Genomic DNA, 102,410 nt, shown 5'->3' with positions numbered 1-102,410 from the left:
TGGAGATATCGGCGACTCCGTATATTTTACCTTCAAACTGTGGGATTGGGGCCGTCTGGGGTTGGATAACCGCCCACGACCGGTGCATATCGAGCATGGTCGCAAAGTGATACAAGCTGAGCGGGATACCGCATGGTGCCGTGAGAATTTGCTCGATCAGGTTGAAATAAAAAGAGGAAAACGCCGATTACACCCGTGAGCGCCACCGGTTTACATGCGCTAGAGTTTATCGATACCCACCGTTATTGGGGTACGTTCTGCCGTAACCATTGCCACTCACGACGGTTTCCAGATGTTGAACCTGATTGAAGGACAGAAAGCCATTATTGATAGCCCGGATGGTGCCTTTGCCCCCTATACCCTTCATTATGCTGAAACTTTGGTGATTCCTGCATCGGTCACTCAATACCGCGTCACTGCCTGTCAGGGTGAACAGATCGGCATTATTGTGGCCAATGTGCGCCAACCGGGAGCACAATAATGCTAAATGCAGCGCAAAAATTCAGTCAGTGGATGCGGGCAGAAGCATTGCCACGGTTCTTACATGAGGGCATGGCGGATAACCGTTTTGCCGAATCCTTACCCGCAGGATCATCAGTGATACGCAGCCGGGTACAAACCCGGCAGTTGTATGTGTTTGCCCATGCAACCAGAACCGGTTGGATTGACGGGCGTGAGCAGGTGCTAACCGCCGCGCTGAAAGGACTCACCGATTTTCAGCAGCCGGGCGGTGCATTGTGTTTTGCGTTAGGGGCGGTTGAGGGCGCTGATGACATTAACGCCTATGAACAAGCATTTGCGTTACTGGCTTACAGCGAAATTTATCAGCTCACCGGTGACACCGCGTTTCTTCGGCGTGCAACAGCACTCCATGACTGGATGAAAGTGCATCTGGCATTGGAAGAGGGCGGTTACGCGGTGAATACCCGCAAGCCCGCGTGGTTAAGCCAAAACCCCAATATGCATCTGTTTGAAGCTTGCCTCAACTGGTGGCACGCAACTGGCGATGCCCGCTGGGAGCAAGAATGTCACGATTTATTCGGTTTATTTACCCAACATTTATTTAATCAGCAACAGCGGTGTCTGGTGGAGTTTTTTGCTCGCGGTTGGCAGCCCACTTTGGCCGTCTCGCAGCAAGTCGACCCCGGCCATCATCACGAATGGACATGGTTACTGTATGAATATCAAAAGCTTTCGGGCATAGATACCCATGAATTACGGCAGGAATTGCAGCTTTTCGCCCAGACTTATGGTGAAAACCCTGCCACGGGCGCGGTCATGAATGAAGTAATTTGGCACGGGCAGCCATTACGTGCCGCTAGCCGCTTATGGTGTCAGACTGAGCGAATTAAGGCTGATGTGGTGAATTATCGCCACTCTCCTGAGCAAAACCCAGACACTATTATTAGCCGCCATGTGGATAATATGTTTGCCGCTTTTATCGAGGGGGAGGACTCTGGGCTGTATTGTGATGAAATTGATGCCGCGGGCCAGCGCTTGGGCGGTGCTTCGCCGGCCTCGACACTTTATCATCTGTATGTAGCTTGTCGGCAACTGGACGAATTGGCCAGCCAGCGGGGGTTAATTTTGCTCTCAATGACCGATAACAAATATGTTTGATTAAAAATAGTTTGATAACAAAAACAGGGCCAGGTTTACTCCGGCCCGCCTTGATGGCATGGCCTCCAAAGAGTGGGGATGAACAGTGCCACTCTTTTCAATTATCCGCACCAACTCCATCAATAAAACCCAATATCCTTTTCAAACCAGCGGCCTATAGTTAACCATATCAATATTTGGATACTAAAGGCTCCTCTATGAATGAAAAACACATTTGTGGTGCAGCAACCGGCGCAGCCAGAGCAATTAATTTTGTTATTTCATGGTGTTGGCGACAGTGCTGCCGGGATGGCACCGGTCGGCAGCCATTTTGCGCAAGCTTTTCCTCAGGCGCAGGTGATCAGTATTAATGGGCCTTTTGCCAGCAGCATGGGCGGTGGGCGGCAGTGGTTTTCTGTGCAGGGGATCACCGAGCAGGGGCGGCAAGGGCGTATTGATGAAGTGATGCCCGAATTTATTGCCACTGTGCGCTATTGGCAGCAACAAAGCGGTCTTGGTGCACGGCAAACCACACTGGTGGGGTTCTCGCAGGGCACGATTATGTCATTGGAAGGGGTGAAAGCTCAGCCGCAGTTAGCTGGGCAGGTCATCGGGTTCAGTGGGCGTTTCGCCACCTTGCCACAGCAAGCTATTGTTGACGTGGCCATTCATCTGATTCATGGGGAACAGGATGGCGTTATTCCGGTAGAACAGGCCAACGCCGCCGCGCAGTGCTTAACGGCATTGGGGGCTGCTGTGACATTGGATCTGGATGCCAATACCGGACATGGCATTAATCAGCCAATGCTGGCGCGGGCTATTGCTCATTTGCGTCAGGATCTTGCGGGAAATTAAACCAGGGGGAGCGCTGCCCCCACCCATTTATTTTTTCTTATCTTTATCCGGCCAGTCGTCGTCATCCCACTGCGCATTATTGTCGCGGTGGGGAGGGATCTCCGGCTTATTGCTCAAAAACTTCTTATGATCAAGACGGCGTAACTCTTTGATGCCATTTAAGATCATGCCGACAAGTATGATAAGAACCACCCACCAGTAATCAGCTAGCCAATGCATGTTAAGTTCCTTTACCCGCCATGTATCAAGCCTCTGTCGCTTGAAACTCATTGGGTATAGTTATAAATCGTGAAAAAATCATGGGTAAATGGCTGGAAAGCCACTCACTACCCGCCACATCTTGTGATTGCCAAGCTTCCAGCAGGATTGCTGGTGTCAGTAAATGCTGCGCCGTTACCGCCCAGAGGGTGGTAACTTAGGTGCCAAGGCTCTGCGGCAACACCGCCGGTGTCTGTGCTAAAAGGTCGGTAAAAACCAAATTCAGCCATGTGCGCATCAAGCCATTGAGTTAGCTGATAAAAATACCCACCCGCTTGATACTCCCACGGCTCCAGTTGCAGTTTTTCCCCCATGGGTAACAGTGATGGATCGTAAATATCTAAATCACTGCCCAATGGTGGCGGCTGGCCCCTGGGAGAGCAGACCAGTGTAAAATAGCTTCGCAACGGGCGGCGGCATCAAGCCGAGAAATGTCTATCGGCTGGCTGTCTTTATCTAATACTGGCCGCTCGCCGCGAAATTTACCATTCCAGATAGCCAATTGGCGGTCAAAATCGCGAAAAGTGCTGGCTGGCTGTAAATCCAAACCCGCCACTTTAGCCGCCTGTTGCATGGCCCGAAAGGCATCAACAGCCGCTGGCTGCAAGCGGTGATTGCCCGTTAACACCACTAAATGCTCCGTTGAGCGCCCGGTAAGCATCTGTGGTGTCAATGTATTGGCTGTCATGCGATGAGTTGCTCCATGATTCTCTGATACATCCGGCTCAGCAGTTGTAAATCAGCGGCGTGAACGCATTCATTCACTTTATGGATTGTGGCATTGACCGGCCCCAGCTCAACCACCTGCGCGCCCATTAAAGCAATAAAACGACCATCAGAGGTGCCACCGGTGGTCAACAGCTGTGGTGTGATTTCAGTATAATGCTCGATGGCGTTGACCACAGCATCCACCAGTGCGCCACGGGGCGTCAGGAATGGTTGGCCGGAGAGCACCCATTCGAGGGTGTAATTGAGTTGATGGCGGTCTAGCAAAGCTTCAACCCGCTGCTTAATTATGCTATCAGTCAGTTCAGTACTGAAGCGGAAGTTAAACTGCACATAGAACTCACCGGGGATCACATTATTGCTGCCCGTTCCGGCATGCAAATTGGCTATTTGCATACTGGTGGCTGGGAAAAACTCATTGCCTTCATCCCATTGCGTGGCAACCAGTTCATTCAGGGCGGGCATCGCGCGGTGAACTGGGTTATCAGCCAGATGAGGATAAGCCACGTGCCCTTGAACACCGTGGATATGCAAGTTGGCGGTGATCGAGCCGCGGCGGCCATTTTTCACCACATCTCCGACGTGGTCGGTGCTGGAGGGTTCACCCACCAGACAATAATCCAGCCGTTCATGACGCGCCATTAGAGCATTAACCACTTTAACTGTGCCATTAATGGCTTTGGCTTCTTCATCGGAGGTAATCATAAAAGCCAACCGGCCTTGATGATTCGGATGTGCGGCAACAAAGCGCTCGGCCGCAACCACCATGGCCGCCAGCGAACCTTTCATGTCGGCAGCACCCCGGCCATACAGCATGCCGTCGCGAATGGTCGGTTCAAACGGCGGGCTGCTCCAGTGGCTTTCATCACCGGTAGGAACCACATCGGTATGGCCGGCAAACGCCAGTGTTTTACCTTCGCCACGCCAGGCCCAGAAATTAAGGGTATCGCCAAAATTCATCGGCTCAACAGTAAAGCCGATAGCCTCTAAGCGCTGAATCATGATCTCCTGGCAGCCCGCATCATTTGGGCTGAGCGACGGGCGTTTAATCAATTGTTGGGCCAGGTCGATTACCGGACAGATCATGTTATTGCACCTCAATATCGTTTTGGTTATGGGTCATATTTTGTTGCCCCCGATGTTGCTGAATAAATCGTTGGTAACTTTCTATTTTGAAGCCCAATAGCATCTCGCCATTGGCGGCTTCCAGCAGCGGGCGTTTGATGATAGCGGGCTGTTCCAGCATCAGTAATTTGGCCGATTGCGCATCAGTGATGGCATCGCGCTGCGCCTGCGGCAGTTTGCGCCAGGTGGTACCGCGGGTGTTTAGCAACGGCTCCCAACCGAGTTTATCGATAAAACCTTGCAACTGCTCGTCACTCAATCCATCCGCGCGATAATCGTGAAACTGATAGGGAATACCTTGCTCTTCCAGCCAGCGACGGGCCTTTTTTATGGTGTCACAATTTTTGATACCATATACTTTATACAAACTTTTTTGAGCATCATCGAACATGAAAAAATGTTACCTATATGTGCGTGTTAGTTCAGAACAACAACTATCTGGTGATGGTTTAGATCGCCAAGAATCAATGTTGACTCGATACTTCGATGATAACGCAAGTTGCTACGACTTTGATCCCCATTATGAATTAATCGTGGATCCTGGGGTAAGTGCTTAATTGGGAGGGGAGAGGATCGGGGAAGGCTAGAGTTATATACCCAAAAAAATTAAATCTTCCCTTAATCCAAATATTATTACACTCATCAACACGAAAGGACTAAAATCGGCCCATGGAGATGTTATATAAAACAAGGAATAAGTTTAATGTCAGTTGGCTACTGGATAGTTAAAGGTGACAAAACCAGCTGTGGCGGGATAGTACATGAGGGGATGGCAGAGAGGACATTTGCTAATAACCCGGTCGCTGTGAATGGCAGTAAAGTCTCGTGCGGGAAACACCCCGGCAGCTACAGCGTGGGTGGAGGGCATCCGGGCGAGATAGTACATGGGCATTATGTCGCCAGTACGCTATATAGCCGTTCAACCTGCCCGTGCAAAGCTTTTTTTATTCCCTCACAAACATGGGCGTCTCATGGCCCTTATCAAGGAGGGCAACAAGTCGCCACTTCTCGCTCAGTGGTAGAGTCGCCGGTAACTGAGCCACAGCAATTCGCCCAGTCAGCCAAAAAAGCCAATCTACCGCCGTATCTTACTGGCGACAAGCCCCCCTCCGAATTTGTACCTGATTATCCAGTACTGCGTAATACAAGGGATTTGCCCGATTTAAAAGTCCGTGATTTATTACGCAACAATAACCAAGACATTATGTTCCTGACGGCAGAAGAAGCCTATGAAGTACTAGCCGATTGGGGAACATATCAAAAAGGTTGGGTTGATATTACCCAAAGCCCATTAGGTGAGGTTGTCGTAAACTACGGAACAAATATCAAGGATGTGGTCACGACATCAAAACTTATTGTTGATCTCGGTGGTTTGGGTATTCAGGCGACAATGTATATCAATCATAAAGGCACTGAGTTAATTAAATTAACCGGATATCCAGGAATCCGTAAAGTACTTAATGCTCCGGTATTCGCAGCTAAAAATCCCAAGGTTGTTGATTTAGGCATTGGTAAATATGGTTTGAATAATTCAATTGTACAGGGAGCCCGATTAACATTCTATGTGGCTGCGGCTTTCAGAACGCTTGATTATATTCTTAATGACGAAGTCTCCTTAGCTAAATTTATCGGCAGTTTAGCAACCGATATTGTTAAAATCGGGATATCATCAATAATTTCAGGGGGAACTGGTACTGTAATTATGGCCTTCACAGCTTCAGTGACAATGCCTATTGTACTATCTGTTCTTGTGGGTTTTGGTGCGGTATATCTTTTGGGAGTATTAGATAAAAAATTCGGTATAACGGATAAAGTCGTTGAACTATTTGAATCTGCGCAACAAGAAATTGTAACGAAAGCGACCGAAATTCAAGATGGTTTTATCGATATTCTGGAAATGGAAGTATCCAATTTGCTAAGGAAAGGTGTCGAGTTTACTCAGGCTGAATTGAAAAAATATATTAAAAAATCCATCTCTGACTTATTAAGAGAGGAATGGTAATGATTAAACTTACATTGAAAATACGCATTTTTGCGTTTTTCTTTATCTCAGTTATAATTATTCCTATCTGTGTGTCAGTACTGTATTTATCTCTCGATGAAATTAGGATGTTATTCAGTTATCCTGATGTGATTGTTTTTACATTGTACTCATTGGCATCCATTGTTATAACGCCATTTGTGTTGATCTATTTAATTATTATATCTTGTAAACCTATTTTCCTGGGGAAACGAGTTTCGAATCATATACAAGCTACTACAACAAGGTTCTTGATTGTTGCAATAGTCTTGGGTGTAATTTCTCAAATAGGGTTTAAGGTTTACTATAAAGAAATGTTAAATAATAAAAGTTATGTTGTTTGCTCTGGAATTCCTGGTGGTTTTTTACCCGGAATGGCGACAAAATATGCAAAATCAGAAAGTTTGTGCTATTTGAAATAATCGTCACAATGAGTAAGTATGCTGCAATTTGTTAAGCGGCTAAATTGGTCTGAGATTCTATAATCTATCGGACTCAGATCTTTAGGCTTTTCTTTGATTTCTTGATGATTATAGCCGTATGTATAGTTATCAAGCTCTGTGCGTGTTAGTTCAGAACAACAACTATCTGGTGATGGTTTAGATCGCCAAGAATCAATGTTGACTCGATACTTCGATGATAACGCAAGTTGCTACGACTTTGATCCCCATTATGAATTAATCGTGGATCCTGGGGTAAGTGCTTAATTGGGAGGGGAGAGGATCGGGGAAGGCTAGAGTTATATACCCAAAAAAATTAAATCTTCCCTTAATCCAAATATTATTACACTCATCAACACGAAAGGACTAAAATCGGCCCATGGAGATGTTATATAAAACAAGGAATAAGTTTAATGTCAGTTGGCTACTGGATAGTTAAAGGTGACAAAACCAGCTGTGGCGGGATAGTACATGAGGGGATGGCAGAGAGGACATTTGCTAATAACCCGGTCGCTGTGAATGGCAGTAAAGTCTCGTGCGGGAAACACCCCGGCAGCTACAGCGTGGGTGGAGGGCATCCGGGCGAGATAGTACATGGGCATTATATCGCCAGTACGCTATATAGCCGTTCAACCTGCCCGTGCAAAGCTTTTTTTATTCCCTCACAAACATGGGCGTCTCATGGCCCTTATCAAGGAGGGCAACAAGCCGCCACTTCTCGCTCAGTGGTAGAGTCGCCGGTAACTGAGCCACAGCAATTCGCCCAGTCAGCCAAAAAAGCCAATCTACCGCCGTATCTTACTGGCGACAAGCCCCCCTCCGAATTTGTACCTGATTATCCAGTACTGCGTAATACAAGGGATTTGCCCGATTTAAAAGTCCGTGATTTATTACGCAACAATAACCAAGACATTATGTTCCTGACGGCAGAAGAAGCCTATGAAGTACTAGCCGATTGGGGAACATATCAAAAAGGTTGGGTTGATATTACCCAAAGCCCATTAGGTGAGGTTGTCGTAAACTACGGAACAAATATCAAGGATGTGGTCACGACATCAAAACTTATTGTTGATCTCGGTGGTTTGGGTATTCAGGCGACAATGTATATCAATCATAAAGGCACTGAGTTAATTAAATTAACCGGATATCCAGGAATCCGTAAAGTACTTAATGCTCCGGTATTCGCGGCTAAAAATCCCAAGGTTGTTGATTTAGGCATTGGTAAATATGGTTTGAATAATTCAATTGTACAGGGAGCCCGATTAACATTCTATGTGGCTGCGGCTTTCAAAACGGTTGATTATATTATTAACGATGAAACATCCTTAACTAAATTTATAGGTAGTTTAGCAACCGATATTGTTAAAATCGGGATTAGTTCTGCCATTGCATGGGGTGCTGGTGTTGGTGTTGGTGCATTAACAGGGGGAGTGGCAGTAAATCTAGTTGTGGTAGTTGGTGTTGGCTTGGTTGTTAGTATTGGCTTAAATTATTTAGATAAAAAATTCGGTTTTACAGATAAACTCGTCGAGTATATAGAATCCGCACAACAAGAATTTGTTGAGAAAGCCAGAGAGCTTGAGGCCGATATATGGGATATCGGTGCTATGTATGCGGATAATGTTCTACATAAAGGAAAAGAGATTATTGAATATGAAGTACGGAAATATATCAGACAAAATATTTCAGAGCTGGTAAGGGTGGGCTGGTAATGAACTGGATAAATATAAAAATTAGATTAAAATCACTTTTATCGATTCCTTTTTTTCTTGTATTACCTTTGGTTATATTTTCTCTTTCTGTAGAGGATGTATTTTCATTACTTGATAGGCCAGATGTAGTTATTGTTAACCGGTTCTTATTTGTTGGACTACTAAGCCCTTTATTCTTGAGTCCTTTACTTGTACTGGCATATCATTTATTTGTATACCTGAAACAGGCTAGTATTAGTTTACAAAAGACCGTTGGTAAAATAATTATCTTTTCTTTTTTATTTTCTCTTATCATTTCTTTTGTTTTTTCTTATGGATACGGTACCTATCTTAAAAATAATGGTTTTACTCAATGCAGAGGGATCCCGACTGGTTCGATGCCCGGAATGGCGACAAAATATGCAAAATCAGAAAGTTTGTGCTATTTGAAATAATCGTCACAATGAGTAAGTATGCTGCAATTCGGTACGCGGGAGGGCCACAATCACGTGGCCTTTTTGTTTTCTGGTACTGCTTATATTTGTCCATAATACAAAAAATAGGCTTTTAATTCAGATGGTTATGATGGCGTAAATACAACCCAGAGTTTTAGCCAATCCGGTCAAGGTCAGCGGCATATTGGCGAATAGCTTTTTGGTAGAGACTGATGTCCTGATGATTTGAGGTTTCAGCCAGCAATATCAATAAGGTGGCGACCGCTTCTTTGGTTTCCCCCTGATTGTACAGTGTCATCGCCCGGAACAAGGTTATCTCTTTCGCCTGCGGGAAACTCACCAGCGCACGGTCAAAGGTATCCAGCGACTCTTGATATAACCCCAGAGCCCGATAAGTGCTACCCAGCCCCAAATACGCTTCCTGCAACTCTTGCCCCGCCAGATTATGCTCGATAGCAGCGCGATAGAAGGGAATTGCTTGCAACTCTAACCCTTGTACATCATACAGTGAGGCAATCTTATACAGCAGGCTGGCATTATCGGGGTCGCTGCGCAGTAAATTTTGCGCCATTGCCACCGCATCATCATAACGGCCCAACTCTTTCAGCGAATCAATTGAGTGCTTCATGGTTTTGCTCTGTGGTTGACCCATAAACGGCATATATCAATGAGCACGCTACTCCGGAATGCCTTAACAGGCAAGCAAAGTGGCAGTTTACTCTCTCATCGGCTCATTTTGTATTCCACTTTAATTATTGTGGATAATTTTATTGAGTGATAATTACACCAAGTTAAGGTTAAAAAACGAGCACTATCACAAAACAAGAAGACAAAGAATTAACTTCATTGCTAATTAATGGATATTGAATATATGTTCGTAATTGGTTTCATAAATGTAAATTGGAGTTAATTCTATGTTATGGAAGATTAAAGTGTTTATGATCAAAGCAGTGGCACTGGTGACTTTCTTTGTGTCCGCTCAATCCGCAGCGCAATCTCCAGCGCAGCCCCCTGTTTATTACCCTGCTGATTATCAAAAAATTGTGGAAAGTGCCCAAAAAGAGGGCAAAGTGGTGGTGTATGCCTCCACGGATATTAAAGCTGCCGCCCCGCTGATTAAGGGGTTTGAAGCCGCCTATCCGGGGATTAAAGTTGAATATAACGATATGAACAGCACCGAGCTATACAACCGTTATATCAGTGAACAGGCATCGGGCAGTGGCAGTGGTGATGTGGTGTGGAGTTCCTCAATGGATACCGCCCTGAAATTGGCTATCGATTATGCGCAGGAATATCTCTCGCCAGAACAGCAAGAATTACCTACATGGGCGGTATGGAAAAATAAAGCCTATGGCACCACTTACGAGCCGGTGGTATTTATTTATAACAAACGGCTGATACCGCCAGCCGATTTCCCGACCACCCACGCCGCCCTGGCAAAATTTATCGCCAGCCAGCCGGATAAATTCAAAAAGAAAGTCACCACCTATGACATTGAAAAGTCAGGTTTAGGATTCATGCTATCAGTACAAGATTTTAAAGCTGATCCTAACTATTTCGCGACATTGGCTGGTATGGCCAAAGGGGGGCTGACGGTGCAATCCTCCACTGGCACTATGATGGAAAGAGTGTCATCCGGCGAAAATTTGATTGGCTTCAATCTCCTCGGTTCTTACGCCGAAGCGCGAGCCAAAACGGACCCTTCTCTTGGGATTGCTTACCCGCAGGACTACACCCTGGTGCTGTCGCGCGTCATTTTCATCAGTAAAAATGCAGCCAATAATAATGCGGCCAAACTGTGGCTTAACTATGTGTTATCGGAAAAAGGCCAAAATATTTTGGCTAATCAGTCCGATATTCCCTCCATCCGCAATGATATCGACGGTAGCAATGACATCGACGGTATGACCAAAAAGCTGGGGGCGGCACTCAAACCTATCCCGGTTGATGAAAGTCTCTTGGAATATATGGAGCAGGCTAAGCGCCTGGACTATATCAAACAGTGGCGTCTTGCTGCCGCGAAATAAGGGCATCCTCTGGTGTGTGTTGCCGATGGGCGGTGCACACCCCTGATTTACTGTTTGTTATTCATGGATATCTAACCCACAGGACTCATTATGAAAGCATTGCGCAGAAAGTGGCAGGGCTTGCCGCGCGGCTTGGTCGTGTTGATAACAACATTGGTTATCTACATACCGCTGTCATTTATTGTTATTCAAAGTTTCCTTTCTGCCCCTTTCTTCTCACCCGCCAAAGTGCTCAGCTTAGAGGCGTTCCGATTTATTTTTGCTGATCCTGATTTTTATAAAGCTCTGAAAAGCGGATTTATTCTGGCTTTTGGTCTGGTGGTTATTGCTATTCCGCTTGGGGGGATACTGGCCTTTTTGATGGTCAGGACGGACTTGCCGGGGCGGCGGATAATAGAACCTTTAATTCTGGTGCCTATTTTTGTTTCCCCGATGGTGCTGGCGTTTGGTTATGTGGTGGCAGTCGGGCCAGTGGGCTTTATGTCCCTGTGGGCTGAAGCCCTGTTGGGTGTGGTGCCATGGAATATTTATGCCATGTCCAGCATTGTGGTGATTGCCGGCTTAACACATGTTCCCCATGCTTATCTGTATATCTCATCAGCATTACGCAGTGTGGGTTCTGATGTTGAAGAAGCCGCGCGCACGGCGGGGGCCTCTCCTTTGCAAGTCATGAGTTCAGTGAGTTTGCCGATGGTACGTCCGTCAATCCTCTATGCCACGGTATTGCTGTTCTTCCTCGGGCTGGAAGTGTTCGGGCTGATGTTGGTGTTAGGTGATCCTGAGGGCAACCTGGTGCTGGCAACTTATCTTTACCAGTTGACCAATAAACTGGGTACTCCGTCTTACCATCTGATGGCTGCAGTTGCCGTGGTGCTTATCTGCATCACTATTCCGTTAGTGATGTTACAGCGCGTATTGATGCGCACAGCGAACCGTTTTGTGACTGTCAAAGGTAAAGCTTCTCAGGCACGGCTCTTGCCTTTAGGCAAATGGCGTTGGGTGGCGGGGGGCGTGGTGGCTTTTTGGCTAACCGTCACTATTGGCGTCCCGCTGCTGGGGGTGGTGCTGCGCGCTTTTGTGTCTAACTGGGGGGTGGGGATATCCCTCTGGGATGAGCTCTCCCTTGAGACTTTCCGCACTATTTGGCAGCAACCTAATTTGCTGCGCGCTATCGTCAACTCAATGGCCATCGGGGTATTTGGCGGTGCGCTGGCGGTTATCTGCTATCTGTTTATCGGCATTGCCATGCACCGCAAGCCGGATGGTGTCACGCGCTTTCTCGACTACAGCGTGCTGGTGCCGCGCGCAGTTCCGGGGTTGCTGGCGGGGCTGGCATTCCTCTGGGTCTTCCTGTTTTTACCCATGTGGTTGGATAACTCATTGAAAGAGGGCTGGTTATCCGTGTTACCGATGGCTGAATGGCTACGGGAACATCTGGTGGTGTGGCTCCGCTCTTTGCGCAGCACCATCTTCAGTGTTTGGTTGGCCTACACCGTGGTGTGGATGGCCTATGGCCTGCGGCTGATTTCCTCGACATTGTTACAAGTGGGGCCAGAGCTGGAAGAAGCCGCGCGTAGCAATGGCGCGAGCCGGGGGCAGGTCACTCGCCATGTCACTATTCCGCTAGCTCGCTATGGTCTGATTGGCTCGTGGTTGCTGATGTTCCTGATTTTTGAGCGCGAATATTCTACCGGGGTTTATCTGCTTTCTCCGGGGACGGAAACTATCGGCTCGATGCTGGTCTCGCTGTGGGCGGCAGGTGCAATTGATATCGTCGCCGCACTCTCCTTTATTAATATCCTGCTGGTGGTGTTGGGGCTGGGTATTGCACTGCGCTTTGGAGTTAAATTAAATGATTGAACTTTCAGTGGATAACCTGCATTTAACTTATGGCGATAATCCCGTATTGAAAGGGGTGTCGATGCAATTAAAACGGGGCGAGGTGGTCTCATTGCTGGGGCCATCGGGGAGTGGTAAAACGACGTTGTTACGGGCGGTTGCTGGGCTGGAGAAGCCGGTGCAAGGGCGCATTATCATTGGTGAAAATACAGTTTATGATGGTATGTCGCGTCATGAAATCCCCGCCGAGGAACGAAATCTGGGTTTGGTGTTCCAGTCTTATGCTTTGTGGCCCCATAAAACGGTGTTTGAGAATATCGCCTACCCGTTGAAATTACGCAAAATATCGACGGCGGAAATCACCCGGCGGGTGCAAAATGTACTGAATCAACTGGGGCTGGGAGAATTGGGCCATCGTCATCCTCACCAACTTTCCGGCGGTCAGCAGCAGCGTGTGGCTATTGGTCGAGCACTGATTTACAACCCGCCGGTGATTTTACTGGATGAGCCGTTGTCGAATCTGGATGCCAAATTGCGCGAAGAAGCGCGGGTATTTTTGCGCGAATTGATCATTAAACTCGGCTTGTCCGCACTGATGGTTACCCATGATCAAAACGAGGCTATGGCCATTTCGGATCGTATCTTATTGCTTAATAATGGGAAAATTGAGCAACAAGGTACGCCACAGGAAATGTACGGCTCGCCATTGACGTTATTCACGGCTGAGTTTATGGGCAGCAATAACCGCTTACATGGCAAGGTTACGCAGGTGCATGAGGGTAAGGCGCTAATCGAGGGTAAAGATTGGGCCTTGTGGGGCAGGGCAGGTGAGGGGGTGATTGCCGGTCAGGAGGGGACGGCGGTGATCCGCGTGGAGCGCGTCTGTCTGGGGGATGATCCGAATGGCAACCAACTAACTTTACCTCTGCTGACCAGCATGTATCTGGGAGACCGCTGGGAATACCTGTTCCGCACGGTGGCTGAGGATTTTGTCATCCGTGCTTATGGCGAGAAGGCTGGGCAGCAAGAACTCTGTCAGCTCTCTTTGCCCGTCGAGCATTTATGGGTCTTCCCTAAAGTATAAATCTGCCTTGCGACCCTATTAAGCTGAGTGACCACCCGGCCAGCTTCCTCAAAGCAGGCCGGGTTTGTCGCCCATTCGCCGTTTTTCAATTTTGACTGTTCAAAAAATAGGCGTATAATCAGCCGCGATAATTAGAGAGGAAGTTATGGTTGATTTTGAGTTAAGCACATGGAAAGAGTTTATCGAGGCTATGCTGCGTAAGGCATAAGCGAATAAACCAGCAGTAAGAATTGATATCTTTTGTTGTTTTATCGATACACACCAAGGGGCGAGGATTCGCTCGCAGAAAGGCAGAACCGTTTGTGCGGTGTCTGCCTTTTTTATACCCGTCATCTTTCAAATTGCAGGTGTATTGGCTGTACTCAATTACCCGAATCACTTACCTGTGTAAGCTCATCGGGATGCTCTCGTTTGCCGCCTTCCTGCATCTTGAAATCTATAGAGTATGGTTGTGGCGTCATCTTACAAGTTGCCGGTTTCAAGCCCCTGGTATGGGCCTATGATTCTTTGCCACGCGGCGGCCTGCCAGGGAAGCGGCGGCGGACCAAGACAAAGAACAGTGGCACGAAGAAAATAGCCAACACGGTCGCAGAAATCATCCCGCCCATCACGCCGGTACCCACAGCATGTTGGCTACCTGAGCCAGCGCCTTGGCTGATAGCCATCGGTAATACACCAAAGATAAATGCCAGTGATGTCATTAGAATGGGCCGCAAGCGCAGGCGGGAAGCTTCAAGCGTCGCCTCCACCAAATCCTTGCCTTTATTGTTCAACTCACTGGCAAATTCAACAATCAATATGGCATTTTTGGCGGATAACCCAATAATGGTCAGCAATCCGACCTGGAAGTAGACATCATTTTCCAAGCCCCGCATCCAGGTGGCAGCGACTGCCCCAATCACCCCAAGTGGCACCACTAACATCACCGAGAAGGGTATCGACCAACTTTCATATAACGCCGCCAGACACAAAAACACCACTAACAGCGAAATAGCATACAGCGCCGGAGCTTGTGAGCCGGATAGCCGCTCCTGATAGGACATTCCCGTCCATTCCAGGCCAAATCCATTCGGTAGTTGTTTAACCAACCCCTCCATCACATTCATGGCGGTACCGGTACTGACACCCGGAGCCGCTTCCCCGACAATCTCTAATGCCGAATAGCCGTTATAGCGCTCCAGCCGTGGCGAGCCATATTCCCAGCGGGTAGTAGAAAACGCCGAAAAAGGCACCATGCTGCCACTTTTATTGCGCACAAACCATTTGTTGACGTCTTCCGGCAGCATACGCGCCGTGGCTTCGGATTGGACATACACTTTCTTCACTCGGCCCCGGTCAACAAAGTCATTAACGTAAGTTGAGCCCCACGCGGTTTTTAGCGTGTTGTTAATATCATCCAGTGACACGCCCAGTGCTTGTGCTTTGCGCTGATCAATATCTATCTGCAATTGCGGGCTATCATCTAACCCGTTATGGCGCACGCGAGTCAGCGCGGGGTCTTGGGCGGCCATTTGCAGTAATTGGTCACGGGCGGCCATGAGTTTATCGTGGCCTAAGCCGCCGTGATCTTGTAATTCCATATCAAAACCTGACGAGCCACCTAAACCTGAAATGGCCGGAGGGCTACTGACGGAGACTCTGGCCTCGGCGATTTTATTAAATACTTTGGTGGCGCGTTCAATAATGGCAAAGGATGAGTCATTGCTGTCTTTGCGTTGTTCCCAGTCAGTCAGCCGGATGAACAAGCGCGCGACGTTTTGGCCATTACCGCCGGGGCCTGACCCCACGGTGGCGAATACCGACAGCACATTATTTTTCTCTGCCGTTAGGAAGTAATTCTCGACTTTCTGCACCACTTTGAGTGTTTGTTGCTGAGTGGAGCCGACAGGAAGTTGCACTTGCGCCATAAACACGCCACGGTCTTCCAGCGGCAAGAATGAAGTCGGTAACTTGATAAACAACAGCGCCAACCCGCCTAACAGCAATAAATACAACAGCATATAACGCACACTATGGTGTAATACGCGGGCCACACCTCGCTCGTAACGGTGCGCATTACGGTCAAACATGCGGTTAAACCAGCCAAAGAAACCGCGTTTGGCGTGATGATGCCCCGGTTTAATGGGTTTGAGCATGGTGGCGCAAAGTGCCGGCGTTAGAATCAAAGCCACCAGTACCGAAAGCACCATGGCGGAGACGATAGTAATGGAGAACTGGCGGTAAATGGCCCCAGTGGTACCGCCGAAGAAAGCCATCGGGATAAACACCGCCGACAGTACCAGCGCAATACCCACCAATGCGCCCTGAATTTGCCCCATAGATTTTCGGGTAGCTTCACGCGGATCAAGCCCTTCCTCGCTCATCACGCGCTCCACGTTTTCCACCACCACGATGGCATCATCGACTAACAGGCCGATGGCTAACACAATGGCAAACATGGTTAAGGTATTGATACTAAAACCGAATGCCGACAGTATCGCGAAAGTGCCCAATAACACCACCGGCACGGCGATAGTCGGAATGAGGGTGGCGCGGAAGTTTTGTAAGAACAGATACATTACCAGGAAAACCAGCAATATAGCTTCCAGCAAGGTTTTTACCACGTCCTTGATAGACGCTTTTACAAAGGGGGTGGTTTCGTAAGCAACTTTGGCCTCAAGGCCATGCGGGAAGAAAGGCGTCAGTTCGGCGATACGCGCTTTCACCAAAGCATCGGTTTGCAATTCATTGGCACCGGAAGCCAGTTGAATACTCATCCCCGACGCGGCCTGGCCATTATAGCGGCTCAGATAATCGTAATTCTCTGCCCCTAATTCGACTTTTGCGACGTCACCCAGTGTGACCAACGAACCGTCCTGATTGACTCGCAGCGTAATCGCCCTAAATTGTTCGGGAGTTTGCAATTGAGATTGCGCATTAATTGTGGCGTTCAAAGATTGACTGTCTACCGCGGGCGTCCCCCCCAACTGGCCCACCGCAATTTGGCTATTTTGTGATTGGATGGCGGTAACAATATCTTGGGTCGTCAGTTGATAATTATTGAGTTTATTGGGGTCGAGCCAAATTCGCATTGCATATTGAGAGCCATAAGCATTGATACTGCCCACCCCTTCGATTCGGCTCAGGGGATCTTGCAGATTACTGGCGACATAGTCGGCAATATCTTGTTTATCCATGCTGTCATCGGTGGACACAAAGGCCAGCATCATCAAGGTGCTATCACCGGATTTTGAGACTGAAACACCTTGCTGCTGGACATCCTGCGGTAGTTTTTTGGTCGCCGATTGCAACTGGTTTTGCACTTGCTGCATAGCTTCATTGGGGTTGGTGCCCGCCAGGAAAGTCAAGGTGACGGTAGCTGTTCCTGCACTGCTGCTTTGTGACGACATATACAGCAAATTATCCAGCCCGGTCATACTTTGTTCGATGACCTGCGTGACCGTATTTTCCAGTGTTTGCGCCGAAGCCCCGGGATAGGAGGCACTGATACGCACATTAGGCGGAGCCAGATTGGGGTATTGCTCAACCGGCAGTGTTGATATTGCCAATGCGCCAGTAAGACACAAAATTATCGCCAATACCCAAGCAAATATTGGGCGGTCGATGAAAAAATTTGCCATGCAGTGCCAGCCTCTCAAATTAAATGCAGCGAAATCTACTGTGCACTTTACGCGGGAATACAACATAAAACGTGAAGAAAATAAGGAGAAGCTGTAAAAAACCTCGTTATACCCGTCATACTTCAAGCTGTATGTGCGTTGGTTGCACTCAATCACCCGAATCACTTACTTATGTAAGCTCATCGCGACTCTCTCGCTTGCCGCCTTCCTGCAACTCGAATTATTTAGGGTATAAAAATCGAGTTAATTTATCTTGATGGCGATAAGAATGATAAACAGGTGTTTTTTCTGGCATCGAGTAGACTATTGAGTAGCTATCCAACCCAGGAAGGTGTTATGGAACTTAATCCGGTGTTTGCTCGTCGTCTTTATCTTTGCTGGCTTATCAGCCGAGGGAACTCATTGAATGTGCCGCGCTTGATGGAATTGACGGGGTGGCCGCGGCGCACATTGCAGGATGTCTTAAAAGCGCTGCCAGGATTGGGCATCACCATGACATTTGTACAGGATGGGGTGCGCAATAATGCCGGATATTACCGGTTAGATAGCTGGGGGCCACTGAACAAAAAGTGGATAGATGAGAATCATGTCTTTATTTTAGCAGCCATTGAATAGCCTAATAGTTTGGCTGCCATTAAATAACAGGGTGGCTATTAGTATTTTTTATTTTCTAAAAATAGAATAGTTGCCGCAACACGCGAGCGAACATTCAGTTTTCGTAATAAATTACGAATATGCACTTTTACCGTTTCTTCGGAAATGTGTAACTCAAATGCGACCTGTTTATTGGACATTCCGCGTGCGACCTCTTGCAAAACATCTAATTCCCGCTCGGTTAATTCAGAGAATGGATTAACCTGTTCGTGTCGGGAAGATAAATACTGTGCGACCTCATCACTGAATACTGGCTCCCCCTTGGCGGCAAGGCGGATATTTTCTAGCAATATTTCAGGTTCGCTGTCTTTGAGCAGATAGCCATCCGCCCCGGCATCTATCATTGCATACACATCACTGCGCGCATCAGAGACGGTCAAAACAATAATTCGCGCATCAATGCCTTCATGGCGTAAGGCTTTCAATGTATCCAGCCCAGACATTCCTTTCATGTTCAGATCGAGCAGAATGACATCCGGCTGACACGCGGCCGCTTCGGTAATAGCATCGCTGCCGCAGTTGGCTTCAGCAATCACATTAAAATTGCTATCCAGTTCAAGTAACTGTTTTATCCCACGGCGCATCAGGGGATGATCATCAACGATCATAATGGTGTGATTTTGGGTCATGATAAGTAAGGTCCCTGTAACCAATTGCATTAAATGATTGGCTGTTGATCGTGGATTATTTGGGGTCGTTAATTTGGCCGACCATGTTATCCATCATAGTTAGTTTAACCACGCTTTAAGTGTACCTTAAAACCTCGGCCAAATTCATTTAACAGCGGCAATTTATCTGAAGAATAATGACCAAATAGCATTTCTTTTTGATAGCTATTCTCATTAAATGAATCGTTATATAAAAAAAGTGATAACGCAAATAGATTTAACAGTGAGAAACCACGCTAATAACCACTAAATTAATTGATCTTGCTCAATATCTACTGACGATTAACCCTAAAGAGTAATTATTTTATTACCCATTATTCTGTATCTAATACCCCAACACTGGGGAATCTCTTTTAATACAAATAAGAATTATTATCATTATTGGCTTGGTGTGACTCGCCGGGCTTTAAATGCACACTTTCTAACCTATACGCACGCGCGCCAGTAGATGTTAAGGATATCAGCATGACTGATTTATCACGGCGTAAATTGCTGACTGGCTTTTGGCAAGCAGGTAAGCAGCAATCTTCGGCGATCCGACCACCGTGGTCAGTCATCGAAAGCGACTTTATTGCTGGCTGTACTCGTTGCCATGACTGTGTAGCCGCTTGTGAAACTGGTGTGTTGATTGCTGGTAGTGGTGGGTTCCCCGAAATAGATTTTCAGCGTGCCGAGTGCAGTTTTTGTCAGGCCTGTGTCGAGGCCTGTGAAGCGGGTGTGTTCACCGCGACGGCGCTGCCCGCCTGGTCGCTGAAAATCAACATATCAGACCGCTGTTTACCTTTTCACAATATTGAATGCCGCAGTTGTCAGGACAGTTGTGAAACGCGGGCGATTAAATTCCGTCCGCGCCTAAACGGCATTGCTCAACCCGAATTAGACCTTCCTGCTTGTACCGGCTGTGGTGCCTGTGTACCCAGTTGTCCAGTCCAGGCAGTAACCCTCACCCGGAGTGAAGATGGACGATAAAGAATGGCATGTCTGTGGATTGGTAATGCAAGCCAAACCTGCGCGAATAGCGTCGCTAATCGACAGCCTGCTGGCGATTCCGGGAACAGAAATACCCACCAGTGATACCGCTCTGGGTAAGTTGGTGGTGGTTATGCAGGCAGCGCGCTCAGACGTGCTCCTGAATTATATTGAGTCAGCACGCAATCTGGATGGTGTGTTGGCTGTATCGCTGGTTTATCACCAGCAGGAAAGCCAAGGTGAGGAAATGCCATGAAACTCAGTCGCCGGGATTTTATGAAGGCCAATGCCGCAGTTGCTGCGGCGTGCGCTGCCGGATTGACCATACCTACTGTCGCCAAAGCCGCTGTGGGTGAGACAACAAATGCAATAAAATGGGATAAAGCGCCTTGCCGATTCTGTGGTACTGGCTGTGGTGTCCTGGTCGGTACGCAAAATGGCCGAATCGTGGCATCGCAAGGTGACCCTGATTCACCGGTCAACCGGGGGTTGAACTGCATAAAAGGCTATTTCCTGCCTAAAATCATGTACGGCAAAGACCGCCTGACCCAGCCGCTGCTGCGCATGAAAGACGGCCAATATGATAAAGAGGGCGAATTCACCCCGGTAAGCTGGGAAAAAGCCTTTGATATCATGGAGCTGAAATTCAAAAATGCACTAAAAGAAAAAGGCCCGACCGCGGTAGGCATGTTCGGCTCCGGCCAGTGGACGGTGTGGGAGGGCTATGCGGCATCCAAACTACTGAAAGCCGGTTTCCGCTCTAATAACCTTGATCCCAATGCACGCCACTGTATGGCTTCTTCCGTGGTGGGCTTTATGCGCACCTTTGGTATGGATGAGCCGATGGGATGTTTTGACGATATTGAAGAAGCCGATGCCTTTGTGCTCTGGGGCTCCAATATGGCGGAAATGCACCCTATCTTATGGTCGCGCATGACCAGCCGCCGCCTGACTGATGACAATGTTAGAATCGCTGTGCTGTCTACTTTTGAACATCGCAGCTTTGAACTGGCCGATAACCCGATGGTCTTTACCCCTCAGACCGATTTGGCGATTATGAATTATATCGCCAATTACATTATTCAAAATAATGCGGTTGATCAGGGCTTCTTGGATCGCCATGTGAATTTCCGCCGGGGTGCAACAGACATCGGCTATGGTTTACGGCCAACACATCCACTGGAAAAAGCGGCTAAAAACCCCGGTAGCGATGCCTCTGAGCCAATGAGCTTTGATGATTTTAAAGCGTTTGTGGCCGAGTACACACTGGAAAAAACCGCCAAAATGAGTGGCGTACCGGAAGACCAATTGGAGTCACTGGCGCAATTATATGCTGATCCCAAAGTGAAACTGGTGTCCTACTGGACCATGGGCTTTAACCAGCACACCCGTGGCGTTTGGGCCAATAATATGTGCTACAACCTGCACCTGTTAACCGGCAAAATTTCTAAGCCGGGTTCTGGGCCTTTCTCTCTGACCGGTCAACCTTCCGCTTGCGGTACTGCCCGTGAAGTGGGGACTTTCTCCCATCGCCTGCCCGCCGACATGGTGGTCACCAATGAAAAACATCGCCAAATTGCCGAAACCAAATGGCAGTTACCGCCGGGCACTATTCCGGAAAAAGTCGGTTTACATGCTGTCGCACAAGACCGCGCGCTAAAAGATGGCACTCTCAATGCCTACTGGGTGATGTGTAATAACAACATGCAGGCCGGGCCAAATATCAATGAAGACCGTATGCCGGGTTGGCGTGATCCGCGTAACTTTATTGTGGTTTCAGACCCTTATCCCACCATCAGCGCACTGGCTGCGGATCTTATCTTGCCAACCGCCATGTGGGTCGAAAAAGAGGGCGCTTACGGTAATGCCGAGCGCCGTACCCAGTTCTGGCGGCAACAAGTACCCGCACCGGGTGAGGCAAAATCTGACTTATGGCAGATGGTTGAGTTTGCCAAGCGCTTCAAAGTTGAAGAAGTGTGGCCAGCCGAGCTGATTGACAAGAAACCGGAATATCGCGGCAAAACACTGTATGACGTGCTGTTCGCCAACAATGTGGTGAATAAATATCCGCTGAGTGAAATCCCGGCCGACCAATTGAATGATGAAGCGCGCGACTTTGGTTTCTACCTGCAAAAAGGGTTGTTTGAAGAATATGCCGATTTTGGTCGTGGGCATGGTCATGATTTAGCGCCATTTGACCGCTACCATCAAGAACGCGGTCTGCGCTGGCCGGTGGTGAATGGTAAAGAAACGCTGTGGCGTTATCGTGAAGGTTTTGACCCCTTTGTACCGAAAGGTGAGGACGTCCGTTTTTATGGCAAACCGGATGGTAAAGCCGTGATCTTCGCACTGCCTTATGAACCCGCCGCCGAAAGTCCGGATCAGGAATATGACCTGTGGCTCTCCACTGGCCGCGTGTTGGAGCATTGGCATACTGGTTCCATGACGCGCCGTGTGCCTGAGTTACATCGTGCTTTCCCAGAAGCCGTACTATTTATTCACCCATTGGATGCTAAAGCCCGTGATTTGCGGCGCGGTGACAAAGTGAAAGTGATTTCACGCCGTGGCGAAGTTATTTCGCTGGTCGAAACCCGTGGCCGTAACCGCCCGCCACAAGGGCTGGTGTATATGCCGTTCTTTGATGCTGCCCAGTTGGTCAATAACCTGACGCTGGATGCTACCGACCCGTTATCCAAAGAAACTGACTTCAAAAAATGTGCAGTGAAATTGGCTCGGATTGTCGCGTAGTTCAGAAAGTAGCGCGTAGTTCAGGAAGTACGGTGTTCTCAGGAGAAAATAATGAATAACACGATGTTTCATGCATTCAGCCGCCGGGTAATATCTGTGATATCGCTACTGGCGGTGTTGGTCGTGGCCGGTGCCGTTAATGCTGCCAGCAATGTTGAGATGGATTTAAGCCAATCACCGGAGGTCTCTGGTACGGCGGAGGGGTCGGTGAAAATGCCCAAACAGCAACAGCGGATGGCACTGAACTACGTTAACCAGCCGCCGATGGTGCCACACAGTGTCGATGGCTATCAGATCAGCAAAAACACCAACCGCTGTCTGCAATGTCACGGCGTTGAACATTATCGGACGACGGGCGCACCGCGTGTTAGCCCGACCCACTTTATTGACCGTGATGGCAAGGTATCAAGTGAAGTCTCGCCACGCCGCTACTTCTGTTTGCAATGCCATGTGCCACAAACTGATGCCGCGCCGATTGTCGGTAATAGCTTCCAGCCAGCACCTGGTTTTGGTCAATAAGTGAGATGGTTATTGTGAGAATAAACAATGAATGAGACTAAAAAGCCCGGTATTATCAAACGATTATGGCAGTGGTGGCGCAGGCCGAGCCGGCTGGCGCTCGGCACGTTACTGCTGATTGGCTTTGTCAGTGGCATCATTTTCTGGGGCGGTTTTAATACCGGCATGGAAATGGCGAATACTGAGAAATTCTGTATTAGCTGCCATGAAATGAAAGACAACGTTTATCAGGAATACATGGGAACCATCCACTACAGTAACCGCAGTGGTGTGAAGGCGACCTGCCCTGATTGCCATGTACCCCATGAGTGGGGGCCGAAAATGGTGCGCAAAATCAAGGCCAGTAAGGAATTGTATGCCAAAACTTTTGGTTTGATTGATACGCCGCAGAAGTTTGAGGCTCACCGCCTGACCATGGCGGAAAATGAGTGGGCACGAATGAAAGCCAATGGTTCGCAAGAGTGCCGCAACTGTCATAATTTCGACAATATGGACTTCACAGCACAGAAAACGGTGGCGGCGAAAATGCACAGTAAAGCCATTGAAGCGGGTAAAACCTGTATCGATTGCCATAAAGGTATTGCCCATAAGTTGCCGGATATGAAAGACGTGCCCACCGGCTTCTAACAGCAATTTTCAATGACTCTCTCTTATTTGCCCCATTATTGGGGCATTTTTTATTCAGCCGGTTTTTATTGCAAATAAGCAGGGACTAGCGTTAGCTAAGCAGATAAAATTCTATTATGTTGTTGGGATTAAAGAAGGCACTATGTCAGTCAAAATTGAAAATATCCAAACAGAGCTGTTATCAAAAAACTGGTTCAAACTACATAAATATACCTTTGATTTAATAACTGATAATGGAACCCCGGTACAACAAACCCGTGAAGTGTATGACCGGGGGAATGGCGCGACTATTCTGTTATATAACCGCGCCAATGGCACTGTGGTGCTGACTAACCAATTTCGCATGCCAACCTATGTAAACGGTAATGCTGATGGCATGTTGCTGGAAGCCTGTGCCGGTTTACTGGATAACGACTCTCCCGAAGAATGTATCCGCCGTGAAGCGGTCGAAGAGACCGGTTATCAGGTTGATCAAGTACAAAAACTGTTTGAGGCTTATATGTCGCCGGGCGGAGTAACTGAAATTGTTCATTTCTTTGCCGCGGAATATCATCCGGATCAGAAAGTCACCGATGACGTCGGCGTGGAAGACGAAGTCATTGAAGTGGTGGAATTACCATTTACTGAAGCTATTGCCATGCTGGCCGATGGCCGAATTAAAGACGGCAAAACCATCATGCTGTTGCAATATGCGCAAATCCACGGCTTATTAAATTAATATTATTCTTATTCAGTGCTCTGCTTTATTTTGTTGCCGTGATCTCACGGCACTTCATTTCCAGGCTCGTCATCCCTGAATGTTGATAATCCCCCCTGATTGATAAGTAAATTCTTCTGTTGATGCAAAAATGTTATGCAGAGTATGGCCTGCTTCATAGTTTGTGATAATTCACTCACTATACTGGTTCTTGGTCATACCACCTCAAAGAATAAAAGCAAAGGGAACCTACAATGGACGAACAATTGAAACAGAGTGCGCTTGATTTTCACCAATATCCTACTCCGGGGAAAATTCAGGTGTCGCCCACCAAACCGCTAGCCACCCAACGGGATTTGGCGCTGGCCTATTCTCCGGGGGTTGCTGCTCCGTGTCTGGAAATTGCCGCCGACCCACTGGCCGCCTATAAATATACCGCGCGCGGGAACCTGGTGGCGGTTATTTCGAATGGCACGGCGGTGCTAGGGCTGGGCAACATTGGCGCATTAGCGGGTAAACCGGTGATGGAGGGGAAAGGGGTTCTGTTCAAGAAATTCTCCGGTATTGATGTGTTTGATATTGAAATAGATGAACTCGATCCTGACAAGCTGATCGACATTATTGCTTCGCTGGAACCCACTTTTGGCGGCATCAATCTGGAAGATATCAAAGCACCGGAATGTTTTTATATTGAGAAGAAACTGCGCGAGCGCATGAAAATTCCGGTGTTTCATGATGACCAACACGGCACGGCGATTATCTGTACCGCCGCAGTGCTCAACGGCTTGCGGGTGGTGAAGAAAGATATCAGCGATGTGAAGTTAGTGGTTTCTGGGGCCGGGGCGGCCTCCATTGCTTGCTTGAATTTGCTGGTGGCTCTGGGATTAAAGCCACACAACATCACGGCCTGTGATTCCAAAGGTGTGATTTATAAGGGCCGTGAAGCCAATATGGCGGAAACCAAAGCGGCTTACGCGATTGAAGATAATGGTCAGCGCACCCTGGGCGATGCTATGCCGGGTGCGGATATTTTCCTCGGCTGCTCTGGCCCCGGTGTGCTTACGCAAGACATGGTCAAAACTATGGCACCTAGCCCGCTGATTTTGGCGTTGGCGAACCCGGAACCTGAAATTTTACCGCCGTTAGCAAAAGCCGTGCGGCCAGATGCGATTATCTGCACTGGCCGTTCAGATTATCCAAATCAAGTTAACAACGTACTGTGCTTCCCGTTTATCTTCCGTGGCGCATTGGATGTGGGCGCGACCACCATTAACGAAGAGATGAAACTGGCTTGCGTACACGCCATTGCCGATCTGGCGCTGGCTGAGCAAAGTGATGTAGTGGCATCCGCTTACGGAGAACAAGATCTCTCCTTTGGCCCTGAATACATTATTCCTAAACCATTCGACCCGCGTTTGATTGTGAAAATTGCACCAGCGGTGGCGAAAGCGGCAATGGAATCTGGTGTGGCCACTCGTCCAATCACTGATTTTAGCGCTTACATCGAAAAACTGTCGGAATTCGTCTATAAAACCAACTTGTTTATGAAGCCGATTTTCTCGCAAGCGAAAAAAGAGATGAAGCGAGTGGTTTTGGCCGAAGGGGAAGAGGAGCGCGTATTGCATGCGACTCAGGAGCTTGTTTCTCAAGGGCTGGCATATCCTATCTTGATTGGTCGCCCAAGTGTGATTGAGACCCGACTGAAGAAATTGGGCCTGCAAATTACTGCCGGGAAAGACTTTGAAGTGGTCAATAATGAATCTGACCCACGCTTTAAAGATTACTGGCATGAATACTATCAAATCATGAAGCGCCGTGGTGTTTCGCAGGAACAGGCGCGGCGCGCAGTGATTGGCAACCCGACTCTGATTGGCTCCATTATGGTTCATCGGGGCGAGGCCGATGCGATGATTTGCGGCACCATCGGCACTTATCATGAACACTATGATGTGGTCGAGAAAGTCTTTGGTTTCCGCGAGGGTGCGCATGTGGCGGGCGCGATGAATGCGTTGCTGTTACCCACCGGTAACACTTTTATCGCCGACACTTACGTCAATGATGACCCCACACCAGAGCAGCTAGCCGAGATTACCTTGATGGCGGCTGAAACTGTGCGACGTTTTGGTATTGAACCAAAAGTGGCGTTGTTGTCTCATTCGAGCTTTGGTACCTCGAATTGCCCGGCAGCCCGTAAAATGCGCCGCACTCTGGAGTTGGTGAATCAGATGGCACCTGAACTGGAGATTGATGGCGAAATGCACGGTGACGCGGCACTGGTAGAGAGTATTCGCCATAACCTGATGCCGGATAGCCCTCTGAAAGGGGCGGCTAACGTGCTGATTATGCCTAATATGGAAGCGGCGCGAATCAGTTATAACTTGCTGCGAGTGACCTCTTCAGAGGGCGTAACGGTAGGGCCAGTGCTGATGGGGGTAGCGAAGCCGGTTCATATTCTGACACCGATTGCTTCGGTGCGCCGTATCGTGAATATGGTGGCGTTGGCGGTAGTTGAAGCGCAAACCGAGCCACTATAAAACCTCTTCCGCTTCGGTAGTTTTTTGTGAAATGAAAAACTTATACCCAAAGTAATTGGAGTTGCAGGTAGGCAGCCAGCAAGCAAATCCCGATGAGCTTACACTTGTAAGTGATTCGGGTGAGTGCGCGCAGCTAACAACCCTGCGGCTTCAAGAACGAAGGGTATTTCGGCGGTGTTTGCTGGCCTGCTGTAACCACTTATCCAGCTCATTGGCAAATTGCTGGCGATCCCGCTGATTCAAGGTGTTGGGGCCACCGGTTTGGATACCGCTGGCGCGCATGGTGTCCATAAAGTCCCGCATATTCAACCGCTCACGAATGGTATCCGGAGTATAGCGCTCACCGCGCGGGTTGAGCGCAATCCCCCCTTTCTCAATCACCTCCGCCGCCAGCGGAATATCGGCGGTGATGACCAGATCGTTTTTTTCGACCCGCTGCACAATTTCGTTATCAGCAACATCAAAGCCGGAAGCCACCTGTAAGGTGCGGATAAACTTCGAGGGCGGTGTTTTGAGTGGCTGATTCGCCACCAGTGTGACCATCATGCCGGTTCTGTCTGCGGCACGAAATAACACGTCCTTAATGACATTCGGACAGGCGTCCGCATCAACCCAAATTTGCATCAGTGATGTTCTCCTGTGGCCAGCCAATCTTTGACGGGTAGAAAATCGCGGTACAGTGCCGCTTCGGCGCTATCGGCTGTCGGTTGATAATTATACTCCCAGCGCACCAGTGGCGGCAGGGACATTAAAATAGATTCTGTGCGGCCGCCGGTTTGCAAACCGAATAATGTGCCGCGATCCCAGACCAGATTAAATTCAACATAACGGCCGCGGCGATACAGCTGAAATTCGCGCTCGCGCTCACCCCAACTCAGTGCTCTGCGCCGTGCAACAATCGGCATATAGGCATCAAGAAAACCATTGCCGACCGCCTGAGTAAAATTGAAACAGGTAGCAAAATCGGGGCTGTTTAAATCGTCGAAGAATAGGCCGCCAATACCACGGGCTTCATTGCGGTGCTTAATATAAAAATAATCATCGCACCATTTTTTATAGCGCGGATAGATTTGCTCACCAAAGGGGTGACACAGATTATAAGCGGTTTGATGCCAGTGAATCGCATCTTCTTCAAATCCATAGAAGGGGGTTAAATCAAAGCCGCCGCCAAACCACCACACTGGATTTTCGCCGGGTTTTTCAGCAATAAAAAAACGCACATTAGCATGGCTGGTAGGCAGATAAGGGCTGTTCGGATGAATCACCAGTGACACGCCCAGCGCCTGAAAACTGCGACCTGCTAGTTCAGGGCGATGTGCTGTGGCGGATGCGGGTAATGCCGCGCCTGAAACATGCGAAAAGTTAACGCCAGCTTGCTCGAAGACCGCCCCTTTGACCAATACCCGACTGCGGCCACCGCCGCCTTCCTCACGAACCCAATTTTCCTCTGTGAATTCGGCTTTGCCATCAGCTTGGGCCAGTGCTGCACAGATATTATCCTGCAAATCGAGCAGGTAAGTTTTGATTTGGTCTATATCGGGTAAATTCATCAGAAAGGTTCTAGTAGCCGGGAAATAATAAGGGACTAAGTATACCTCGATTTACCGTCATTGTTGTACTCTCGGTGCGGATGAGTGCTGAGTGAGTAGGATTCTGGCGAGATTTATCCGGATCTTCTCAAATATCATTACGGACTATCACTATGGGAAATATCACTTTATTATTGCGTGATATAATAAAGCGTAATAATCAGCATATTCATTTTACTCTAGGGTGCGAATATCCATGGAAATCCGCGTATTTCAGCAAGGTGATTTTGAAGAAGTGATTCTGCTGTGGGAGCATTGCGACTTGTTGCGCCCCTGGAACGATCCGGAAATGGATATTGAACGCAAGCTGAATCATGACCCCGAATTATTTCTGGTAGCGGAAGTCAGCGGCGCGATTGTGGGTTCGGTGATGGGCGGTTATGACGGCCACCGAGGCTCCGCTTATTATCTGGGCGTTCACCCTGATTTTCGTGGGCGAGGCTTTGCCAATGCGCTGATCAGCCGGTTAGAAAAGAAATTAATTGCCCGTGGCTGCCCAAAGCTCAATATCATGGTGCGAGAAGATAATGATGCAGTGATTGGCATGTATGAAAAGCTGGATTACGAAACCCAAGACAGCATCATGTTGGGCAAACGGCTGATTGTTGATCAGGAATATTAAATTTATAATTAATTGAATTTAAAAGATATTAATTTTATAACTGTTGGTGGAGGTCAGAGGTTTATGTCTGTCCCTCATTTTTTATGCGCCTGTCCGATCTATATTTGACTGATCATTACAAATTGGCGTAAGGTTAAGCTGTGAGCGTGTCCGTATCACCTTGAAGAGGCAAATAGACATGAGTGGCAGACCCCGGGAATTTGATGACGTTGCAGTGGTTGAAGCAGCAATGGAAGTGTTCTGGTCCAAGGGCTATGAAGCCGCATCAGCGCAGGAGCTGGTTGAATGTACCGGGCTTGGGCGCGGCAGCCTGTACAATGCTTTCGGCAGCAAACAGAAGCTTTACCACGAAGCACTCACGCGCTATCAGGAGCTGGGTATTCAGGCGCAAGCGCAAATATTGAATGGCCCCGGCCCCATAAAATCCCGATTGCGGGCGCTGATGCAGTGGGGCATTGACGGTGATCTTGATCCTGTCAAAAACCGTGGCTGTATGGCCCTGTTTGCTGCGTTGGAACGTTCCGGTAAAGATGCCAAAGTTGAGCAGATTAGCAAAGTCTATGTCACCCGGCTGGAGCAGGTTCTGTGCCAATTGTTTACTCAGGGCCAACGTGATGGCGAGGTCTCTCGCGAAAGCTCGGCGTTGTCTATGGCCCGTGCTTTTCTCAGTAGTTACTATGGTTTGCGTATTTTGGGGCGCTCCATGCCAGATAGAGCGTTTCTCGAGGATGTGATGGAAGGTACTCTCGCCAGATTATGATGTTGTTTTTTCCTAAGGGCCATGTGCCCTTTTTGTTTAGCTAATTCTTGAATGATCATTCCATTATTGGGGTATCTACTATGCCGTTTGTTATTTATCTGTTGGGCCTGACAATTTTTTCTTTAACGACGGCTGAGTTTATGGTCGCTGGCATGATGCCGACATTGGCTGTGGCGTTTGATGTGACAGTGGGGCAGATTGGTTATCTCATTTCGTTTTATGCTTTAGGTATGGCGATCGGTGGGCCGTTTTTGACCGCGCTACTGCTGGCCTTGCGGACTCCTAACAAGCAGGCGTTACTCTGGTTGCTGTTGATCTATGTTGCCAGTGGGGTGCTCGCCGCGATTTCCACCCATTATGATGTGATGGCTGTGGCCCGCATAATCATGGGAGTTGCCAGTTCGGCTTGCTTCGGGGTGGCGATGACTATCTGTGCCAGCTTGGTTGCACCGCAAGAACGTGGTCGTGCAGCTTCTTTTGTGCTCGGTGGGTTGATGCTGGCCCCAGTTTTTGGTGTGCCCGTGACGGCGTTAATTGAGCAGTATTTTGGCTGGCGCACCAGTTTTTGGGCGGTTGTGGTGTTAGCGATATTCTGCACAGCGGTCATTGCCTTGTTAGTCCCTGCCTCTAAAGAACGGGATAATATTAGTTTTAAAACAGAACTTTACGCCTTATGGAATCGCAAACTTTGGGCGGCATACGCGACCAGCGGGTTGATCATTGGTGCAACTTTTGCCGCTTTTAGTTTTTTTTCACCGATATTTATCGATGTGACGCATTTTTCAGCGAGCACTATTCCGTGGCTGTTGGTTATTTACGGTGTAGCTAATGTCCTCGGCAATATTATTGTCGGGCGTTTTGCTGATCGCCATACAATCATGGTGCTCGCCGGTGGACTGAGTATTCTCAGCCTCGCACTGCTGATATTCGCGCTATTTGCGCAAAACGCTATCGCCAGTATTGGCGCTTTCGTCGCTATCGGATTAACTGGAGTGGCATTGAATCCGGCCATGGTTGCCCGGGTGATGCGCGCTGCTTCTCCTGGCCCCTTGGTCAATACTATGCACTCATCGGTTATTACCGCTGGGCTTGCTTTAGGTTCTTGGTCGGGCGGGTACGCGATTAATACCGGCTTCGGCCTGCGTTCTCCACTCTGGGTCGGTGTAGTTCTGGCACTGGGCGGTTTGCTGACGTTAATTCCTTATTTACGTGGGAGGGAACCTGCGGCAATAACATCGTAAATATCATTATGTTCTTTAGTTAATACTTTTATTGAAATAGGTATTCTATTTTCCGCATATTTAAATGTGAAAATGTTATGAAGAACTGCCATTTTAAATGATCATTCGCATGATATAGTCAAATTCTATTGTTTTACCAAAAAGAGTAGCAGCGATTTTAATTAATCATTTCATTCATATTTTTCTAATTTTAATATATTAGATAATTTCATATGTACGGGGAAATATATTCTTATGCGTAAAGTAACTTATTTAATGACAACATTAGCTATTGCGTTGAGCACCTTTGCATTTTCAGCTAATGCTGCGCCGAAAGGCAAAGATGCGCCGGTGACGATTTTAGTCTCAGCATTATCATACAGCTTCCCACATTTTGTTTTTCTACAAGAACAACTTGAAGCTGAAGCTAAAACATTGGGTAATGTGAAAATTATTCGTTCTGATGGTCAATTAAGTGCACCTAAACAAATCGCTGATATTGAAGCAGCCATTGTTCAAGGGGTTGATGGCATTATTATCGCGCCCGCCGATGCAACTGCACTGGCTCCAGTATTGCGTACTGCAATTAAAGAAGGTATTTCGGTCGTGACTATCGACCGCCCGGTTAATGGGGTGCCAGAAGTTATTGCCAACGTGGCGGCAGATAATTTAATCGGCGCACAGCGCCAAGGTGAGGCAGTCGAGAAATTATTCCCTCAGGGAGCCACAATTATTAATTTGCAGGGAATCCCAGGTGATAAGACAGCAAATGACCGTAGTAAGGGCGTGCACGATACATTAGATAAGCACCCTGAACTTTACAAATTTGTTGCCGAACAAACTGCGCGCTTTAACCGCGACCAGGGCTTATCTGTGACAGAAAATCTGTTAACCGGTTTGGCAAATCCCCCAACAGTGATTGTCGCGGGCAATGATGACAGCGCATTGGGTGCGGCTCAAGCAGTTGAAGCGCGCGGCCTGAAAGGAAAAATTGCAATCTTTGGTTACGATGGCTCAACCGATGCCCTGAAAGCGGTGCGTGATGGTGTATTAACGGGAACAGTGGATCAGTACCCTGGTAAGCAAGGCCGTGAAGCGGTGAAAATCCTGACCGATTATATTCGTACCGGTGCCCGCCCGGCCACAGTTGATGTTTTAGTGAGCCCGGTCGCTATTACCAGCAAAAATCTAAATGATGCAGAACGTATTGGGCTCGTAAAATAATGTCGCTCGAGACTTTATTATTATCTTCACATCCTGATTCTTCAGCAGTGAGTCGGGATAGTGAGGAATATATTAGCGTTCGGAATCTGACTAAATTATTTTTTGGTCAGACCGTGCTGAATAACGTCTCTTTTTCTCTGCGAGCGGGGGAAATAAGAGCGCTATTAGGTGAGAACGGTGCAGGGAAATCGACGTTAATTAATATATTAAGTGGCGTACATCAACCGGATGGCGGCAGTATTATTTTGCAGGGCCGAACGATTTCATTTAATAAACCACTTGATGCCTGGAAAGCCGGTATTACCACTATCCATCAGGAATTTAGTTTGTTCCCGGATTTAACCGTAGCCGAAACTATTTTCGCCGGACATTTGCCGGTAAATCGATTTGGTTTTGTCCGCTGGAAGACCATTGTGAATGATGCGCGCCAAGTGTTGACATTGCTTGGCGTGTCTATCAATCCATTACGCAAAATTGCTGAATTAAGTATTGCTGAACAGCAGTTGGTGGAAATAGCCCGAGCACTCACATCCAAACCCCAATTAATTATCATGGATGAGCCGACGGCAGCATTAAGCCCCGCTGAAGTCGAAAAATTAAAACAGGTAGTGCGCACCATTGCTGAAAGCGGAGTCGCTGTTATTTATGTTAGTCACCGCCTCGAAGAAATCACAGCACTATGCCAGACCTACAGCGTATTAAGAGACGGCCAGCTTGTCGGGCAGGGCGAAGTTAAAGATGTCTCTATTGATAATCTTGTCCGGCTGATGGTTGGGCGTGATTTAGCCGGGTTCGACCGCTCGGTGCGCGGTGTGACTGGCAGCAATATTCTGGCAGTCGAAAACCTGTCGAGTGCCTCTGCGGGAGCCGATCGCGTCAGTGTGCGTAATGTCAGTTTTACGGTAAAAGCGGGCGAAATTGTCGGTTTTGCCGGGCTGGTGGGGGCGGGAAGAACGGAAATTGCCCGGCTGTTATTTGGTGCAGATCCAATAGGTAGCGGGACATTACGTGTTCAGGGGAAAGCCTACCATCCGTCTTCCCCCCGTGATGCTATTGCCGCCGGTATCGGCCTGGTGCCGGAAGATCGCAAGCAGCAAGCTTTGTTTATGTCTCTGTCAGTAGAAGAGAATTTCGCGATTATCTATTCCCCGTTACGCGCCGCCCATCACTTTATTGACCGGCAACGTGAGCGGGCCTCATTTCTTGATTTTAAACAACAGTTAAACCTGCGCGCCGTTAGCTTGGGGGCCGATATTGCTACGTTGTCGGGGGGGAATCAGCAAAAAGTGGTATTGGCGCGGTGGATGGCTCAGAACCCAGCGCTGCTGATTGTCGATGAGCCGACGCGCGGAGTCGATATTGCCGCGAAAGCGGATGTCCACCGGTTGTTACGGGACATGGCGGCAAAGGGCGTCGCTATCATACTGATTTCCTCAGACTTACCGGAAGTGCTTGCCGTCAGTGACCGCATTCTCACCATGCGTTCGGGGCAATTAACTGGCGAGTTATTGGCGCATGAGGCCAATGAAGAGAATGTTATGCAATTGATGACGCGCTCTCTTGTACCTGTGTGAATTGCGCAAGTATGAATTAATTTATTGGATTAGAGATATGACTATGAGTGCGACAACCCTGACCGGAAATAAAAACAGCAGTAAGACGAAAGCTATTTTGGCGCGTTATGCCCCGCTCATTTTTCTGGTGCTGTTAATGGCGCTATTTGCGTTATTAGCGCCGCGTTTTCTCTCTTCAATCAATCTTTTTAATATTGTCAGGCAAGTTTCTATCTACGGCATTATCGCCGTGGGGATGACATTTATTATTTTGACCCGTGGTATTGATTTATCTGTCGGGGCCATTGCCGCTTTATCTGGTGTGGTCGCTGCGGTGGTCGCCAAAGGCGGTATTGACGGCCAATTTATGCTGTTTTCTGATGGGCGAGAGATTGCTTGGCAATGGGCTGCATTGGCCGCAATTATCACCGGTGGGCTGGCGGGCGCATTGCAAGGGTTGATTATCGCCCGCCTGGCAGTACCAGCATTTGTCGTGACCTTGGGCGGTTTGACCGTATTTCGCGGTCTGACATTGATGATAAGCAACGGCAGCCCGGTCAGTGGGTTTGATGATGCTTTAGGTTGGTGGGGGCGCGGCATGGTGGGGCCGGTGCCAGTGCCAGTGATTGTTTTCGCGGTAGTAGCGATTATCGCCTCAGTGACGCTGCATTTTACCCGCTATGGTCGCTCGATTTATGCCATTGGCTCTAATCCTGAAGCAGCAAGGTTATGCGGCCTGAATGTAAAAGGGGTAGTGACCAGTGTTTATGTGCTGACCGGATTATTAGCTGGCTTGGGGGGCTTCTTGCTCACCGCACGGCTGAATTCTGCGGAGGCGGTGGCAGGGAATCAGTATGAATTGTATGTCATCGCGGCGGTGGTGATTGGTGGCACCAGTTTGTATGGCGGCACCGGCAGTATTTGGGGCACGGTGATTGGCACACTGCTGATTGGCGTGTTGCTCAATGGGCTAGTTATTCTGAATATCTCGCCGTATATCCAGCAGTTGTTAATTGGCGTCATTATTGTTGCCGCCGTGACATTCGATATCTTTATCAAAAGGCAAAAAAGATGAGCAGAGCTGTCTTCCTTACTGGCACCTCTGTTATTGAGGTGTCGAAACAAACCTTGTCGGCGACATCCTTATCCGCCGAATTTGATCATGGCGCTTTGCGCTGGATCCGTTGGCGGGGTGTTGAAGTGTTACGCGCGCTGACATTCCTGGTGCGCACGCCGGGATGGGGAACACCTGAACCGCAGATTAACGGATTAGATATTCAGCAGAGTGATGATGCCTTTGAAGTTAACTATCAGGCGCACTACGTCAATGGCGGCGAACAAGTTACGGTGAATATTCGTTTTGCTGGGCGCAGTGACGGGACATTATCAGCCAGTGCTCGTATTGCTGCCGATACGCCTTTTGCAACCAACCGCACCGGATTTGTGGTGCTGTATCCTTTGGCGGGTTTTGCGGGTACCGCCGTCCATGTTGAAGATGCTGATGGGGAAAGCGCCGAGTTAACCATTCCTGCGGCCATCAGCCCTGGGCAACCTATTTTCAATATTCGCGCCATTACCCATCGGCCGGTTGAAAATCTGTCAGTCACTACCCAATTTGATGGCGATATTTTTGAAGCCGAGGATCACCGCAATTGGTCGGATGCCTCTTTTAAAATATACAGCCGCCCAATTGGTTTGCCTTATCCCTATCGTTTGCTGCCAAGTCAGCCCACGAACCAATCCGTTATTATTCATATTAGCGACGATATCGCCCCACGAGCTGATGAGCCGGCCATCAATACTGCCGAAGCTCGTGTGGCGGTGGGGGCCGCGACCAAACAGCTCATTCCCGCGATTGGTTTGGGGCTGTCTGCGGATGAAAGTGTGGCGGCCATCCCCTATGCGCCACAACTGGCCAATCTTGGGCCAGTTCATTTTTTACTGCGCTATGACCCCGCTGCCCAGCACAATCTTGAGCATCTCGCCGCTGCATCCCAACTGGCGGCCGAGACTCATTTACCGGTGGCGTTTGAATTGCTGCTCACTGCCAGCCATGACCCAAAACCAGAAATCCTACAGGCGGCACAATGGTTAAAAGAGGTCGGAATTTCGCCGGTATCTGTCGCGATCTTCCCCAAAGTTGATGAGCGCTCATTCCAGCCCGGTGAAACTCGCCCGCCATCTCCTTCTGATGTGGATATCTATAGCGCGGCTAAAAAAGCCTTTCCTAATATTCCGATTGGGGGAGGAAGCCCGGCATTCTTTACTGAATTCAACCGCAAGCGCCCCTCGGCGGGCGCATTTGATTTTATCACCCACGCCACTACGCCCACGGTGCACGCGGCGGACGATGCGTCGGTTATCGAAACCTTGCAATCACTGCCACATATCATTAGCTCCGCCAGACAAATTACGGGTTCTGATAAACAGATCGGCGGCGATGTGCCTTACCGCATTGGCCCGATTGGCATTGGTGCGCGGTTAAATCCCTATGGCAGTGGCCCGTTGGCGAATCCAGACTCTGCCCGCGTGGGGTTGGCGGCAAATGACCCGCGCCAGCGCGGCCTGTTTGCGGCGGCATGGCATGTCGGCTACGCCGCCGAGGTTGCCAAACTCGGGGTAGATACTTTGGTTTTGGGCGCGCCGACCGGGCCATTTGGCGTGATTTCAACTCGACAAAGCTATGCCCGTGAATGGTGGGATGAACAGGGCGAGGGCCAGGTGTATCCGCTATTCCATGTGGCCGCTGATCTGGCCGCTGGCAGTGGGAAACCGCGCCTCGAAACCACCTCAAGCAGTGAAAAATTGGCGGTGATTGGCTGGCAAGAGAGCCGCGAAAACATCCTGCTGATTGCCAATCTTACCCCTGAGCCAGTGAGTGTCACGCTAGCAGAGGTGGGTGTGGCTCGGGTGCGCATTCTGGATGTTGCCCACAGTGAACCGGCGGCGTTATCTCCTCAGTTATTCCGTCAGGAAAGTGATGAGCGGAATATCGGGCAGGGCATCAGTCTGGATGCTTACGCAGTGGCAAGAATCAGTTATCAGAGAAATTAAGCCCATGATTGCAAAATTAAAAGGCGCTGTTATTGGCTGTGGCTTCTTTGCCCAAAACCATCTGGCCGGTTGGCAAGATATTGACGATGTCGAGATTGTCGCGGTCTGTGATTTAGACATTGCGAAAGCTAAAGCGGCGGCAGAGAAATTCGGCATTGCGCATTACACCGATGACGTCAACGCACTGTTCGCGGCACATACGCTAGATTTTGTTGATCTTCCCACCACGATGGAAACTCATGAAGCCCTGGTGGCCGCTGCGGTGGCGCATCATATTCCGGTGATTGTGCAAAAACCGTTTGCACCGGATCTGGACGGCTGCCGCCGGATGGTGGCCATGGCACAGGCGGCAAATGTGCCGCTGATGGTGCATGAGGATTTTCGTTTTCAGAATGTTTTCAGAGCCGCGAGAAAGATTATCGACAGTGGCGAATTAGGGGAATTAACCTTTGGTCGGTTGTCGTGGCGAACCGCCATTGATGTCTATTCCAACCAACCTTATCTGATAAAGGTTAAGCGTTTCATGATCATGGACGTTGGCATTCACTTGTTGGATCTGGCGCGGTTTTTATTTGGTGATGCTCACGGCGTGTTTTGCCGCACTCAGCAAATCAAAGCGGGCATTGCCGGTGAAGATGCCGCCACCATTTTACTCTCACATGACAATGGCGCGACGACAGTGCTCGATTTCAGCTATGCATCACAGCGTCTCCCAGACCCTTTCCCACAGACATTGGTCGAGATTGAAGGCACCGCTGGCACCTTATTGATTGGGGCCAATCAGGTGATCACCGTCCACGCTAATGGTCAATCCAGACAGGAAAAAATCGCGCATGACGGGCGGTCATGGGCCAGTGAGCCCTGGACGCAAATTCAGGACAGCGTGGTGCATACCCAACGCCATTTTATTACATGTTTGCGCCAGAATCGCGAACCGGAAACATCAGGGCGAGACAGTTTATTGACCTACGGCTTGCTCGAGGCGGCCTATTTGTCGGCGTCAACCGCGCGGCAAGTTCAGCCCGAGAGAGATTAAAACTCGCGAGGAGACATGATGAGTTTAAAGAACATAAGATTAAAAAACATAGGGTTGGAAAATAATCGGCCATTGGGGAAAACAGGGTTTCACCTCCCGGTGATTGGAGTGGGAACCTGCCCACTCGGCGAGTTATATGAAGAAATCGCCGAGCAGGATGCGCAGGCGACACTGGAAACCGCCTGGGATAATGGCATCCGTTTATATGACACTGCGCCGTGGTATGGGCGTGGTCAAGGGGAGCACCGCACCGGGCGATTTTTGTACAGAAAAAACCGCGACGATTATGTGCTGTCCACCAAAGTCGGCCGACGCCTGCTCGCGCCGCGCGCGCGCAAAACGTTCCAAACTGCGCCCTGGCAAGGTGGGCTGGCCTTTAATCATGTCCACGATTACACCTATGACGGCATTTTGCGCTCCTATGAAGACAGCCTACAGCGGCTGGGGATCAATAAAGTCGATATTTTGTATATCCATGATTTGGATACCGGCTATTTCCCCGATGAACAAGATTTACTCAGCAAATTAAAAGAGCTGGAATCTGGCGGCTTCCGGGCGTTGGAAGAGTTGAAAGCCGCTGGCGAAATTGCCGCATTCGGTGCTGGAATTAATGAGCCAGGCATGATTAACCGCTTCTTAGATCGTTATCCATTGGATGTGTTTTTGGTGGCGTCGCGCTACACCTTGTTGGAGCAAGAAATCTATGCCGACGAGCTGCTGCGGGCACAACAACAGGGCGCGGGCATCGTCATTGGCGGCGTATTTAACTCCGGGGTTTTGGCGACCGGTATTCAGGATGGCGCGCGTTATGACTATGGCAAATTGCCGGTTTCAGTGGCTGACCGAGTGAGAAAGCTGCAAGCCGTCGCGGCCGAGTTTGCTGTCCCGCTGGCCGCCGCCGCCCTGCAATTCCCATTGGGATTCAGTGCCGTCGCCAGTGTGTTGTATGGCCCATCCCGGTTGGCTGAAGTCACACAAAATTCAGTGAATTTTCAGCATCCTATCCCCACAGAATTTTGGCTGGCATTAAGAGCGCAGGGGGTGATTGCCGAACATATTCCACTACCCGGCCTGCCAGCATGAGTGCGGAACCATTATTTTTCAGGGGGTTATATGACATACAAAACAATAATCTCGGCCAATGAATTGGCTGACCATCTGCATGAGACCAATTGGGTCATTTTAGATGCGCGCTTCACGTTAGAGGATGAAAACTGGGGGGAAATCCAGTATTCGGCGGGGCATATTCCCGGCGCTCACTACGCCAATCTGGCCACGGATTTGTCCGGCACGGTTATTCCGGGGCAGACCGGACGCCGCCCACTGCCGCAGATTGAGGTGTTTATCAACACACTTTCTCAGTGGGGAATTGGCCCCGACACGCAAGTCATTGTGTATGACGCCAGCGGCGGATTGATGGCGGCATCCCGGACATGGTGGATGTTGCGTTGGTTAGGGCACGATGCAGTGGCGGTATTAGATGGCGGTTGGCCGCAATGGATTGAGGCCGGTTACCCGACCTCCGCCGAAGTTGAAAGCCCGACTCTGGCTGTATTTGTTGCCGAAGAGCGCCCTGATTATCTTGCGGACGTGGCGCTGGTGGATAGTGTTCGTCAGAACCCGGAATGGGCGGTGTTTGATTCCCGCTCAGAAGCCGGTTTCCATGGTGGCGGTGTCTATCATGATCCGGTTCGTGGGCACATTCTGGGCGCCAGGCTGGCTGACCGCGCCAATACCCTTGACAGCAATGGGCTGTTTTTTTCACCACAACAGTTACGTCAGCATTACACCCGTCTCTTGGGGGACGTGCCGATTGAGCGCACTATTTTTTACTGTGGTTCCGGCGTAACTGCGGCTCAGAATCTTTTGGCGGTGGCACATGCGGGGTTGGGTGATGCCAAACACTATGTGGGTTCTTGGAGTGAATGGATTATTGATCTCGCACGTCCGGTAGAGCTTTAGATCCTGCAACTCCAATGACGTTGGGTCTGGCTTTTAGCGAAAAACAGATTTTAACATTTCATATCAATGCTGGCGGTGGTGTCGGCGGGTGATTATTTGAAGGTATCTATGAGTAATATTATTGAAAAGCTATTTTCGTTACAGGGCAAAGTGGTGCTGGTTTCTGGTGCGGGCGGTGCCATTGGCAGTGTGCTGAGTAAGGCGCTGGCGAATGCCGGAGCAACAGTGGCATTACACGATATCGATATCGCGCGCATCCAACCGATTCAAGACGCCATTGAAGCCGAAGGCGGCAAAGCTTTGTCGATTACCGCTGATTTGAGCGATGTCGCGGCATGCCGCCAGTTGGTCGATACTGTATATGACCAACTGGGGCGTATAGATATCCTGCTCACCAGTGCCGGTGTCAATCGCAGGAAGCCGATTAAAGATGTCAGCGCCGAAGACTTTGATGCCATTATTGATATTAATTTGCGTAGCGTTTACTTTTTGGCGCAAGCCGTCCAACCCTATATGGCGAAACAAGGGGGCGGTAAAATCGTGAATATCAGTTCACTGAGTGCGAAGCACGCTTTTAACACAATTTCTGTCTATGCCGCGTCAAAAGCCGCCGTCAGCCAATTAACCAAAGCAATGGCGCGCGAATGGGTGGGTGACAATATTCAAGTCAATGCGATTGAACCGGGTTTTATTAAAACTGAGTTTACCCGCCCGCTGTGGGATGATGAATATCGCTCCAAATGGTTCCAGAACTTTATTCCTCAAGGCCGGTTAGGTAACCCAGATGATCTCATTGGCGCAGTGCTGTTTTTAAGCTCGGCTGCATCGGCTTATTTGACCGGACAAGCAATTACCATTGATGGGGGGGTGTTGTCAGGTTCTTCATGGGTGAATCCCGATCCCCTTCGCTCTTGACACTGCGGCGGTGTTAGCGGCGCTTGCGCACCCGAATCACTGACTGCCCGTTGACCTTAAAATAAATAGATTTATCGGAATGCGTTTACTTGCTGCCTATCTGTAGCTCCAATGATTTTGGGGATCCTCATTATTGCTTGACGCCGCAGGGGGTTACACTTGTTGGATACGAAAATCCCCTCCAGTAGGAGGGGACGTTTATATCTAATGTGGTGTAGGGTTAATTTGCTGTTACAACACTGGGCATAGGATTGAAATCAAAATAACCAGGTAATCTTTGAGTTCCCAGTTCCTGACCTAGATCTTTGAACCCTGCCATATATTCAATCATAGTATCAGCGGAGTATATCTCGTCATTAAGATATTCTGCTTCTTGCTCGGTATAGTCTGAGATGCTGTCTCTAAGCATTCTAACATCAGTGATATCGGCCACGTCAGAAATATCAGAAATAACTTTATTAGGATTGGTGAATGGATTATCTAGTGGCTTGGAAACCAGAAGTTCGCTTACATCATATACCTTACCGTCAATGACTATCTTTTCAATAACAGTCCCATGGTTAATATCTAATTTTACAAGTTGAGAAGTATAATCACTGAATGCTGTTTTTATCTTGGTATATAGTTCTGAACTCTTTTCATCATTCTGTGAGTTAGCAATATTAATTATCTCGTCAAAATGACTATTAACATTGTCAATAGACTCTGAAAGTAGGGCTGCCGGAACCCTTCCTTTCTGATAAAAATCATACATTTTATCGAATTCGAATAGTGCATTACGGGATTGGATAGCAGTATATGAGTGTGTTTTGGTAGCATTCATCACATCAACGTTTTGATATGTAGAGTTAAAAGCTTCATAGGCTTTATCTAAGTTTCTCTTGCGTTCAGTGTAACCGCTATCGTTAAATGTTACTACATTTTGAGTTTTTTTATCGCGGATATAAGCCCGGCCATCTTTACTTGAATATTCTAAGTTCTCTATTTTGGTGTTTTTAAATGTTAGGGTGTCGGTACCACCAGCATCGCTAATAACATAATGACTCTTCCCTAAGTCTATATTGAAATTATTATTTCCTGATTTCCCCTTTAATACTCTTACTTCGACTGCTGAATCTTCTGTTGCATGGCTATTATCTGTCATTTTCATTCCTGTTTATTTATTGCGGTTGTGGTTTGTCATTACAGGCGGTTTGTATTCGTGCACCTGACAAACCGTACTGTAATCACTTTCTAGTCCGGTTAAAATAAACAAACAATAAACATGTTCTCACAGTAATTTAATTAAATATATTTATATTATATATTGTTTTATAAAGTGGCATTTAATTTTGGCGTGTCAGTAATGGAAGGGATAATATAAATATCGGGTACTGAATTTATGTCGATACAGTACCCGAGTTCAAACCTAATTATTTAATCTTGTTAATATTTTTCACATCGACTTCCACAGAATTCCAGTCTTTATCCACTTTCCCTTCGATTTGGACTTTATCTTGTGGTGTGATGGTTTGGCCTTTCCAGCGCTTGTTGTCGATATCCACTGTAATGGTGCCGGTGCTATCGCGGAAAGTATAAGTATCATGGCCGAGCCGCTCTACGATATTCCCCTCTAAAGTGACGCGGGCGTCATCGCGCATGCTTTTCACTTTATCGACCGTGGTATTTGTTGCACTTGGGCCAGAGAAGCCACCTTGTGTTGCGGGTTGAGTCTGTGTTGTTGCCGGGCCGTCGAAACCCCCTTGCGCGGTGTTTGTCGCACTTTGCGCCAAGAAGGGTGTACTGCATAACATAGCCAAAGTGGCAACTAAGGTCAGTTTCTTCATTTTATTGCTCCTTCAATGAATGAATTATTGCATTTGAAACCAGAGGCCTTTTCGACCTCGCTACCCAATACTAGACCAAAATCACGTTAGAATTCGTCTAATAAGAAAGCAACCCATGCTCAAAAGGGCTGTTTGATGAATACAAATGGGGATAAAGTCTATTTAATCAACTTGATTGAGTGTTTTTTCTTTGCTGGCACTGGTCGTTTGATTATGCCGATAATAAGAAAGAATGATGAAAGGCCGCCCTGTTATGGCACTTTTTCGGCGAGCTGGACTCCAATCTCTGGTTATCATTTTTCAACTGCCATGCTTTTGCTTCTGTGCCGGGTTCTTTGCAAAAAGAGTTCTTTGTAGAAAATGTTCTTTGCAGAAAAGCTGATTGAATGCAGTGGTTTTTTAAGGAGCTTTAGATGAATATTCGCCTACGGTTGTCAGGGGTGCGCTTGTTGTTACTGGGGGCCCCTCTGTTATTGGCCGGGTGTTCAGCCACGTCCGGGTTTTCTTGGTCAAGTTTGTCTCCACTTAATTGGTTTAGCGGCAGCAGCAGTATGCAGGTTACTGATAATGGTGTCGGTGGTATCACGGCCAGTACCCCTTTGAGTGAAAATGAGATTAAAGAAGGGCTGAAAGGTGATTATCGGCTGCGTAGTGGTATGGCAACCAATGATGGCAAGCTGGTTTCTTTCTACCAAGCCATGAAAGAAAACCAAATTAAATTGGTTATCTCGGGCCAGCCTAAAGGCACAGTAGAGCGTATTGATGTCATGGATAAAGATATTCCGAGCCAATGGGGTGTTAGTATTGGATCGCCATTCAGTCAGTTATATAAAAAAGCCTTTGGTGTTTGTCAGAAAGGCACTGGCGATGATAGTGGTCAAATAGAATGTGCAGCACCTGACAGCAAGCATGTTAGTTATTTATTTGCGGGCAACTGGCATGGCCCAGAGGGCTTAATGCCATCTGACGATACTTTGCAAAGCTGGAAAGTTAGCAAGATTATATGGCGTGCTAAAAGCGAATAAATATTATTCGCCTATTAAGGCGTTATATTCTGCGCCTTAATAATCCCACCTGACTAAAAATCCATTTTCCTCCGCTCAATTTTATTTTGCGTTGACGCAAGGTTATTTTAATCGCTTCAGCTATGATATTTGGCATAATTGATATGAGCTTTTAGTGAGGAAGAGAAATGACTCAAGTTCAGAGTGGCATTTTGCTGGAGCATTGCCGTTTTGCCATTTTTATGGAAGCAAAAGTACAGGGCGAATTTGATGCTATTCGCCAAGGGTGCAAAAAATTCTGCCTTGCATTGCAAGAGTTACAACAAAAATTCCCTAATGAGCACTTGGGCGCAGTGATCGCTTTTGGTTCAGATATTTGGCATGACCTATCCAATGGCCAGGGTGCGCCAGAATTAAAGCCTTTTGTTGCCTTGGGCAAAGCGCCGATGATTGCCCCTGCCACCCAACGCGATTTATTGATTCATATTCAGTCATTACGCCAAGATATTAACTTTACTTTAGCACAAGCCGCTGTTGCCGCTTTTGGTGATGCTATTGCGGTTGAAGAGGAGACCCATGGTTTCCGCTGGGTGGAAGAGCGTGATTTTACTGGCTTTATTGATGGTACAGAAAATCCGCAAGGAGAAAGCCGGCCAGAAGTTGCTGTCATTGCTGAGGGCGAAGAGGATGCCGGTGGCAGTTATGTATTAGTTCAGCGTTATGAGCATGACCTGAAAAAATGGCAACGTATCCCAGAACACAAACAAGAACAAATTGTGGGGCGGACTAAGCATGATAGTGAAGAGTTGCCATCGGACCAGCGTCCTGATACTTCCCATGTTAGCCGGGTTGACCTTAAAGAGAATGGCAAAGGGCTGAAAATTCTACGTCAAAGCTTGCCTTACGGCACCGCCAGCGGCAAACACGGTTTGTATTTTATTGCCTATTGCGCGCGTTTACACAATATCGAGCAGCAATTATTGAGCATGTTCGGCTCAATAGACGGTAAGCACGATCTGTTATTAGGTTTTAGTAAGCCAGTGACTGGCAGTTATTACTTTGCGCCGTCGCTGACTAAATTATTGTCTTTATAAGTGCACTTATTCTGCATGACAAAAGGCCGGTTTCCCGGCCTTTATCTTTTTGTGACTCATTAAGTATTGTTATTAAATCGCTATTGCGTCGCGCATTCTATTCACCACGGTCTGTTTCTGTTCATTAGTCAGTGCGCGTAATGGTAAGCGCGGATTACCGGCATCAATGCCGTGTAATTGCATCGCTGCTTTACCGGCGGCAACGCCACCAAATTCAACCAAGACGCGAATAAGTGCAATAACCTGATCCATGCCGCGTTGTACGGCAACTTGGTTACCCGCATTAAAATCAGCAATGATTTTATGGAACAGCGGTGCTGCATAATTATAAGTGCTGCCAACTGCGCCAATCGCGCCGACGGCCAGTCCGCCCGGTAAATGCTCATCAACCCCGAATGGGATATCAAATTTACCGCCGCTGACACGTAGACAGCGCTGGAATTCATACAAATCCGCATTATTGAATTTAATCCCTGACAGGTTTGGGATTTTTGCTTCGGCTTTGATGAGGAATTGTTCCATATCCAAATTCACACCGGACATTCCGGAATGATAGTAATAAAAGCCTTTCGAGGGAGCCGCTGCCGCGATGGCCTGACAATAAGCAATGAGGTCGTCAAGATTACCCGGTTTGAAGAAGCATGGGCCGATGGCAGAGGTTGCGAAGATATCCAGTGTTTCGGCATGGCGAGAAAGGTCGACGGCATCTTTAATACTCAATGCGCCAGTATGTAAGGTAATGCTCAGTTTACCTTGCGCTGCTTTTACCCAGCGCTCGGCAATTTTTTTGCGCTCTTCTACTGAGCAATGAATGCCTTCGCCCGTGGTGCCACACACATAAACCCCTTTTACCCCATCATTCACCAGATGCTCGGCAATTTGGTCGATGACGGGATAATTAACTTCACCCTGCTCATCAAAGGGAGTGTGCGGAGCTGCGATCAGGCCAGTTAACTTTTTCATACGCATCCTTAATAAATCAGAGAGAGTCGGGGCATGGTTAGCCAAAATAGTTTTGAGTACAAGTGACATCTGGTGTAATCAATTACTCGTCAGTTTTGCTGTTTCACGTTGTTGAATAGCTTCACAAAACCAACTACAAATATGTTCTATACGCGTAATGGCAGAGCCGACGGTGACGGCATAAGCGCCTGCGGATATTGCCGCAGCGGCTAATGCTGGCGAGTTATAACGACCTTCTGCAATCACTCTACAGCCCGCTTGCGATAACTGTTTTACCAGTTCTAAGTCCGGTTCAGTGGGAATTGATGTTTGGGTATAGCCCGACAAAGTGGTGCCGATAAAATCGATACCTAAGCGGTGTGCTAACAAGGCATCTTCAATATTAGAGGCATCAGCCATCGCCAGGCAGCCGGTTGTCTGCACCCGTTGGAATAAATCTTCTACTGAAACCGGGCGAGGGCGGCAGGTGACGTCAAAAGCGATAATATCGGCTCCGGCGGCACTTAACGCATCTACATCTTCTAGCCAAGGTGTAATTCTGACGTCTGAATCAGGCAAATCACGTTTAATAATGCCGATGATTGGAGCATCGGTAACCCGGCGCACCGCTTCAATATTCCGAATGCCCTCAATCCGCAGACCAACCGCGCCACCTGCCAGTGATGCCAGTGCCATTGCCGCCACAATTTCTGGCGTATCCATGGCACTGCCGGGTACAGGTTGGCACGAGGCGATAAGGCCATTCTGGAGCTGGTGGCGGAGGCGACTTGTTTTACTTAGGTTCAGATTGCTCACGGTCTTTAGCTCCGATAAGATATTTTAAATGAAGTTTTACTCCATTATGTTAGATCTTTTATCCGTAGGGTGCAATGATCAACCTTCCATTAATCGGATCAAAAAGTATTTTTGTGGAGTGTAACTCCAATATTAAAATAACTATGGAGTTGTGGCGAAAAAATTGTCATAGTCATCCTATCAACATCATTACAGGTACAGAGGGTTGCGCCAGATGGGAAAAGTGTTGGCACTGGATATCGGTGGGACAAAGATTGCTGCAGCGGTGGTGACTGAAAGCGGCATGTTGGTTGGTCGTCAGCAGATGGCGACACCCCGAGGCGGGGCAGCACAACTGGCTATTGCGCTGGAAACATTAATAGCACCTTATCGTCATCTGGTTGATTTTATTGCTGTTGCTTCAACAGGCATTATCAGTGGCGGCCGTTTGACAGCACTTAATCCGGCTAATTTGGGCGGCTTAGCGGATTTTCCGTTACAAGATTGTATCCGGTCGGTCGCTGACTTGCCTTGTGTGCTGCTCAATGATGGGCAGGCGGCTGCATGGGCTGAGTATCAGGCATTAAGTCGTGATAGTGACAATGAAATTTCTGTAAACAATATGATGTTTGTGACGGTATCTACCGGTGTAGGCGGTGGCATCGTGTTGAATAAAAAACTCCTGGTCGGTCATCATGGGTTGGCCGGGCACATTGGCCACACGTTGGCCGATCCCCACGGCCTGTTATGTGGCTGTGGCCGTCGAGGATGTGTCGAAAGTGTGGCCTCCGGTACGGCAATCGGCGCAGAAACGCTGGGCTGGAAACAGCCAGTGACCGCCGTTAAGGTATTTGAATTAGCGCAGCAGGGCAATATTCAGGCGGAAAACATTATTAACCGCTCGGCGACCGCCATTGCTCAGATGTTGGCCGATATGAAAATGGCCTTGGATCTGGAAATAGTGATTTTGGGTGGTAGTGTCGGGTTGGCGGTGGGCTATTTGGAGCGGGTTATCGGCGCGCAAAAAATATTGCCGGAAATCTATCGGGTGCCCGTTCAGGCTGCTCATCACCAGCAAGATAGCGGGTTATTGGGGGCGGCACTGTGGGCCAGATCATCACTGTAGTCATAACATCAAAGCAAAACTATTGAGGTCAATATGATCAGTGGATCATTAACACAAACAGCTTTTTTCAGCGGGTTACCAGAACGTTTGCAATGGGTTTTAGCCTATTTGGCTAAGACGCCGTTGGTAGAATTAAGTTGTGGGCGTCATGAAATAGATGGCGAATTTGTTTTCATGAATGTGATGGAGTTCGATACCCAACCGGCTGAGAGTAAGAAAGCAGAAATGCACCAAACCTATGCCGATGTTCAACTGCTGATAAGTGGCATTGAGGGTATTGAATACTCAGTGCTGACACCGACCGAGCATCTTGAGCTTTATCATGCGGACGACGACTACCAACTTATCGCTGACATTCCAGATAAAAGCCAATTACGCATGCTACCGGGGATGTTTGCGGTATTTCTACCGGGCGAACCTCATAAGCCAGGTTGCCAGATTGCGGGATCGGGCACTATCAAAAAAGTGGTGGTGAAAGTTCATCATAGCTTATTGCATAACACATTATCTATATGATTTTTAAATAATAATAATGCAGGTTATCTTTGACATCTTCCCCGGCCCCCCGGGGTTTTTTTATTGATCTCACCTCGCACAATCCCGCCATTGGTCTTCACGAAATGGGTCAATTATGTCATGATACGCGACAGAAGCGTCCCTATCCGTCAATTCTCTTTCCCTTGAGGTGTCTGCGTGAATACTGGTGCCCCCCGTTTTAAGCCAGGTAAAATTCTTGATGCCTTGGGTGCGATGCAAAATAGCCTGACCCGCTCAGCGCAGCGCATTGCTGCTTATATTTTGGCGGAACCTGCCAAAGTTACCCAACTTTCTATTGCTGATCTTTCTTCCCTTACACAAGCTGGTGAAGCCACGATTATCCGTTTTTGCCGCACTCTGGGTTATAAAGGATTCCAAGATTTCAAAATGGATTTGGCCATTGAGGTGGCAACCCGCCATCACAGTGAAAACAGTCTGTTAGATGCGGATGTGCAAGAGGGCGATGATGCGCTGGCGATTGGCAATAAATTGCAATCGGCGATCAATAATGTGTTGTCTGAAACCCTAAACCTGTTGTCTATCGAGAGTGTCGAGCAGGTGGTTAAACTGCTGCGCCCGGCTGATCGAATCTGCATTTTTGGGGTTGGTTCATCCGGTATCACCGCGGAAGATGCCAAAGGTAAATTGATGCGTATCGGATTGCGGGTCGATGCGGCTACAAATAATCACTTTATGTATATGCAGGCCTCTTTGATGCGCCCCGGTGATGTAGCAATAGGTATCAGCCATTCGGGTACCTCAGCTGAAACCGTGCATGCATTAAAACTGGCGAAACAGGCCGGTGCCACCACCGTGGCGCTGACGCACAATATGGGCTCCACCATTACGGAACTGGCCGATTATGTGCTGATTAACGGCAACCGTCAGGGGCAGTTGCAAGGGGACTCCATTGGCACCAAAATTGCGCAACTGTTTGTGTTAGATCTGATTTATGCCCTGTTGGTCAAAGCTGATCCTGCTCAGGCAGAAAGTATTAAACGTAAAACAACCCAAGCCGTCAGCCAAAATGGATGACCGGTAATCTATTTCTGCTGCCATATCTAGCCACTGCTGCGGAGATCTTTCGCCCGCAGTGGTAAATACCTCATCATTCTGTTGCTTATCTTACTCACTCTGGCATTTCGCTATCTTTGTCACGTTTTAGAGACATTGTGATTGAAATAGCGGGCTAATCTTATACACTCAAATGGAGTTTTACTCCTTTTGTTTTATTTGTTTGGAGTAAAACCACATAAATATAAATGTGGCAAGAACCGTCGGGTAGTGACAGATTAAGTGATTTTAAACAATCGGTTGCTATGGTTTACCTGCCGCGAGGAAAACAGTTTCTGCCAGTGAATTTAGCTGGTGGTGGAGAGAGAGCGACGATATGAGCACTTCAGTACAACCACAAATGGACAAAACACCTCGTGGAGAGAAACCATTGCGCTGGTACCAGCAGCTCACCTCTGCACAATGGAAGGCATTTATTGCCGCCTGGATCGGTTATGCCCTGGACGGCTTTGATTTTGTTCTTATTACTCTGGTTCTGACGGATATTAAACAAGAATTCGGTTTGACGCTGATTCAAGCAACCAGTCTGATTTCGGCGGCCTTTATCTCGCGTTGGTTCGGAGGGTTGGTGCTAGGTGCTATGGGTGATCGTTATGGCCGTAAATTAGCCATGATCACCAGTATTGTGCTGTTCTCCTTTGGTACGCTGGCCTGTGGTTTGGCGCCGGGCTACACCACACTGTTTATTGCTCGACTGATTATTGGTATCGGGATGGCGGGGGAGTATGGCTCCAGTTCAACCTACGTGATGGAGAGCTGGCCTAAGAATATGCGTAACAAAGCCAGTGGCTTCCTGATTTCTGGCTTCTCTATCGGCGCAGTATTAGCCGCGCAGGCTTATAGCTATGTGGTCCCAGCATTTGGCTGGCGTATGCTTTTCTACATTGGTTTACTGCCGATTATCTTTGCTTTGTGGTTGCGTAAAAATCTGCCGGAAGCAGAAGATTGGGAAAAAGCACAAATTAAACAACAGCAATCGAAGCAAACCAAAGACCGTAACATGGTGGATATTCTGTATCGCAGCAACTTGAGCTACCTGAATATTGCGCTGACACTCTTTGCCGCCGCCGCCCTTTATGCTTGTTTCACGGGCATGGTATCCACCCCTGTCGTGGTGCTCCTCGGTATTCTTTGCGCCGCAGTATTTATCTACTTTATGGTACAAACCAGTGGCGATCGCTGGCCGACCGGCGTGATGTTGATGGTGGTGGTGTTCTGTGCCTTCCTCTACTCATGGCCGATCCAGGCATTATTGCCCACTTACCTGAAAATGGATTTGGGCTATGACCCACACACAGTAGGCAACGTGTTGTTCTTCAGTGGTTTTGGTGCCGCAGTGGGCTGTTGTGTCGGGGGCTTCCTGGGGGATTGGCTCGGAACGCGTAAAGCCTATGTCACCAGTTTGCTGATTTCACAATTACTAATAATTCCACTGTTTGCTATTCAGGGCAGCAGTATCCTGTTCCTCGGCGGGTTATTGTTCCTGCAACAGATGCTGGGCCAGGGGATTGCCGGGTTGCTACCAAAACTGTTGGGCGGCTACTTTGATACTGAACAACGTGCCGCGGGGCTGGGCTTTACCTATAACGTCGGCGCATTGGGCGGGGCATTAGCACCGATTCTGGGGGCTTCAATTGCTCAGCATCTCAGCCTCGGTACAGCGTTGGGTTCACTCTCATTTAGCCTGACATTCGTTGTGATTTTACTGATTGGTTTTGATATGCCATCCCGCGTGCAGCGCTGGGTTCGTCCATCCGGTTTGCGTATGGTGGATGCCATTGACGGCAAACCATTCAGTGGCGCTATCGGCCCAGTGGGTGCCAGTGTTGTGACGCAGAAATAATATTTCTACCTAAGAACGCATTTTTATCGCCCGGTGCAGTTTAGCCGGGCTTTTTATTGACCAGATATAAGTGAAATAGGCGGCTGGCGACCAGCGCGGTGACTGGCTTATAGCATTTGATACTTGTACATCACTAAACGGTATATAAAAGCGTTATAGGTATGCACCTAGTTATAAATACACTGAACATAATTTAAAGGCACAACATTCTCAATGAATAAGCTTGTTGCCAAATGAACCCAGTGAATAAGGTGCAAAATGAAACAGGTTTCAATAAAGAAAAATGGATGGACCCGAGTTGCCTTATTTAGTGCGCTAATCTTTGGTAGCGCAACCGCTTCCGCCACCGAGTTGCTCAATAGCTCCTATGATGTTTCCCGTGAATTATTCAGCGCCTTGAATCCGGGCTTTGAGACACAGTGGGAACAGCAAAACCCTGGCGACAAGCTGACTATTAAACAATCCCATGCCGGTTCCTCCAAACAGGCATTGGCTATCCTGCAAGGTCTGAAAGCGGATGTGGTGACCTACAACCAAGTCACTGATGTGCAAATCTTGCATGACCGCGGCAATCTAATCCCCGCTGACTGGCAAGCGCGTTTACCTAACAATAGCTCGCCATTCTACTCCACCATGGCTTTCCTGGTGCGTAAGGATAATCCAAAGAATATCCATAGCTGGGATGATTTGGTGCGTGAAGACGTCAAGCTGGTATTCCCGAATCCCAAAACCTCCGGTAATGGCCGTTATACCTATTTGGCCGCCTGGGGGGCAACTGAACAAGCTAATGGTAAAGACGAAGCTAAAACCCGCGATTGGATGAAACGTTTCCTGAAAAATGTGGTGGTGTTTGACACTGGCGGTCGTGGTGCCACCACCACTTTTGTTGAGCGCGGCTTGGGCGATGTGCTGATCAGTTTTGAATCTGAAGTCAATAATATCCGCAAAGAATATGGCAGCGACAAATATGAAGTGATTGTGCCGCCGGTCGATATTCTGGCGGAATTCCCCGTCGCTTGGGTGGATAAAAATGTCGAGAAGAATGGCACTGAGAAAGCCGCCAAAGCTTACCTGAATTACCTCTACAGCCCACCGGCACAGCAGGTGATTACCAGCTTTAACTACCGTGTTTATGATAAAGCGGCCATGGAAGCGGCTAAATCCCAATTCCCGGAGACCAAATTATTCCGCGTTGAAGAGCAATTCGGTAGCTGGCCACAAGTGATGAGCACCCACTTCGCCACCGGCGGGGTGCTGGATAAATTGTTAGCAGAAGGCCATCAGTAATGATGTCGGCATCCAGTAAACGGGTTCTGCCCGGATTCACCCTCAGTCTTGGGAGCAGCCTGCTTTACACCTGCCTGATCTTGTTATTACCGCTCAGTGCATTAGTGATGCAAGTGGCCCAGATGAGTTGGGCACAATACTGGGAGGTGATAACCAACCCTCAGGTGGTTGCCGCTTATAAAGTGACCTTACTGGCCGCCGGTGTAGCCAGTATTTTCAATGCGGTATTTGGCATGTTGATGGCCTGGATTCTGACGCGCTATCAATTCCCAGGCCGCAGTTTACTCGATGGTTTGATGGATTTACCCTTCGCCTTACCCACGGCGGTGGCGGGCCTGACACTGGCAACCTTGTTTTCTACCACCGGTTGGTACGGAGCCTGGCTATACGACGTTTTGGGAATCAAAGTCTCCTTTACCTGGTTAGGGATTGCGGTCGCTATGGCCTTCACCAGCTTGCCGTTTGTGGTGCGTACCGTGCAGCCGGTCTTGGAAGAGTTAGGGCCAGAATATGAGGAAGCAGCGGAAACGTTAGGGGCCAGCCGCTGGCAGAGTTTCCGTCTGGTGGTGATGCCAGAACTGGCTCCGGCATTACTGGCAGGAACCGCATTATCCTTTACTCGCAGTCTGGGCGAATTCGGTGCGGTGATTTTTATCGCCGGTAATATTGCCTGGAAGACGGAAGTGACCTCGCTGATGATTTTCATCCGCTTGCAAGAATTTGATTACCCGGCGGCCAGCGCCATTGCGTCAGTTATTCTGGCGGTTTCACTGGCGCTGTTGTTCGGCATCAACACGTTACAAAGTCGCTTTGGTCGACGGATAGGAGGGCATTGATGGCTGATATCACAGAATTTAATGGTGTGGCCCGCCCTCCGATCAACTGGGGAAAATGGACGTTGATCGCCATCGGCGCACTATTCTCGTTTTTATTGCTGGTGATCCCGATGGTGTGGATCTTTATCACTGCGTTCTCGAAAGGGATCGAGGTGGTCGGGCAGAACTTATTTGACCCCGATATGCTGCACGCCATTTGGCTGACGGTGCTGGTGGCGCTGATTACCGTGCCGGTGAACCTGGTATTCGGTGTGGTACTGGCTTGGCTGGTGACGCGGTTTGTTTTCCCCGGTCGCCAGTTATTGATGACATTAATTGATATTCCGTTTGCCGTTTCCCCGGTGGTTGCCGGTCTGATGTATCTGCTGTTTTACGGCTCAAACGGGGTGGTGGGCGGCTGGTTGGATTCTCACGATATCCAATTGATGTTCTCCTGGCCCGGCATGGTGCTGGTCACCATCTTCGTCACCTGCCCATTTGTGGTGCGTGAGTTGGTGCCGGTGATGATGAGTCAGGGCAGTCAGGAAGATGAGGCTGCGGTGTTGTTGGGGGCCTCTGGCTGGCAAATGTTCCGCCGTGTGACCCTGCCGAACATTCGCTGGGCATTGCTGTATGGCGTGGTGTTGACTAACGCTCGCGCCATTGGTGAATTCGGTGCGGTTTCGGTCGTTTCCGGTTCTATTCGCGGCGAGACCTATACCTTGCCGCTGCAAGTTGAGTTATTGCATCAGGATTACAACACCGCCGGGGCCTTTACCGCCGCCGCGTTATTGACCCTGATGGCAATAGTGACCCTTTTTCTGAAAAGCGGCCTGCAATGGCGCTTAGCGCGTCAGGTTGTTCGTCTTGAACAGGAGCAAAAGCATGAGCATTGAGATTGATAATATCAGTAAGTATTTTGGCCGCACCAAAGTGCTGAATGACATCACACTTGATATTCCTTCCGGCCAAATGGTGGCTTTGCTTGGCCCTTCTGGTTCGGGAAAAACCACCTTATTGCGCATTATTGCCGGGTTGGAGAATCAAAACGCCGGGCGTTTAAGTTTCCACGGCACTGATGTGAGCCGCTTGCATGCGCGTGACCGCCGTGTTGGGTTTGTGTTCCAGCATTACGCGCTGTTCCGCCATATGACGGTGTTCGATAACATTGCTTTCGGTTTGACGGTGTTACCGCGCCGTGAGCGGCCTAATGCGGCGGCTATCAAGCAGAAAGTGACCCAGTTACTGGAAATGGTGCAATTAGGTCATTTGGCGAGCCGCTATCCATCACAACTTTCTGGTGGTCAAAAACAGCGAGTGGCTTTGGCGCGTGCATTAGCGGTTGAGCCGCAAATTCTGCTATTGGACGAGCCGTTTGGTGCTTTGGACGCGCAAGTGCGCAAAGAGCTGCGCCGCTGGTTGCGCGAGCTACATGATGAATTAAAATTCACCAGCGTCTTTGTGACGCACGATCAGGAAGAGGCCATGGAAGTGGCTGATCGGGTGGTGGTGATGAGTCAGGGCAATATTGAACAGGTGGGGACGCCAGATGAAGTATGGCGCGACCCGGCGACTCGCTTTGTGCTGGAGTTCCTCGGTGAAGTAAACCGCCTGAGTGGTGAAATCCGCGGATCACAACTGTTTATCGGTGCCCACCATTGGCCGTTGGATTTAGCGCCAATGCACCAAGGCAATGTGGATCTCTTCCTGCGCCCTTGGGAGATGGAAGTTAACACTCAATCGAGCGATCGCTGCCCGCTGCCGGTTCAGGTGCTTGAAGTCAGCCCGCGTGGCCATTTCTGGCAATTGACGGTGCAACCTATTGGTTGGCATCAGGATCCTATCAGCGTGGTCTTGCCAGAAGGCAATATTGACGCCCCGGTGCGCGGCACTCGCTATTATGTTGGTGGATTAAATGCGCGCTTATATTCTGGTAATCAATTATTGCAACCCATTGCTTTAGCCCAAAGCGCCTGATAAGTTTTCTATAATATGGCGAACAAAGGTGGCGCAATAACCGCCTTTTGATTAATGACAAAGCTGCTGATAACACAGTGAGTGAAGGGTTTACCGCACCTAGGGCCACTCCGACGGCTCACGCCGTTACGACCCCAACGGCACGATTCCCCTTAATGTGACTTTTTCAGCAGTCTGAAAGGTGGCCTGGTAGCCACCTTTTTCTTATTGGTAAATAAAGGTATTTACAGTGACAACCCTCGAACACTGCATCGGCAACACCCCTTTGGTAAAACTACAGCGCTTAAGCAAAGAGCTGAAGGCGGAGATTTGGGTCAAACTGGAAGGCAATAATCCAGCTGGTTCGGTGAAAGACCGTGCCGCACTGGCGATGATCCAGCGGGCAGAGCTGCGCGGGGAGATATCTCCGGGTGATGTGCTTATCGAGGCCACCAGTGGTAATACCGGCATTGCGCTGGCGATGATCGCCGCCATGAAAGGTTATCAACTGAAATTACTGATGCCGGACAACATGAGCCAGGAACGTCAGGCCGCCATGCGCGCCTATGGGGCCGAGCTAATTTTGGTCAGCCGTGAGCAGGGGATGGAAGGCGCAAGGGATCAAGCGCTGGCGATGCAAGCAGCAGGGCAGGGTAAGGTACTGGATCAGTTTAATAATATGGATAATCCTTATGCGCATTTTACCGGCACTGGGCCGGAAATTTGGCAGCAAACCGCCGGGAAAGTCAGTCATTTTGTCTCCAGCATGGGTACGACCGGCACCATTACCGGTGTTAGCCAATATCTGAAAAGTCAAAATCCGGATGTCACTATTATCGGCTTACAACCGGCCGAGGGCAGCAGTATTCCAGGCATTCGCCGTTGGTCGCCAGAATATATGCCGGGTATTTTCCGCCCTGAATTGGTGGATAAGGTATTGGATATCACACAGATTTCAGCTGAACAGACCATGCGCCGCTTGGCTACAGAAGAGGGGATTTTCTGTGGTGTTAGCTCCGGTGGTGCGGTGGCTGGGGCATTACAAATCGCAGCTGAAAACCCAGGCGCGGTGATTGTGGCGATTATATGTGATCGCGGAGACCGCTATTTATCAACCGGGGTTTTTGAGTAATTAAAGGGACTAATCCTTTGATTAACAAAATATATCAAAGGGTTAGAACTTATCTTGATTATTGTTTTCGGCTTATTTGGTCTGCTATCTTTATTGGCTATATTCCTGATTTCACTCAAAATGAAAAGTAGTAAACCAGTTTTTTATTTTGTAGTTAACAGCACATTTCAAAAAACTGAACCCCACTTTCACCCCCCTCTCTTTGGCGTGCTGTGACAGACTCGCATGATATTCATCGGCTGTAACCTGTTGCATAATCAATCAAATTTTCTTGAGCTACGATGAAGAATAGAGTTAATCCCCCTGCCAGAGGATAATTGACTATCAAAGCCGATGAATACTCATTAAGTCAAACTCAGGGATATGTAAGGATTGAGTAAAACCGGCTGCACGCTATCAAAATAGGCATGAAAATAGCCAAAATTGGGCAGGAGAGTGAAGAGATGAAAATTTTGTTAGTCGATGATGATGTTGAGCTGGGCAACATGCTGAGGGAATACTTAAGCGGCGAAGGTTTTAATGCCGAATTGGTATTAACCGGTAAAGAGGGCATTGCCGCCGCTTTGTCTGGGGAGTATACCGCCTTGATTCTCGACATTATGTTGCCTGACATGAGTGGCATTGATGTTTTGCGCCAAGTGCGGAAAAAAAGCCGTTTACCGATCATTATGTTGACGGCCAAAGGCGATAATATTGACCGTGTTATTGGTCTGGAAATGGGCGCTGATGATTATATGCCGAAACCCTGTTATCCACGCGAGTTGGTGGCCCGGTTGCGCGCCGTATTACGCCGTTTTGATGAGCATCCCGATGCGCCCTCGGCGGATGACAGTGTCATTACGCATAGCGATTTGACGCTCAATCCGTCGACCCGCAGCAGTGAATGGCAGGGCAAGCCTTTTGATTTGACGGCCTCGGAGTTTAATTTACTGGAACTATTGTTGCGCTCGCCAGAACGGGTGGTTACCAAAGATGAGTTATCTGACAAAGGATTAGGTCGGCCGCGGGAAGCCTACGACCGCAGTGTCGATGTGCATATCAGCAATATCAGACAAAAACTTGCGGCATTGCCGGGGAATACGTTAAATATTGAAACAGTCCGTAGCATTGGCTACCGCATCAGATAATTGCCATTGGTGGAGTAAGTTAGGTATGCGTGGACGGTTATTCTGGAAAATCCTGCTGGGATTTTGGCTGACCTTTATTTTAATGACTCAGATGCTCTGGGTGGTGTTTTCCTTTTATGGCAATCGTCATGAACCCCTTGAGCGCGATATGATACGCCAGATTGCTCAATTGCAGGTCGCTTCGGCGGCCTCGGTGCTACAAAGTGGTGGTTTGCCAGCCCTAAATGCCATGATGGCGAATTGGTCAAAAACAGATAAAAATCACTTTTCAGTATTGCCTGCGACAGAAATGCCCCAAATTACAGCAGAATCAGCGGATAAGACGTTGCCTGCCACCGGCCGGGAGCCAGAGTTTTACAGCAGAGAAGTCACGGCCTGGGTCAAAGGGTCGGATGGACAGAATTATCGTATCAGTTACGACATTGATGGATTGCGGGAAGTTAATCAGCAGGGAAGAGCCGATGAGGGTCGCCATGAAATATTGAACATTCCGATCCCCATGATTTGGATGGGAGTGCTGGGCGGCTTGTTCTTTAGTACATTTTTGGCCTGGAATCTGACGCGGCCAATGCGGCAACTGCGTGCCGGTTTTGAACGCGTGGCGCAGGGGGATTTGTCGGTGCGGCTATTGCCTGTTATGCGCCGTCGCCATGATGAGCTGACTGAAGTCGCGCGCGATTTCGATTCAATGGCCGAGCGGCTGAAAGAATTGGTCAGTGCGCGCGAGCAGCTATTGCATGATGTTTCTCATGAATTACGTTCTCCGCTGGCTCGCTTGCAATTGGCGATTGGATTAGCACGTCAGAACCCCAAAAATGTCGAAAACTCATTGCAGCGTATTGAACATGAATCCGAACGGCTGGATAAGATGATTGGTGAGTTATTGGCGCTATCTCGCGCCGAAAACCACAATATCGCCGATGATGACGAATATTTCGATTTGCACCAGTTAGTGGCAGTGGTGGTCAATGATGCTCGCTATGAAGCACAGGTACCGGGGGTTGAAATCCTGCTACAGGTAGCACCGCAAGTTGACTATACCGTCAAAGGGAATGCTGAGCTGATGCGGCGAGCGATTGATAATATTGTCCGTAATGCGCTGCGCTTCTCCACCCAGGGGCAACAGGTCAAAGTGGCGCTGTCATTGGTTGATAAGAGCTACCAGATTCAGGTCTCAGACCAGGGGCCGGGGGTTGATGAGAGCAAACTATCTAGTATTTTTGACCCCTTTGTCCGGGTCCAATCAGCCCTATCTGGCAAAGGCTATGGTCTGGGGCTGGCTATCACCCGCAAGGTGATTTTAGCGCATGGTGGGCAGGTTGAAGCAAGAAACGGTGAGCAGGGGGGCTTGGTGATTACACTGCGAGTACCGCGCTGGATGGCAGCCGATTAAGTGACCAAACAAAAACGGCGCCCTTAGGCGCCGTTTCTCATTCGTACAAAATTACTTCTTGATACGAATAATCGGTGTTTCACCCACGGTGACACTGCCGGACAGTTTAATCAGTTCTTTGATCTCGTCCATGTTGGAGATAACCACCGGAGTCAACGTAGACTTGGCTTTCTCTTCTAACAGAGCCAGATTGAACTCAATAACCACATCCCCTTTCTTGACGCGCTGGCCTTCTTCAGCGATGCGTTTGAAGCCTTCGCCTTTCAGTTCAACAGTATCAATACCGAAGTGGACGAACAGCTCAATGCCGCTGTCTGATTCGATAGAAAATGCATGGTTAGTTTCGAAAATTTTACCGATGGTGCCGTCAACAGGAGCAACCATTTTATTGCCTGAAGGTTTGATGGCAATCCCATCACCAACGATTTTCTCTGCGAACACAACATCAGGAACATCTTCGATGTTGACGATCTCACCAGACAACGGCGCGACGATTTCAATAGTGCCACTGTCTTTTTTATCATCTGAAACCAGTGATTTCAGTTTATCGAACAAACCCATGATCTTCTCCTAAGTATTTATACTCGTCATACTTCAAGCTGCATGTGCGTTGGCTGCGTTCAATCACCCGAATCACTTACAACACAGTAAGCTCATCGGGACTCTCTCACTTGCCGCCTTCCCGCAACTCGAATTATTTAGAGTTTATATTGGGCAGCAGTCCAGTATCGTGGAATTAGCAGAGCGTTTTTTCTTCGATGAATGTGGTAACCAAATCCATCAATTCCTTCGCTGTTGGTTGAGCCAGTGCTTGCTCCGCCAACACCTTCACATCTTCGAAATTCGTATTACGGATAATTTTCTTGATGCGTGGGATCGAAATCGCACTCATGCTGAACTCATCCAGCCCCATGCCCAATAGCAACAGTGTAGCACGTTCGTCGCCAGCAAGTTCACCGCACATACCGGTCCACTTACCTTCAGCGTGAGACGCATCAATTACCTGTTTGATCAGGCCCAATACCGATGGCGACATTGGATTATAGAGATGAGAAATCAGCTCATTACCACGATCTACTGCCAGAGTATACTGAGTTAGATCGTTTGTCCCAATACTAAAGAAGTCAACTTCTTTAGCTAAGTGGCGAGCGATGACCGCCGCCGCAGGTGTTTCCACCATCACACCGACCTCGATAGTTTCATCAAAGGCCTTATTTTCTTCACGTAATTGGCTTTTCAGCAGTTCAAGTTCTGCTTTCAGTTCGCGCACTTCTTCCACCGAAATGATCATCGGGAACATGATACGCAATTTACCAAACGCCGAGGCACGCAAGATGGCGCGCAGCTGTGCGTGCAGAATCTCTTTGCGATCCATAGCAATACGGATGGCACGCCAGCCCAAGAATGGGTTTTCTTCTTTTGGCAAGTTCATGTACGGCAGATCTTTATCACCACCGATGTCCATAGTACGGACGATAACTGCCTGAGAGCCCATGGCTTCCGCAACGGCTTTATAAGCCTGGAACTGCTCTTCTTCAGTTGGCAGAGAGTCGCGGTCCATGAACAGGAATTCGGTACGATACAGGCCCACACCTTCAGCGCCATTACGTTCAGCACCGGCGATATCACGCACAGTACCGATGTTGGCAACGACTTCAACCTGATGACCATCAAGGGTAATAGCAGGTAAGTCTTTCAGTTTGGCCAGATCATTTCTTTCGGTGATGTACTGAGTTTTCACCGCTTTCAACTGCTCAATGACTTCGGCAGTTGGGTTTAAATAAATTTTGTTATTGACCGCATCGAGGATCAAATAATCATCATTCTGGATTTCTTTAGTCGCATTACTGGTCCCGACGATAGCCGGCAATTCCAGTGAACGGGCCATAATCGAGGTGTGAGAGGTACGGCCACCTAAATCGGTGATGAACCCTAACACTTTATCCAGATTAAGCTGCGCGGTTTCTGATGGGGTTAAATCGGCTGCAACCAGAATGACTTCATCCGGAATTGCGCTCAAATCAACAATAGTCAGGCCGAGAATATTCTTCAGAAGGCGTTTACCGATGTCACGCACGTCAGCCGCACGTTCTTTCAGGTATTCGTCATCCAGTTCTTCCAGTGCTTTCGCCTGGCCTTCAATGACTGAATAAGCTGCGGCGTCCGCAGATTGCTTATCATCTTTGATGAGGGCTATGATTTCCTGCTCAAGCTCTTCGTCTTCCAATAGCATGATATGCCCTTCGAAGATGGCAGCTTTCTCTTCGCCGAGACTGGCTTCAGCTTTGGTCTTGATCGCTTCCAACTGTTCAGCCGCTTTAGCCCGCCCAGTTTTGAAACGCTCGACTTCTTGCTCCACTTGGTCAGCAGAGATCTTTTTCCGGTTGATGACAATCTCATCTTCTTTCAGTAAAAGTGCTTTACCAAAAGCGATACCCGGTGATACTAAAATGCCTGAAATCATAACCCTACCTTACTCTTGACTGGTGTTAACTAAAAAAGCGCGCGTGATTACTCAAGCTCTGCCATCAGTTTTACCAGATGCTCAACAGCTTTCTTCTCATCTTCGCCTTCAGCCGAGATCGTAACAACAGTCCCTTGGGTCAGGCCCAGAGTTTGTAGTTTGAACAGGCTCTTGGCGCTGGCGCTTTTACCGTTAGAAATCACAGTAATTTCGCTCGCAAAGCCTTTTGCTTCTTTTACGAACTGGGCAGCAGGGCGGGTATGCAGACCGTTTGGTGCAGTAATAGTAACTTCTTGCTGGAACATTGTATTTCCCCAACTTATTGGATTTATGTTGTGGAGCTAAAGTTTAGTGTAAAAGCCAAACTTTAGCCTGTATTAGTGCGCGCATAACTCATCATTCAACTCGCGCATGACTATGCCTCAACCAGTGACAAGTCACAAAGACAGTTTCTGATGCAACCTGAATCCAGATCTAAAATCATCACTATCAACTCTAAGAATAATGCTCTCTTTGCGTTATGTCTTCAATCAGCGTTCAGTGATGACATTTTTTGTTGTGTTGCATAATTGATAAATCGATTCAGCCAGAGAGGCGCTCAATACACGATTAATTTCGCGTATCAAAATAATTGACCGGTTAAATACTAAACCCAGAGGGTAAAATCAATCTTTATGTAGTAAAAACTTTGAAGCACGCCACAAAAAAAGCACCCACTAGGGTGCTTTTTTAGCATTTAGTGCGACGGACTGACTACTGTTGCAGTTCTTGTTCAGTGAACAAATCTGCGAACAATGCCGTGCTTAAATAGCGCTCACCTGAGGACGGAAGAATAACCACAATTGTTTTATCAGTAAAGCCATCTTCTTCAGAAAGCTTGACCGCTGCCGCAACGGCTGCACCAGAAGAAATACCGGCTAAAATACCTTCTTCGTCCATCAAACGGCGAGCCATAGAGATAGCCTCGTCATTGGTGACTAGTGCCACACGGTCAACCAGGCTCAGATCGAGGTTGCCGGGAATGAAGCCAGCGCCGATACCCTGAATTTTGTGTGGCCCTGGTTTGATTTCCTGACCCGCCAATGCCTGAGTAATTACCGGAGAATCTGTTGGTTCAACCGCCACCGTGGTAATTGCTTTGCCTTTGGTATTTTTAATGTAGCGACTGACACCGGTCAGGGTACCACCAGTACCGACACCCGCAATAAAGACGTCGACTTCGCCATCAGTATCTTCCCAGATTTCTGGGCCAGTGGTTTTTTCGTGAATTTCTGGGTTCGCTGGGTTGCTGAATTGCTGCAAAATAAGATAGCGGTCTGGATCGGTTGCTTGAATTTCTTCTGCTTTAGCAATAGCCCCTTTCATCCCTTTGGCGCCTTCGGTTAGCACCAAGTTAGCGCCCAGAGCTTTGAGCAGTTTACGGCGCTCAATGCTCATAGTTTCGGGCATAGTCAGAGTTAATTTATAACCGCGCGCGGCGGCAACAAATGCTAATGCAATACCGGTATTACCACTGGTCGGTTCTACCAGTTCTTTGTCTTTGGTCAGAATGCCACGATTTTCCGCGTCCCAAATCATATTGGCGCCGATACGGCATTTAACACTGAAACTTGGATTGCGTGACTCAACCTTCGCCAAAATGCGCCCGTTACCGATACGGTTCAGACGAACCAGCGGCGTATGGCCGATTGTTAAAGAGTTGTCTTCATATATCTTGCTCATAGCCCGTCCTTTAACTCTATGAAAATGTAGGAATCGTTCAAAGCATACGCTAACAGTATGGCTATGGAAGTAAGGAATTGGTATATCGATATGTTATTAGGAAATAAGTTTTAATCCCAATAACTTTTAATCTCAGTAAATCACTTTTAATCTCGGTAACAGGGGCGCGGCCAGCACGCCCCTGCAAAATTATCGTGATGGTTGAACGAATTGGTCGCGGTAACGCTCAACCCACATTGCTGTGGCACCACAGACCGCTACTGGCATAATCACCAGATTAAGGAAGGGAATCATAGTGAATAAACTCACTAAAGCACCAAATTGCAGGTTATCGACCTTATTTTGACGCAAAGCACTGCGCATATGCTGAAAACTCACTTTATGGTTATCAAACGGATAATCACAATATTGTATAGACAGCATCCAAGCGCTAAACAGGAACCACAGAACCGGGGCGAGGGTTTGGCCGATGCCGGGAATGAAGTACAGCAGTAATAGCACCAAAGCCCGTGGCAAGTAATAGGCTAATTTACGCCATTCACGCGCCATAATCCGTGGCAGATCTTTCACGATACCCATAATACCCGTGTCCGGCAGCGGCTTACCGGTCAGGCTGGCTTCTAACTGTTCGGCCAACAAACCGTTAAAGGGGGCCGCAATAAAATTGGCTAGGGTACTAAACAGATAGCTGAACACCAGCAGCACTGAAATCACCATTACAGGCCACAGTAGGTAACTGAGCCACTGCAACCAGTCAGGGACATAACTCATCAATTGGGGAACCCAGTCACCTATCCGATTGAATAGCCACCAAAAAGCTCCTCCCATCAGCATAATATTCACCAATAAGGGCAAAATCACGAATCGCCGGATACCCGGACGGGAAATTAACTGCCATCCTTGGGCAAAATAATGGATACCACTGACCTTTTTTACTGCTTTTTGCGTATACGTCATGCCATTCAGTTCTCTATAAGCTTGTTGACCGGTGTATCATATCGGTATGATTTCCCACTGCATAGTCACATATTGTGCGAAAAATAAGCAAAACATCTAGCATAATCATCTTTCTTTGAAGAAAATTGAGCACGGACTTGCACTTGTGTACGTTGGGAAATAGAGTTAAAGGGTGAATGTTTGCCGCGGTGGCAATGTATTGGAACAACAGAGATAGTAATGATGCAGGATTTGCGTCTGATATTAATCGTTGTTGGCGCGATCGCCATAATAGCGTTGTTATTGCATGGTTTATGGACCAGCCGTAAAGAACGCTCATCAATTTTTCGCGATCGCCCAGTTAAACGTCCGAAACAAGAACGAGTTGAAACCCCGATCGAGACTCTCGATGAAGGGGTGGGAGAAGTGCGCGTCCGCACGGCTCATCCACAAGAGAAGCCTTCGTTTAATCATCTTGATGAGGACGACGATGAACTGCCGGTGATTCAGCATACTGAACCCAAGCCGGTGCAGGTTAAGGCGGAGCCTCGCCAAAAACCTTTTGCTTCTGTTCAAACAGACTATGACGACCCTCTTTTGGGTGGGCTGTCTGCTGAGCAACCACCGCATGAATCACAGCGTGATCCTTTGTTTGGCTCGGTTGAGGAGCATGACTCACAACCGCGTCACGCAGAACCACACTCTGTGGATGCCGCTCGGGTGACTCCGCAACCTGTGGAATCACAACCAGAGCCTGTTGCTCCTGCTCCCGAAGTGAAACCGCAAAAGTTGAAAGAAACCGTTTTGGTGCTGCATGTTGCGGCTCATCATGGGGGTGCTCTGGGGGGCGAAGTGCTACTACAAAGTGTGCTTCAGTCTGGTTTCCAGTTTGGTGAAATGGGGATTTTCCATCGCCATCTTAGCCCAGCCGGCAGTGGCCCCGTATTATTCAGCTTGGCAAATATGGTGAAACCGGGTTCTTTTGACCCTGACACTATGTCTGACTTCTCAACGCCGGGTGTCTCCATGTTTATGATGGTGCCGTCTTATGGCGATGCGCATCAAAACTTTAAGCTGATGCTGCAATCAGCCCAACGTATTGCTGATGATGTCGGCGGTGTGGTGTTGGATGATGAGCGCCGCATGATGACCCCGCAAAAACTGGAAACGTACAAGGCCCGCATCCGTGAAGTATTGGATGCAAACGCAACCGCCTGATAACGTTGCCGCGCAATGAATCGAATTAACCCGAACCCCCGCATGCCGGGGGTTTTTTATCTTTGATGGTGAGCCATGGAATCGATAATTCAGCAAATTAATCAACTAAGAACCTCATTGCGCCATCACGAGCATCAATACCATGTGCTGGATGCGCCAGAGATCCCTGATGCTGAATACGACCGCCTGATGCAGCAATTGCGCGATTTGGAAGCACAACATCCTGAACTGATTACCAATGACTCACCGACTCAACGGGTGGGGGCGGCGCCGCTTGATGCATTTGAGCAGGTTAAACATGAAGTCCCGATGCTCTCTCTCGATAATGTCTTTGATGAAGAAAGTTATTTGGCTTTCGACAAACGGGTGCATGACCGGCTGAAAAGCGCGGAGCCGCTGACATTCTGCTGTGAATTGAAGCTTGATGGTTTAGCCGTGAGTCTATTGTATGAAGAGGGCGAACTGGTGCGGGCAGCAACTCGTGGTGATGGCACGACCGGTGAAAATATTACTGCCAATGTGCGCACTATCCGTGCTATTCCGCTGCGTTTACAAGGGGATAATATCCCGCGTCGGGTTGAAGTTCGTGGCGAAGTCTTTATGCCACAGGCCGGTTTCGAGCAACTGAATGACGAGGCGCGCCGCAAAGGGGGCAAAATTTTTGCCAACCCGCGTAATGCTGCTGCCGGTTCACTACGCCAGCTTGACCCGCGTATCACCGCTAAACGGCCCTTAACTTTCTTCTGCTATGGCGTGGGTTTATTGGAGGGTGGTGAACTTCCCCGCAGTCATATTCAGCGTCTGATGCAATTTAAACACTGGGGCTTACCGGTCAGTAACCGAGTCAAATTATGCACCGGCAGTGAGCAGGTGATTACTTTCTATCGCCAGGTTGAGCAAGACCGCGCCGGTTTAGGTTTTGATATTGATGGCGTGGTCATTAAAGTTGATTCACTTGACTTGCAAGAACAGCTGGGCTTTGTTGCGCGCGCGCCGCGCTGGGCCACTGCATTTAAATTCCCGGCACAAGAGCAGATAACTCAGGTTCGTGAAGTGGAGTTTCAGGTGGGGCGCACCGGGGCGATTACCCCGGTCGCTCGTCTGGAACCCGTGCAAGTGGCTGGTGTCATTGTCAGCAATGCCACTTTGCATAATGCCGATGAAATCGAGCGCTTAGGCTTACGCATTGGCGACACCGTGATTGTCCGCCGTGCCGGAGATGTGATTCCGCAGGTGGTGGGCGTAGTGATGGAGCAGCGCCCGCAGGATGCCAAAGAGATCACTTTCCCTGAACACTGTCCGGTGTGCGGCTCGGATATCGAGCGGGTGGAAGGCGAAGCGGTCGCCCGCTGTACCGGTGGGTTATTCTGTGCGGCGCAGCGCAAAGAGGCGTTGAAGCATTTTGTTTCTCGTCGGGCGCTGGATGTCGAAGGCATGGGTGACAAAATTATCGAGCAACTGGTGGAAAAACAGTATGTTGAGAACCCTGCTGATTTATTCACCCTGACCGCGGGCAAGCTCACCGGTCTCGATCGGATGGGGCCGAAGTCGGCACAAAATCTGATTGCGGCGCTAGAAAAAGCGAAACAGACCACTTTTGCGCGTTTCCTCTATGCTTTGGGTATTCGCGAAGTCGGTGAGGCGACCGCAGCTAACTTAGCGGCCCATTTCCGTAACCTGACTAATCTGCGTGCGGCCGATATTGAAGCATTAAAAAGTGTGCCGGATGTGGGTGAAATAGTGGCCAAACATGTACTGAACTTCCTCGGTGAAGAACACAATCAGAAAGTGATCGAAGCGCTGGAAAAAGTGATCAGTTGGCCAGAACCTCAACAAATTATTGCCGAAGAGATTGACAGTCCATTTGCCGGTAAAACCGTGGTGCTGACTGGCTCGCTGACCATTCTCTCACGGGACGAAGCGAAAGATCGTTTGACTGCTTTAGGGGCAAAAGTGAGTGGCAGTGTTTCCAAGAAAACGGATCTGGTGATTGCGGGTGAAGCCGCCGGTTCAAAATTGGTGAAAGCACAGGAGCTGGGGATTACGGTTATCGATGAAGCGGAAATGATCCGTTTGCTCGGTGAATAATCTCACTGTTGGAGGGACATGTGGAAAAAGAAAATCTAGTTGAGATCGCCAATACCCGTATGCCCTTCGGCAAATATCAGGGGCGGGTATTGATCGATCTTCCGGAAGAGTACCTACTTTGGTTTGCGCGCAAAGGTGAGTTTCCTCACGGCAAGCTGGGTATGCTGATGGAGATGACTCTGGCCATCAAGATTGAAGGGCTGGATAGTTTAGTTAAGCCACTTACCCTTCGTCCTTGAAGCTACTGCGGCGTTAGTGGCACTCACTCACCCGAATCACTGATTGGTATCAGCTCATCGGGGTTTGCTCACTTGCTGCCTTGCCGTAACACCAATGACCTTGGGTACATAATGACCTTGGGTATATATTGTACTTAGATATGGCGATAGACGGATTCCCGTCATCGCCATCATATTGTTTTATAAGGTATAAAAGTCATTAAATATAAACGTCAATCTGGTTTTGTGCCGAAGGGCGGTTGACGCCATCACCGGCCGGTGCGCTGACAGTATTGTTGTCCCCTTCTTTGGTTTTTTCCGCCTCTTTGGCTTGAATACGCGCAACTTCAGCTTGTAGTGCGGCAATTTGACTCTGAATTTGCTGTTGCTGCTTTTGCAACTCATCAGCAGTCAAATCAGAATCTTTTAAAGTGCTCAACTTCTCAGTCAGTTTTTGGATCTCTTGATTAATAGATTTAATCTGTGCGGCACTACTGTTGTCTGATGAGCTGCTACTGCTACTGCTTGTGCTTACGGAGACTGATGCTGTAGAGATGGTATTCGACATCATTATTCCTTGAGATAACGTGAGTGGAGTAATGCTTATCGACGAAGGGATATTAACCTTTAATTTCTGAGAGCGGTTTTACACAATCTTATCACTTGGTTTTTTTTTGAGCGCCAATGTGCGTTCTGTGTGGCTAAACGACCAAACGTAATTCAGGCCAATGTTGTTGCCAACCTTTACTATTAACTCGCTGATAGTAAGTCTCGATTTCACCATTTTTGCTGTTCAGCGTAATAGTTTTACTAAACAAAGCATCCAAACTGAACGGGGTGACCAGCTCAATATCGCCATTTTCTTTAAGGCTGGCACCAATGGCCGTCTCCACTTCAACCCAATAGCTGATGGCATCTTCGGTGCTGGTGTAAGGTTGGCGTCCACTGCGTCGGTGCATTCTAGCTTGATTTTTGACTGACCACGGGAATGATTGACGCCGTGCCGCTGTGGTGTGATTAAGTTGCTCTTCGAGCTGTAAATCATGCTGTTCGCGGGTGTTTTGCGCATCGAAATAGACTAAGTCAATATCATTCAGTGGAGTAGGGGAAGGGTGTCCATGCAGCTTATCCCACACGAGATTACGGACAAATCCTGCGGCCAGGCACCACTGGTTTAACCGGAGTTCACGGGCAAAAGATAAAGCTTGCATCCGATAGGGGTCCGCACGTAACCATTCAATGATTTGCTGCCGTTGGTTCATCAGTAATTTCCTTTGTAATCAATGTATTTTAAGAAAAAACAGGTTTGGATAAAACAGGATAACAGTGCGGAATGATAAATTGGAGAATAGCGAGAGCAAAGCTTAGAAAGCAAAAAACCGGCCATAGGCCGGTCTTTTAAAGAGTGGTGGAGCTAGACGGGATCGAACCGTCGACCTCTTGCATGCCATGCAAGCGCTCTCCCAGCTGAGCTATAGCCCCACAAATGTGGTTGTTCGTACTGAATTATATGCCACCCACTTATCAAGTTTGAAAATTTATCAAACAAGAAATTTGGTGGAGCTAGACGGGATCGAACCGTCGACCTCTTGCATGCCATGCAAGCGCTCTCCCAGCTGAGCTATAGCCCCAATGCGCACATAATAAATTGTGTGAACGGGGCGCATGATATGAAACCCCTGAAACAGTGTCAACGGCTAATTCGATTTCTGGCGCCAAGCGCTGAAAAAGCCGCCAAATCAGTGAGCAAACAGCATAAAAAAGGCGACTTTAATTAGCCGCCTGATAAATATACTCGATTTTATTGCTGAGCTTCACGTTCGCTAATAAAGGCCAGAGCTTTATCAATACGTGCTAGCGAGCGAGCCTGCCCGATAGCATGCACAGTCACATCCATACCCGGTGATTGGCCTGCGCCAGTGACAGCAACGCGCAGCGGCATGCCAACTTTGCCCATACCTACACCCAGCTCATCAGCGGTGCCCTGAATGGCATTGTGAACGTTTTCAGTCGTCCATTCGGTGATAGCAGCAAGTTTGGCTTTAACCGCTTCCAGCGGCTGGCGGGCCACCGGGCGCAAATGTTTTTTCGCCGCGTCTGCATCGAACTCGTCAAACTCTTCATAGAAGTAACGGCAAGATTCGGCCATTTCTTTCAATGTTTTACAGCGCTCGCCCAGCAGTTTAACTATCTCGGCTAACTCAGGACCATTGCGCGTATCAATACCCAACTGCTCAACTTGCCATGACAAGTGAACTGCAACCTGTTCTGGCGGCAAGCTATTGATATAGTGATGATTCAACCATTGCAGTTTTTCAGTATTGAAAGCACTGGCAGATTTGCTGACTGCGTCCAGTGTGAATAACTCGGTCATTTCAGCAACAGAGAAAATTTCCTGATCACCATGAGACCAGCCCAGGCGAACCAGATAGTTCAACAGCGCTTCGGGCAAATAGCCATCATCGCGGTATTGCATCACACCGACCGCGCCATGGCGCTTAGACAGCTTTTTGCCGTCATCACCCAGAATCATTGAAACGTGAGCATATTCAGGAACTGGCGCGCCCAATGCTTTCAGAATATTAATCTGGCGCGGGGTATTGTTGATATGGTCTTCACCACGGATAACATGGGTGATTTCCATATCCCAGTCATCAACCACGACGCAGAAGTTATACGTCGGCGAACCATCGGTACGGCGGATGATTAAATCATCCAGCTCTTGGTTGCTGAATTCGATTGGGCCACGGATTTTATCATCGAAAATAACGGAGCCTTCCTGCGGGTTACGAAAACGCACCACAGAAGGTTCGTCAGCACCATGGGGGCATTGGCTATCACGGCAGCGGCCATCATAGCGGGGCTTCTCACCATTGGCCATTTGGGCTTCGCGCAATTCATCCAGACGTTCTCTGGAGCAATAGCATCTATATGCAGTGCCGTTTTCCAACATTTGGTCAATAACGGCATTGTAGCGATCGAAACGTTTGGTTTGGAAATACGGGCCTTCATCCCAATCCAGATTCAGCCAGTTCATACCGTCCATAATGGCGTCGATGGCTTCCTGAGTTGAGCGCTCAAGATCGGTATCTTCAATACGCAAAACAAATTCACCACCAAAGTGGCGAGTGAACAACCAGGAATACAGTGCGGTACGTGCGCCACCGACGTGAAGATAGCCGGTAGGACTGGGTGCAAAACGGGTTTTGATTTTCATTAGATTCGATGCCTTATTACGCTACGCCGACCAGCACAAGCTGGTTGTTGCTCGAAATTCGAAAAAGTAGGCGACATTCTACCACCCTGAGACAATTCCTCAACGATGTTACCGGTATGCCAAGGTTCATAACGGCGATAAATATCGCATCCTGTTTAAATTTGCGGCGAACGATTGTTTTCGTTTTAAAAACCGTTGACTCACTTCGAACTATCCCTATAATGCGACTCCAACAACACGGCGGGGCGATTAGCTCAGTTGGTAGAGCATCTCCTTTACACGGAGGGGGTCATCAGTTCGAATCTGGTATCGCCCACCAAACTCGACGTGTTATAAAGTAAACGAAATACAAAGCATTAAATGAGATAGATGAGGGCGATTAGCTCAGTTGGTAGAGCATCTCCTTTACACGGAGGGGGTCATCAGTTCGAATCTGGTATCGCCCACCACTCATCGCTCATTGTTTTGAAGCAGTGTTTCGAAGTATCAAGTAGTAGAAGTGGGCGATTAGCTCAGTTGGTAGAGCATCTCCTTTACACGGAGGGGGTCATCAGTTCGAATCTGGTATCGCCCACCACTTCTATACTTTCAGCATTATATAATGGGTCGTTAGCTCAGTTGGTAGAGCAGTTGACTTTTAATCAATTGGTCGCAGGTTCGAATCCCGCACGACCCACCATTATATCAAGTATCCCAGTTACTCCCCCAAACTCAGAAATACCATATTGCGCAGCATCGTGTGGGTGAGACCCTGCGTTCAGGTTCGAGCCGAGCGCAGCGAGACAGCAACGCGCAGCGTTGACCCGAAGGGCGAGTCCGCAGGACGAGTCATCCCGCACGACCCACCATTATATCAAGTATCCCAGTTACTCCCCCAAACTCAGAAATACCATATTGCGCAGCATCGTGTGGGTGAGAGCCTGCATTCAGGTTCGAGCCGAGCGCAGCGAGACAGCAACGCGCAGCGTTGACCCGAAGGGCGAGTCCGCAGGACGAGTCATCCCGCACGACCCACCATTATATCAAGTATCCCAGTTACTCTCCTCAACGCCCAAATGACATTCTCATGGGCCTGCTTTGATCTGCTCATATCTTCAGCCTGTTAACTTCCTAATCATCATCACGCATGTAAATACTTCAGCAGCGAATTACAGACATAAAAAAAGGCGCCGTAGCGCCTCTTTAGAGATTTTTTTCTGATAGTTAGAGTACCAGGCCCGCGATAGACGCAGACAGCACACTGACCAGCGTAGAACCGTACAGCAGCTTCAAGCCAAAACGAGAAACGACATTACCTTGATGTTCATTCAGGCCTTTAATCGCACCGGCGACGATACCGATAGACGAAAAGTTAGCGAATGAAACCAGGAATACAGACAGAATACCCACACTGCGTGGTGACAATTCTGATGCCACTTTCTGCAAGTCCATCATGGCCACAAATTCGTTAGAAACCAGTTTGGTTGCCATAATGCCACCAACTTGCAAGGCTTCATGCGCAGGAATGCCCATTACCCAAGCAAACGGGAAGAAGACATAACCCAAAATACCTTGGAAACTAATACCAAACAGCAGGCTAAACAGAGCATTCATAGCAGCAATCAATGCAATGAAACCAATCAACATTGCTGCCACGATAATGGCGACTTTGAAACCGGCCAGAATGTATTCACCCAGCATTTCAAAGAAGCTTTGACCTTCATGCAAGTTGCTCAGCTGTAACTCTTCTTCATCTTCAGCTTTATACGGGTTGATTAGTGACAACACGATAAAGGTGCTGAACATGTTAAGCACCAGCGCTGCGACCACGAATTTCGCGTCCAGCATTGACATATAAGCACCGACAATCGACATAGAAACTGTCGACATTGCCGTTGCTGCCATGGTGTACATGCGTTTTTCAGACATTTTGCCTAAAATATCTTTATAGGCGATGAAGTTTTCAGACTGGCCCAGAATCAGTGAACTGACTGCGTTGAATGATTCCAGCTTACCCATGCCGTTAACTTTGGACAATAAAGTCCCAATAATACGAATCACGACGGGCAGAACTTTAATGTATTGCAGAATACCAATCAAAGCAGAAATAAAGACGATAGGGCACAGCACTCTCAGGAAGAAGAATGCGAGGCCTTTATCCCCCATGTTGCCGAAGACAAAATCGGTGCCGGTAGCAGCGAACCCCAGTAATTTATCGAAGAAGCCCGCGAATCCTTTCACAAAACCTAATCCAACTTCTGAATGGAGGAAGAAGTACGCCAGCAACACTTCAATAACCAATAATTGAACAACAAACCGAATGCGGATGCTTTTGCGATCCTTACAGATCACCAGAGCTAATATGGCCACTACGACTAAGGCCAACGCAAACTGTAGAATATGGGACATGTGTGCTCCAAATTAGAGGCAGGCTAGGTTTTGGTGGACATTTTATGTAACGGCTACATTAAAAACGAGATGCAGTCCGCAAATATAGAAATTCACTTTCATTAATGCAAACAAATTAGCGGGGTTGATCACAAAAAATAGGATGTTAATAATATGCTACAGAAATAGTGTAAATATGCTAGTTTGAACAATTGTAGTGATCGAGCTCGGAAATTGCGATGCCGTATTTAACACCATTTTTCAGAAACCAAGCACGGCCGCTTACTGCACGGTAGATTATGCGGTATTAGCTATCAGAGAGATAAGTTTCACCTCTCTAAATGCGCTTGATAATTATTATCATTTAGATATTATTAGTGAGAAGAAAGTAGCCGTAAATTTCCAAGGGTAATACTGAATGTTGAATAGCCGTGCTGTCGATACACCTCGTCGCAACTCAAGGAGGATAAAACTCTCCCTGATGGGGCCTGCCTTTATTGCTGCCATTGCCTATATCGACCCCGGTAACTTTGCAACTAACATTCAGGCCGGAGCCAGCTTTGGCTATACCCTCCTGTGGGTTGTGGTATGGGCCAATGTCATGGCGATGTTAGTCCAACTGCTCTCAGCAAAACTAGGGATCGCAACCGGTAAGAATCTGGCGGAGCATATCCGTGATCGTTTCCCGCGCCCAGTGGTATGGGCTTACTGGGTGCAGGCTGAGATTATCGTGATGGCTACAGACTTGGCCGAGTTTATCGGGGCCGCTATTGGCTTCAAATTGCTACTGGGCGTAACGCTTCTACAAGGCGCGGTACTGACCGGCATCGCCACTTTCCTTATTCTTATGCTGCAAAATCGCGGGCAAAAGCCAATCGAAATGGTGATTGGTGGGCTGCTATTATTTGTCGCGGCATCTTATATTGTTGAACTGATTTTCTCTCAGCCCGAACTGGCGGCTCTGGGGCGCGGGATGATTATTCCGAGCTTGCCTAACAGTAACGCGGTGTTTTTAGCCGCCGGGGTTCTGGGGGCGACCATTATGCCGCACGTCATTTACCTGCATTCAGCATTAACACAGACGGAAGGTAAAGAATCCAAAACTGAGCGCTACGCTTCAACCAAATTTGATGTGGCGATTGCCATGACGATTGCGGGTTTTGTGAATTTGGCCATGATGGCAACCGCTGCTGCGGCTTTTCATTTCAATGGCTATCAACATGTTGCCGAAATCGAAGAGGCCTATTTGACCTTGCAACCCCTGTTAGGCAATGCTGCCGCCACGGTTTTCGGCTTGAGCTTGGTGGCCGCAGGCTTGTCGTCGACAGTGGTGGGCACTATGGCTGGGCAAGTGGTAATGCAGGGATTTGTGCACTTTTATATTCCCATGTGGCTACGTCGCGCGATCACCATGTTGCCGTCTTTTATTGTCATTATGATCGGGATGGACGCGACTAAAATACTGGTGATGAGCCAAGTTTTACTGAGCTTTGGCATTGCATTGGCACTGGTACCGTTATTGGTCTTCACCGGCAATAAAGAATTGATGGGGGAGTTGGTTGATAAAAAGTTGACTCAGATTTTGGGTAAATTAGTTGTCTTGTGCGTGATTGGATTAAATGGCTATCTGCTGGTGAGCCTGCTTTAAGTCTATCCGTCAGGCGGGTTAAAAATATAAACCCGTCTGAGAGACCGCATGAGCATTAGTCATGATGGTGATGATCGCGCCCTTGGTTTCGATGATGTTTTTTGCCGCGGTTGTCATGATGTTTGTCATATTTCCAGTAGCGCCCTTCGCGGTAATAATAGTTCTTTTTCCACCAATCTCTATCTTGCCAGCGGTGACCATCCCAGTAATGGCCATGACGATTACGCTCACCTAAATCTCGCCCTTGATGATTTTGCCACCATTGGCGGTCGCGCCAGTCATAACCATCCCAATAATTACCACTGCGATCTTGTTCGCCAATGTGTAAAGAAATACTGGGCAGCAACTCAATGCTTTCGGCATTCGCCATGGGGATAAGAGGGAACCAGGCTAATATTGTTATCAGCAACAGGGGCCTTATTCTTCTTGGCCTCACAATACTCAGCTTTAACATTGTTGATTTAAATATGGCCGTCTTTAACATTATTTATCCTTGTCTTGCCTTATAGGCTATGGCGTTATCTTAAACAGGAAGTCAGCCGCTGAGGTTCGGATAAAACTGTAAAATACGGATTTAGGATTTATCTGTGGGGGTAATTAAGCGGGGTGCAGGGGGCACAACCCCCTGTTTAGTGATTAAAAAGAGAACGTTTACACTAAAATATCTTCAATAGCTTTTATTTCTGCGTCACTGAATTCGGTATTTGCCAACATGCCGACGGCATCATCAATTTGGCTGATTTTACTGGCCCCAATCAATGCTGATGTCACTCGCCCGCCACGTAATACCCAAGCTAAGGACATTTGCGATAGCTTCTGCCCGCGATCAAGCGCCAGTTCATTTAATTGGCGAACCTTAGCCAGTTTCTCCGCTGAAAGCTGTTCAGGATTCAGGAACTTACTGTCACTGGCTGCCCGCGAATCTAATGGAATTCCTGCCAGATAGCGGTCAGTTAATAAGCCGCCTGCCAATGGCGAAAAAGCAATAGATCCCACACCATATTCATCCAGCGTATCTTGTAGCTCGGCTTCAATCCAGCGCTCAAACATAGAATATTTCGGTTGGTGAATCAGGCAAGGAGTGCCGAGCTGCGCGAGAATTTCACAGGCTTGACGCGCTTGTGCAGCAGGGTAGTTCGACAAACCGATATACAGTGCTTTGCCTTGGCGCACTAGTAAATCCAGCGCCGCCATGGTCTCTTCCAGCGGGGTATTAGGGTCTGGGCGGTGATGATAAAAAATATCAACATAATCCAAACCCATGCGTTGCAAACTTTGATTAATGCTCGCGACCAGATATTTTTTGGATCCCCAATCCCCATAAGGGCCAGGCCACATGGTGTAGCCTGCTTTGGATGAGATAATCAGTTCATCGCGATAAGGGCGCAGGTCTTGTTGCAGGATCCGGCCGAAATTCAGTTCGGCTGAACCGGGAGGGGGGCCATAGTTATTGGCTAAATCAAAATGGGTAATGCCATGATCAAAAGCTCGATGAATCAGATTACGGCTATTTTCATACAGCGTGCTATCGCCAAAGTTATGCCATAGGCCAAGAGAAATAGCCGGGAGCATTAATCCACTACGGCCACAACGGTGATATTCCATCTCCTGATAGCGGGAGGAAGTTGCTTGATAGACCATGATGCCCCTTATTGATGAAAGTAAATGCCACCATAATGTATGCGTTTCCACTGATGGCGTAAGTTGGCAAGATCACAGAGTCGATTATTGATAATAGAATTTGATAACAAAATCGGTACAGGGAAAAGGGAATGTCAGCAAATAGTTACACTGTGCGAGTTAATTAATAATTTAAAAATATTAGATTTATTTATGCTTTGTTTAATACTTATTTCACACTATAAGTATTAAGGTTGTGATTGTTATGTCGAGCAACTATAAAGTCGCAGATTATTTACTGGATCGACTGGCACAAGTGGGTATCCGGCACCTGTTTGGTGTTCCAGGAGATTTTACTCTTCACTTTTTGGATCATGTTATTAGCCATCCCGGTATTGAATGGATGGGGTGCGCCAATGAGCTTAATGCGGCTTATGCTGCGGATGGGTATGCTCGTGTCATGCCTGCTGCTGCCTTACTGACCACGGTAGGCGTGGGGGAATTAAGTGCTATCAATGGTATTGCTGGCAGTTATGCTGAATATCTGCCAGTCATTCATATTGTTGGCACACCGGCGCTACGGGCGCAAAAGGCCGGAGAATTGCTACATCACTCATTCGGTGACGGCGATTTTAGCCATTTTTCGCGCATGGCGAAAGAAGTTAGCTGTGCACAAACCAGTTTGACGGCTGAAAATGCGGTGACCGAAATTGATCGCCTGCTGGTGGCTGCGCTATATCAGCGACGGCCGGTTTATCTCCAACTCCCTAGTGATGTGGCACAGACTGATGTGGTAACCCACCCGGAAGCTTTGGCTCTCTCCCAACCTATCTTGTCCCCCTCATCGTTGCAGGCGTTTATTGCTGCGGCCCGTGAGAAGTTACAGTCAGCACATCGGGTGGCGCTATTAGCCGATTTTCTAGCTGACCGATTTGGTGCCCGACAATCACTGAATAACTGGCTGGCGGCAGTGAATCTGCCACATTCGACATTACTGATGGGCAAAGGATTATTAGATGAAACACATCCACTGTTTCTTGGCACTTATGCCGGTGCGGTCAGTGACATTAAAGTCAAAGAGTGCATTGAAAACGCTGATGTTTTGGTGATGGTCGGGGTATGGTTTGTCGATACCATTACTGCCGGATTCAGCCAGCATATAATTCAAGATAACTGTATTGATATTCAGCCGGAACAGGTATGTATTGGGCGAAAAGTTTTCAGCCAAATCCCGATGGTGACTGCGGTGGAGGCGTTACATACATTGTGTCAATCATTGCAGAATGAATGGCAGCAACCCGTTATCACTCACCCCTCTACCACTCTCCCAACCTCAGAAATTGTGCCGCATGGTTGGCTTAATCAACAGGCATTTTGGTCTCACATCCAGTCGTTTTTACGGCCTGGCGATATCGTGGTGACAGATCAGGGCACTTCATGCTTTGGCGCGGCATCATTGAAGTTACCGTCCGGATGTACGTTTATAGCTCAATCATTGTGGGGCTCAATTGGTTTTAGTTTGCCAGCCGCTTATGGTGCTCAGCTGGCACAACCACAGCGGCGGGTGATATTGTTGGTGGGTGATGGCGCTGCTCAACTGACCATCCAAGAGTTAGGGTCAATGTTGCGCGACGGATTAACACCGATTATTTTTCTGCTTAACAACCAAGGATATACGGTAGAGCGCGCCATTCATGGGCCGCAACAGCGCTATAACGATATTGCCGAATGGGATTGGACGCAATTGCCGCAGGCACTGGCTTTGAATAAACCAAGTTTTAGCCGTCGAGTCACTCAGGTCGATCAATTACAACAGGTGCTGGCAGAACTCGAAAATTGCCAACAATTAGCTTTTATCGAGGTGGTATTGCCGCAAATGGATGCGCCTGAATTATTAATTAACATAGCTAAATCTCTTCAGACTCGTAATGCCGCTGTCTGACCTCACTGGCTGTTATTTGTCTTACCGGTCAATTGATCCAGCAACCAATAGCCTGCCGGCCCTGGTGGGCTTTTTTTCGACCAAACGGCATCAATTGAAATAGTTTTGGGCCAGCCAATGGTCGATAAAGCAACCAGTTTTTTACGACTATATTGTTTAACCAGCCAGCGCGGCAGAATAGCCCAACCGAAGCCTTGTTCTGCCATTTCCAGCAACATCAAATAACTCGGCGCTGACCACATTAGCCCTTGCGACTGATTGTGCTCGGTTCGGTTATAAGTATTCAGGCGAAGTTGTCGGGTGGTGGCTAATTGTTCGGGGTGGACATGGGGTAACTGCGCCAGCGGATGGTCGGGGTTGACAAAAATGGCCATTTCAGTCTGTGCGGGTAATCGGCTAGCGGCGATGTCGGGTGGATAATGATGCTGAACTTCCACGACGCCGATATGCGCCCGTCTGATTTGTAGCAAGTCAATTACATCGAAATCTTCGGCAATTAAACACTCAAACTCGATATCAGGATAACGCTGTTCAAAGCGGCGTAACAGACTTTCATGATGGGTCGGTTGATAGGTGTCAGACAATACAAACGTCAGCCGAGTCTCAACCTGGCCGGCCAAACGGATGGAAAGATTATCCAGCCGCTCACTGGCGGCCAGAATTTCCTGTGCATGGGCGAGTACACGGCGCCCATGGTCAGTCAATACGGGCAGACGGGCTTGCCGGTCAAACAATGTCAAACCCAGGTCCGCCTCCAAATTGGCAATAGCGGTGCTGATGGTCGACTGGCTTTTGCGCAGCTTGCGGGCTGCCGCTGAGAAAGAGCCCAGAGCGGCAGCTTCGACAAACGCAATCAATGATTCGGGAGAATAATACATAAAGTATCTATTTTATCGATGGTTTCTATTTTTAATCTATCTTAAAAATCGATGATAATCACCTTCGACAATCTGTTATTGATTAATTAAGTGGGTGTTTTATGCAAGTTCATCGCAAATCTTTATTTGAGCGCGTTATTCATGCTATCGGTTTTGAGGTCATTGCCGTTGCTATTTGTGCGCCAGTCGGGGCATGGTTACTCGATCGCTCCATATTACAAATGGGCACATTGGCCATTCTTCTTTCTTCAGTGGCGATGCTGTGGAATATTATTTACAACAGCTTGTTTGACACCTTCTGGCCGGTTAGTCGTGTCGCCAAGACCCTACGTGTGCGGGCACTCCATGCATTGGGCTTTGAAAGTGGGTTTATCTTGATCGGCTTGCCGATTGCGGCCGGTGTATTGGGGGTTTCTCTGTTACAGGCATTTATGCTGGAGGTGGGTTTCTTCCTGTTCTTCCTGCCTTACACCCTATTTTACAACTGGGCCTATGACAGTTTGCGGGGGCGAATTATTCGTTCACGGCAGCCCGTAGAACTCAAACCAGCTTCTGGCGAAGGGCGCGGTTCAAACTGATTTTGATTTATCCCCCATTGTTTTTTACCGTCAGCAGTAACAATTAGCCGCTGCTGAAACGTTTTTATGTGATCTTTATCCCAAAGCGAAACGGTTTCCAGTATTGAGATTGTTGTTTCTCCAGCCTGATTTTACAGTGAGCATAATTGAAGTTAAGAATATCTGTAACGGAGAAGTTTCTGATGACGAGCTATGCCCTGGTGGGTGATGTTGGCGGCACGAATGCCCGTTTGGCGCTTTGCGCTGTGGCGACGGGCGAAATATCACAAGCAAAAACATATTCAGGTTTAGATTACGACAGTCTGGAAGCTGTCATTACACAATATTTATCAGAGCATAAGGTCACTGTAGAGCATGGTTGTATCGCCATTGCTTGCCCGATTACTGGCGATTGGGTAGCCATGACCAATCACACGTGGGCATTCTCTATCGCCACAATGCAGCAAAATCTGGGGTTAAAGTACTTAGAAATCATCAATGATTTCACCGCGGTATCAATGGCGATCCCAATGCTGTCACCGCAGGATGTATTGCAATTTGGCGGCACATCGCCACAGCCGGGCAAACCGGTGGCGGTATACGGTGCTGGGACGGGGCTTGGGGTGGCGCATTTAGTGAATGTGGATAGCCGCTGGATAAGCTTGCCGGGTGAAGGCGGGCATGTGGATTTTGCACCGAATAGCGAAGAAGAAGACCGGATTCTGGCGGTATTGCGTCAGGAGCTGGGCCACGTTTCCGCTGAGAGGGTGCTTTCCGGGCCAGGACTGGTCAATTTATACCGGGCCATTGTGATTTCTGATGGCCGCCAGCCCGAGAATTTAGCCCCGAAAGATGTCACCGAACGCGCTCTGGCTGACAGTTGCACCGACTGCCGCCGCGCATTATCCCTGTTTTGCGTCATTATGGGGCGCTTTGGCGGCAACCTGGCTTTGAATCTCAGTACCTTTGGCGGTGTGTATATTGCAGGCGGTATTGTGCCGCGCTTTATGGAATTTTTTAAAGCTTCCGGTTTTCGCGGAGCTTTTGAAGACAAAGGCCGCTTCAAAGATTTCTTGCAGGATATTCCAGTCTATATGATTACTCATCAGCAACCCGGTTTGCTGGGCGCAGGGGCTTATTTGCGTCAGAAGTTAGGGCATACCCTGCATCCTTGATGCTGATAAAACAAAAAAGCAGAGTCACGGCTCTGCTTTTTTATGGCTAAACAAAATTGACTATCAAGCATGACTGTTGGCGGTGACCCCAGATGAAGCCGTTGATGTGTTTTCTGCCTCGGTAGCAGCCCCTTTCGGCGGCTTGATAATCAGGGTTAACAACAGAGAAACCACTGACATCACCGCAATGACGATAAAGGTCGCGTGATACCCACCCAAACGTGCCGCAATAAATGACCCCGCCAGTGCGCCTAAACCAAACCCTTGATAGATAATCCCGTAGTTTTTGCTGTGATTTTTCAAACCGAAAAAGTCGCCAACAATCGCCGGGAACACCGTGATATTGCCACCAAAACAGAAAGCAATAGCACCGACACACAAGAAGAACAGGGCGTGAGTCAGTGGGACAAAACTCAGCACAGATACCGCTAAGGTGGTCACCAGCAAGGTAAAGCTGATAACCCGCAGGCGGCCCACTTTATCGGATAGCGCCCCCAGAATAATACGCCCGGCGGTGTTAAAAATAGCGATGGCAGACACGGTATTGGCGGCGGTGACCAAATCCATCCCTGCCAGTTGCACGCCCAAATCTTTCACGATACCAATCAGATATAAACCACTCATACAGGCGGTGAAGAAGATGATAAACAAGAAGTAAGACTCTTTGACCGCCAGCATCTCTTTAACACTGAAGTCACGGCCCGCACGCGCAGATTGCAAGCCGGTAACTGCTTGTGGCGCGACGATTTTTTCTCGCAACAAGAAAGAACCGGCTCCAACCAAGACCATCACGATAATGCCCCAGTAGAAGAAAGCCAGCGAAACGCCCTGGTTGGCAATCAAACTGGCATTCACGTATTTGAACAACAGGCTACCGGTGCCAAATGCGCCGACAGAAATACCTGAAATCAACCCTTTACGTTCTGGGAACCATTTAATCAGATTCGACAGAGTGGTGATGTAGGCGGTGCCGTCAGCAAAGCCCACCACAATACCCGCCAGTAGATAAATCATCCCGAGCGAAGTGGCAAAAGAGCTGGCAATCAAACCCAAACCGAGGATGATGCCGGAAATCAGTGTCAGTTTACGGATGCCAATGCGTTCTTGCAGGCGTCCTGCAAATAACGTGGCGATAGCCAGAGAGAAACTGGTGATAGAGAAGGTGGTGGCAACAGCCCCCAATGACCAACTGAACTTTTCCCCTAGCGGCTGATTAAATAAGCTCCAAGTATAGATAGTGCCTAAACCCATCTGAACGATGATGGTACCAACCACAATTAGCCAACGATTTACCGGTTTACTGCTCATGCCGGACTCCTTAAACATCAATGCATACGGCCCGAATATGGCTATTGCTGGAGTTATAGCTGTGAGCAATAGCGTCGGAACCTAAAAATTACGCGCTGATGGAGCACCGAACATCTGGTATTTAGGTGTTATCAGCCCGCCGAATGAAACCAGTATACGGGCGGGCTAATAGCTATAGATCGAAAGGGGAATGAGCTGCATTCAGAGAGGAATGAAATGCATTTAAAGGCGCATCAGTTGCCTAAATTCTTTTATCTTGCTGCGGCTAACCGGGACTTCAAAGTCCAAATCACTGAGTCGCAGAATATAGGTATTGTTAAACCAAGGTACGATTTCGCGGATTTTGGCTAAATTCACACAATAAGAGCGGTGACAGCGGAAAAAGTACTCTTCGGGCAAGCGGCTGCAAAACTCGGTGATATTCATTGGCATAATGAATTCTGCGCGCCGCGTGTAAACCAGAGTCACCTTCTCCTGCGCCGCTGCATAATAAATATCATTGATATCCGTGACGATGATGCGCTCATCTTTCATCAGATTGATAGTATGAGCCGCAGGGCGGTGACTAGTGCTATTGGTTTGCTCTTTATTTTGGCGATCACGCTTATGAAGGGCTTCCAACTTTTGCAGCATAGTGACAATACGTGATTCGTGATAAGGCTTTAAAATATAGTCAAAAGCTTCAATTTCAAAGGCTTCTACTGCATGCTCTTTATAAGCCGTAATAAAGATAATGTAAGGTTTATGGGCGAATTTGCTGATGTTTTGCGCCAGTAGAACGCCATCTAACGATGGGATGTTAATGTCGAGAAAGATGGCGTCAACCTGATGATTTTGCAGGTATTTAAGCACATCCAATCCATCTTCAAAGGTGGCTTCGATAGTGATATTACTGTGCTGACGGATAAGGTAACTTAATTCTTCCTGAGCCAGAAACTCATCTTCGACAATAATTGCTTTCACGGATTAAACTCCGGCTGACATGCGGGGCTCTGCATGGACTTTACCGCCATTTTTGCTGATATAAAAAGAAATCTCAGTGCCCGGCTCCATTCGACGGATCTGCAAACCTTCGCCATAGAGTAATTTCACTCGATGATGGACATTCAGTAAACCGATTTTATTGCCGGGCATTTCATTATTAGCCACGCGTGCAATAGTCTCCTGATTAATTCCGTTGCCGGTGTCTTTCACCGAAATTTTTATCTGGTCGCCACTGTCTTTAACCGCGATCACCACCACCCCTTTACCACGGCATGGCTGAATACCATGCACGATAGCATTCTCCACCAGCGGCTGGATCAATAAGCTGGGGATTTTTAGCGCAATGTCATCATCAATATCATAAATCACCGTCAATTTACTGCCGAACCGCGCTTGTTCGATGGCGATATAGTCTTGAATTTGATGCAATTCTTTACGAATATCAATTTGTTCATCATTTAATTCAAGGTTATAGCGCAAATAGCGAGACAAATTAATGATCAATTGGCGCGCGGTATCTGGATTAATACGAATTGACGAGGAAATGGCATTTAACGCATTAAATAAAAAGTGTGGATTAATTTTACTTTGTAGCGCGCGCATTTCTGCTTTATTCGCCATTTCGCGCAGGTGTTCAATACGCGAAACTTCAATCTGGGTTGAGATAATTTGCGATAAACCCACTGCCATCACTTTGAGTGAGTAAGTGATTTTATGAGCATGGCAATAATAGATTTTCAGCGAACCCGTGACTTCGCCTTTTTCCCATAACGGGATAATAATTAGGGAATGAATTTGGGGAGTTCGGTGGGCTTCATCATTATTACGGATGGTGATTTTACCGCGCTGAATACTTTCTTTGGTGATATCGCTGATTGTTTCATGACCGATATTATAAGTTTCTACTCCGACACCGACATACGCCAAAATATGTTGAGTGTCAGTAATGGCGACGGCATCAGCTTTGATATCATTGCGAATAATTTCACATACACTGCGCAATGATTCGCCGTTGATATTGCGAAAATAGGGTAAGGTTTTATTCGCAATATCCAGCGCCAATTTTGCCTGTCGCGCAGCAATCACTTCTTTTTCATCCTCGACACTCTGCACCAGCAGCACAATTAACCCAATACAGACCGCCCCTAAAATCATCGGAATCGCGATTTTAGACACAATATCGATACCCAGTGTCGTCGGTTTGGCCCATATCACCACTAAGAGCATGGTCAGCGATTCACAAATCATACCGGCCAGAATGCCAATACTCCATTGGCGCTCTTTTTTGACTTTCAGGTTGATATAACCCGACATTAAACCCGCAATAATACTGGTAATTAAGCAGGGGACCGAGGTAATGCCATCAATATCAATTAAGTAGCGATGAGAACCCGCGATAAGCCCGGTAATAATTCCGACCCATGGGCCAAATAAAATACCGCCGGACATTACGGCAATGACCCGCACATTAACCAGAGAACCTTCAACGTTAATGCCGGAATAGGTGCCAAAAATAGCAAATAGCGAAAAGATCGCGGTGACGGCGGCTAATTCCAGCGGCGTGTGTTTCTCTTTTTGTAGTAACTGACGAAATAGGCGGGTGCGGGTCAGGAAGAACAAGCAAATTAACATCAGTGCGGCGCGATCAAATACCGCCAGTAGCATTTCAAATATCTGGTGCACACTATTTTCTCTTGGCAACATTTTCTGTTGGCATCAACCTGGGATCTGAGGGGCAAGAATCATCAGGTAGACCTTGAGGCGAATAAGCCGCTAACTATAAGGAAAATAGTGGTCGACTGCTACTTTATCCGTGCTATTGAGCCAGTTTGCCGGAGAGAAAAACGCCGGCAAACTGTCAGGCTACTTTGTCATCCCCAGTTGTTGTCTGCCGATGGCGGTCAAATTATCGGCAGTGGCCCGGCCGGTGAAATCGACTTCGAAATCATCGGCAGCAAAGTCTGGTGGTGAGCGGCCATCAAGAAAACTCGCTAACTGACGTGGCAAGTAAGCGGCATTTTTTTCACACCATGGTGCAGCGGCGATATACATCACATTGCTGTCAAACTCGCCGTGATGTTCGTTTTCTACCGAATGAATCACGTCGCAGTGCCAAAATACCGTGTCACCGGCTTCCAGATCTGGAATAGGGGAAATAGCTTCCATTAAAAGAGGATGCCACTGTTCAGAGGCCGATAAAGCTCGCCCCGGAGCAGCACCGCACAAGTCATCATCGGCCACATCGTCTTGCAAAGCACGTAACAGGATGTAGGCCATGGCATTGGCAATAGGAATGACATTTAACGTCCCGGCGTGGGTGCGTTGTGGTGTCAGGGCCGTCCATCCCTGGAATGTTCGGAACATAGAGCACACCGCCGGTGACGGGAACTCTCGCACTTCCGGGCGGCCTTCAGCAGCAAAGGGATCGTATTGTTGCCATTCACCGGAAAACACGTGGCGATAAACATGGCGGAAATTTTCATCCAGCCAGCGCTCAATAGAGCCGCCATCCACATGAGGCGATAGGCCCAGAGATGAGGATTTTGGCGGGCGACGCCGTGTACGGTCAGCATAGGTCACGACCTGGTTAGCATCAAAGTGTTGCTTGCCATTGCTTTCGGTTTGCCACAGATTATTTAAGAATATCTGTACTGCATTCATGCGCGGATCTTGGCGAGCTTCAACTTGCGGTGTTGACCAATAAATGCCGTAAATTTGTGGTTTGCTGGCTGCCAGAGTGCCAAAGTAGTTATCTTCTGCAGCATTTTTCAGGCGCTCGACAAAATTATTACGATCCAGATAATTGCCGATCTCACGGTTCCATGCTGCGGCTTTCTCTGTCGGGAACACCCCGAGAATGGCGCAACAACCGCGTTTTTTGATTTGTGCTTTTTGTTCGTCAGTAACTTTGCCATTGATAATATCATCGGCATGAATGCGAGGAACCGGATTCTCGCCTTGAGCCAGACTCCGGCGGATCTCAGTGACTTGTTGGCGGATATTCTCTTCCACGGCGTGGAAAACCTGCTGATAATTGGGTAGCGCTTGGCGCAATTGTTGCTTCACCGCTTTGATGGCTGCGGGAATATCGTCTATTTGTAATGAAGCCATGATGTTGACTCTCCAATAGTAGTAGGTTGAGGTCGCGGTAAGGAGTTTGCGTTTTACTGAGCATTTGTTTATTTTTTGTTATCTTGAGGTGACATTATTTAAGTAAAATAGAGAAGAATAAAGGGATGAGGTTTTGGCAAAATTTCCTCTTTAATTTTCACTGTTCTCTTTACAGTTAACCTATTTAAATTAAAGGAAAAAAAGTGCCTGTGATCCCTATGTTTAGCCACTCCTCCATCTCTTTGCGGACGCCAAGGTTGGTTCTGGATAGCCTTAATGAACAAGATTGGCCGCTATTTTTGCAGCTACATCAAAACCCGGACGTCCAGCGTTATATTGCGGACCCGCTGGAAATGGCCGAAATACACGCCCGTTTTGAATCACGTGTCATGCCGTGGGAGAAAACCTCTAACCACTGGTTATGTTTGGTTATCCGTGAAAAAGAAAGTGGGCAGGCGATGGGGCTGACGGGCTTTTTGGCGGAATGGTTACCGCTCCAGCAAGCCGAGGTGGGCTATGCCATCTTGCCTTCTTATCATGGTAAGGGGTTTGCTAAAGAGTCACTGATGGCGGTGTTGGAATTTGGTTTCCAACAATGCCAATTCCATAAAATGAAGGCCACTGTCACCGTAGGCAATCATGCTTCGCGGCGAACGCTGGAGAGCTGTGGTTTCCAATGGGAAGGCACTTTGCGTGATAACTTTCAGCTTGATGGGCAATGGTGTGATGACTGGGTATTGGGGCTGTTGGATAGTGAATTTGAGCTATCCCGTTGAACTCCGATGAGTTGGATATTTGTTATCAGCCTATCGACAGTTAATCAGCACTGGGATATGTTCATCAATAGACCATTTACTGGTCAGCGTCGCTCGGACGGTCCGGGCGCTAACGTATCCTTGAGGAAATTATGGCTGAATCCCCTTCCAAACGTCGTTTTACCCGAATTGATCGTCTTCCCCCTTATGTTTTCAATATCACTGCTGAGTTGAAGATGGCGGCGCGTCGCCGTGGTGAAGACATTATTGATTTTAGTATGGGTAATCCGGATGGCCCGACACCGCCGCATATTGTTGAGAAAATGTGCAGTGTCGCACAACGTGAAGACACCCACGGCTATTCAACTTCGCGCGGGATACCACGCTTGCGCAGGGCGATTTCTCGCTGGTATGCGGATCGTTATCAGGTGGATATTGACCCTGAAAGTGAAGCCATTGTCACCATCGGCTCGAAAGAGGGGCTGGCGCATTTGATGCTGGCGACATTGGATCACGGTGATACCGTGCTGGTGCCTAATCCCAGTTATCCTATTCATATCTACGGTGCGGTAATTGCGGGCGCACAAGTCCGTTCGGTTCCACTGACCGAAGGTATTGATTTCTTTGGTGAACTGGAACGAGCTATTCGTGAAACCATTCCAAAACCGAAAATGATGATCCTTGGTTTCCCGTCTAACCCGACGGCGCAATGTGTCGAGCTGGATTTTTTTGAACGCGTAGTGGCACTGGCGAAGCAATATGATGTGCTGGTGGTACATGATTTGGCCTATGCCGACATTGTATATGATGGCTGGAAAGCGCCATCAATCATGCAAGTGCCGGGGGCGAAAGACATTGCGGTAGAATTCTTTACCTTATCTAAAAGTTACAATATGGCGGGTTGGCGCATTGGTTTTATGGTCGGTAACCCTGAGCTGGTCAATGCATTGGCGCGCATTAAGAGCTATCACGATTACGGCACCTTTACCCCATTGCAGGTAGCCGCCATTGCTGCGCTGGAGGGGGATCAACAGTGCGTGCGTGATATCGCCGAACAATACCGCCAACGTCGTAACGCCTTGGTTCGTGGGTTACACGAAGCGGGTTGGATGGTCGAGAATCCAAAAGCATCAATGTATGTTTGGGCAAAAATTCCTGAACCTTACGCCCATTTAGGCTCGCTGGAATTCGCCAAGCGCTTGCTATCCGATGCCAAAGTCTGTGTCTCACCGGGGATTGGATTCGGAGATTATGGTGATACCCACGTCCGTTTCGCTCTGATTGAGAATCAGGACCGGATCCGCCAAGCAGTGCGCGGGATTAAAAGTATGTTCCGTGCTGATGGTTTGCTGAAACCGGGGAAGTCGACCCCGAGCGAAACAGCTTAACCTGCTAGCGATTTTTAGCGCCGTATACGCTTATTCTGGCTGGTGGTTTCGATCTTCAGTCAGAATAAAAATACTTCTTCACTATTACCCATCCTTCTTCATGTTCTCTTCATCTATTTACATCATACTTATGATTAATTGAGTTATTTCAGTGGAGCGTGCGGCTATGAGACATCGCTATTCATTACCTCAGATAATCTTACATTGGCTAACGTTATTGATGATCATTTTGACCTATGCGGCGATGCTACTCAGTGACTCGGTACCTGATGAAGAAAGAACCTTAGTGAAAAATCTGCATTTTAATTTTGGTATTTCTGTCTGGTTGCTCATGCTGGTGCGGCTCTGGCTGCGGCACCGAAATGTGACACCGGCGATCACGCCAAAATTACCGGATTGGCAGCTATTAGGGGCGCATATTTTGCATTGGTGTCTGTATCTGATGTTTTTATCATTGCCAATATTGGGTGTTTTGGCGCAGGCCTATGGCGGGAAAACCTGGTTCTTGCTCGGCTGGCAAGTCCCACAGTGGGTGACACCCAATGATGACGCGCGGGTTTATCTCAAGCAAACCCATGAGTTAATTGCTAATTTAGGCTATTTTGTGATTGGGGCGCATGCGTTGGCGGCACTTTATCATCATTATATTCGCCGTGATGATACTTTGCGCAGAATGATGCCGGGTGAATGATGCTGTCATTAAAATGATAAAGGGCGCAAATGCGCCCTTTATACGATGTCAGGTTGTGAATATCTTAGCCGATGATTATTCGACCATTATCATGAAGGTGCCAACCCAAACCACCAACATAATTGAGATACCCATAAAGAAATATTTCATTGACCACTCCCCCTTGGAGCCACCTCGCCAGACTGAGTCACTCAGCCACTGCTGCGAGTCGATGGCGCTAATGTAATCCTAATAGAGAGCGATTTTCAATACTGTAATTCTATGCATCAGATCACGTTTTTGTACAAAAACAGTAATGAATGTTAGTCAATGTATTGAAGTGTGAAGCTATTAACGTTTTTTTAAATTATCGCCTAATAACAATTTGTTACTCTCTTGACTCAAATTTAAGCGATAAGAGGGGCATCAGCGTAATTTTTAGATTTTTCTTACTGCCACATCTGCTTCAAAGCCCAGTAAATAAAGGGCTTGTTCCAAAGCTTCAACCTTAGAGGCGTAATACACATCCAGCAGGCGATCCATCTGAGCAGCATTCAGGCTCAGTTTACGCGCCATATCGGCTTTGCGGGTTTGAGTGGTGAGCATAGCATTGTGCAATTCCGCTTTCAGGCGCACTAAAATCGGCACGTGAATAGCAATATCACCCGATTGCAATGCTGACGGGGCAGGGACAGGGCACTGCTCTTCTATCTGTGCGGCAATGCCGTTTTTAATGCCATCTTGAGCTTCTAACTCTATGTCGTCGACCGAGTAAGTCACTGAACCTGATTCTGGAAAGTCGCGATAATGAATATGGTATTCGCCGCTGGCTTCATCATGAGTATAGCTGGCTGGGTAATGGTGCACGGTGTAGCTCCTGTGGGAACAAAGTACTTCAAGATGCGGACATTGTACTGGCATCAGCTATGCGGGGTTACTTATTTCACGTGTTACTGTCGCCAGCTTCTCTTTCCTGTTACTGGAGATTGGCTGTTTGCTAACAGACCGCGCCCATTCCGGTACAAGGAGGGGGAAATTAAATAGCATTAAAAGTATTCAAACATTCTAATCTTTTTAACTATTTAATTTGGCTGACTTAACCTTGCCTTTTGCCCCTGCTTGTACCGACGCGGCTAGTTAACAATTAATAATAATTTAGTTAACAACCTTGCAAAGAATATTAAACAAAACTAATGTTTTTAACTAGGGATGACAGTAACTATTGATTGGGAAGTCATATCATTTCATTGGGGAATAGAACACGTCGCCATCTTGATAGTTCGGCTATTGGAGGATTGACGGTTACTTTTACTTATCCGCATGTAGTGAGGAAGTATGAGCATTGAGCCAAATGACAGCCCCAAATTCATCAACAAACAGCAAAAAATAGCGGCAAATTTTGATGAAAAAACTTTTGATGAATATGCCGATCTCTATGAAAAAATGTTTATGGCACCTTATCGGCAATATCTTGAAATCCCAACACTTGGGGGATTGTTAGGGGATTTGTCGGGGTTAAAAGTATTAGATTTTGGTTGCGGCCCCGGATTTCTATCCCGCTGGCTACATAGCAAAGGGGCTGAGAGTGTTGTCGGTTATGATATTTCTGAAGGGATGCTCGATTACGCCAAATTTAAGGAAAAACAGCAACCACAGGGAATATCTTATCTCTCCGCTCTTGATGACAGTCTTACCGCAGAATTTGATCTGGTATTAGCAGTCTATGTGATGCCTTATGCCCCCGATAAAGAAAAATTGTTGAGTATGAGTCAGACTATGGCCCGGCTTTTAAAGTCCGGCGGGCGCTTAATTACCCTGCCAATTCATCCCGACTTTCATTCTGACCCCGAATATTACCGCCCATATGGATTACGTCTGTTAGAAAAAGAACCGCGAACAGACGGCAGTATTGTTAATCTGCATATTTGCCAGCCCCCTTATAATGTGAATATTGACGCCCATTATTGGTCAGCAGAAACGTTAATGGCGACATTAGAACGTGCAGGTTTCCATTCTCTTTCCTGGCGGCAGCTTCAGCCCCCATCAATGAACCGAGTAGTGGCGTTTCTCTCAGTGATTATCTGCATGTTCCTCATGCGGCAATTATTGATGGAATCAAAGGTGGTGTAGTAGCTGATAATCAAGGGCGAGGCTAATATGTCACCTGTAGAACGCAGCCTTTATTTACTGCACAGTGCGCGTTTTTTCACTCTTGCCAGCCGTTCTTTGGACGCTAGGGTTTGGGCCTCGACGGTGAATTACGTCCCGGCTTTTACCCCATTACGGGTGATTTGGTGTTCAATGCGCCAGTCACGACATTCTGAAAATATCCGCCAGTATTCCCAGGTCAGTGGTTCAGTATTTCGTACCGACTTACAGGATGCTCCCCCGCCAGGATTGGACGGCGCTCAATTTATTGGGATTTCTCGTGAAATTCCTACTGATGAAAGCGCGGAATTCTATGATTATTTCTCGCACTATAACTTTCCTGATGAAGCTATTCGGGCTGAGTGGATGCCACCGCTAAGTGAATTTACCGGTAATGGTCTTCGACGATTTTATGAGCTCACAATATCTGAATGGTGGCTATTGGATATTGACCAATGGCAGGTGACCAGAGAAGACCGAAGAATAGCTGTCAATATTGATATGCTAATTAACAAATAACAGAAATCCCCCTTAAATCATCGCGGCTGCCATCAAGAGTCGGTCATTGTGTCGTCATAATAAAAAATATGCGGCATAGGGCGGCTGCGTGCAAAAAATAGGCTTAGGAGTTGATGGAAATGAGTCAATCATTTATATATCCAGAATTTCAAACTATTAAAGAGTCTGGAACCCCGGAATTATTAAATCTATTTTTACAACAAGTTGAGCAATATCCGCATAACCCCGCAGTTATCACTGCCGAGCGCACCATTAGCTATGCTGAACTCGCCCGCCAGGCGCAATCATTGGCGGCCTACTTGCTTGAACTGGGGGTGAAAAATGAAACCCCGGTAGCGACTTTACTGAAATCCGGTATTGAGCAAGTGGTTTGTCAGGTGGCTATTTTGCTGGCCGGTGGCAGCTGTGTTCCCCTCAGTGTCACCTCACCTGATGAGCGTTTGAATTTTATGTTGCAGGAGGTACAGGCGAGTTTCACTATTACGGACCGGCTATCTGATGGGCGGCCATTATTAACCCAGTTTATTCTGTTTGGATCCTATCCTCGCAGTGAGCAGAATAATCCTGATTTCCCTGGGCAAAAAGTAGCACTGAGCCACCGTGGATATATTTTATTTACCTCGGGCACCACGGGAAGACCCAAAGCGGTTGAGGTTGAGCTACGCGGTATTATTCGTCTGGTCGTCAACGCCACTTATCTTCCTATTGCGACTGATGATCGGCTTGGGAGTATTTCTGCACCAGACTTTGACGCTATTTTACTTGAAGTTTGGGGGCATTACTGAATGGTGCGGCCATCGTGATTATTAGTCGCGATGTGTTACTTAATCCGGAACAATTAAAATTAACTTTTCAAAAATATGCTGTCAGTTCTATTTTGGTGACCCCCTCGTTATTTAATTTCATTACCACTCTCTGCCCAAGCGCTTTTCGCACACTCAGTTATCTGATGATTGGCGGAGAAGCTTTTAATCTTGAAGCATTACGCTCCTTGCCCGTAGAGGAGTGGGCTAAAAATATCTATAACGTCTATGGCCCGACGGAAAATACCACTTACACCCTATATTACCCGATTGGTGTCGATGACTTGACGGCTGAAAGTATTCCGTTAGGTCAGCCCATTGATAAAACAGACGTTTTTGTTCTGGATGAAAAGTTGCAATTGGCTGCTGTTGGAGAAATAGGGGAACTTTATGTTGGCGGTGACGGTGTTGCTCGCGGATATCTTAATCGCCCTGATTTAACGGCTGAGAAATTTATTGTCACTGAAATTGCCGGTGAATCTGGCCCAAAGCGTTTATATAAAACGGGTGACTTAGGCTGGAAACGCGCGGATGGCGTTTTTATGTATACCGGGCGCATCGACAATCAGATTAAATTGCAGGGATACCGAATCGAGGCGGAAGAAGTCGAAATACAATTATTGAATACCGGTTGGTTACTGGAAGCGATTGTTTGTGCTGTTAAAAAAGAGGGTGACGAAGGGTATTTACTGGCATTTGTGGTGCCCAAAGATCGCGCAAGTTTCACCAGTAGACAATTATTGAATGAGCTTAAACAGCGCCTACCGCCTTATATGTTGCCCCGCCTACATATTGCCGATGCCATTCCCTTAAATCCTAATGGTAAAGCTGACCGCTCTCAGCTCCTTGCTTTGCACCGACAGCAACGTTTATCAGGTATAGCTTGAAACTATTGCGGGAAAATCCGAGCTCATCCCCCCCAAAATGTCTAAAGGATTTTGAATATGAAACAGCCAAATATGCAGACTGAGCCCGCCGCGTTGGGATTGGCCGCTCTTTTTTTACAGCAGGTTAAACAGTATCCAGACCGACCGGCCATTATTACCCCAGAATATACGCTGAGTTATACACAATTGGCGCAACAGGCGCAGTCATTGGCCACGAATTTATGTCAGTTGGGGGTGCAGCCAGAAGAACCGGTGGCTATTTTATTAGGGCCAGGTGCCGAACATATTATCTGCCAGTTGGCGGTTTTACTGGCCGGAGGGACTTGTGTTCCGCTTCATCCGTCACTTCCCGATGAGCGACTCAACTTTATGTTGCAAGAGGTACGGGCGAAGCTGACCATCACCGATGGCTGTAAGGCGGAACGCGCGTTATCGACGCGTTTTATCCGGTTTGGATCTTCTCCATCCACTGAACACTCTGACGTTGACTTGCCGGGAGCGAGGGCGGGTTTGCGGCATCGTAGCCATATTTTATTTACCTCAGGCACCACCGGGCAGCCAAAAGGGGTTGAAATTGAAGCCCGTGGCATGGTGCGTATGTTGGTCAATTCTCATTATCTGCGGATAAGCCCCACCGATCGGGTGGCCTGCCACGCTAACCCGGCGTTTGATGGTTCGTTTCTGGAAGTGTGGGGGGCGCTGCTCAATGGTGCCGCATTAGTGATTATTGCCAAAGAGACACTGCTCGACCCTAAACAGCTTGAACATACTCTGCAACATTATGCTGTTAGTTATCTATTTATGACCACATCATTATTTAACTTTATGGCTCCGCAGTGCCCAACGGTCTTTCGTTCACTTAATTATTTGTTGGTCGGGGGTGAAGCATTTAACTTGCAGGCGCTGAAATCACTATCACCTGATGCATGGCCGAAAATAATACTTAATTGTTATGGCCCGACAGAAGGCACCACCATCACACTTTGCCACGCTATCGTAGCAGACGACCTGAACGCGATGAGCATCCCCATTGGCAAACCACTTGATAAAACACAGGTATTTATTCTGGATGGTGATTTTCAGCCAGTACCCGTAGGCACTCAGGGCGAAATTTATATTGGTGGGGAGGGGCTGGCCAGGGGGTATGTTAATCGCCCCGAATTGACACAGGAAAAATTTCTGTTAATCAAAATGGCTGGCGAAGAGGAACCCAGACACTGGTATCGAAGTGGCGATTTGGGTTGGCAGCGGCCCGATGGCGCTATCATGTATGCCGGGCGTGCTGATAATCAGATTAAATTGCAGGGATACCGGATTGAAGTTGAGGAGGTGGAAACACAACTGCTTAACAGCGATCTGCTGCTGGCTGCTGTTGTTTGCATCATTAAAAAAGAAGCGGGCGAAGCTTATTTGACGGCTTTTATTGTGCCTAAACAGCCAGAAAATTTTGATAGTAGTGAATTACTTAGCGGATTAAAACAGTCTCTTCCGCCTTATATGTTGCCGCGCTTACAGGTCATGGACGCTATTCCTCTTAATGAAAACGGCAAAGCTGATCGATCTATGCTATTGACCCAAATAGATAAACCGCGAGTTGCCACTGATACTTCAACACTGACCAAAGAAGCGGCTGAACTGTTACTGATTTGGCAGCAGGTGCTCGATGTGCCACAGGCGACTGTGGAGGATGAATTCTTTCTTCTGGGAGGAACATCACTACAGGCCGCTCGGTTGGTCCTGGAAATTAAGCGCCAGTTTGGGCGGCGTTTATCAATACAGGATTTATATGATGCCCAAACCCCCCATAATTTGCTCCGATTGCTCCAGCAACCGACCGAAGTGATAGAAAATGACATATGCGCCATGTTACTCAGCGACAGCCAGCTTCCTGAGGATATTCAGCCCTTATCCCGCCCCCCCGAACCATGGCTAACTGCTACCACCGGGCGAGTATTTTTGACGGGTGCGACGGGCTTTATGGGGGCATTTTGCTTACGTGATTTATTACTCCATGCTGAGGTTCGCCAAGTGATCTGCTTGGTGCGGGGCCAGAATAATGACGAGGCGATGCAGCGAATCAAAGAAAATATGACGAAGTATGGGCTGTGGCAACCGGCGTTTTATTCACGTATCACAGCCTTGGCGGGGGATTTAGCGCAACCTCAATTAGGATTGGATAAGCTGAATTATCAACGGCTGGCAAAGGATTGTGATGTTATCTTCCATATTGCCGCCCATATCAGTTTTATTGAGCCTTATCAGACACATCGTCCGGTGAATGTTTCAGGGGCTATCAATATCTTGCGCTTAGCCGTAGATAGCAAAGCCAAGCCGCTGCATTACGTTTCCACTATCGCGACGACTGGCCCAGCCGGCCTGTTATTCCCGGTCTCCCGTTTTTATGAAGATGACGATTTGATGCCCCATTGGGAGGGGATGAAATATACCTTAGGGTATATACAGAGCAAATGGGTGACGGAAAGGCTCATGTGGCAGGCCAAAATGCGGGGTATTCCGTTGTCGGTCTACCGGCCCGGTTTCATGATGACAGACAGTGTGACTGGGGCGGGTAATCCGGAAGATTTTATGTGGCGGATGATCAAAGGGTGCATCAACACTGGCGCTTACCCCCTGTTGCCCGGTGATCGCAAAGAGCTGATTCCCGTCGATTACGCGAGTGCCGCCTTAATGAGTATTGCCAGTGATAACAGTCGATTGGGCCAGATATATCATCTTATTCCTCCCAGTGATGAGCATTCGATCAGCTTGAATGCATTTTTTGGACTGTTTGAACAATGTGGTTACACCATGACGCCATTATCTTATAAACAGTGGTTACAAAGGCTATATGACGATCCTGACTTGGATACCAACCCATTAATGCCACTGTTACCTATGCTGTCCGAAGTGGTGTATGAGGAGCTTACAGTATGGGAAGTCTTCAGCAATATACCTCGATATGATGCCCGTCAGACTCAGGCGGTATTGGCGGCGGCAGGGGGGCCAGAATATCCCCCCACCGATGCAGCATTGTTATCCCGTTATCTTAATTATATGAAAAGTATCGGCCTTTTATAGCTTCAATAGGTGTGCGGCTGGATAACTGGCCGCACAATTTTAATCTCACTGAGGGGCGGGATGCGCCATCTCCAGTGCCATTGCCGGGCAGTTAACCACACATTCACCGCAGCCATCGCACAAATCATCAACTAAAGTTGGAGGTTGATTGGGTTGCCAGATTAGCGCGTGTTTCTCACAATAATCGGCGCAACTATCACAATAGATATAAGTATTCTGGCAGGGGTTTTTTATCACCGGATGAGGGTGATTGGTAGGGGACGACTCGCCCACAGCCCCTTTTAATAAGCCACGAAAAAGTCCCCGACGGCTGATAACCCTGCTTTCCATATAGGCTTTATAGTAGCGTTCATCTCTGTTCATCGATTTTTTATCACCGATACAGTTCATGGGGATGAGGGAATAAGCCCAATTTCAGTTGCAGGGTTTTCAGGTAACACTCGGTAATCTCAGCCAGTAGCGGATAAACCTGATACTCGACCCGCGCATTTTTGATCAACTCAAGATAGCGGTAGGCCCAGGGTAGCAGGTGCTCGGTGAGCAGCACTATTGCCGCGTCAGTGGGCTGTTGTTGGGCTGAAGGTGGCTGTTCAATGAGATGCACCCAAGCCAAAAGCATTAAACCAAACTGGTCTTCCGGTTCATGAATAGCACTCTGACTTGCCAGCCCTAATGTCGACAGAAATTCACGATATTGCAGGGTGCTGGCACCCATCAGAATATTTTCTTTATCCAGATAAACTGATCCCCAGGGTGGCGCGGGCATTTCGCCTTGCCCCTCAAATAGCACCGAGAAGTCATATGCCAATTGTTCTGGTGAAATATCAGGGAGTTGTTGGCAGCAGCGGACAATATTGGCCGGATGGGGCCATGGGAAAAGATCTTTTATTTGTGGCAGCAATGGCCAGAGACGCCGCACTGTATCGGACTGCGGGGAGTAGTAAAAACATGCGCCGAGAATGCGTGGCAAGGTGGTGTTTAATAACGTCAAAATCTTCTCTCTCCTGGCCTGGTCATTTTCGTCTTGAGTAGCCGCAGGGGAAGGCGGCTACTCGGTTATTAAAAAAAAATCAGTGAGTTAAATTACATCGGGACTTGCCAGAGATTATAGAAAGCAATGCGCCCAGCCAATTCGCCGATGACCAGCGCTGAAGCACTCACCGCCAGTGTCGTGCGGGGGATTCGGTCTTTCAGTAATGCGGCTGCGGCCACAAAAATGCCCAAAGTGAGCAACAGGACTTGTACTCCCCAAAACACAGCCTGTTGGCTGCTGAGTTCCACCGAACTTTGCCCCAGAAAACTTAAGTAGCCGGGTTTATTCACCAACGTCACGATAGCGCCGACTAACAAGGCCGTAGCGCCCAACTGACGTGCGCCAGTGAGGATGGCAAAAGCACCGCCGCCGACCAATACTGTCATCCACAGCTGTAATGAGGTATATGAGGTATCCCAGTTAGGTACTGTGGCCAATTGATAAACTTGAGTTATTGACCACGCAAAGGCTAAGCCAAAAATGACTGTTGCCACATTACACAGCATGGCCAGCATGGAATTCTTCACCATGGCGGAGAAAAAAACCGTGCCACAAGCCATCGCCACAAACAGACTGCTGAGCAGTATTTCATTGCTCATGGGGGAGCGGCCGACGCCGAGTAACATGTTCATCGCGCGTAGGGGTTGTCCAACATGCAGCGCGCCAATGATTAAACCCACAAGCATCAGAATCAGGCCGACAATATTCGCCTGTTTGAGCTGCTGTGCGGTGGTCAGGCCGAGTTGGTGACTCAAGAACACTAAAGCAAACAACCCGACGGCGGTTTGTCCCAGTACGGTGAAGAATACCAAAGGTAATTCGTGCATTTTAGACCTCCGCCGGATTTTGGATGCGGCCTGATGTATCACCGGATGGTTTGGCATCACGATGGCTTCTGATAACCAGATTAGGCTGTGTTAGATGGGCATGGGGCAGGGGCGCTACCGCGTTTTCTTCGCCGTATTTATCACGTAATACCGTGATTTCATCGAAATCTAATGCTCGCTGCGGGCAAGATTCGACACAAACCGGCTTATGTCCTTCGGCAACGCGTTGATAGCAACCATCACATTTGGTCATCAGTTTCTTTTTGGCATCAAATTGCGGTGCACCATAGGGGCAGCGCATCTCACAGTAACGGCAACCCACACATAAGTCCTGATTCACTACCACTAAGCCGTCTTCTTCACGTTTATGCATTGCACCGGTCGGGCAGCCGGTGACGCAAGTCGGTGACGAACAGTGATTACAGGAAATGGACAGGTAATAATTGAAGACATTCTGTACCCAGATATTGTCTTGTTGCGTCCAACTTCCTCCGCCGTATTCGTAAACCCGGCGGAGTTTCGGCCCGAGATCCAAGTTCTTCTCATCCTTGCAGCTGATTTGGCAGGTTTTGCACCCGGTACATTTGGTGGAGTCGACAAAAAAACCATATTGCTTCATTTCTCAACTCCTTATGCGCGTTTAACTTCAACGAGGTTAGTGTGTTGCGGGTTACCTTTCGCTAATGGCGAAGGACGCTGGGTCGTCAAGGTATTGATACAACCGCCCACATCAATGCCCTCCTTGTTGATATTGCGCCATGCTCCTTGTGGCACGGTAATGACTCCGGGTAAAACGCGCTCGGTAATTTTGACCGCGATGCGTATCCGCCCCCGGTCATTGAATATTTCGACCATATCGCCGGATTGGAGGCCACGGGCCAGTGCATCAATAGGGTTCATCCAAAACTGGTGTGGCACAGCTTCGCGCAACATGGCGACATTATAATAAGATGAGTGGCAATGGCCTTTAACATGGAAACCCGTCATTTGTAGCGGGTAGGTTTTCAGCGTTTCTACATCACTGACACCTTCAAATGTTGGGCAATATTCGGCGACGGCAGTAATGCGATCTCCAGGTGTCAATTGCCACTCTTTTTCCAGTGTGGCCAGCGCTTCAGAGTAGATCTCAATTTTGCCGGATGGCGTTTTCAATGGGTTATTTTGCGGATCATCGCGGAAGTCTTTTAAGGCGATATATTGACTGCTGTCGGCATAAATTCGGTCAATAATTCCTTTGTCGTTGGTTTGCTCAAAAGGCGGCAGCGCCGGGTTCTTTTCACGCATTTTGTTATAACTGATTTCAATCCATTCTTGCTGGGAATGCCCTTCGGTAAAGGCCTCCCCAATGCCACATTTCGTGGCAATTTCGGCCAAAACATCATAAGACGGGCGACATTCCCACATCGGTTCGATAGCGTTTTGCAGCCGCGTCACATAGTGATAAGCCCCGCTGGCATAGGAGTTATCAATCAAATCATTTGATTCCACCGAGGTGACATCGGGTAATAATAAATCAGCGTATTTAGCCGAGCGGGTCATGTGGTTTTCCCACACTAAAATAAATTCGCACAGTGATTCGTCTTGCAAGATACGGTGGGTTTTATTCAGGTCAGAATGCTGATTTCCAATCACGTTACTGGCGTAATTCCACATAAACTTAATATTGGTATCGAGTTTATCTTTATTCTTCACATGGGCATTTTTAGCGGTCATCTCTGTGCCACGGAAAATAGCGTCTGTCCACATAAAGCAAGGAATAGCCGTTTTTACTGGATTGGGAATACTGAATCCTGGCACCGGATATTTGACATTCCCGCCCCAGGCTCCGGTATTGGTTCCGGCCCTGCCGATATTCCCGGTCATTAACGGTAACATCATAATAGAGCGTGCAGCTTGTTCACCATTGGCACTGCGCTGAATGCCCCAACCTTGGGAAATCCAGGCGGCGCGGGCATTTCCTAATTCGCGTGCGAGCTGGATAATGCGGGTTGGCGCAATACCGGTTATTTCACTGGCCCATTGCGGTGTTTTTTCTACCCCATCGATACCCAAGCCTAAAATATAATCCTTATATGAACTATTGGCCGGAGCTGAAGCGGGTAATGTACTGGCATCCCATCCCACGCAATATTCTTTCAGGAAATCTTCATCAGTCAGATTCTCTTTAATTAATACATAACCCAATGCGGCGACCAGTGCGGCATCGGTGCCGGGGAATATCGGTATCCACTCAGCATTGAGGGTGGTGACACTGTCGGTCATCCGTGGGTCAATAATGATGACTTTAGCTTTACTCTTCCCCAGCGCATGAACTGTTTCAATATATTGTCCACCGCCGGACATGCGTGTTTCTGCTAAATTATGGCCGAACATAACCACTAAATCTGAGTTTTTAATTTCATCAAGTAGGGTTTCATCAGCATTACCATAAATATAAGGCATTACTGTATTAATTTGTGCCGTGGAGTAAGTGCCGTGCTGATCCAGAAAACCGCCGAGTAAACTGAGCATTCTTTTACAGGCATTACGGCCTTGTAAATTAGCCCCGGTAGAGCCAGAGCCATATTGATAATAAATAGCTTCATTGCCGTGTTGTGCAATGGTTTTCTTTAGATTGTCAGCCACAATAGTGGTGGCCTCATCCCAACTGATTCGTTTGAATTTACCTTCGCCGCGTTTGCCCACTCGCAACATAGGATATTTGACTCGGTCAGGATTATATGTTTTCCATCTGACCGAACGCCCACGTAAACAGGGTCGAATTTGATGCTCGCCAAAAGTGGAGTCATCGTAAATAGCTTCATTAGCAATTTTAATAATTTCGCCATTTTTGACGTGTACTTTTAGTGGGCAGCGGCTACCACAGTTAACCAGACAAGCACTGTATTTAATGGTTTCTTTGTTGACTGGTGCCGCCTGTTCTGGCGCGGCTTGCACAGAAAAAGGTAGGGTGATTGAACTGGCAATTGCCGCAGCCCCGGTGACTGTGGCAGATGTTTGAATAAATTCACGGCGGCTCAGTGAGCCAGTGATAGGTCTTTTATTGTTATTCATCGACATTTCCTTTGCGAAGGACATTATTTTGACGAAAATAAAGCATAAAATAGAGTGTGAATGTCCCACCTTAGGAAATATTTTGTTACTTTCATATGATATAAATCAATTAAGACGGGATAACGAAAATAGAGACCTTAATTATGTGAGCATGCCGAGGGTTATTAATGATTTAATGCGAAATGTTAACTATTTTATATACATAAAATTAATATGTTTAATGTGATTATGTAATAAAGAATCAATCTCAAATGAAAGCAATATATTACTGTTTTCGTGTTTATTTAATTTTACTTAATTATATTGAGAAAATTCTCAATAAATAGCTGCAGGTTATTAATGATTTTTTCCTATGTGAAATGAATTTCAATGAGGGGAATCATGATAATAATGGCTAACGATATGAGCTTATTTGTTTTCTGGCGGAAGAGGAAATCGGCATCACGATTTTTAGCTCTGTCCTGCGTAAACTGCTATCCTATATCGATACTCTTCATAGTGTTACCACGCGGGGAATGAGTGCAATGTTGAATATGAAAAATCGATTTGAGCGTAATAACCTGTTCGGAGAGAAAAATATCCATGCTGTTTTTGAAGTCAGCCTACTGCTGAAAGCGATATTAGCTATCATGGAGATTGTGGCGGGTATTTTAACCTTTTTTATTACCCCCCAATTTTTACTGAATATATTGCATCGCCTCACACAAGTTGAGTTTATCGAAGGTCGTGGCGATGTAGTTGCCAATTATTTGTT

General features: G+C 48.0%; 93 protein-coding genes, 6 tRNA genes, 2 other RNA genes and 2 pseudogenes (1 of these 103 cut by a window edge). 65 read left to right on the top strand and 38 right to left on the bottom strand.

Annotated elements, in window-relative coordinates; genetic code table 11:
* From DX162_RS22415 to ypfH, 4 genes are all read left to right on the top strand, one after another.
* Nucleotides 1-199: hypothetical protein (locus DX162_RS22415; RefSeq protein ID WP_174890837.1), on the top strand; the 199-nt coding region annotated here is incomplete at its 5' end.
* A 93-nt stretch (nucleotides 200-292) separates the two neighbouring features.
* On the top strand, nucleotides 293-481 hold the full coding sequence (locus DX162_RS22410; RefSeq protein ID WP_174890836.1) for a hypothetical protein: 189 nt from the start codon (nucleotides 293-295) through the stop codon (nucleotides 479-481).
* On the top strand, nucleotides 481-1,620 hold the full coding sequence (locus tag DX162_RS21995) for an AGE family epimerase/isomerase (protein ID WP_115155896.1): 1,140 nt from the start codon (nucleotides 481-483) through the stop codon (nucleotides 1,618-1,620). The genes DX162_RS22410 and DX162_RS21995 overlap by 1 nt, the downstream gene beginning before the upstream one ends.
* Nucleotides 1,621-1,821: 201 nt before the next feature.
* On the top strand, nucleotides 1,822-2,454 hold the full coding sequence (gene ypfH, locus DX162_RS21990) for an esterase (RefSeq protein ID WP_115155895.1): 633 nt from the start codon (nucleotides 1,822-1,824) through the stop codon (nucleotides 2,452-2,454).
* A 27-nt stretch (nucleotides 2,455-2,481) separates the two neighbouring features.
* On the opposite strand, the gene DX162_RS21985 is transcribed toward ypfH, so the two are convergent.
* From DX162_RS21985 to DX162_RS21970, 4 genes and pseudogenes are all read right to left on the bottom strand, one after another.
* Complete coding sequence (locus DX162_RS21985; RefSeq protein ID WP_032821281.1) at nucleotides 2,482-2,673, bottom strand: YpfN family protein; 192 nt, start codon at nucleotides 2,671-2,673, stop codon at nucleotides 2,482-2,484.
* A 25-nt stretch (nucleotides 2,674-2,698) separates the two neighbouring features.
* A pseudogene (locus DX162_RS21980) lies at nucleotides 2,699-3,400 on the bottom strand (M15 family metallopeptidase).
* Nucleotides 3,397-4,524, bottom strand: a complete 1,128-nt coding sequence (gene dapE / locus DX162_RS21975; protein ID WP_032821284.1) for a succinyl-diaminopimelate desuccinylase — start codon at nucleotides 4,522-4,524, stop codon at nucleotides 3,397-3,399. Before dapE ends, DX162_RS21980 begins: the two are co-directional and overlap by 4 nt.
* 1 nt (nucleotide 4,525) lies before the next feature.
* Nucleotides 4,526-4,954: an ArsC family reductase gene (locus tag DX162_RS21970; RefSeq protein ID WP_004393572.1), complete on the bottom strand. Its 429-nt coding sequence runs from the start codon at nucleotides 4,952-4,954 to the stop codon at nucleotides 4,526-4,528.
* A gap of 312 nt (nucleotides 4,955-5,266) precedes the next feature.
* Here DX162_RS21970 and DX162_RS21965 point away from each other — a divergent pair, with 312 nt between their 5' ends.
* From DX162_RS21965 to DX162_RS21950, 4 genes are all read left to right on the top strand, one after another.
* Nucleotides 5,267-6,565, top strand: coding sequence for a PAAR domain-containing protein (locus DX162_RS21965; RefSeq protein ID WP_098080953.1), 1,299 nt, complete (start codon nucleotides 5,267-5,269; stop codon nucleotides 6,563-6,565).
* Complete coding sequence (locus DX162_RS21960; RefSeq protein ID WP_098080950.1) at nucleotides 6,565-7,005, top strand: hypothetical protein; 441 nt, start codon at nucleotides 6,565-6,567, stop codon at nucleotides 7,003-7,005. Before DX162_RS21965 ends, DX162_RS21960 begins: the two co-directional genes overlap by 1 nt.
* 431 nt (nucleotides 7,006-7,436) lie before the next feature.
* Nucleotides 7,437-8,735 (top strand): PAAR domain-containing protein, encoded by a 1,299-nt coding sequence (locus DX162_RS21955; protein WP_098080947.1) that lies wholly within the window; start codon nucleotides 7,437-7,439, stop codon nucleotides 8,733-8,735.
* On the top strand, nucleotides 8,735-9,169 hold the full coding sequence (locus DX162_RS21950; RefSeq protein ID WP_032820839.1) for a DUF1240 domain-containing protein: 435 nt from the start codon (nucleotides 8,735-8,737) through the stop codon (nucleotides 9,167-9,169). Before DX162_RS21955 ends, DX162_RS21950 begins: the two co-directional genes overlap by 1 nt.
* A 154-nt stretch (nucleotides 9,170-9,323) precedes the next feature.
* Here DX162_RS21950 and DX162_RS21945 read toward each other — a convergent pair whose 3' ends face one another.
* Nucleotides 9,324-9,797, bottom strand: coding sequence for a tetratricopeptide repeat protein (locus DX162_RS21945; protein ID WP_032820854.1), 474 nt, complete (start codon nucleotides 9,795-9,797; stop codon nucleotides 9,324-9,326).
* Between the two features lie 286 nt (nucleotides 9,798-10,083).
* On the opposite strand from DX162_RS21945, the gene DX162_RS21940 reads away from it, so the two are divergent.
* The 3 genes from DX162_RS21940 to DX162_RS21930 all read left to right on the top strand — a co-directional run bounded on the left by DX162_RS21940 (nucleotide 10,084) and on the right by DX162_RS21930 (nucleotide 14,119).
* The gene (locus tag DX162_RS21940; RefSeq protein WP_004392507.1) at nucleotides 10,084-11,196 is read left to right on the top strand and encodes an ABC transporter substrate-binding protein; all 1,113 of its coding nucleotides are present in this window, start codon (nucleotides 10,084-10,086) and stop codon (nucleotides 11,194-11,196) included.
* 90 nt (nucleotides 11,197-11,286) lie between these two features.
* Nucleotides 11,287-13,056: an ABC transporter permease gene (locus DX162_RS21935; RefSeq protein WP_004392509.1), complete on the top strand. Its 1,770-nt coding sequence runs from the start codon at nucleotides 11,287-11,289 to the stop codon at nucleotides 13,054-13,056.
* Entirely contained in the window at nucleotides 13,049-14,119 is a 1,071-nt protein-coding gene (locus DX162_RS21930) for an ABC transporter ATP-binding protein (RefSeq protein ID WP_032820841.1), read from the top strand. Before DX162_RS21935 ends, DX162_RS21930 begins: the two co-directional genes overlap by 8 nt.
* Nucleotides 14,120-14,616: 497 nt before the next feature.
* Here the strand turns inward: DX162_RS21930 and acrD are convergent, their stop codons facing one another.
* On the bottom strand, nucleotides 14,617-17,739 hold the full coding sequence (gene acrD / locus DX162_RS21925) for a multidrug efflux RND transporter permease AcrD (protein ID WP_098080944.1): 3,123 nt from the start codon (nucleotides 17,737-17,739) through the stop codon (nucleotides 14,617-14,619).
* 336 nt (nucleotides 17,740-18,075) lie between these two features.
* Between acrD and DX162_RS21920 the strand changes: the two genes are divergently transcribed.
* Entirely contained in the window at nucleotides 18,076-18,354 is a 279-nt protein-coding gene (locus DX162_RS21920) for a winged helix-turn-helix domain-containing protein (protein ID WP_004392513.1), read from the top strand.
* Nucleotides 18,355-18,392: 38 nt separating this feature from the next.
* On the opposite strand, the gene DX162_RS21915 is transcribed toward DX162_RS21920, so the two are convergent.
* Nucleotides 18,393-19,022 carry a response regulator gene (locus DX162_RS21915; RefSeq protein ID WP_032820842.1) on the bottom strand — a complete coding sequence of 210 codons (630 nt, stop codon included), beginning with the start codon at nucleotides 19,020-19,022 and terminating at the stop codon, nucleotides 18,393-18,395.
* Between the two features lie 504 nt (nucleotides 19,023-19,526).
* Here DX162_RS21915 and napF point away from each other — a divergent pair.
* From napF to maeB, 7 genes are all read left to right on the top strand, one after another.
* Nucleotides 19,527-20,030, top strand: a complete 504-nt coding sequence (napF, locus tag DX162_RS21910) for a ferredoxin-type protein NapF (RefSeq protein ID WP_004392515.1) — start codon at nucleotides 19,527-19,529, stop codon at nucleotides 20,028-20,030.
* The gene (gene napD, locus DX162_RS21905) at nucleotides 20,020-20,286 is read left to right on the top strand and encodes a chaperone NapD (protein WP_032820843.1); all 267 of its coding nucleotides are present in this window, start codon (nucleotides 20,020-20,022) and stop codon (nucleotides 20,284-20,286) included. Before napF ends, napD begins: the two co-directional genes overlap by 11 nt.
* Nucleotides 20,283-22,778: a nitrate reductase catalytic subunit NapA gene (napA, locus tag DX162_RS21900; RefSeq protein ID WP_032820844.1), complete on the top strand. Its 2,496-nt coding sequence runs from the start codon at nucleotides 20,283-20,285 to the stop codon at nucleotides 22,776-22,778. The genes napD and napA overlap by 4 nt, the downstream gene beginning before the upstream one ends.
* 51 nt (nucleotides 22,779-22,829) lie before the next feature.
* Entirely contained in the window at nucleotides 22,830-23,297 is a 468-nt protein-coding gene (gene napB / locus DX162_RS21895; RefSeq protein ID WP_004392518.1) for a nitrate reductase cytochrome c-type subunit, read from the top strand.
* Nucleotides 23,298-23,324: 27 nt separating this feature from the next.
* Nucleotides 23,325-23,924: a cytochrome c-type protein NapC gene (napC, locus tag DX162_RS21890; protein WP_004392519.1), complete on the top strand. Its 600-nt coding sequence runs from the start codon at nucleotides 23,325-23,327 to the stop codon at nucleotides 23,922-23,924.
* Between the two features lie 142 nt (nucleotides 23,925-24,066).
* The gene (gene nudK, locus DX162_RS21885; RefSeq protein WP_004392520.1) at nucleotides 24,067-24,642 is read left to right on the top strand and encodes a GDP-mannose pyrophosphatase NudK; all 576 of its coding nucleotides are present in this window, start codon (nucleotides 24,067-24,069) and stop codon (nucleotides 24,640-24,642) included.
* 233 nt (nucleotides 24,643-24,875) lie between these two features.
* Nucleotides 24,876-27,155, top strand: coding sequence for an NADP-dependent oxaloacetate-decarboxylating malate dehydrogenase (gene maeB, locus DX162_RS21880; protein ID WP_049563390.1), 2,280 nt, complete (start codon nucleotides 24,876-24,878; stop codon nucleotides 27,153-27,155).
* 150 nt (nucleotides 27,156-27,305) lie between these two features.
* On the opposite strand, the gene DX162_RS21875 is transcribed toward maeB, so the two are convergent.
* Nucleotides 27,306-27,779 carry a YaiI/YqxD family protein gene (locus tag DX162_RS21875; RefSeq protein WP_032820846.1) on the bottom strand — a complete coding sequence of 158 codons (474 nt, stop codon included), beginning with the start codon at nucleotides 27,777-27,779 and terminating at the stop codon, nucleotides 27,306-27,308.
* On the bottom strand, nucleotides 27,779-28,705 hold the full coding sequence (gene hemF, locus DX162_RS21870) for an oxygen-dependent coproporphyrinogen oxidase (RefSeq protein WP_004392524.1): 927 nt from the start codon (nucleotides 28,703-28,705) through the stop codon (nucleotides 27,779-27,781). The genes DX162_RS21875 and hemF overlap by 1 nt, the downstream gene beginning before the upstream one ends.
* Before the next feature lie 235 nt (nucleotides 28,706-28,940).
* Here hemF and DX162_RS21865 point away from each other — a divergent pair, with 235 nt between their 5' ends.
* From DX162_RS21865 to DX162_RS21815, 11 genes are all read left to right on the top strand, one after another.
* A complete protein-coding gene (locus tag DX162_RS21865) occupies nucleotides 28,941-29,366 on the top strand; it encodes a GNAT family acetyltransferase (protein ID WP_004392525.1) in 426 nt (141 codons plus the stop codon).
* Nucleotides 29,367-29,544: 178 nt separating this feature from the next.
* A complete protein-coding gene (locus tag DX162_RS21860) occupies nucleotides 29,545-30,126 on the top strand; it encodes a TetR/AcrR family transcriptional regulator (protein ID WP_032820847.1) in 582 nt (193 codons plus the stop codon).
* 80 nt (nucleotides 30,127-30,206) lie between these two features.
* Nucleotides 30,207-31,367, top strand: coding sequence for an MFS transporter (locus DX162_RS21855; protein ID WP_004392527.1), 1,161 nt, complete (start codon nucleotides 30,207-30,209; stop codon nucleotides 31,365-31,367).
* A gap of 234 nt (nucleotides 31,368-31,601) precedes the next feature.
* Nucleotides 31,602-32,570 (top strand): substrate-binding domain-containing protein, encoded by a 969-nt coding sequence (locus DX162_RS21850; protein ID WP_004392528.1) that lies wholly within the window; start codon nucleotides 31,602-31,604, stop codon nucleotides 32,568-32,570.
* Nucleotides 32,571-32,683: 113 nt separating this feature from the next.
* Nucleotides 32,684-34,144, top strand: coding sequence for a sugar ABC transporter ATP-binding protein (locus DX162_RS21845; protein WP_004392530.1), 1,461 nt, complete (start codon nucleotides 32,684-32,686; stop codon nucleotides 34,142-34,144).
* A 43-nt stretch (nucleotides 34,145-34,187) separates the two neighbouring features.
* Nucleotides 34,188-35,198 (top strand): ABC transporter permease, encoded by a 1,011-nt coding sequence (locus DX162_RS21840; RefSeq protein WP_004392531.1) that lies wholly within the window; start codon nucleotides 34,188-34,190, stop codon nucleotides 35,196-35,198.
* Nucleotides 35,195-37,177, top strand: a complete 1,983-nt coding sequence (locus DX162_RS21835; protein ID WP_050413831.1) for a D-apionate lactonase family protein — start codon at nucleotides 35,195-35,197, stop codon at nucleotides 37,175-37,177. Before DX162_RS21840 ends, DX162_RS21835 begins: the two co-directional genes overlap by 4 nt.
* A gap of 4 nt (nucleotides 37,178-37,181) precedes the next feature.
* Complete coding sequence (locus DX162_RS21830) at nucleotides 37,182-38,213, top strand: Gfo/Idh/MocA family protein (RefSeq protein WP_004392535.1); 1,032 nt, start codon at nucleotides 37,182-37,184, stop codon at nucleotides 38,211-38,213.
* 18 nt (nucleotides 38,214-38,231) lie between these two features.
* Nucleotides 38,232-39,296 (top strand): aldo/keto reductase, encoded by a 1,065-nt coding sequence (locus DX162_RS21825; protein WP_115155893.1) that lies wholly within the window; start codon nucleotides 38,232-38,234, stop codon nucleotides 39,294-39,296.
* A gap of 30 nt (nucleotides 39,297-39,326) precedes the next feature.
* Complete coding sequence (locus tag DX162_RS21820) at nucleotides 39,327-40,175, top strand: sulfurtransferase (RefSeq protein WP_004392540.1); 849 nt, start codon at nucleotides 39,327-39,329, stop codon at nucleotides 40,173-40,175.
* Nucleotides 40,176-40,283: 108 nt separating this feature from the next.
* On the top strand, nucleotides 40,284-41,090 hold the full coding sequence (locus DX162_RS21815; protein WP_032820862.1) for an SDR family NAD(P)-dependent oxidoreductase: 807 nt from the start codon (nucleotides 40,284-40,286) through the stop codon (nucleotides 41,088-41,090).
* Nucleotides 41,091-41,310: 220 nt separating this feature from the next.
* Here DX162_RS21815 and DX162_RS21810 read toward each other — a convergent pair whose 3' ends face one another.
* Both DX162_RS21810 and DX162_RS21805 read right to left on the bottom strand, forming a co-directional pair.
* On the bottom strand, nucleotides 41,311-42,234 hold the full coding sequence (locus tag DX162_RS21810; RefSeq protein WP_032820848.1) for a hypothetical protein: 924 nt from the start codon (nucleotides 42,232-42,234) through the stop codon (nucleotides 41,311-41,313).
* A gap of 268 nt (nucleotides 42,235-42,502) precedes the next feature.
* Nucleotides 42,503-42,916, bottom strand: a complete 414-nt coding sequence (locus tag DX162_RS21805; protein ID WP_004392543.1) for a YgiW/YdeI family stress tolerance OB fold protein — start codon at nucleotides 42,914-42,916, stop codon at nucleotides 42,503-42,505.
* Nucleotides 42,917-43,329: 413 nt separating this feature from the next.
* Between DX162_RS21805 and DX162_RS21800 the strand changes: the two genes are divergently transcribed.
* A complete protein-coding gene (locus DX162_RS21800) occupies nucleotides 43,330-43,941 on the top strand; it encodes an RpoE-regulated lipoprotein (protein ID WP_004392545.1) in 612 nt (203 codons plus the stop codon).
* Between the two features lie 167 nt (nucleotides 43,942-44,108).
* Entirely contained in the window at nucleotides 44,109-45,014 is a 906-nt protein-coding gene (locus DX162_RS21795; protein WP_004392547.1) for a Dyp-type peroxidase, read from the top strand.
* Nucleotides 45,015-45,086: 72 nt separating this feature from the next.
* Here DX162_RS21795 and DX162_RS21790 read toward each other — a convergent pair whose 3' ends face one another.
* Nucleotides 45,087-45,977, bottom strand: a complete 891-nt coding sequence (locus tag DX162_RS21790) for a dihydrodipicolinate synthase family protein (RefSeq protein ID WP_032820849.1) — start codon at nucleotides 45,975-45,977, stop codon at nucleotides 45,087-45,089.
* A gap of 78 nt (nucleotides 45,978-46,055) precedes the next feature.
* Nucleotides 46,056-46,763 carry an N-acetylmannosamine-6-phosphate 2-epimerase gene (locus DX162_RS21785; RefSeq protein ID WP_071777689.1) on the bottom strand — a complete coding sequence of 236 codons (708 nt, stop codon included), beginning with the start codon at nucleotides 46,761-46,763 and terminating at the stop codon, nucleotides 46,056-46,058.
* A 223-nt stretch (nucleotides 46,764-46,986) separates the two neighbouring features.
* On the opposite strand from DX162_RS21785, the gene DX162_RS21780 reads away from it, so the two are divergent.
* The 11 genes from DX162_RS21780 (at nucleotide 46,987) to DX162_RS21725 (ending at nucleotide 59,041) form a co-directional block, all read left to right on the top strand.
* Nucleotides 46,987-47,877 carry an N-acetylmannosamine kinase gene (locus tag DX162_RS21780; RefSeq protein ID WP_004392550.1) on the top strand — a complete coding sequence of 297 codons (891 nt, stop codon included), beginning with the start codon at nucleotides 46,987-46,989 and terminating at the stop codon, nucleotides 47,875-47,877.
* A 33-nt stretch (nucleotides 47,878-47,910) separates the two neighbouring features.
* Nucleotides 47,911-48,393 (top strand): N-acetylneuraminate anomerase, encoded by a 483-nt coding sequence (nanQ, locus tag DX162_RS21775; protein WP_004392551.1) that lies wholly within the window; start codon nucleotides 47,911-47,913, stop codon nucleotides 48,391-48,393.
* 234 nt (nucleotides 48,394-48,627) lie between these two features.
* Nucleotides 48,628-49,449: a MurR/RpiR family transcriptional regulator gene (locus tag DX162_RS21770; protein WP_246584726.1), complete on the top strand. Its 822-nt coding sequence runs from the start codon at nucleotides 48,628-48,630 to the stop codon at nucleotides 49,447-49,449.
* A gap of 355 nt (nucleotides 49,450-49,804) precedes the next feature.
* Nucleotides 49,805-51,331, top strand: coding sequence for an MFS transporter (locus tag DX162_RS21760; RefSeq protein ID WP_004392553.1), 1,527 nt, complete (start codon nucleotides 49,805-49,807; stop codon nucleotides 51,329-51,331).
* A gap of 258 nt (nucleotides 51,332-51,589) precedes the next feature.
* Entirely contained in the window at nucleotides 51,590-52,618 is a 1,029-nt protein-coding gene (locus DX162_RS21755) for a sulfate ABC transporter substrate-binding protein (protein WP_004392555.1), read from the top strand.
* Nucleotides 52,618-53,454 carry a sulfate/thiosulfate ABC transporter permease CysT gene (cysT, locus tag DX162_RS21750; RefSeq protein WP_032820850.1) on the top strand — a complete coding sequence of 279 codons (837 nt, stop codon included), beginning with the start codon at nucleotides 52,618-52,620 and terminating at the stop codon, nucleotides 53,452-53,454. The genes DX162_RS21755 and cysT overlap by 1 nt, the downstream gene beginning before the upstream one ends.
* A complete protein-coding gene (gene cysW, locus DX162_RS21745; RefSeq protein ID WP_004392556.1) occupies nucleotides 53,454-54,329 on the top strand; it encodes a sulfate/thiosulfate ABC transporter permease CysW in 876 nt (291 codons plus the stop codon). The genes cysT and cysW overlap by 1 nt, the downstream gene beginning before the upstream one ends.
* On the top strand, nucleotides 54,319-55,410 hold the full coding sequence (gene cysA, locus DX162_RS21740; RefSeq protein ID WP_032820852.1) for a sulfate/thiosulfate ABC transporter ATP-binding protein CysA: 1,092 nt from the start codon (nucleotides 54,319-54,321) through the stop codon (nucleotides 55,408-55,410). The genes cysW and cysA overlap by 11 nt, the downstream gene beginning before the upstream one ends.
* Before the next feature lie 229 nt (nucleotides 55,411-55,639).
* On the top strand, nucleotides 55,640-56,521 hold the full coding sequence (gene cysM / locus DX162_RS21735; RefSeq protein ID WP_032820853.1) for a cysteine synthase CysM: 882 nt from the start codon (nucleotides 55,640-55,642) through the stop codon (nucleotides 56,519-56,521).
* Nucleotides 56,522-56,964: 443 nt separating this feature from the next.
* Nucleotides 56,965-57,648, top strand: coding sequence for a response regulator transcription factor (locus tag DX162_RS21730; protein ID WP_032820864.1), 684 nt, complete (start codon nucleotides 56,965-56,967; stop codon nucleotides 57,646-57,648).
* 25 nt (nucleotides 57,649-57,673) lie between these two features.
* The gene (locus tag DX162_RS21725; RefSeq protein WP_004392560.1) at nucleotides 57,674-59,041 is read left to right on the top strand and encodes an ATP-binding protein; all 1,368 of its coding nucleotides are present in this window, start codon (nucleotides 57,674-57,676) and stop codon (nucleotides 59,039-59,041) included.
* Nucleotides 59,042-59,092: 51 nt separating this feature from the next.
* Here the strand turns inward: DX162_RS21725 and crr are convergent, their stop codons facing one another.
* The 5 genes from crr to cysZ all read right to left on the bottom strand — a co-directional run bounded on the left by crr (nucleotide 59,093) and on the right by cysZ (nucleotide 64,184).
* Nucleotides 59,093-59,602: a PTS glucose transporter subunit IIA gene (crr, locus tag DX162_RS21720; protein WP_004392561.1), complete on the bottom strand. Its 510-nt coding sequence runs from the start codon at nucleotides 59,600-59,602 to the stop codon at nucleotides 59,093-59,095.
* A gap of 175 nt (nucleotides 59,603-59,777) precedes the next feature.
* The gene (ptsI, locus tag DX162_RS21715) at nucleotides 59,778-61,505 is read right to left on the bottom strand and encodes a phosphoenolpyruvate-protein phosphotransferase PtsI (protein WP_004393587.1); all 1,728 of its coding nucleotides are present in this window, start codon (nucleotides 61,503-61,505) and stop codon (nucleotides 59,778-59,780) included.
* 47 nt (nucleotides 61,506-61,552) lie between these two features.
* Nucleotides 61,553-61,810 (bottom strand): phosphocarrier protein Hpr, encoded by a 258-nt coding sequence (gene ptsH / locus DX162_RS21710; protein ID WP_004393588.1) that lies wholly within the window; start codon nucleotides 61,808-61,810, stop codon nucleotides 61,553-61,555.
* 448 nt (nucleotides 61,811-62,258) lie between these two features.
* Complete coding sequence (gene cysK / locus DX162_RS21705) at nucleotides 62,259-63,227, bottom strand: cysteine synthase A (RefSeq protein ID WP_004393589.1); 969 nt, start codon at nucleotides 63,225-63,227, stop codon at nucleotides 62,259-62,261.
* Nucleotides 63,228-63,416: 189 nt separating this feature from the next.
* Nucleotides 63,417-64,184: a sulfate transporter CysZ gene (cysZ, locus tag DX162_RS21700; RefSeq protein ID WP_098080941.1), complete on the bottom strand. Its 768-nt coding sequence runs from the start codon at nucleotides 64,182-64,184 to the stop codon at nucleotides 63,417-63,419.
* A gap of 219 nt (nucleotides 64,185-64,403) precedes the next feature.
* Here cysZ and zipA point away from each other — a divergent pair, with 219 nt between their 5' ends.
* The 3 genes from zipA to DX162_RS21685 all read left to right on the top strand — a co-directional run bounded on the left by zipA (nucleotide 64,404) and on the right by DX162_RS21685 (nucleotide 67,708).
* Nucleotides 64,404-65,381 (top strand): cell division protein ZipA, encoded by a 978-nt coding sequence (gene zipA / locus DX162_RS21695; RefSeq protein WP_004393591.1) that lies wholly within the window; start codon nucleotides 64,404-64,406, stop codon nucleotides 65,379-65,381.
* A gap of 75 nt (nucleotides 65,382-65,456) precedes the next feature.
* On the top strand, nucleotides 65,457-67,469 hold the full coding sequence (ligA, locus tag DX162_RS21690; protein WP_004393592.1) for an NAD-dependent DNA ligase LigA: 2,013 nt from the start codon (nucleotides 65,457-65,459) through the stop codon (nucleotides 67,467-67,469).
* A 20-nt stretch (nucleotides 67,470-67,489) separates the two neighbouring features.
* On the top strand, nucleotides 67,490-67,708 hold the full coding sequence (locus tag DX162_RS21685; protein WP_004393593.1) for a DUF3820 family protein: 219 nt from the start codon (nucleotides 67,490-67,492) through the stop codon (nucleotides 67,706-67,708).
* A 199-nt stretch (nucleotides 67,709-67,907) separates the two neighbouring features.
* On the opposite strand, the gene DX162_RS21680 is transcribed toward DX162_RS21685, so the two are convergent.
* The 5 genes from DX162_RS21680 to gltX all read right to left on the bottom strand — a co-directional run bounded on the left by DX162_RS21680 (nucleotide 67,908) and on the right by gltX (nucleotide 70,904).
* Nucleotides 67,908-68,255: a FlxA-like family protein gene (locus DX162_RS21680; RefSeq protein ID WP_032821294.1), complete on the bottom strand. Its 348-nt coding sequence runs from the start codon at nucleotides 68,253-68,255 to the stop codon at nucleotides 67,908-67,910.
* A gap of 133 nt (nucleotides 68,256-68,388) precedes the next feature.
* Complete coding sequence (locus DX162_RS21675) at nucleotides 68,389-68,949, bottom strand: nucleotidyltransferase family protein (RefSeq protein ID WP_004393595.1); 561 nt, start codon at nucleotides 68,947-68,949, stop codon at nucleotides 68,389-68,391.
* A 144-nt stretch (nucleotides 68,950-69,093) separates the two neighbouring features.
* Nucleotides 69,094-69,169 (bottom strand) — tRNA-Ala (locus tag DX162_RS21670).
* Nucleotides 69,170-69,242: 73 nt separating this feature from the next.
* Nucleotides 69,243-69,318: transfer RNA gene (locus DX162_RS21665), tRNA-Ala, on the bottom strand.
* 170 nt (nucleotides 69,319-69,488) lie between these two features.
* On the bottom strand, nucleotides 69,489-70,904 hold the full coding sequence (gene gltX, locus DX162_RS21655; protein WP_004393658.1) for a glutamate--tRNA ligase: 1,416 nt from the start codon (nucleotides 70,902-70,904) through the stop codon (nucleotides 69,489-69,491).
* Between the two features lie 243 nt (nucleotides 70,905-71,147).
* Between gltX and DX162_RS21650 the strand changes: the two genes are divergently transcribed.
* From DX162_RS21650 to DX162_RS21625, 6 genes are all read left to right on the top strand, one after another.
* Nucleotides 71,148-71,223, top strand: a tRNA-Val gene (locus DX162_RS21650).
* 54 nt (nucleotides 71,224-71,277) lie between these two features.
* A tRNA-Val gene (locus DX162_RS21645) sits at nucleotides 71,278-71,353 on the top strand.
* Between the two features lie 52 nt (nucleotides 71,354-71,405).
* Nucleotides 71,406-71,481, top strand: a tRNA-Val gene (locus tag DX162_RS21640).
* 26 nt (nucleotides 71,482-71,507) lie between these two features.
* Nucleotides 71,508-71,583, top strand: a tRNA-Lys gene (locus DX162_RS21635).
* Between the two features lie 44 nt (nucleotides 71,584-71,627).
* Nucleotides 71,628-71,752, top strand: a non-coding RNA gene (locus DX162_RS21630) — RtT sRNA.
* 44 nt (nucleotides 71,753-71,796) lie between these two features.
* Nucleotides 71,797-71,921: non-coding RNA, RtT sRNA (locus tag DX162_RS21625), on the top strand.
* A 186-nt stretch (nucleotides 71,922-72,107) separates the two neighbouring features.
* Here DX162_RS21625 and DX162_RS21620 read toward each other — a convergent pair.
* A complete protein-coding gene (locus DX162_RS21620) occupies nucleotides 72,108-73,292 on the bottom strand; it encodes a NupC/NupG family nucleoside CNT transporter (RefSeq protein ID WP_032820482.1) in 1,185 nt (394 codons plus the stop codon).
* Between the two features lie 397 nt (nucleotides 73,293-73,689).
* Here DX162_RS21620 and DX162_RS21615 point away from each other — a divergent pair, with 397 nt between their 5' ends.
* Nucleotides 73,690-74,919: an Nramp family divalent metal transporter gene (locus tag DX162_RS21615; protein WP_032820485.1), complete on the top strand. Its 1,230-nt coding sequence runs from the start codon at nucleotides 73,690-73,692 to the stop codon at nucleotides 74,917-74,919.
* 55 nt (nucleotides 74,920-74,974) lie between these two features.
* On the opposite strand, the gene DX162_RS21610 is transcribed toward DX162_RS21615, so the two are convergent.
* Together DX162_RS21610 and DX162_RS21605 are read right to left on the bottom strand one after the other, a co-directional pair.
* On the bottom strand, nucleotides 74,975-75,403 hold the full coding sequence (locus DX162_RS21610; protein ID WP_080548338.1) for a DUF2502 domain-containing protein: 429 nt from the start codon (nucleotides 75,401-75,403) through the stop codon (nucleotides 74,975-74,977).
* Nucleotides 75,404-75,570: 167 nt separating this feature from the next.
* Nucleotides 75,571-76,560: an aldo/keto reductase gene (locus tag DX162_RS21605; RefSeq protein WP_004391892.1), complete on the bottom strand. Its 990-nt coding sequence runs from the start codon at nucleotides 76,558-76,560 to the stop codon at nucleotides 75,571-75,573.
* A gap of 244 nt (nucleotides 76,561-76,804) precedes the next feature.
* Between DX162_RS21605 and DX162_RS21600 the strand changes: the two genes are divergently transcribed.
* Entirely contained in the window at nucleotides 76,805-78,481 is a 1,677-nt protein-coding gene (locus DX162_RS21600; protein ID WP_032820487.1) for an alpha-keto acid decarboxylase family protein, read from the top strand.
* Nucleotides 78,482-78,483: 2 nt separating this feature from the next.
* Here DX162_RS21600 and DX162_RS21595 read toward each other — a convergent pair whose 3' ends face one another.
* Nucleotides 78,484-79,359, bottom strand: coding sequence for a LysR family transcriptional regulator (locus DX162_RS21595; RefSeq protein ID WP_004391894.1), 876 nt, complete (start codon nucleotides 79,357-79,359; stop codon nucleotides 78,484-78,486).
* A 101-nt stretch (nucleotides 79,360-79,460) separates the two neighbouring features.
* Between DX162_RS21595 and DX162_RS21590 the strand changes: the two genes are divergently transcribed.
* Entirely contained in the window at nucleotides 79,461-79,937 is a 477-nt protein-coding gene (locus DX162_RS21590) for a multidrug/biocide efflux PACE transporter (protein ID WP_004391895.1), read from the top strand.
* Between the two features lie 182 nt (nucleotides 79,938-80,119).
* Nucleotides 80,120-81,091: a glucokinase gene (gene glk, locus DX162_RS21585; RefSeq protein WP_004391896.1), complete on the top strand. Its 972-nt coding sequence runs from the start codon at nucleotides 80,120-80,122 to the stop codon at nucleotides 81,089-81,091.
* A gap of 63 nt (nucleotides 81,092-81,154) precedes the next feature.
* Here glk and DX162_RS21580 read toward each other — a convergent pair whose 3' ends face one another.
* The 4 genes from DX162_RS21580 to DX162_RS21565 form a co-directional block, all read right to left on the bottom strand.
* Nucleotides 81,155-82,399, bottom strand: a complete 1,245-nt coding sequence (locus tag DX162_RS21580) for an L-lactate MFS transporter (RefSeq protein WP_032820490.1) — start codon at nucleotides 82,397-82,399, stop codon at nucleotides 81,155-81,157.
* A 222-nt stretch (nucleotides 82,400-82,621) separates the two neighbouring features.
* Nucleotides 82,622-83,362, bottom strand: coding sequence for a LytR/AlgR family response regulator transcription factor (locus DX162_RS21575; RefSeq protein ID WP_004391898.1), 741 nt, complete (start codon nucleotides 83,360-83,362; stop codon nucleotides 82,622-82,624).
* A 3-nt stretch (nucleotides 83,363-83,365) separates the two neighbouring features.
* Nucleotides 83,366-85,066: a sensor histidine kinase gene (locus DX162_RS21570; RefSeq protein ID WP_032820491.1), complete on the bottom strand. Its 1,701-nt coding sequence runs from the start codon at nucleotides 85,064-85,066 to the stop codon at nucleotides 83,366-83,368.
* 180 nt (nucleotides 85,067-85,246) lie between these two features.
* Nucleotides 85,247-86,494 (bottom strand): DUF1479 domain-containing protein, encoded by a 1,248-nt coding sequence (locus tag DX162_RS21565; RefSeq protein ID WP_004391900.1) that lies wholly within the window; start codon nucleotides 86,492-86,494, stop codon nucleotides 85,247-85,249.
* A gap of 218 nt (nucleotides 86,495-86,712) precedes the next feature.
* On the opposite strand from DX162_RS21565, the gene DX162_RS21560 reads away from it, so the two are divergent.
* From DX162_RS21560 to DX162_RS21550, 3 genes are all read left to right on the top strand, one after another.
* Nucleotides 86,713-87,270, top strand: coding sequence for a GNAT family N-acetyltransferase (locus DX162_RS21560; RefSeq protein WP_004391901.1), 558 nt, complete (start codon nucleotides 86,713-86,715; stop codon nucleotides 87,268-87,270).
* 131 nt (nucleotides 87,271-87,401) lie between these two features.
* The gene (alaC, locus tag DX162_RS21555; protein WP_004391902.1) at nucleotides 87,402-88,637 is read left to right on the top strand and encodes an alanine transaminase; all 1,236 of its coding nucleotides are present in this window, start codon (nucleotides 87,402-87,404) and stop codon (nucleotides 88,635-88,637) included.
* A gap of 166 nt (nucleotides 88,638-88,803) precedes the next feature.
* On the top strand, nucleotides 88,804-89,328 hold the full coding sequence (locus DX162_RS21550) for a cytochrome b (protein ID WP_032820494.1): 525 nt from the start codon (nucleotides 88,804-88,806) through the stop codon (nucleotides 89,326-89,328).
* 75 nt (nucleotides 89,329-89,403) lie between these two features.
* Here DX162_RS21550 and ypdK read toward each other — a convergent pair whose 3' ends face one another.
* Entirely contained in the window at nucleotides 89,404-89,478 is a 75-nt protein-coding gene (ypdK, locus tag DX162_RS21545; protein ID WP_086017141.1) for a membrane protein YpdK, read from the bottom strand.
* 267 nt (nucleotides 89,479-89,745) lie between these two features.
* Entirely contained in the window at nucleotides 89,746-90,174 is a 429-nt protein-coding gene (locus tag DX162_RS21540; protein WP_004391904.1) for a type II toxin-antitoxin system HicB family antitoxin, read from the bottom strand.
* 468 nt (nucleotides 90,175-90,642) lie between these two features.
* Here DX162_RS21540 and DX162_RS21535 point away from each other — a divergent pair, with 468 nt between their 5' ends.
* The 5 genes and pseudogenes from DX162_RS21535 to DX162_RS21515 all read left to right on the top strand — a co-directional run bounded on the left by DX162_RS21535 (nucleotide 90,643) and on the right by DX162_RS21515 (nucleotide 96,742).
* Entirely contained in the window at nucleotides 90,643-91,437 is a 795-nt protein-coding gene (locus DX162_RS21535; protein ID WP_004391905.1) for a class I SAM-dependent methyltransferase, read from the top strand.
* Nucleotides 91,438-91,464: 27 nt separating this feature from the next.
* A complete protein-coding gene (locus DX162_RS21530) occupies nucleotides 91,465-91,974 on the top strand; it encodes a pyridoxamine 5'-phosphate oxidase family protein (protein ID WP_004391906.1) in 510 nt (169 codons plus the stop codon).
* Nucleotides 91,975-92,087: 113 nt separating this feature from the next.
* Nucleotides 92,088-93,142, top strand: a pseudogene (locus DX162_RS22990) (AMP-binding protein); the annotation flags it as partial.
* Between the two features lie 177 nt (nucleotides 93,143-93,319).
* Nucleotides 93,320-93,664 carry an AMP-binding enzyme gene (locus DX162_RS22985; RefSeq protein WP_248637857.1) on the top strand — a complete coding sequence of 115 codons (345 nt, stop codon included), beginning with the start codon at nucleotides 93,320-93,322 and terminating at the stop codon, nucleotides 93,662-93,664.
* A 57-nt stretch (nucleotides 93,665-93,721) separates the two neighbouring features.
* The gene (locus DX162_RS21515; RefSeq protein ID WP_004391911.1) at nucleotides 93,722-96,742 is read left to right on the top strand and encodes a non-ribosomal peptide synthetase; all 3,021 of its coding nucleotides are present in this window, start codon (nucleotides 93,722-93,724) and stop codon (nucleotides 96,740-96,742) included.
* A 45-nt stretch (nucleotides 96,743-96,787) separates the two neighbouring features.
* Here DX162_RS21515 and DX162_RS21510 read toward each other — a convergent pair whose 3' ends face one another.
* The 5 genes from DX162_RS21510 to DX162_RS21490 all read right to left on the bottom strand — a co-directional run bounded on the left by DX162_RS21510 (nucleotide 96,788) and on the right by DX162_RS21490 (nucleotide 101,656).
* Nucleotides 96,788-97,123 carry a 4Fe-4S binding protein gene (locus DX162_RS21510; protein WP_086017142.1) on the bottom strand — a complete coding sequence of 112 codons (336 nt, stop codon included), beginning with the start codon at nucleotides 97,121-97,123 and terminating at the stop codon, nucleotides 96,788-96,790.
* On the bottom strand, nucleotides 97,116-97,733 hold the full coding sequence (locus tag DX162_RS21505; RefSeq protein WP_032820504.1) for a TorD/DmsD family molecular chaperone: 618 nt from the start codon (nucleotides 97,731-97,733) through the stop codon (nucleotides 97,116-97,118). Before DX162_RS21505 ends, DX162_RS21510 begins: the two co-directional genes overlap by 8 nt.
* A 92-nt stretch (nucleotides 97,734-97,825) precedes the next feature.
* Nucleotides 97,826-98,602: a dimethyl sulfoxide reductase anchor subunit family protein gene (locus DX162_RS21500; RefSeq protein WP_004391914.1), complete on the bottom strand. Its 777-nt coding sequence runs from the start codon at nucleotides 98,600-98,602 to the stop codon at nucleotides 97,826-97,828.
* A 1-nt stretch (nucleotide 98,603) separates the two neighbouring features.
* On the bottom strand, nucleotides 98,604-99,221 hold the full coding sequence (locus tag DX162_RS21495; RefSeq protein WP_032820507.1) for a DMSO/selenate family reductase complex B subunit: 618 nt from the start codon (nucleotides 99,219-99,221) through the stop codon (nucleotides 98,604-98,606).
* A gap of 11 nt (nucleotides 99,222-99,232) precedes the next feature.
* The gene (locus DX162_RS21490) at nucleotides 99,233-101,656 is read right to left on the bottom strand and encodes a DmsA/YnfE/YnfF family dimethyl sulfoxide reductase (RefSeq protein WP_004391916.1); all 2,424 of its coding nucleotides are present in this window, start codon (nucleotides 101,654-101,656) and stop codon (nucleotides 99,233-99,235) included.
* Nucleotides 101,657-102,180: 524 nt separating this feature from the next.
* Here DX162_RS21490 and DX162_RS21485 point away from each other — a divergent pair.
* Nucleotides 102,181-102,410, top strand: the 5' end (the start) of a protein-coding gene (locus DX162_RS21485) for a DUF2127 domain-containing protein (RefSeq protein ID WP_004391917.1). The gene runs 301 nt beyond the window's last position; 230 of the gene's 531 nt are visible here — the first part of the coding sequence; it begins with the start codon at nucleotides 102,181-102,183; its stop codon lies off the right edge, out of view.

The organism is Yersinia kristensenii (genome assembly GCF_900460525.1).
Classification (GTDB): Bacteria; Pseudomonadota; Gammaproteobacteria; order Enterobacterales; family Enterobacteriaceae; genus Yersinia; species Yersinia kristensenii.
The sequence above is the reverse complement of the archived record's forward strand: the minus strand, read 5'-3'. Positions and strand labels throughout refer to the sequence as shown.

Bases quoted from the DNA above. Each gene is read 5' to 3' on its own strand.
- DX162_RS21615 (WP_032820485.1), top strand. From the start codon at position 73,690: ATGTTGAATAGCCGTGCTGTCGATACACCTCGTCGCAACTCAAGGAGG.
- DX162_RS21965 (WP_098080953.1), top strand. From the start codon at position 5,267: ATGTCAGTTGGCTACTGGATAGTTAAAGGTGACAAAACCAGCTGTGGC.
- DX162_RS21790 (WP_032820849.1), bottom strand. From the start codon at position 45,977: ATGAAAAAGTTAACTGGCCTGATCGCAGCTCCGCACACTCCCTTTGAT.
- DX162_RS21995 (WP_115155896.1), top strand. From the start codon at position 481: ATGCTAAATGCAGCGCAAAAATTCAGTCAGTGGATGCGGGCAGAAGCA.
- DX162_RS21875 (WP_032820846.1), bottom strand. From the start codon at position 27,779: ATGCAAATTTGGGTTGATGCGGACGCCTGTCCGAATGTCATTAAGGAC.
- DX162_RS21830 (WP_004392535.1), top strand. From the start codon at position 37,182: ATGATTGCAAAATTAAAAGGCGCTGTTATTGGCTGTGGCTTCTTTGCC.
- ypfH (WP_115155895.1), top strand. From the start codon at position 1,822: ATGAAAAACACATTTGTGGTGCAGCAACCGGCGCAGCCAGAGCAATTA.
- zipA (WP_004393591.1), top strand. From the start codon at position 64,404: ATGATGCAGGATTTGCGTCTGATATTAATCGTTGTTGGCGCGATCGCC.
- ptsH (WP_004393588.1), bottom strand. From the start codon at position 61,810: ATGTTCCAGCAAGAAGTTACTATTACTGCACCAAACGGTCTGCATACC.
- DX162_RS21840 (WP_004392531.1), top strand. From the start codon at position 34,188: ATGAGTGCGACAACCCTGACCGGAAATAAAAACAGCAGTAAGACGAAA.
- nanQ (WP_004392551.1), top strand. From the start codon at position 47,911: ATGATCAGTGGATCATTAACACAAACAGCTTTTTTCAGCGGGTTACCA.
- DX162_RS21605 (WP_004391892.1), bottom strand. From the start codon at position 76,560: ATGGTCTATCAAGCAACTTCCTCCCGCTATCAGGAGATGGAATATCAC.
- DX162_RS21935 (WP_004392509.1), top strand. From the start codon at position 11,287: ATGAAAGCATTGCGCAGAAAGTGGCAGGGCTTGCCGCGCGGCTTGGTC.
- napB (WP_004392518.1), top strand. From the start codon at position 22,830: ATGAATAACACGATGTTTCATGCATTCAGCCGCCGGGTAATATCTGTG.
- DX162_RS21755 (WP_004392555.1), top strand. From the start codon at position 51,590: ATGAAACAGGTTTCAATAAAGAAAAATGGATGGACCCGAGTTGCCTTA.
- napD (WP_032820843.1), top strand. From the start codon at position 20,020: ATGGACGATAAAGAATGGCATGTCTGTGGATTGGTAATGCAAGCCAAA.
- DX162_RS21865 (WP_004392525.1), top strand. From the start codon at position 28,941: ATGGAAATCCGCGTATTTCAGCAAGGTGATTTTGAAGAAGTGATTCTG.
- DX162_RS21725 (WP_004392560.1), top strand. From the start codon at position 57,674: ATGCGTGGACGGTTATTCTGGAAAATCCTGCTGGGATTTTGGCTGACC.
- DX162_RS21760 (WP_004392553.1), top strand. From the start codon at position 49,805: ATGAGCACTTCAGTACAACCACAAATGGACAAAACACCTCGTGGAGAG.
- DX162_RS21565 (WP_004391900.1), bottom strand. From the start codon at position 86,494: ATGGCTTCATTACAAATAGACGATATTCCCGCAGCCATCAAAGCGGTG.
- DX162_RS21795 (WP_004392547.1), top strand. From the start codon at position 44,109: ATGACTCAAGTTCAGAGTGGCATTTTGCTGGAGCATTGCCGTTTTGCC.
- DX162_RS21610 (WP_080548338.1), bottom strand. From the start codon at position 75,403: ATGTTAAAGACGGCCATATTTAAATCAACAATGTTAAAGCTGAGTATT.
- DX162_RS21590 (WP_004391895.1), top strand. From the start codon at position 79,461: ATGCAAGTTCATCGCAAATCTTTATTTGAGCGCGTTATTCATGCTATC.
- DX162_RS21985 (WP_032821281.1), bottom strand. From the start codon at position 2,673: ATGCATTGGCTAGCTGATTACTGGTGGGTGGTTCTTATCATACTTGTC.
- napF (WP_004392515.1), top strand. From the start codon at position 19,527: ATGACTGATTTATCACGGCGTAAATTGCTGACTGGCTTTTGGCAAGCA.
- DX162_RS21600 (WP_032820487.1), top strand. From the start codon at position 76,805: ATGTCGAGCAACTATAAAGTCGCAGATTATTTACTGGATCGACTGGCA.
- cysW (WP_004392556.1), top strand. From the start codon at position 53,454: ATGGCTGATATCACAGAATTTAATGGTGTGGCCCGCCCTCCGATCAAC.
- DX162_RS21815 (WP_032820862.1), top strand. From the start codon at position 40,284: ATGAGTAATATTATTGAAAAGCTATTTTCGTTACAGGGCAAAGTGGTG.
- DX162_RS21550 (WP_032820494.1), top strand. From the start codon at position 88,804: ATGAGACATCGCTATTCATTACCTCAGATAATCTTACATTGGCTAACG.
- nudK (WP_004392520.1), top strand. From the start codon at position 24,067: ATGTCAGTCAAAATTGAAAATATCCAAACAGAGCTGTTATCAAAAAAC.
- DX162_RS21515 (WP_004391911.1), top strand. From the start codon at position 93,722: ATGAAACAGCCAAATATGCAGACTGAGCCCGCCGCGTTGGGATTGGCC.
- DX162_RS21495 (WP_032820507.1), bottom strand. From the start codon at position 99,221: ATGAAGCAATATGGTTTTTTTGTCGACTCCACCAAATGTACCGGGTGC.
- alaC (WP_004391902.1), top strand. From the start codon at position 87,402: ATGGCTGAATCCCCTTCCAAACGTCGTTTTACCCGAATTGATCGTCTT.
- DX162_RS21945 (WP_032820854.1), bottom strand. From the start codon at position 9,797: ATGAAGCACTCAATTGATTCGCTGAAAGAGTTGGGCCGTTATGATGAT.
- DX162_RS21770 (WP_246584726.1), top strand. From the start codon at position 48,628: ATGCAAAATAGCCTGACCCGCTCAGCGCAGCGCATTGCTGCTTATATT.
- DX162_RS21810 (WP_032820848.1), bottom strand. From the start codon at position 42,234: ATGACAGATAATAGCCATGCAACAGAAGATTCAGCAGTCGAAGTAAGA.
- DX162_RS21940 (WP_004392507.1), top strand. From the start codon at position 10,084: ATGTTATGGAAGATTAAAGTGTTTATGATCAAAGCAGTGGCACTGGTG.
- DX162_RS21680 (WP_032821294.1), bottom strand. From the start codon at position 68,255: ATGTCGAATACCATCTCTACAGCATCAGTCTCCGTAAGCACAAGCAGT.
- DX162_RS21500 (WP_004391914.1), bottom strand. From the start codon at position 98,602: ATGCACGAATTACCTTTGGTATTCTTCACCGTACTGGGACAAACCGCC.
- DX162_RS21805 (WP_004392543.1), bottom strand. From the start codon at position 42,916: ATGAAGAAACTGACCTTAGTTGCCACTTTGGCTATGTTATGCAGTACA.
- DX162_RS22410 (WP_174890836.1), top strand. From the start codon at position 293: ATGTTGAACCTGATTGAAGGACAGAAAGCCATTATTGATAGCCCGGAT.
- glk (WP_004391896.1), top strand. From the start codon at position 80,120: ATGACGAGCTATGCCCTGGTGGGTGATGTTGGCGGCACGAATGCCCGT.
- DX162_RS21950 (WP_032820839.1), top strand. From the start codon at position 8,735: ATGAACTGGATAAATATAAAAATTAGATTAAAATCACTTTTATCGATT.
- DX162_RS21960 (WP_098080950.1), top strand. From the start codon at position 6,565: ATGATTAAACTTACATTGAAAATACGCATTTTTGCGTTTTTCTTTATC.
- cysT (WP_032820850.1), top strand. From the start codon at position 52,618: ATGATGTCGGCATCCAGTAAACGGGTTCTGCCCGGATTCACCCTCAGT.
- DX162_RS21825 (WP_115155893.1), top strand. From the start codon at position 38,232: ATGAGTTTAAAGAACATAAGATTAAAAAACATAGGGTTGGAAAATAAT.
- hemF (WP_004392524.1), bottom strand. From the start codon at position 28,705: ATGAATTTACCCGATATAGACCAAATCAAAACTTACCTGCTCGATTTG.
- DX162_RS21835 (WP_050413831.1), top strand. From the start codon at position 35,195: ATGAGCAGAGCTGTCTTCCTTACTGGCACCTCTGTTATTGAGGTGTCG.
- napC (WP_004392519.1), top strand. From the start codon at position 23,325: ATGAATGAGACTAAAAAGCCCGGTATTATCAAACGATTATGGCAGTGG.
- DX162_RS21915 (WP_032820842.1), bottom strand. From the start codon at position 19,022: ATGACCCAAAATCACACCATTATGATCGTTGATGATCATCCCCTGATG.
- DX162_RS21490 (WP_004391916.1), bottom strand. From the start codon at position 101,656: ATGAATAACAATAAAAGACCTATCACTGGCTCACTGAGCCGCCGTGAA.
- napA (WP_032820844.1), top strand. From the start codon at position 20,283: ATGAAACTCAGTCGCCGGGATTTTATGAAGGCCAATGCCGCAGTTGCT.
- DX162_RS21535 (WP_004391905.1), top strand. From the start codon at position 90,643: ATGAGCATTGAGCCAAATGACAGCCCCAAATTCATCAACAAACAGCAA.
- ptsI (WP_004393587.1), bottom strand. From the start codon at position 61,505: ATGATTTCAGGCATTTTAGTATCACCGGGTATCGCTTTTGGTAAAGCA.
- acrD (WP_098080944.1), bottom strand. From the start codon at position 17,739: ATGGCAAATTTTTTCATCGACCGCCCAATATTTGCTTGGGTATTGGCG.
- DX162_RS21920 (WP_004392513.1), top strand. From the start codon at position 18,076: ATGGAACTTAATCCGGTGTTTGCTCGTCGTCTTTATCTTTGCTGGCTT.
- DX162_RS21930 (WP_032820841.1), top strand. From the start codon at position 13,049: ATGATTGAACTTTCAGTGGATAACCTGCATTTAACTTATGGCGATAAT.
- DX162_RS21780 (WP_004392550.1), top strand. From the start codon at position 46,987: ATGGGAAAAGTGTTGGCACTGGATATCGGTGGGACAAAGATTGCTGCA.
- DX162_RS21860 (WP_032820847.1), top strand. From the start codon at position 29,545: ATGAGTGGCAGACCCCGGGAATTTGATGACGTTGCAGTGGTTGAAGCA.
- DX162_RS21820 (WP_004392540.1), top strand. From the start codon at position 39,327: ATGACATACAAAACAATAATCTCGGCCAATGAATTGGCTGACCATCTG.
- cysZ (WP_098080941.1), bottom strand. From the start codon at position 64,184: ATGACGTATACGCAAAAAGCAGTAAAAAAGGTCAGTGGTATCCATTAT.
- DX162_RS21855 (WP_004392527.1), top strand. From the start codon at position 30,207: ATGCCGTTTGTTATTTATCTGTTGGGCCTGACAATTTTTTCTTTAACG.
- DX162_RS21970 (WP_004393572.1), bottom strand. From the start codon at position 4,954: ATGTTCGATGATGCTCAAAAAAGTTTGTATAAAGTATATGGTATCAAA.
- maeB (WP_049563390.1), top strand. From the start codon at position 24,876: ATGGACGAACAATTGAAACAGAGTGCGCTTGATTTTCACCAATATCCT.
- DX162_RS21675 (WP_004393595.1), bottom strand. From the start codon at position 68,949: ATGAACCAACGGCAGCAAATCATTGAATGGTTACGTGCGGACCCCTAT.
- crr (WP_004392561.1), bottom strand. From the start codon at position 59,602: ATGGGTTTGTTCGATAAACTGAAATCACTGGTTTCAGATGATAAAAAA.
- DX162_RS21850 (WP_004392528.1), top strand. From the start codon at position 31,602: ATGCGTAAAGTAACTTATTTAATGACAACATTAGCTATTGCGTTGAGC.
- DX162_RS22985 (WP_248637857.1), top strand. From the start codon at position 93,320: ATGTATACCGGGCGCATCGACAATCAGATTAAATTGCAGGGATACCGA.
- DX162_RS21800 (WP_004392545.1), top strand. From the start codon at position 43,330: ATGAATATTCGCCTACGGTTGTCAGGGGTGCGCTTGTTGTTACTGGGG.
- cysA (WP_032820852.1), top strand. From the start codon at position 54,319: ATGAGCATTGAGATTGATAATATCAGTAAGTATTTTGGCCGCACCAAA.
- DX162_RS21955 (WP_098080947.1), top strand. From the start codon at position 7,437: ATGTCAGTTGGCTACTGGATAGTTAAAGGTGACAAAACCAGCTGTGGC.
- gltX (WP_004393658.1), bottom strand. From the start codon at position 70,904: ATGAAAATCAAAACCCGTTTTGCACCCAGTCCTACCGGCTATCTTCAC.
- cysK (WP_004393589.1), bottom strand. From the start codon at position 63,227: ATGAGCAAGATATATGAAGACAACTCTTTAACAATCGGCCATACGCCG.
- DX162_RS21560 (WP_004391901.1), top strand. From the start codon at position 86,713: ATGTTTAGCCACTCCTCCATCTCTTTGCGGACGCCAAGGTTGGTTCTG.
- DX162_RS21620 (WP_032820482.1), bottom strand. From the start codon at position 73,292: ATGTCCCATATTCTACAGTTTGCGTTGGCCTTAGTCGTAGTGGCCATA.
- ligA (WP_004393592.1), top strand. From the start codon at position 65,457: ATGGAATCGATAATTCAGCAAATTAATCAACTAAGAACCTCATTGCGC.
- dapE (WP_032821284.1), bottom strand. From the start codon at position 4,524: ATGATCTGTCCGGTAATCGACCTGGCCCAACAATTGATTAAACGCCCG.
- DX162_RS21530 (WP_004391906.1), top strand. From the start codon at position 91,465: ATGTCACCTGTAGAACGCAGCCTTTATTTACTGCACAGTGCGCGTTTT.
- DX162_RS21730 (WP_032820864.1), top strand. From the start codon at position 56,965: ATGAAAATTTTGTTAGTCGATGATGATGTTGAGCTGGGCAACATGCTG.
- DX162_RS21595 (WP_004391894.1), bottom strand. From the start codon at position 79,359: ATGTATTATTCTCCCGAATCATTGATTGCGTTTGTCGAAGCTGCCGCT.
- DX162_RS21580 (WP_032820490.1), bottom strand. From the start codon at position 82,399: ATGAGCAGTAAACCGGTAAATCGTTGGCTAATTGTGGTTGGTACCATC.